Annotated in this window: 82 protein-coding genes and 3 pseudogenes (2 of these 85 only partly in view); 28 read left to right on the top strand and 57 right to left on the bottom strand. The window is 58.0% G+C overall.

All coding sequences use genetic code 11. The annotated features are described in order from the left end of the window. From GRX76_RS09330 to ffh, 25 genes are all read right to left on the bottom strand, one after another. Positions 1–661, bottom strand: the 5' portion of a protein-coding gene (locus GRX76_RS09330) for an aspartate kinase (protein WP_160153070.1). The gene continues 578 nt to the left of window position 1, outside the view; the window shows 661 of its 1239 coding nt (coding positions 1–661); it begins with the start codon at positions 659–661; its stop codon lies beyond the left edge, outside the window. 159 nt (positions 662–820) lie between these two features. Beyond that, positions 821–3433 (bottom strand): alanine--tRNA ligase, encoded by a 2613-nt coding sequence (alaS, locus tag GRX76_RS09325; RefSeq protein ID WP_160153069.1) that lies wholly within the window; start codon positions 3431–3433, stop codon positions 821–823. A 69-nt stretch (positions 3434–3502) separates the two neighbouring features. Then, complete coding sequence (locus GRX76_RS09320) at positions 3503–3859, bottom strand: histidine triad nucleotide-binding protein (protein WP_160153068.1); 357 nt, start codon at positions 3857–3859, stop codon at positions 3503–3505. A gap of 43 nt (positions 3860–3902) precedes the next feature. Beyond that, positions 3903–4088 (bottom strand): Trm112 family protein, encoded by a 186-nt coding sequence (locus tag GRX76_RS09315; protein WP_160153067.1) that lies wholly within the window; start codon positions 4086–4088, stop codon positions 3903–3905. Positions 4089–4228: 140 nt separating this feature from the next. Beyond that, positions 4229–5089 (bottom strand): alpha/beta hydrolase, encoded by an 861-nt coding sequence (locus GRX76_RS09310; RefSeq protein WP_160153066.1) that lies wholly within the window; start codon positions 5087–5089, stop codon positions 4229–4231. A gap of 115 nt (positions 5090–5204) precedes the next feature. Continuing rightward, positions 5205–6689, bottom strand: coding sequence for a glycerol kinase GlpK (gene glpK, locus GRX76_RS09305; protein WP_160153065.1), 1485 nt, complete (start codon positions 6687–6689; stop codon positions 5205–5207). Positions 6690–6812: 123 nt separating this feature from the next. Continuing rightward, complete coding sequence (pcp, locus tag GRX76_RS09300; protein ID WP_201276947.1) at positions 6813–7448, bottom strand: pyroglutamyl-peptidase I; 636 nt, start codon at positions 7446–7448, stop codon at positions 6813–6815. Further along, positions 7445–8392: a DUF979 domain-containing protein gene (locus GRX76_RS09295; RefSeq protein WP_201276946.1), complete on the bottom strand. Its 948-nt coding sequence runs from the start codon at positions 8390–8392 to the stop codon at positions 7445–7447. The genes pcp and GRX76_RS09295 overlap by 4 nt, the downstream gene beginning before the upstream one ends. Before the next feature lie 2 nt (positions 8393–8394). Beyond that, a complete protein-coding gene (locus tag GRX76_RS09290; protein WP_160153063.1) occupies positions 8395–9144 on the bottom strand; it encodes a DUF969 domain-containing protein in 750 nt (249 codons plus the stop codon). A gap of 257 nt (positions 9145–9401) precedes the next feature. Beyond that, the gene (locus tag GRX76_RS09285) at positions 9402–9980 is read right to left on the bottom strand and encodes a regulatory protein RecX (RefSeq protein ID WP_236250612.1); all 579 of its coding nucleotides are present in this window, start codon (positions 9978–9980) and stop codon (positions 9402–9404) included. A 2-nt stretch (positions 9981–9982) separates the two neighbouring features. Next, positions 9983–11014: a recombinase RecA gene (gene recA / locus GRX76_RS09280; protein WP_160153062.1), complete on the bottom strand. Its 1032-nt coding sequence runs from the start codon at positions 11012–11014 to the stop codon at positions 9983–9985. Positions 11015–11183: 169 nt separating this feature from the next. Further along, positions 11184–11717: a CinA family protein gene (locus tag GRX76_RS09275; protein WP_236250611.1), complete on the bottom strand. Its 534-nt coding sequence runs from the start codon at positions 11715–11717 to the stop codon at positions 11184–11186. Between the two features lie 34 nt (positions 11718–11751). Next, a complete protein-coding gene (locus GRX76_RS09270) occupies positions 11752–12255 on the bottom strand; it encodes a hypothetical protein (protein ID WP_160153060.1) in 504 nt (167 codons plus the stop codon). Between the two features lie 35 nt (positions 12256–12290). Beyond that, positions 12291–12917 carry a LysE family translocator gene (locus GRX76_RS09265; protein WP_160153059.1) on the bottom strand — a complete coding sequence of 209 codons (627 nt, stop codon included), beginning with the start codon at positions 12915–12917 and terminating at the stop codon, positions 12291–12293. A 17-nt stretch (positions 12918–12934) separates the two neighbouring features. Then, positions 12935–13846: a DMT family transporter gene (locus GRX76_RS09260; protein WP_160153058.1), complete on the bottom strand. Its 912-nt coding sequence runs from the start codon at positions 13844–13846 to the stop codon at positions 12935–12937. A gap of 73 nt (positions 13847–13919) precedes the next feature. Continuing rightward, positions 13920–15650, bottom strand: a complete 1731-nt coding sequence (gene recJ / locus GRX76_RS09255) for a single-stranded-DNA-specific exonuclease RecJ (RefSeq protein ID WP_160153057.1) — start codon at positions 15648–15650, stop codon at positions 13920–13922. A gap of 77 nt (positions 15651–15727) precedes the next feature. After that, a complete protein-coding gene (gene thrC / locus GRX76_RS09250) occupies positions 15728–17119 on the bottom strand; it encodes a threonine synthase (RefSeq protein WP_160153056.1) in 1392 nt (463 codons plus the stop codon). An 83-nt stretch (positions 17120–17202) separates the two neighbouring features. Next, entirely contained in the window at positions 17203–18447 is a 1245-nt protein-coding gene (locus GRX76_RS09245; protein WP_370463954.1) for a homoserine dehydrogenase, read from the bottom strand. A gap of 350 nt (positions 18448–18797) precedes the next feature. Continuing rightward, positions 18798–19547, bottom strand: coding sequence for a DsbC family protein (locus GRX76_RS09240; RefSeq protein WP_160153054.1), 750 nt, complete (start codon positions 19545–19547; stop codon positions 18798–18800). Between the two features lie 282 nt (positions 19548–19829). Next, positions 19830–20750, bottom strand: a complete 921-nt coding sequence (gene xerD, locus GRX76_RS09235) for a site-specific tyrosine recombinase XerD (protein WP_160153053.1) — start codon at positions 20748–20750, stop codon at positions 19830–19832. 104 nt (positions 20751–20854) lie between these two features. After that, positions 20855–21205: a 50S ribosomal protein L19 gene (rplS, locus tag GRX76_RS09230; RefSeq protein ID WP_160153052.1), complete on the bottom strand. Its 351-nt coding sequence runs from the start codon at positions 21203–21205 to the stop codon at positions 20855–20857. Positions 21206–21283: 78 nt separating this feature from the next. Then, positions 21284–22051 carry a tRNA (guanosine(37)-N1)-methyltransferase TrmD gene (gene trmD / locus GRX76_RS09225; protein ID WP_160153051.1) on the bottom strand — a complete coding sequence of 256 codons (768 nt, stop codon included), beginning with the start codon at positions 22049–22051 and terminating at the stop codon, positions 21284–21286. Further along, positions 22051–22599: a ribosome maturation factor RimM gene (gene rimM / locus GRX76_RS09220; protein WP_160153050.1), complete on the bottom strand. Its 549-nt coding sequence runs from the start codon at positions 22597–22599 to the stop codon at positions 22051–22053. The genes trmD and rimM overlap by 1 nt, the downstream gene beginning before the upstream one ends. Before the next feature lie 51 nt (positions 22600–22650). After that, entirely contained in the window at positions 22651–22890 is a 240-nt protein-coding gene (rpsP, locus tag GRX76_RS09215; protein ID WP_160153049.1) for a 30S ribosomal protein S16, read from the bottom strand. A gap of 255 nt (positions 22891–23145) precedes the next feature. After that, the gene (gene ffh, locus GRX76_RS09210; RefSeq protein ID WP_160153048.1) at positions 23146–24573 is read right to left on the bottom strand and encodes a signal recognition particle protein; all 1428 of its coding nucleotides are present in this window, start codon (positions 24571–24573) and stop codon (positions 23146–23148) included. A gap of 141 nt (positions 24574–24714) precedes the next feature. Between ffh and GRX76_RS09205 the strand changes: the two genes are divergently transcribed. Further along, the gene (locus tag GRX76_RS09205; protein ID WP_236250610.1) at positions 24715–25539 is read left to right on the top strand and encodes an inner membrane protein YpjD; all 825 of its coding nucleotides are present in this window, start codon (positions 24715–24717) and stop codon (positions 25537–25539) included. Between the two features lie 69 nt (positions 25540–25608). Next, the gene (locus tag GRX76_RS09200; protein WP_160153047.1) at positions 25609–26880 is read left to right on the top strand and encodes an HlyC/CorC family transporter; all 1272 of its coding nucleotides are present in this window, start codon (positions 25609–25611) and stop codon (positions 26878–26880) included. Positions 26881–26943: 63 nt separating this feature from the next. On the opposite strand, the gene rnhB is transcribed toward GRX76_RS09200, so the two are convergent. From rnhB to rpsB, 15 genes are all read right to left on the bottom strand, one after another. Then, positions 26944–27558: a ribonuclease HII gene (rnhB, locus tag GRX76_RS09195; protein WP_160153046.1), complete on the bottom strand. Its 615-nt coding sequence runs from the start codon at positions 27556–27558 to the stop codon at positions 26944–26946. A gap of 53 nt (positions 27559–27611) precedes the next feature. Then, on the bottom strand, positions 27612–28739 hold the full coding sequence (gene lpxB / locus GRX76_RS09190) for a lipid-A-disaccharide synthase (RefSeq protein ID WP_160154895.1): 1128 nt from the start codon (positions 28737–28739) through the stop codon (positions 27612–27614). A gap of 55 nt (positions 28740–28794) precedes the next feature. Then, positions 28795–29574 carry an acyl-ACP--UDP-N-acetylglucosamine O-acyltransferase gene (lpxA, locus tag GRX76_RS09185; RefSeq protein ID WP_160153045.1) on the bottom strand — a complete coding sequence of 260 codons (780 nt, stop codon included), beginning with the start codon at positions 29572–29574 and terminating at the stop codon, positions 28795–28797. Positions 29575–29749: 175 nt separating this feature from the next. After that, positions 29750–30187 carry a 3-hydroxyacyl-ACP dehydratase FabZ gene (fabZ, locus tag GRX76_RS09180; protein WP_160153044.1) on the bottom strand — a complete coding sequence of 146 codons (438 nt, stop codon included), beginning with the start codon at positions 30185–30187 and terminating at the stop codon, positions 29750–29752. A gap of 149 nt (positions 30188–30336) precedes the next feature. Beyond that, entirely contained in the window at positions 30337–31392 is a 1056-nt protein-coding gene (lpxD, locus tag GRX76_RS09175) for a UDP-3-O-(3-hydroxymyristoyl)glucosamine N-acyltransferase (protein WP_160153043.1), read from the bottom strand. Between the two features lie 30 nt (positions 31393–31422). Then, entirely contained in the window at positions 31423–31938 is a 516-nt protein-coding gene (locus tag GRX76_RS09170; protein WP_160153042.1) for an OmpH family outer membrane protein, read from the bottom strand. 122 nt (positions 31939–32060) lie between these two features. Then, positions 32061–34628 (bottom strand): outer membrane protein assembly factor BamA, encoded by a 2568-nt coding sequence (gene bamA / locus GRX76_RS09165; RefSeq protein ID WP_160153041.1) that lies wholly within the window; start codon positions 34626–34628, stop codon positions 32061–32063. Between the two features lie 113 nt (positions 34629–34741). Then, the gene (gene rseP / locus GRX76_RS09160) at positions 34742–36100 is read right to left on the bottom strand and encodes an RIP metalloprotease RseP (protein WP_160153040.1); all 1359 of its coding nucleotides are present in this window, start codon (positions 36098–36100) and stop codon (positions 34742–34744) included. A 5-nt stretch (positions 36101–36105) separates the two neighbouring features. After that, positions 36106–37353, bottom strand: a complete 1248-nt coding sequence (gene ispC / locus GRX76_RS09155) for a 1-deoxy-D-xylulose-5-phosphate reductoisomerase (RefSeq protein ID WP_160153039.1) — start codon at positions 37351–37353, stop codon at positions 36106–36108. Between the two features lie 108 nt (positions 37354–37461). Then, positions 37462–38307 carry a phosphatidate cytidylyltransferase gene (locus tag GRX76_RS09150; protein WP_160153038.1) on the bottom strand — a complete coding sequence of 282 codons (846 nt, stop codon included), beginning with the start codon at positions 38305–38307 and terminating at the stop codon, positions 37462–37464. 48 nt (positions 38308–38355) lie between these two features. Then, positions 38356–39117: a polyprenyl diphosphate synthase gene (gene uppS / locus GRX76_RS09145; protein WP_160153037.1), complete on the bottom strand. Its 762-nt coding sequence runs from the start codon at positions 39115–39117 to the stop codon at positions 38356–38358. Beyond that, positions 39117–39674 carry a ribosome recycling factor gene (gene frr / locus GRX76_RS09140; protein ID WP_160153036.1) on the bottom strand — a complete coding sequence of 186 codons (558 nt, stop codon included), beginning with the start codon at positions 39672–39674 and terminating at the stop codon, positions 39117–39119. Before frr ends, uppS begins: the two co-directional genes overlap by 1 nt. Further along, a complete protein-coding gene (pyrH, locus tag GRX76_RS09135) occupies positions 39671–40408 on the bottom strand; it encodes a UMP kinase (protein WP_078084825.1) in 738 nt (245 codons plus the stop codon). The genes frr and pyrH overlap by 4 nt, the downstream gene beginning before the upstream one ends. A gap of 314 nt (positions 40409–40722) precedes the next feature. Beyond that, entirely contained in the window at positions 40723–41586 is an 864-nt protein-coding gene (gene tsf, locus GRX76_RS09130) for a translation elongation factor Ts (protein ID WP_160153035.1), read from the bottom strand. Positions 41587–41706: 120 nt separating this feature from the next. Then, positions 41707–42456, bottom strand: a complete 750-nt coding sequence (gene rpsB / locus GRX76_RS09125) for a 30S ribosomal protein S2 (RefSeq protein ID WP_160153034.1) — start codon at positions 42454–42456, stop codon at positions 41707–41709. A 470-nt stretch (positions 42457–42926) separates the two neighbouring features. Here rpsB and map point away from each other — a divergent pair, with 470 nt between their 5' ends. The 7 genes from map to dapE all read left to right on the top strand — a co-directional run bounded on the left by map (position 42927) and on the right by dapE (position 51557). After that, positions 42927–43697 (top strand): type I methionyl aminopeptidase, encoded by a 771-nt coding sequence (gene map, locus GRX76_RS09120; RefSeq protein ID WP_160153033.1) that lies wholly within the window; start codon positions 42927–42929, stop codon positions 43695–43697. A gap of 135 nt (positions 43698–43832) precedes the next feature. Then, positions 43833–46568 (top strand): [protein-PII] uridylyltransferase, encoded by a 2736-nt coding sequence (locus tag GRX76_RS09115; protein WP_160153032.1) that lies wholly within the window; start codon positions 43833–43835, stop codon positions 46566–46568. Positions 46569–46637: 69 nt separating this feature from the next. Continuing rightward, positions 46638–47825 carry a succinyldiaminopimelate transaminase gene (gene dapC / locus GRX76_RS09110; RefSeq protein WP_160153031.1) on the top strand — a complete coding sequence of 396 codons (1188 nt, stop codon included), beginning with the start codon at positions 46638–46640 and terminating at the stop codon, positions 47823–47825. Positions 47826–47848: 23 nt separating this feature from the next. Then, entirely contained in the window at positions 47849–48517 is a 669-nt protein-coding gene (gene nth, locus GRX76_RS09105; RefSeq protein WP_160153030.1) for an endonuclease III, read from the top strand. A gap of 39 nt (positions 48518–48556) precedes the next feature. Next, positions 48557–48901: an ArsC family reductase gene (locus GRX76_RS09100; RefSeq protein WP_160153029.1), complete on the top strand. Its 345-nt coding sequence runs from the start codon at positions 48557–48559 to the stop codon at positions 48899–48901. A gap of 77 nt (positions 48902–48978) precedes the next feature. Further along, positions 48979–50010 carry a 2,3,4,5-tetrahydropyridine-2,6-dicarboxylate N-succinyltransferase gene (dapD, locus tag GRX76_RS09095; protein WP_160153028.1) on the top strand — a complete coding sequence of 344 codons (1032 nt, stop codon included), beginning with the start codon at positions 48979–48981 and terminating at the stop codon, positions 50008–50010. A 416-nt stretch (positions 50011–50426) separates the two neighbouring features. After that, positions 50427–51557 (top strand): succinyl-diaminopimelate desuccinylase, encoded by a 1131-nt coding sequence (gene dapE / locus GRX76_RS09090; protein WP_160153027.1) that lies wholly within the window; start codon positions 50427–50429, stop codon positions 51555–51557. A gap of 76 nt (positions 51558–51633) precedes the next feature. On the opposite strand, the gene GRX76_RS09085 is transcribed toward dapE, so the two are convergent. The 3 genes from GRX76_RS09085 to GRX76_RS09075 form a co-directional block, all read right to left on the bottom strand. Next, positions 51634–52011, bottom strand: a complete 378-nt coding sequence (locus GRX76_RS09085; RefSeq protein WP_160153026.1) for a hypothetical protein — start codon at positions 52009–52011, stop codon at positions 51634–51636. A 7-nt stretch (positions 52012–52018) separates the two neighbouring features. After that, positions 52019–52570: a flavodoxin gene (locus GRX76_RS09080; RefSeq protein WP_160153025.1), complete on the bottom strand. Its 552-nt coding sequence runs from the start codon at positions 52568–52570 to the stop codon at positions 52019–52021. Positions 52571–52776: 206 nt separating this feature from the next. Next, positions 52777–53265, bottom strand: a complete 489-nt coding sequence (locus tag GRX76_RS09075) for a Spy/CpxP family protein refolding chaperone (RefSeq protein ID WP_160153024.1) — start codon at positions 53263–53265, stop codon at positions 52777–52779. A gap of 231 nt (positions 53266–53496) precedes the next feature. Between GRX76_RS09075 and GRX76_RS09070 the strand changes: the two genes are divergently transcribed. The 3 genes from GRX76_RS09070 to GRX76_RS09060 all read left to right on the top strand — a co-directional run bounded on the left by GRX76_RS09070 (position 53497) and on the right by GRX76_RS09060 (position 56453). After that, positions 53497–54201, top strand: coding sequence for a response regulator transcription factor (locus GRX76_RS09070; RefSeq protein WP_160153023.1), 705 nt, complete (start codon positions 53497–53499; stop codon positions 54199–54201). Positions 54202–54206: 5 nt separating this feature from the next. Next, positions 54207–55580 (top strand): ATP-binding protein, encoded by a 1374-nt coding sequence (locus tag GRX76_RS09065; protein ID WP_160153022.1) that lies wholly within the window; start codon positions 54207–54209, stop codon positions 55578–55580. Positions 55581–55742: 162 nt separating this feature from the next. Continuing rightward, complete coding sequence (locus GRX76_RS09060; protein WP_160153021.1) at positions 55743–56453, top strand: SRPBCC family protein; 711 nt, start codon at positions 55743–55745, stop codon at positions 56451–56453. 477 nt (positions 56454–56930) lie between these two features. Here GRX76_RS09060 and rluB read toward each other — a convergent pair. The 5 genes and pseudogenes from rluB to GRX76_RS09035 form a co-directional block, all read right to left on the bottom strand. Beyond that, a pseudogene (gene rluB / locus GRX76_RS09055) lies at positions 56931–57767 on the bottom strand (23S rRNA pseudouridine(2605) synthase RluB); the annotation flags it as partial. Then, positions 57764–58594 carry an SMC-Scp complex subunit ScpB gene (gene scpB / locus GRX76_RS09050; RefSeq protein WP_160153019.1) on the bottom strand — a complete coding sequence of 277 codons (831 nt, stop codon included), beginning with the start codon at positions 58592–58594 and terminating at the stop codon, positions 57764–57766. The pseudogene rluB and the gene scpB, both read right to left, overlap by 4 nt. A 305-nt stretch (positions 58595–58899) precedes the next feature. After that, positions 58900–59742 (bottom strand): annotated as a pseudogene (locus GRX76_RS09045) (ScpA family protein); the annotation flags it as partial. Between the two features lie 204 nt (positions 59743–59946). Further along, on the bottom strand, positions 59947–60570 hold the full coding sequence (locus GRX76_RS09040) for an L-threonylcarbamoyladenylate synthase (protein WP_160154894.1): 624 nt from the start codon (positions 60568–60570) through the stop codon (positions 59947–59949). Between the two features lie 49 nt (positions 60571–60619). Next, complete coding sequence (locus GRX76_RS09035) at positions 60620–61600, bottom strand: PHP domain-containing protein (protein WP_160153018.1); 981 nt, start codon at positions 61598–61600, stop codon at positions 60620–60622. Positions 61601–61887: 287 nt separating this feature from the next. Between GRX76_RS09035 and GRX76_RS09030 the strand changes: the two genes are divergently transcribed. The 8 genes from GRX76_RS09030 to GRX76_RS08995 all read left to right on the top strand — a co-directional run bounded on the left by GRX76_RS09030 (position 61888) and on the right by GRX76_RS08995 (position 68530). Continuing rightward, positions 61888–62691 carry a VC0807 family protein gene (locus tag GRX76_RS09030; protein WP_236250609.1) on the top strand — a complete coding sequence of 268 codons (804 nt, stop codon included), beginning with the start codon at positions 61888–61890 and terminating at the stop codon, positions 62689–62691. A gap of 57 nt (positions 62692–62748) precedes the next feature. Continuing rightward, complete coding sequence (locus GRX76_RS09025) at positions 62749–63048, top strand: YciI family protein (protein ID WP_160153017.1); 300 nt, start codon at positions 62749–62751, stop codon at positions 63046–63048. Between the two features lie 73 nt (positions 63049–63121). Beyond that, positions 63122–63805: a TIGR04211 family SH3 domain-containing protein gene (locus GRX76_RS09020; protein ID WP_160153016.1), complete on the top strand. Its 684-nt coding sequence runs from the start codon at positions 63122–63124 to the stop codon at positions 63803–63805. Between the two features lie 140 nt (positions 63806–63945). After that, positions 63946–64542, top strand: a complete 597-nt coding sequence (locus GRX76_RS09015) for a peptidylprolyl isomerase (RefSeq protein WP_160153015.1) — start codon at positions 63946–63948, stop codon at positions 64540–64542. After that, complete coding sequence (locus GRX76_RS09010) at positions 64539–65294, top strand: pyridoxine 5'-phosphate synthase (RefSeq protein ID WP_160153014.1); 756 nt, start codon at positions 64539–64541, stop codon at positions 65292–65294. Before GRX76_RS09015 ends, GRX76_RS09010 begins: the two co-directional genes overlap by 4 nt. Further along, positions 65295–66221, top strand: coding sequence for a Rossmann-like and DUF2520 domain-containing protein (locus GRX76_RS09005; RefSeq protein WP_160153013.1), 927 nt, complete (start codon positions 65295–65297; stop codon positions 66219–66221). Further along, positions 66218–66988: an RNA methyltransferase gene (locus tag GRX76_RS09000; RefSeq protein ID WP_160153012.1), complete on the top strand. Its 771-nt coding sequence runs from the start codon at positions 66218–66220 to the stop codon at positions 66986–66988. The genes GRX76_RS09005 and GRX76_RS09000 overlap by 4 nt, the downstream gene beginning before the upstream one ends. A 447-nt stretch (positions 66989–67435) precedes the next feature. Further along, positions 67436–68530, top strand: a complete 1095-nt coding sequence (locus GRX76_RS08995; RefSeq protein ID WP_160153011.1) for an OmpA family protein — start codon at positions 67436–67438, stop codon at positions 68528–68530. Between the two features lie 519 nt (positions 68531–69049). On the opposite strand, the gene GRX76_RS08990 is transcribed toward GRX76_RS08995, so the two are convergent. From GRX76_RS08990 to GRX76_RS08975, 4 genes are read right to left on the bottom strand one after another with little or no spacing between them, the layout of a single operon-like run. Continuing rightward, positions 69050–70066: an ABC transporter ATP-binding protein gene (locus tag GRX76_RS08990; RefSeq protein ID WP_160153010.1), complete on the bottom strand. Its 1017-nt coding sequence runs from the start codon at positions 70064–70066 to the stop codon at positions 69050–69052. After that, positions 70066–71601: an iron ABC transporter permease gene (locus GRX76_RS08985; protein ID WP_236250608.1), complete on the bottom strand. Its 1536-nt coding sequence runs from the start codon at positions 71599–71601 to the stop codon at positions 70066–70068. The genes GRX76_RS08990 and GRX76_RS08985 overlap by 1 nt, the downstream gene beginning before the upstream one ends. Positions 71602–71620: 19 nt before the next feature. Continuing rightward, complete coding sequence (locus GRX76_RS08980; protein ID WP_236250607.1) at positions 71621–72646, bottom strand: ABC transporter substrate-binding protein; 1026 nt, start codon at positions 72644–72646, stop codon at positions 71621–71623. 60 nt (positions 72647–72706) lie between these two features. Then, positions 72707–73525, bottom strand: coding sequence for a hypothetical protein (locus GRX76_RS08975; protein ID WP_160153009.1), 819 nt, complete (start codon positions 73523–73525; stop codon positions 72707–72709). A gap of 387 nt (positions 73526–73912) precedes the next feature. Here GRX76_RS08975 and GRX76_RS08970 point away from each other — a divergent pair, with 387 nt between their 5' ends. Continuing rightward, complete coding sequence (locus GRX76_RS08970) at positions 73913–75436, top strand: adenylate/guanylate cyclase domain-containing protein (RefSeq protein ID WP_160153008.1); 1524 nt, start codon at positions 73913–73915, stop codon at positions 75434–75436. Further along, positions 75429–76544, top strand: coding sequence for a hypothetical protein (locus GRX76_RS08965; RefSeq protein WP_160153007.1), 1116 nt, complete (start codon positions 75429–75431; stop codon positions 76542–76544). Before GRX76_RS08970 ends, GRX76_RS08965 begins: the two co-directional genes overlap by 8 nt. Positions 76545–76801: 257 nt before the next feature. Here GRX76_RS08965 and guaA read toward each other — a convergent pair whose 3' ends face one another. Beyond that, the gene (guaA, locus tag GRX76_RS08960) at positions 76802–78379 is read right to left on the bottom strand and encodes a glutamine-hydrolyzing GMP synthase (protein ID WP_160153006.1); all 1578 of its coding nucleotides are present in this window, start codon (positions 78377–78379) and stop codon (positions 76802–76804) included. Between the two features lie 114 nt (positions 78380–78493). Further along, a complete protein-coding gene (gene guaB / locus GRX76_RS08955; protein WP_160153005.1) occupies positions 78494–79981 on the bottom strand; it encodes an IMP dehydrogenase in 1488 nt (495 codons plus the stop codon). A 160-nt stretch (positions 79982–80141) separates the two neighbouring features. Between guaB and xseA the strand changes: the two genes are divergently transcribed. From xseA to GRX76_RS08940, 3 genes and pseudogenes are all read left to right on the top strand, one after another. Further along, positions 80142–81497 (top strand): exodeoxyribonuclease VII large subunit, encoded by a 1356-nt coding sequence (xseA, locus tag GRX76_RS08950; protein ID WP_160153004.1) that lies wholly within the window; start codon positions 80142–80144, stop codon positions 81495–81497. 92 nt (positions 81498–81589) lie between these two features. Beyond that, positions 81590–83860, top strand: a complete 2271-nt coding sequence (locus GRX76_RS08945; RefSeq protein WP_160153003.1) for a transporter substrate-binding domain-containing protein — start codon at positions 81590–81592, stop codon at positions 83858–83860. A 456-nt stretch (positions 83861–84316) separates the two neighbouring features. Then, positions 84317–85984, top strand: a pseudogene (locus GRX76_RS08940) (transporter substrate-binding domain-containing protein); the annotation flags it as partial. A gap of 238 nt (positions 85985–86222) precedes the next feature. On the opposite strand, the gene GRX76_RS19270 reads toward GRX76_RS08940, so the two are convergent. Both GRX76_RS19270 and GRX76_RS08930 read right to left on the bottom strand, forming a co-directional pair. Further along, the gene (locus GRX76_RS19270) at positions 86223–87200 is read right to left on the bottom strand and encodes an NAD(P)H-quinone oxidoreductase (RefSeq protein ID WP_160153001.1); all 978 of its coding nucleotides are present in this window, start codon (positions 87198–87200) and stop codon (positions 86223–86225) included. Positions 87201–87308: 108 nt separating this feature from the next. Then, positions 87309–89597 carry a TonB-dependent receptor gene (locus tag GRX76_RS08930; protein WP_160153000.1) on the bottom strand — a complete coding sequence of 763 codons (2289 nt, stop codon included), beginning with the start codon at positions 89595–89597 and terminating at the stop codon, positions 87309–87311. 684 nt (positions 89598–90281) lie between these two features. On the opposite strand from GRX76_RS08930, the gene GRX76_RS08925 reads away from it, so the two are divergent. Together GRX76_RS08925 and GRX76_RS08920 are read left to right on the top strand one after the other, a co-directional pair. Then, positions 90282–91481: an acyl-CoA dehydrogenase family protein gene (locus GRX76_RS08925; RefSeq protein WP_160152999.1), complete on the top strand. Its 1200-nt coding sequence runs from the start codon at positions 90282–90284 to the stop codon at positions 91479–91481. 15 nt (positions 91482–91496) lie between these two features. Beyond that, positions 91497–92621 carry an acyl-CoA dehydrogenase family protein gene (locus tag GRX76_RS08920; RefSeq protein WP_160152998.1) on the top strand — a complete coding sequence of 375 codons (1125 nt, stop codon included), beginning with the start codon at positions 91497–91499 and terminating at the stop codon, positions 92619–92621. Between the two features lie 184 nt (positions 92622–92805). Here the strand turns inward: GRX76_RS08920 and pdxH are convergent, their stop codons facing one another. After that, positions 92806–93444: a pyridoxamine 5'-phosphate oxidase gene (pdxH, locus tag GRX76_RS08915; protein WP_160154891.1), complete on the bottom strand. Its 639-nt coding sequence runs from the start codon at positions 93442–93444 to the stop codon at positions 92806–92808. A gap of 258 nt (positions 93445–93702) precedes the next feature. Between pdxH and GRX76_RS08910 the strand changes: the two genes are divergently transcribed. After that, a protein-coding gene (locus GRX76_RS08910) for a 5-guanidino-2-oxopentanoate decarboxylase (RefSeq protein WP_160152997.1) crosses the window boundary here: on the top strand, positions 93703–94392 show its start. The gene runs 951 nt beyond the window's last position; 690 of the gene's 1641 nt are visible here — the first part of the coding sequence; the start codon lies at positions 93703–93705; the stop codon falls past the right edge of the window.

Below are 94392 nucleotides of genomic sequence, written 5' to 3'. Positions count from 1 at the left end.
TTCCGGCGAACTCCACCGCTCGAATCTGCAGAACCTTTGACCCCAGGCTGGCCATTTCCAGCATTTCTTCAAAGGTGATGCGCTCCAGGCGACGTGCACTATCCACAACCCGAGGATCGGTGGTGTATACCCCATCGACATCGGTATAAATCTGGCATTCTGTCGCATCCAGCGCTGCAGCCAGGGCCACACCCGTGGTATCGGATCCACCGCGGCCGAGGGTCGTGATATTGCCCTCTTCATCGACACCCTGGAAACCGGCCACTACCACAACCTTACCTGCGCCCAGATCCCTGCGCATACGCTCTACGTCAATGCGCTGAATTCGGGCCTTGGTGTGGGCATTGTCGGTAAGAATCTTGACCTGCCCACCCGTATAAGAGCAGGCATCATAGCCCCGCTTTTTAAGCGCCATACTCAACAGCGCAATAGTGACCTGCTCCCCGGTTGACACCAGAACATCCATCTCCCGCGGATCGGGATGCTCTTGAATCTGGCGCGCCAGATCAATCAGGCGATTGGTCTCCCCGCTCATTGCGGAAAGCACCACGACCATATCGTGGCCCTGGGCTTTGAAGCCCGCCACCTTGTCGGCCACAGCCTCAATGCGCTCCACTGAGCCCACTGAAGTGCCGCCATATTTCTGCACGAACAAACTCATCGTTCTAGTGTTCCTTACTACTGCCAAAGCGCGCGCCGCCTATCGCGCGCGCGTCGCGCACTAAATCACCAAAAACCGGGCAAATCAACTGAAAAAACAGAAAACGGGCCGAAAATCCCCCGGCAGATGCTCAGCCAACGGCATTTTCGGCTAATCGTTTCACTTGATATTATTTTTCACCCAGTCCGGCACCGCCTTCAACAGACCCGGTAAAGCATCGGCATTGACCCCGCCGCCTTGCGCCATATCGGGACGGCCGCCGCCCTTGCCACCGAGTTCGCCGGCCGCAAAGCGCATCAAGTCACCCGCTGCCAGGCGACCGGTCAGGTCTTTGGTGACCGCAGACACCAAGGCAACTTTCCCCTCTCCCGGCGCAGCCAACAGTACGACGCCGCTGCCCAGCTTGTTCTTCATCTGATCGGCCAGGTCTCTCAGGGATTTGGCGTCGGCCCCTTCAACCGATACCGCCAGCAAATTGATGCCGGCAACCTCGACCGCCTGACTGGAAAGATCACCACCGGCGCCACTTGCCAGGCGAGTCTTCAATTGCGCGAGCTCTTTTTCCAGCTTGCGGTTGTTGGCCAGAAGCTGCTCCACCTTGTCCGCCAGGTTTTCAGGGCGGGCCTTCAACAGCGCGGCGGTGTGATCGAGGCGTTGCTGAGCTTGATCGAACAGCGCCAGTGCATGTGCGCCGGTCACGGCTTCAATTCGGCGCTGACCAGACGCGATGCCACTCTCGCCGACAATTCGCAGCAAACCAATATCGCCAGTGCGATTTACGTGGGTACCGCCACACAACTCCACAGAGAAGGTGCCGGCATCACTTTTCTCGCCCATGGAGAGCACGCGCACCGTATCACCGTATTTTTCCCCAAACAGGGCCATGGCGCCCTTGGCCTTGGCGGTCTCAATATCGGTTTCCTCGGTAGTCACCGGAGAATTTGCGCGAATCTGGCTGTTGACCAGGGCTTCAATAGCCCGCAACTGCTTGATGGTAACCGCTTCCGGGTGTGAGAAATCGAAACGCAGCCGCTCGGAATCCACCATAGAACCTTTCTGGGTGACATGCTCGCCGAGAACTTTGCGCAGCGCCGCATGTAACAGGTGTGTTGCAGAGTGGTTCAGGGCTGTGGATTGGCGTACATCGCCAGCCACTTCCGCCTCGACCATGTCCCCTACCGATAGAGAACCTGCAAGCAGCTTGCCCTGGTGCAAATGATGGCTGCCCAGTTTGGTGCAGTCAGAGACTTCGAAGCGGCTGGAAGCAGCGCGCAGGTAGCCACTATCACCAACCTGACCACCGGACTCTGCATAGAAAGGCGTGCGATCCAGTACAACCGCACCGGACTCCCCTTCTGCCAGCTGATTTACCTGCTCACCATCTTTGACGATAGCGACCACCTTGCCCTCAGCAGAGGTGCCTTCGTAACCGAGGAACTCTGTTGCCCCCTCGATATCCAGGCTGCCAGTGTAATCCTGCTTGAACTTGCCGGCGGCACGAGCGCGTTCGCGCTGAGCTTCCATCGCTGTTTCGTAGCCAGCCATATCCAGAGTCAAGCCGCGCTCGCGGGCAATATCCTGGGTCAGGTCTGTAGGGAATCCGTAGGTATCGTGGAGGGTAAACACCAGCTCTCCAGGAATTTCGGTGCCCTCGAGTGATTCCAGCGCGTCATCAAGCAGTGCCAGGCCTTTGTCCAGGGTTTTGGCAAACTGCTCTTCTTCTTTGCGCAATGCGTTTTCTATCAGTGCCTGCTTCTCACGCAGCTCGGGATAGGCTTCGCCCATTTCCTGAACCAGCGCTGCAACCAGCTTGTAGAAAAAGATTTCCTTGTGGCCCAGCTTGTGACCGTGGCGCACTGCACGGCGGATAATACGGCGCAGCACAAAACCACGACCTTCGTTGGATGGCATAACACCATCCGCAATCAGGAAGGAACAGGACCGAATATGGTCCGCAATAACCCGCAGGGATTTTTCTTCCGTATCACTGCAACCAACAATTTCACCCGCTGCTTTCAACAGCGCCTGAAACAGGTCGATTTCATAATTGGAGTGCACGCCCTGCATAACAGCAGCGATACGCTCAAGCCCCATACCGGTATCCACCGAGGGTTTCGGCAGCGGGTGCAACTCCCCATCCGCAGAGCGCTCAAACTGCATGAACACGAGATTCCAGATCTCGATGTAGCGGTCGAGATCATCATTTTCAGAACCGGGGGGGCCGCCGGGGACGTCTTCACCGTGGTCGTAAAAGATCTCGGAACTGGGACCACAGGGGCCGGTATCGCCCATTTGCCAGAAGTTATCTTCATCCAGGCGGGAGAAGCGATCTGCACTGACACCCACCTCCTTCAGCCAGATATCAGCGGCTTCGTCATCGCTGATGTGTACCGTAACCCACAGGCGCTCTTCCGGAAGCCCAAGGGTTTGGGTCAGAAACTGCCAGGCATACTGAATCGCTTCCCGCTTGAAGTAATCCCCAAAGCTGAAGTTCCCCAGCATTTCAAAAAAGGTGTGGTGACGGGCGGTATAGCCGACGTTCTCCAGGTCGTTGTGTTTGCCACCGGCACGTACACAACGCTGAGAGCTGGTAGCCCGCACATAGGGACGAGACTCCTGGCCCAGGAAGGTATCCTTGAACTGCACCATGCCAGCGTTGGTAAATAGCAGCGTCGGATCATTGCCCGGGACCAGTGAGCTGGACGGCACTCGGGTGTGCTCCTGCTCGGCAAAATAATTTAAAAATGCTTCGCGTATCTGTGCGCTCTTCATCCAGCCAATTTCCACATCGTCAGTAAATATTTATCGGTGCCGCCTGCAGCAGCGCCAATCGCCATTTTTTTACAGGTCTTCAGCAAGGCCAGCCTCGGGCATTTTGCGCTGGGCCAGTAAGTGTATGTGCAAGTGAAAAACCGTTTGTCCCGCCCCGCGGCCATTGTTGATCACCAGTCGAAACCCCTCTTCCAGCTTCAACTGGCGCGCCATCTCAGAAGCCACCCACATCAAATGACCGAGAAGCGGTACATCATCCATCTGTGCATCGGCCAGGTTGACCAAGGGTTTCCGGGGAATGATCAACAGGTGTGTCGGCGCCTGGGGCGACCGGTCTTCAATGACCACACAGAGTTCATCTTCATAGAACCGCCGGGCTGGAAGCTCGCCGGCGATGATCCGACTGAAAACACTGACTTCACTCATGGCATCTCCTGCCTATCCCGGCACGGGCTTGGGGTCAGCCGGGTTACTTTTCCAGTTTTTCGTCCACGGTCAGTTGCCGGGCCTCGGATTCCAGCATGACCGGAATACCGTCGCGAATCGGGTAAGCCAAGCCACTGGCCTTGCACACCAGCTCTTGAGACTCTTCACGGTATTCCAGTGGCGCCTTGCTGACCGGACAGACCAGCAGGCTAAGTAGTTTCTTGTCCATGACTCGCTCTATACAAGCCCACAGCCCCGGAATCCACGGCTGCAGGTTAAAAATGACCGCGTATGGTACAACGCTTTTTGGGGGTTTTCACGGCCACCCGATGAATTTGGGTGGCCGCCGACAATTATGGAAGGCGGGGTTCAGCCAGCGGCCGACTCCCTCTGTGGAAGAACACCATGCCTGGAGATCGCATTCAGGTGGTTAATCAGTAGTGCAAGGGCTTCGTCGCCAGTGCCGGGCTCGTTGAACACCTCGTGATAGGCCGCAGGAAAGTGACAAAGGCGGTGAGTATCCCCCTGCAAGCGGTCAAACCACGAGCAACTGACTTCAGAGTCAACCAAGCGGTCTTCCCCGGGCAGCAACATCAGGCATGGCACCTCCACCGCCGCGGGCTTCGCCAGCAACTGCGCGCGAAACTGCTGATACCCGATAAACCATCGCGGCGTCACCCTGTCGTGCACCAGATCGTCGCCACCGTAAGCAGCTACCACCGCTGGGTCACGACTGATCCACTGGGTGTCCAGGCGATTCGACAGCGGCAACCTTGGGCACAGCTTTTCCAGCAACCGGATCAACCCCACCTCTACAGCACCAGGTTCTTTACTGCCTTTAAATGCCGGGGCGGAAAGAATCAGGCTCTCGACCGTGCAGTCTCCACCAGGCAGAACCACACTGCCACAGGCAATGACGCCGCCCATACTATGTCCTAGCAGGTGCAGCGGCTGACCGGTGTTTTCGAATCGAACCAGCTGGATAAAACGGCACAGGTCAAGGGAGTAATCCGAAAACGCGTCGATGTCCCCCCTTCCCCCGGGAGATTGACCATGTCCGTAGTGATCCAGAGCGTAAACACTGTAACCGCTACTGTTCAGTTTCCGCGCCAGTTCCCGGTAACGGCCACTGTGCTCTCCCAAACCATGAGATATAACAACCACACCATTCGCGCCCTCTACCCACCAGCGCCGGTAGTGCATTCGGATACCACGGGATTCAAAGTACACGGCTCTCTCCTTCTTATCGTTATGTCCGGATTTTGCCAGCAGAATGTGATCGGAGTATTTCGGGCTCACAAGGCGCTGCCCTCCGCCAGGCCCCCCTCCACTCAACCGTCGAAATCTAGGGTTTGTACACCCGGCATGCCGCCACCGCCTTACCCCAACCACTGAGCAGCTCGCGACGCTGTAGCTCTCCCATTTGCGGCAGGAAATCCTGCTCTATGTCCAGAAGACATTCCGGGAGGTTCACACCGTTCCATATTCCCGCACCCAAACCCGCCAATAGTGCAGCACCCACGGCCGTAGACTCGATTTGCCGTGGCCGCTCAACACGCAGGCGGGAAATGTCCGCCTGAAACTGCATCAGAAAATTATTCGCGCTGGCACCACCATCCACCCGCAGGCACTGCAGCTCCACCCCGAGCGCCTGCGCCATCAAGTCCGCCAGCTCATGGCTCTGGTAGGCGATGGATTCCAGTGTCGCCCGCACGAGTTCAGCGCGGCCCGCGCCGCGGGTAAGACCGAACAGCGCTCCTCGCGCCTGCGAATCCCAGTGCGGGGCGCCCAGCCCACTGAATGCCGGCACCAGGTAAAGCCCCCGGGTATCCGGGATGCCATACGCTATCTGTTCGGTTTCTGCCGCTTGCTGGATTACCCCCAGGTCGTCTCGCAGCCACTGCACTGCCGCACCGCCATTAAAAACCGATCCCTCAATGGCAAATTGCGGCTCACCATCTTGGCCGCAGGCAATGGTCGTGAGGAGACCATCGGGTACCAGCGGGCGCTCGCCGCCGGCAAAAGCCAGCATGAAACAACCTGTGCCATAGGTATTTTTCAGGTTGCCCGGGCGGGTACAGCCCTGCCCGAACAGCGCCGCCTGCTGGTCGCCTGCAACCCCGGCAATGGGCACGGTAGCCCCCAGGAACGCAGCGGGGTCAGTTTGACCGAACACGCTCGCAGACGCCTTGATCTCAGGCAAGATGGCGCGCGGACAATCGAACAGAGCCAACAGCTGATCATCCCAGTCCCGGCGCTCCAGGTCATACAGAAGGGTTCGACTGGCATTGGTGTGGTCCGTGACATGGGACTTACCGCCGGTGAGCCGCCAGATCAGCCAGCTGTCCACGGTACCGAAACAGAGGTCGCCGGCTTGGGCCCTGCGGTGGAGCTCTGGCGATTGCTGGAAAATCCAGCGAAGTTTGCTGGCGGAGAAATAAGCGTCCAGCAACAGGCCGGTTTTTGCCCGCACCAGGGACTCAGCCCCGGCGCCGCGTAACTCTGCACAGATATCCGCAGAGCGACGGCACTGCCAGACAATCGCACGATGCACCGGCGCACCGGTTTTCCGGTCCCACAGGATCGTAGTTTCCCGCTGGTTCGTGATACCCAGAGCCCGCAGCACACTGGCGTCGACACCCGCGCGCTGCAAGGCCGCAGCACAAACCTTCAGGGTTACCTGCCAGATTTCATTCGCATCGTGTTCGACCCAGCCGGGGTGGGGGTAATACTGGGGGAATTCCGAATAGCTACGACCAATAAGCCTACCGGCATCGTCAAACACAAATGCCGTGGTGCCAGTGGTGCCCTGGTCAATGGAGAGGATCATCGCTAGTCCTCGCGAATCGTTATTATCGGCCCGCTTCCGAGCCCTTATCGCCTATCCATACCTGTAGCCACCGAATACCGGAGGCTGCAGGAAGCAAGTCCTGAGTATAACGCTACCGGCGTCCTAGTGCGTGGTTCCCGTAATCAGGTCAATCTCCTCCCCTCCGGCAATCAGCGCATCACAAATCAGCCTCATCGCCTCACAAAGCGTGGCAAGTGCCATGCTCGGGCTGCCCGGGTGGCGAGCAGCCTGCTCCGGCAGGTAGGGAATATGCACAAAGCCCACACGGGGCTGCTGGGGCAGCTGTTGGGCAAGGTGGCTGGCGCCATAAAACAGATGATTACAGACAAAAGTGCCCGCCGTGTAAGAGAGGTCCGCCGGTATACCGCACTCCTGGAGCGTTGCCATCAGCCGCTTCAGAGGCAATTGACTGAAGTAGGCTGCGGGTGCGTCCGGCACCACCGGGGTACCGAGAGGCTGCTCACCGGCATTGTCCGGAATCCGGGCCTCATTGAGGTTGATCGCGACCTTTTCCAGGCTGATGGAGGGGCGGCCGCCAGCCTGGCCCACAGCAAGAATGATATCCGGAGCCCGCGTTCTGACCCGATCCTCCAGCATCTGTAAACACCGGTCAAAGGTACAGGGCAACTCGAGGGTATCCACCAGATCCCGGTAGCCATGCAGGGATTTAACAGCCTCCCAGGACGGGTTGATAGATTCGCCTCCAAAAGGCTCAAATCCGGTCAGTAATATTTTCACAGCAACCACCACAAGAGGCCGATATTCGCGACGAGGACCATCAGTGCCGTCGGCACCTGTGCCTTGATTACGGCATTTCGGTCCTTCAGCTCCAGCAGCGCCGCCGGTACGATGTTGAAATTGGCTGCCATCGGTGTCATCAGCGTCCCGCAGTAACCACAGAACATACCAATTGCCGCCATCACGGCAATGTTGCTGTGGTATTCAACCACCAGGAACGGGATGCCAATACCGGCGGTAATCACCGGGAAGGCGGCAAACGCATTACCCATGATGATGGTGAACAGCGCCATGCCGACGGCGAATGCCACTATCGCCCAGAATCGCTGCCCTTCCGGCAACAGCTGCCCCACGAGGTCGGCTACCGCATCGCCTACACCGGCCTGCGCAAACAGGATCCCCAGGGTCGCAAGCATCTGTGGCAACAACATGGCCCAGCCGATGGAATCCATTAAGCGGGCACTTTCCCTCAACCCCTGGACGGGTGCCTCCCGTGTATACCGGCAGGCAAGTACAAACGCGAGCAAACAGGCAATCCCAAGGCTCACCAGAGTGGACTTGGCGGGATCTACCAGCGTCAATCCGTGGCTGGCAAGAAAGGGGAAACCCAGCGCGCCCACCAGGGTAAAACCCGGGATCACCAGAGACGGCCAGAACAGTTTGCTACCGAGCCGATCGGCACCATTCCGGGCACGCTGCTGGTCGGGCTCAACCGCGGGTTTGCCCGCTACCAGATTAAACCCTCCAAGCAGACACATGAGCAGCACCAGCGCACCGCTCAGCGCGCTCGGCAGCCAGTCACCGGCAAGAAACAGAACGCCAAACAGCCCCCAGAATATGGCCGTCGGCCAGCGTTTGGCACGAGTGCGGTCAAGCGCGGTCAGCACCGCATTCGCCAACAGAAGCAATCCAGCAATGGCGTAAAAGAATTCAATTTTCAGCACGATTACTGCCCCTCCGGCGCGACGTTTACGTCGGTCGTGGCGGCAGTAAAGGTACCGGAGACACTGGAGGCGCTGCGCGCCTTAGCCAACTGACGATCCAGGCGCAACACCCGGATACCGTGGATGATCAATGCGCAAAGCGCCGTCGGTATACCCCAGAGTGCAATATGGATGGGCTCAACTTCATAGCCGCGCTCGGCCAAAAAGGTATACATCAAAACAACGGCGCCAAAGGCCACAAAAATGTCTTCACCAAAGAAAAGGCCCACGTTGTCGGTCGCGGCAGACATGGCGTGCAGCTTCTGACGCTCATCGTCGCTCAGAGATCCCAGGGATTTTTCCGCAGCGCCCTCTGCCATCGGCGCAAGCAGAGGTCGCACCATTTGCGGATGCCCGCCCAGACTGGTCAAACCCAGTGCCGCACTGGTTTCACGGACAAACAGGTATAGAGCCAGGAGACGACCGGCGGAGATGCTTTTGAACCGGGATATCCAGCGAGCGGCCTGCTCCCGCAAACCATTGCGTTCCAGCAGGCCGACTACGGCAAGTGGCAGAACCAGGATAAGGGAGAGTGTTCTGGTGTGAACAAAGCCTTCACCGAGGGCTTCAAGTATGTTGGTAAACGGCAGAGCGGCGGCGGTGCCCGTTGCGAGACCCGCCAGGGTCACCACCAGCAGAGGATTCATCCGCAGGGCAAAACCCGCAGCAACCACAAGGACACCCACAAGGGGCCAGTAGGAAATGGCATCCATAAGGTAAGCCTTTCTCTGTTTTAAATGTCGCCAGGCCTGGCTACTCCCTTTCGAGCCTGTATTTGATCACTCTTCGTAGAGTGTGCAGCCCACAATTGTTGACCTGTGCGCCATTATGAAGGACATATCCAGACTCGGCTAATCGAAAGCTGTCCTACAGACCGGAACTGGTCAGATTTTATGCGGCGGCGTTTTAATACCGGCAAACTAAGGGGGGGAACGATGGGAGGGGAACAATGAGAGGGGAACGAAGCTGGTCAGCAATCTGCATCAATGGCCCAGGCGATAGCGTCCGAGGAAAAGCCGCGGTAAGCCAGGTAACGCTGTCGTTTGGCGCGCTCTTTGAATTGCTGGTCGCGCGGCAGTGCAGGATTGATTGCCCCGCGAAATTTGCGCTGTAACACCTCGGCAGCCAGAGCAAACCAGTCCGTTTCGACCTGTTCCAGAGCACTGGCAATCAGATCGCCATGGACACCACGCTGTTGCAACTCTCGGCGAATACGTAGAGGACCCTGCCCCCGCTGTACCCGCGAGCGGCAGAACACCTCTGCAAAGCGCTGATCAGACTGGTAATTAAGTGCCTGCAACCGCGACAGTACTTCGTCGAAATTCGCCTCGGGGTGCTTTGCGGAAAGCTTTCGGCGCAGCTCCTGACAGGAGTGCTCCCGACGTGAGAGGAGGTCGATGGCCGCATTATACAGGGCCTGGGTGAGCGCTTTGGACTCCCCCCGGGAAGATACGGAGGATGGTGACAGCGCCGGGGCCGTCGAATCTATGAGGGATTCCACCGGCGGCCACTCTACGCTGCCGCCGATGGTATCTTGGGGGGAAGACAAGATCAGTCTTCCGCAGCTTCCAGCTCTTCAGGCTGTGCCGGTGCGACATCTTCCAGCAACTGCGCACGCAGTTGGCCTTCGATTTCATTGCGAATATCGGTATTTTCCTTCAGGAATTTCACCGCATTGGCCTTACCCTGACCAATCTTGTCGCCTTTGTAGCTATACCAGGCGCCAGCCTTGTCAATCAGCCCCAACTTCACGCCGTAGTCGACAATTTCACCCAGCAGGTTGATACCCTGGCCGTACATGATCTGGAACTCGGTCTGCTTGAAGGGTGGAGCCACCTTGTTCTTGACCACCTTGACCCGGGTTTCGTTGCCCACCACCTCATCGCCCTCTTTCACAGAGCCGATGCGACGGATGTCCAGGCGAACAGAGGAGTAGAACTTGAGCGCGTTACCGCCGGTAGTGGTTTCCGGGGAGCCAAACATCACCCCGATTTTCATCCGGATCTGGTTGATGAACACGCACAGGGTATTAGTGTTCTTGATATTACCGGTCAGCTTGCGCAGGGCCTGAGACATCAAACGCGCTTGCAAGCCAACGTGGGTATCACCCATTTCACCTTCGATTTCCGCACGCGGGGTCAGGGCCGCTACGGAGTCCACGACCAGCACGTCAACCGCACCGGAGCGCACCAGCATATCGGCCACTTCCAGCGCCTGCTCGCCGGTGTCCGGCTGGGATACGATCAGCTCGTCCACATTGACACCGAGCTTTTCGGCATAGATTGGATCCAGCGCGTGCTCCGCATCCACGAAGGCACAGGTGCCGCCCTTGCGCTGAGCCTCGGCGATTACCTGCAGGGTAAGCGTGGTTTTACCGGAAGATTCAGGACCGTAGATTTCAACAATACGGCCGCGAGGCAGGCCGCCAATACCGAGGGCGACATCCAGCCCGAGGGAGCCGGTAGAAATCGCGGGGATACGCTCACGGCCCTTATCCCCCATGCGCATGACGGTGCCCTTGCCGAACTGGCGCTCGATCTGTGACAGCGCCGCCTGTAAAGCTTTGTCTTTGTTGGAATCCATGACCCTTCCCGTGTACTTGACGTTTGGTGATGGGAGGGAAGCTTAGAGAAAAATTACTGTATAAGCAACCAGTAATCCGGAATTAGCCCAGCGACGGCCAGAGGAAACGGGGAGAAGGGAAAACCCGGTGAAATACCCGCCGCAATACCCGCCGAAAGTCACCAGCCAGTCACGATTTGCAGTGGGCCTCGGCAACCGCCAGCATCCGCTTAAGCGCTTCCGCCACCGTCTGCCGCTGAATATCTCTCCTGCCGCCGTGAAAATGCATGCGCACGGCGCCCGCCTCTACGGGCTCCTGCCCCTGGCTGTGCGCCCAGGCAATCCAGACAGTGCCCACAGGCTTGTCCTCACTACCACCATCAGGGCCGGCAATACCACTAACGGCAACAGACAGGTTCGCGTCCAGCCGATTCAAGACCCCTACTGCCATCTGCCGGGCCACCGACTCGCTGACGGCGCCGACGGTATCCAGGTCGAGCTGGTCCACACCGAGAAAGTCCCGCTTGATACGGTCCGCGTATGAAACCACCGCGCCGTCAAACCAGGCGGACGATCCCGCCACGGAAGTGATCGCGGCCGCAATGGCACCACCGGTACAGGATTCCGCTGTGGTTACCCGCCAGTTGAGCTGTTGCAGGGCGCTGCCGAGCGCAGCCGCCAATTCCTCAATACCGAGACCCGAAGCATCGAGATTGCTTCCCACCAGGATTCCCCCCAAACGTCCAGAGCAATAACATTTATCGATCCACCGGGCCGCCCGCTCCCCGGTCCTTACAGCTTGAAAACTCGTAAGGCACCTTGCCCGCCGGATCAAAGCCCAACTCCAGGGCGGCATCCAGCAATTCAGTTTTTATTCGATGTAACAGGATATCGCCCGTGGCACCACCGCATACCGAGGGGTACATTCGGTCCTTGCGCACACCGCAGCGGGACTCAATGACCGTAATACCACCCTGTACCAGTTTGCCGCGACTCTGCTCTACCGACAGACCGCCACCTTCACACTGGCGGCTGCCGCGAGCCTGCATAACCCAGAGGGTATCCGCAAGCTGCACACTGCCTTCAGCGGATTCTGTCTCAGACGTGGGCGCCTCCTCGGCCTGATCAGCAGTCGATCCGGTTTCAACGTTGGCGCCAGCCTGCGGCACCTGACCCGATTTTTGCGCACCGCGCTCACCGCAACCTGCCAGTAGCATCAGCACAACCATCAGCAGCGGCACAAACACGTTTCCAGCCTTCATCTCATCTCCTTATGTTCAGTTTGATCCCTCTACCGTCAGCTTAGCGCGAGCCATACCCCCACGCCCAGCATCAAGGTGCCCGCGATACGATTCATAAGGCGCACATTTTCACCCCGGTGCAATAATTTGCTGAGTGTGCGACCACCACTGGCGTAAATCAGCATGCAGATAAACTCCAGGCCCAGAATAATCCCGAGCAGTACCGTTATCTGAGGCAGCAGCGCTTTACCCTGATCAATAAACGGCGGCAGCAAGGCAATAAAAAATGCCCAGCCTTTGGGGTTGGCCACCGCGGTAACGAACCCCTGCACCACCATATTCACGGCCGGAATCTGCGCCTGAGCACCGGTGGCTGACTCCACCAGCACCATACGCCCGCGAGCGCGCCACATCTGAACACCCAGATAGGTGAGATAAGCCCCGCCACAGTATTTGAAGACCTGAAAGGCACCTGGATACTTCAGCATAAAGGCGGCGATACCCAGCACCGCAGACACCGCCACTACGGCGACACCGCACAGCTCGCCCAGCATCATCCACAGGGTGCGGCGCACGCCAAAGGCCATCCCCATGGTGAGCGCCAGGGTCATGCACATGCCCGGCGTGATGGAAACGAAGAAAAACGTCGGCACAAATAGCGCCAATAGTGACCAGTCAATCATGTGCAGAAACCGACCTATTAATGGTGCGTTCCGTTGTGATTGCCATAGTGGCTGATCACCATACCGGCAAGCATCAAACCACAGCCGACAAGCTCCTTCGCGCTCAGCATTTCGTTCAGGAACAACCAGCCCGCCGCCACTGCAAATACCGATTCGAGACTCATGATCACCGTGGCGTGAGAAGGCGCCGCATTGCGCTGCCCCAGAAGCTGAAAGGTGAACGCAATAGCAGTAGAAAACACCATCATATAGGCGATAGGCCAGGCGGCATCGACAGCGTCCTGCAGCGAAGGCGATTCCACCACGAAGGACGCAATGGCAGACAGCAGTCCGCACACCAGAAACTGGATCGCCGCCAACCGCAGTGCATCGTAGCGATGCACCAGGTAATCGGCCGACAGCACCTGGATCGCGAATACAAACGCGCTCGCAAACACCATCAGGTCCCCAATCAGTTGCGCCTCCTCAGAGAAATCCGCCAGCCAGTAAAGGCCAAACAGGGCCAGGGCAATCCCGGCCCAGGTCCAACGATTGGTCTTGTGCCCCAGCGACAGCCCGATCACCGGCACCAGCAGCAGGTAGAAGCCGGTAATAAAACCGGCGCGACCGGCGGTGGTGTACAGCAGGCTTGCCTGCTGCAGTGCCGCGCCGAGAAACAGCCAGAAACCGAGCACAGCGCCACCGGGCAGGCACTTGCGCCAGCGGTGATGAACGGTCGCTCCGCCCTCCTCGCCCGGCTGTACGTCCCGGCGGGATGAGAGCCAGTAAACAATCGGCAACAGCAGCAGCCCACCTAGAAAGAAGCGCCAGGCGTTGAATGCCAGGGGCTCGATATGCGCCATCGCAATTTTCTGGGGCACGAATGCGAGCCCCCAGAAAAGCGCTGCCAACACCAGTAATAATTCGGCTTTTGCCTGTTTTTGATTCATGGGAATTACCTGACAACAACTTCAACGCAGATGCGACGGACCGCGCAATCGCGGTGCCGCTCACAACTGACAATTACACAGGGGTTATTTGGCTGACCATCAGCTGCAAGGACTGACGGCCGCGGAACTCGTTGATATCCAGTTTGTACGCCAGCTGCACCTTCTCAACCTGGGCCGGCCAGAAATCCGCATCGATATTGAAGGCAATGGCATCCAGTGCCAGTTGCGGTGCCGAGAGCGGCGCCACGACCATTTTCAGGTGGCGCTCGCCGACAATTCGCTGCTGTAACAGCAGAAACTCACCGTCAAACTCCGGTTCGGGGAACGCCTGCCCCCAGGGCGCACAGGCGCGTAATACCGCCGCCGTTTCCATTGAGAATTGATCAGCGCGCAATTCGCCGTCGGTCTCAATGACCGCCTGCAATTGCGACGCCGACAGACGGCTGCGTACCGCTGTTTCAAACGCCTCGGTAAACGCAGGAAGATTCTCCACCGGCAGGCTCAGACCCGCGGCCATTGCGTGACCACCGAACTTGCTGATCAAGTGTGGCTGCGCCGCGGCCACATCGCTGAGAGCATCGCGAATATGCAGCCCGGGGATGGAGCGGGCAGAGCCTTTGATCAGACCATTGTCACCATCGGCGAAAGCGATCACCGGGCGGTGGTACTTCTCCTTGATACGGCTGGCAAGAATACCCACCACGCCCTGGTGCCATTCGGCATCGTACAGACACAGGCTCCAGGGCAACCCCTGTTCACCCAACTGCAGCTTTTCCAGCGCCGCCATCGCCTCACGCTGCATCCCCGCCTCGATCGCCTTGCGGTCGCGGTTGAGCGAGTCCAACTCGGCAGCCAACTCCCGCGCCTCCTGCGGGTCCCGGGTCAACAGGCAGCGAATACCAGTGCCGATGTCATCCAGCCTGCCCGCCGCATTAATACGCGGCCCGAGGATAAAACCGATGTCCGTGGTGGAAAGGCGGGCGCGATCCCGCCCTGCCACTTCCATCAATGCCTGGATACCCGGGCGACAGCGACCGGCGCGAATACGCGCAATACCCTGGTGCACCAGCACCCGGTTGTTATGGTCCAGTGGCACCAGATCCGCCACTGTCCCCAGGGCCACCAGATCCAGATACTCCGCCATATTGGGTGCGGCAACCCCGGACTCGTCAAACCAGCCCTGCTGCTGCAACACACTTTTGAGGCGACTGAGAAGATAGAAGATCACACCGACGCCGGCGAGATTTTTACTTGGGAATTCACACTCAGGCTGATTGGGATTGACGATGGCATCCGCCTCCGGCAATTCACTGCCGGGGAGATGGTGATCAGTGACAATCACCTTGAGGCCCGCGGCCTTGGCGGCGGCAACACCATCGATACTGCTGATACCGTTGTCGACCGTGATCAGGAGATCCGGATGGTATTCCCGGGCAACCTCGACAATCTCCGGGGTCAGGCCATAGCCAAACTCAAAGCGATTGGGCACCAGAAAATCTACCGCCCCAGCGCCGAGCGCGCCCAGCGCCAGCACCGCCAACGTACTACTGGTAGCGCCGTCCGCGTCAAAGTCACCGACAATCAGGATCTTGTGCTGCTCGCGTACCGCGTCCGCCAACAAGGCCACTGCCGCCTCCACGCCGCGCATGGAAGTCGGGCTGTGCAGTCGGGTGAGCTGATGATCCAGCTCATCGTCACTGCTGACCCCGCGACCGAGCAGGACACGTTGCAGGATTTCAGGGGTAGAGGACGTAAAACGGCCAGTGGACAAATCCACTGGCCGTCGTCGGATGATTGCGCTCATGGCTTCCGGTCGGGTCGGTTGATCGGGTTTGCCACTGGGCGTGGCAAAACGTCATTCTACCGTCCGGCGGCCTTTACTCAACCCAGTGTGCGGGCAATAAAATCGTGTATCGCGGACAGGTCGTTATCCAGCACTTGTAACCGCTCTTCCCGCTGCATCAGGTCCTGCATATGGTGCGGCAGCGGCACCTGGGTGCCCGGCAAGGCCTTGTCCACCGCATCACTGAATTTGGCGGGGTGCGCTGTGGCCAGGCACACCATGGGCTCCGCCTTGGATTTACGCGCGCGGCGTGCCGCTTCAACGCCAATGGCGGTGTGTGGGTCGAGCAGATACTCGGTGGATGCAAATACTTCGCGAATGACTTCGACAGTGCGCTCATCATCAACGCGCTCGGAGGCAAACAGCTTCCGCGCATTGTCGAGAATCTTGTCATCAAGTTTCAGGGGTGCGGTGCGATCGGCCAACAGCTCGGCCACCGCAGCGCCATCGCGGCCGTAAAGGTCGAACAACAGGCGCTCGAAGTTGCTCGACACCATGATATCCATACTCGGCGACAGGCTGTGTACCAGCGGCTGGGGCGAGTGGTCGTTGGCGCTGATACAGCGGTGCAGAATATCGTTGGCGTTGGTGGCAATCACCAGCTGGTTAATGGGCAGCCCCATACCACGCGCCAGGTAACCGGCAAATATATCCCCAAAATTACCGGTGGGCACTGAGAAGTTCACCGGGCGATGGGGGCCGCCGAGGCTCAACGCCGCGTGGAAGTAATAGACGATCTGGGCCATGATCCGCGCCCAGTTGATCGAGTTGACCGCCACCAGACGGCGCCCATCCGGCAGGAAGGACTGGTCGGCGAAACTGGCTTTGACCATGTTCTGGCAGTCATCGAAATTTCCTTCCAGAGCAATATTGAACACGTTGTCCGACAGCACCGTGGTCATCTGCTTGCGCTGCACTTCCGAAACCCGGTTATGCGGATGCAGGATAAAGATGTCGATGTTTTCGCAGTGACGGCAACCCTCGATGGCGGCAGAGCCGGTATCACCAGAGGTTGCCCCCAATACCACGACCTTTTCTCCACGCTTTTTCAGCAACAGGTCAAACAGCTGCCCGAGGAACTGCAGGGCAAAGTCCTTGAACGCCAGGGTCGGCCCTTGGAACAGCTCCATTACCCACTCGTTGTGCCCGATCTGCACCAGCGGCGCAATGGCATCGTGGCGGAAATTGGCATAGGCGCGCTCGATAATACCGCGCATCTCCTCTTCACTCAGATCTTCCGAAACGAAGGGCCACATAATGCGGAACGCCAATTCCTGGTAATCCAGGCCCGCCATTTCGGCAATTTCTTCGCGACTAAACTGGGGAAGCTTTTCCGGTACGTAAAGGCCGCCGTCACTGGCGAGGCCGGCCAGTACGGTATCGGCAAAACTGAGAGACGGCGCACGGCCGCGGGTGCTGATAAATTTCACAGTGATTGGATTTCGTTATGGCTAGTTAGCTAAAAATGGGAAGGCGGCGGGTGCGCACGGCACACCCGCCCAAGGTCTTCTGGTCAGCCCAAAGACTCTACACGGATGCGGACTACCGGCCCCTGGATGCTGTCCAGGGCCTCGATCTGGTTCACCGCCTCTTGCAGCTGTGACTCTCTAGCCCGACTGGTCAGCAAGACCACCGGTACCAGCTCTTCGTCTTCCGCCGGCTCATGCTGAATCAGCGCTTCGATACTGATCCCCTGGTCGCTGCAGATCTTCGCCACCTGGGACATGACACCCGGTTTATCGAACGCGGAAATACGCATGTAATAACTGGTTTCGGTATCACCCATGGGCAACACATCATCGAGACCACCCTGGCTATCCTGGGTCACACCCGCCAGCGGCACTCGCTGGTCCGGTCGCACATGCAGGGTGCGCGCTACATCCACAATGTCTGCGATCACGGCAGACGCCGTTGCCTCGGCGCCGGCGCCGGCGCCGTAATACAAGGTTGGACCGACGGCATCGCCATTTACCAGCACCGCGTTCATCACGCCATTCACGTTGGCGATCAGGCGACGCTGAGGGATCAGGGTCGGGTGCACCCGCAGCTCCACCCCGTCGTTGGTACGGCGGGCAATCCCCAGATGCTTGATGCGATATCCCAGCTCATCCGCATAACGAATGTCCTCTTTGGCAACACCGCTGATGCCCTCGGTATACACCTTGTCGAATGCCAGCGGCATGCCAAAGGCCAGAGAAGCCATGATCACCAGTTTATGCGCCGCGTCGATACCCTCCACGTCAAAGGTCGGGTCGGCCTCGGCATAGCCCAGGGCCTGGGCCTGGGCCAGCGCTTCTTCAAAGCTGCGGCCCTTTTCGCGCATTTCGGTCAGGATATAGTTGCCGGTACCGTTGATGATGCCTGCCAACCACTGAATACGGTTGCCGACCAACCCCTCTCGCAGGGATTTGATAATCGGGATACCACCCGCCACGGCCGCCTCGTAAGCGATGGTTACGCCGCGCTCAGCAGCGGCCGCAAACAGTTCATTGCCGTGCTCGGCAATCAGCGCCTTATTGGCGGTAACCACATGCTTGCCATTGGCGATAGCCGTTAATACCAACTCACGGGCAACCGTAGTGCCACCGATCAGCTCAACCAGCACATCCACATCGGGATTGTTGGCGACATCAAAAATCTCACGAGTGATGTTCAGGCGGCTGGTATCACTGGCCGGGTTATCACGCCGGGCTCCAATCTGAACGATCTCCACCGGACGGCCACAACGGGCGGCAATTTCTTCGCAATTGCGCGCCATAACATTGACGGTACCGCTACCCACGGTCCCGAGACCGCAAATACCGATACGCACTGCCGGTACGGAACCCGCAGCTAAAGAATTTTCTGAGACCTTGGTGGCTTCATCGGCGAATGCGCTCACAACTTCCCTCCGCGCATGGCTGCGAAAGATCGCAGCGCAATATCTGGCGTATAAATCATAAAAAGGTCGACAACCTTACTGAGACAGGGGGGAAATTGTCAATAAAATTGCGCAGACTGATCAAGAAACCTGCAACCAGCCTCAAACCCGGAGCATAAAAAAGGCCGGCAGAGCCGACCTTTTCTCATGCGACCGGGGAAGCCCCCAAGCGCTCCACTAGTCCGGTATCAGATACCCAACGCCTTGACCAGCGTATCCGGCGGCAGATAACCGGGAACCACAGTACCGTCTTCCATCACAATGGTCGGGGTCCCGCGCACATCAATCGCCTCGTTCCCCAGCTTGTACTGCGCCGCAACCGGGTTGTCGTTACACACTTTGATGGGTACGTTTTTACGGTTTTTCAGATCGGTGAGGGTTTTGTTGGGGTCGTCCGCACACCAGGCGGTCGCTATCTTGCGATAGCCTACGGAATTCAGGCCCGCACGGGGAAACGCCAGGTAGCGCACTTCAATACCGCGACGATTCAGCTCAGGCACGTCATTGTGCAGTTTCTGGCAGTAACCGCAGTCCACATCGGTAAAGACGTAGATATGGGCTTTGGCCTTACCTTTCGGGGAGTAGACGATCATATCGTCCAGGTCTTGCTGATCCATGACCGCAGCGCGGGCACGTCCGCGGCGCTGCTCGGAGATATTTACCACCTGCTCCGGCTTGACCTCGAACAGGTCTCCAGCGATGAAGTGACCGCCGTCTTTGGATACGAACAATACATTCCCGCCGTTCACTTCCACCTCGTAAAGCCCCGGCATAGGGCTTTCACGCACATCCCCAAATTTCGCCTGGGGGTTTCCGGCGGAGAGCTTGGCCTTAATCTGTTTGGCAACAGCGTCATCCACTGCTGCAACAGCACCCTGCCCCAGCAGGAGTGAGGCGGCAGCGACGAGCGCAGTCAGAGGCTTGGCAAGAAAGGTCATGTTCGATTCGCTCCAGATAATTCGTCGTTGTGACTGCCAGTGTTCGCGGCTGGGGATTAACGTTTTATTTTGGACCGCCCCTGCGGCCCGCGGTTCCAGCCCAGTATGGCACCAAACCAATGTTGCCGAGCAGTACACGACGCGTTTTACTACACCCGGGATCGCAAAACCACCGACGCGCCCCACTTTCTCGACCAGCGGCAACCACAGCGCGACCGAAAAGTCTCCCTGGCGGACACAGATGCCCGCAGCCAGCGCTCAATCTCGATTCAGCCTCGACCTTCAACCACGTGGATGATGCTCCCCATGAAGGGACTGCAGCCGCGCCTGTGCCACCGCCGTATAGATCTGGGTAGTGGAAAGATCCGAATGCCCCAGCAACAGCTGGACCACACGCAAATCGGCACCATGATTCAGCAGATGTGTCGCAAATGCGTGGCGCAGCGTATGCGGTGACAGCGGCTTATCAATCGCCGCCACCTGCGCCCAATGCTTGATTCGATACCAGAAGGTCTGACGGGTCATCGGGTTGCCACCGCGGCCGGGAAAACAGGCATCACTCTCTCCCATTGCCAGCAACTCCGGACGCGCCACCGTCAAATAGCGCTGTAACCAGCGCTCGGCAGCCCGCCCCATGGGCACTAACCGCTCCTTGCGCCCCTTGCCAAATACCCGCACCACCCCCTGACGCAAGTTGAGCTGCGAGATGCGCAACTCCACCAGTTCACTGACCCTGAGCCCGCAGGCATAGAGCAGCTCGAGCATCGCCCGGTCGCGCAGCCCGATAGCCGCCTCGGTATCCGGCGCCGCCAGCAGCGCCTCCACATCCGCCTCAGACAACGACTTGGGTAACGGCTTGGGCAACTTGGGATTATCAATCAGGGCCACCGGGTCATACTCAATCAACCTCTGGCGCAAACAGTGCCGGTAGAAGCTGCGCAACGCCGCGAGCGCCCTGGCACTGGAGCGGGCGGAATGGCCGCCGGCATGGCGCTGCCCCAGATAATCCAGAATGTCCTCGCGCGCAATCTGGCACAGAGGCTTGCCGACCCCCTCACAAAATACCGCGAACGCCTTCAGGTCCCGCCCGTAAGCTGCACGGGTATGGTCGCTGATGCCCTGCTCCGCCCACAGCAAATCCAGCCAGGCAGCGATTTGCTGCTGGGCCTCCTGTGGAAGTACTGAGTCCTGGGAACCTTTCATATTGCGATTTAATCACACCCGCCGAAAACCCGCGCCTTCAGCATATTTTCTCTGGACATAAAAAAACCGGAGACAAGCTCCGGTTTTTTTCGCGAAAGACAAACTCAGCCGAGTTTTTCTTTAATACGCGCTGCTTTACCAGTCAGGTTGCGCAGGTAGTACAGTTTGGCTTGACGAACGTCACCACGACGCTTAACAGTCAGGCTGTCTACCAGCGGGCTGTGGGTCTGGAAAGTACGCTCTACGCCAACGCCGTGAGAGATTTTGCGCACGGTGAAAGAGGAGTTCAGGCCGCGATTGCGCTTGCCAATTACCACACCTTCAAACGCCTGCAGACGCTCGCGGTTACCTTCTTTTACCTTTACCTGAACGACAATGGTGTCGCCCGGGGCAAACTCAGGCATTTCGGCTTTCAGCTGTTCATTTTCCAGCTGCTGGATGATTTTGTTGGTCATTTGGAGTTCTCCAAAAGGGTTTTGTGTAGCCTCACGGCTAGATCACCGAATTACTCACGCCTCCCGGCGAATTCGATATTAATTCTGCTCTCCCGGCGGCAATTCCTGCAGGAACTCGTCCAGCAGTTTTGCCTGCTCCGGGCTCAGCGCCAGCTTTTCAAGCAGATCAGGCCGGCGCTGTTGCGTGCGCCCCAAGGCTTGCTTGAGACGCCAGCGGCGTATTCTTTCGTGGTTTCCGGAAAGCAAAACCTCCGGAACCTTTTTGCCCCGATAATCTTCAGGGCGCGTGTAATGCGGGCAGTCCAGCAATCCCTGGGCGAAGGAGTCCTCCACCGCAGACTGGTCGTGCCCCAGAGCGCCGGGTATCAAGCGGGTGATCGCATCTACCATCACCATCGCCGCCAACTCACCGCCACTCAGAACATAATCACCTATCGACCATTCCTCATCGATCAGCGACTCGACGATGCGCTCATCCACCCCTTCGTAGCGACCGGCCAGCAAGACCAGGTTCCCACTCTCGGATAGATGCTCCACACCGCCCTGATCCAGCTGCCGCCCCTGGGGGGACAGATAAATGGATCTTACTGGACCGGTCTCTCCGGCCCAGCTACGCGCCTCGGTAAGTGCCTGCGATAGCGGTTCCGGCAACATCACCATGCCCGGACCACCACCATAGGGGCGGTCGTCCACGGTGCGATGCCTGTCGCTGGTAAAATCCCGGGGATTCCAGCAGCGCACTTCAAGCAAACCATCTTTCACCGCCCGCCCACTGATACCGTAGTCGGTCAGTGCGGCGAACATCTCCGGAAAGATACTCACCAGCGCCACGCGCTTGGCCGCCATCAGAACTCTGGGTCCCAATCGACGGTAATTACGCCGGCCTCCAGATCCACGTCGGTAATGAATTCGCCAGGCAGGTATGGAATCAGGCGCTCGCGCCCATCATCCCCACCGCGAACCACCATTACGTCGTTGGCTCCGGTCTCCATCAGCCGCACCACCTCGCCGAAGCGATGTTCGCGACCTTCAAACTGGCTCACCACCTGCAACCCCTGCAACTGGTGCCAGTAGTACTCACCTTCATCCAGCTGCGGCATTTCGCTGCGGACAACGGCGATATCTCTCTGGCAGAACTGGGCCGCGATGTCGCGGTCATCCACTCCTTTGATATGTACGATGAGGCCTTTGCCGTGGCGCTTGCCGCCATCGATATCGAGAGACTGCCACTGACCGGCTGACTTTGCGTCCTGCAGCCACCACTGGGAAAACTGCAGAATGTTTTCCATGGGCTCGGTAAAGGAGTGCACCTTCAACCAGCCACGGATCCCGTAAACCGCGGTAATACGCCCTACGGTGACTAAATCTTCGCTAACAACCGAATGTTCAGTCACGGAGCTACCCCAGCGTTCGGACAAAAGTTCAGACAATCAGGTAAAGAGGAATCAGGCAGATTCTTTCAGCAGCTTGCTGACGCGATCAGACAGCTGAGCGCCTTGACCTACCCAGAACTCAACGCGCTCGCGATCAACGCGCAGACGCTCTTCTTGACCGCGGGCAACCGGGTTGAAGAAGCCAACACGCTCAATGAAACGACCGTCGCGGGATTTGCGGCTGTCAGTAACAGTCAGGTGATAAAAAGGGCGCTTCTTCGCACCGCCACGAGCCAAACGAATGGTTACCATGTAGCTATCCTGTAGTTTCAACACTTGCCGGTCACACTGGGCGACCGGTACATCCCGCCTCACGGCGGTAATTCAGACCCCGCTACTGCAGGAATCTGCTTTTAAATCATCGGTTTAAAATCGATAGTCCAGCGGCCAAGGCCTGCTGGAAGGCGGCGTATTCTAATGTACGGAATCTGGTTTGTATAGCGGCGAATATCCCCGCCTGGTACCAGCACATTCCATCCCATCGAGGCCGCCAGCCAAAGCCCGCCGTTACTTCTTGCGGAAGCCCGGCGGCAGGCCGCCAGGCATACCGCCCAGCCCGCCCATGCCACCGGCACCACCGGCACCGCCACCCATACCAGGCAGGCCGCCGAGACCGCGCATCATTTTGCTCATGCCGCCACCCTTGAGCTTTTTCATCATTTTGCCCATCTGCTTGTGCTGCTTGAGCAGGCGGTTCAGATCCTGGATCTGGGTGCCGGAACCCGCGGTAATACGGCGCTTGCGAGAACCACTGAGAATATCCGGGTTGCGGCGCTCTTCCGGAGTCATGGAACCGATCAGGGCGTCCATACGGCGGAACTCCTTGCCCATATCCGCCTGTTGCGCCGCCTGCGCCAGGCCGCCCATGCCGGGCATCTTGTCCATCAGGGCGCCAAGGCCACCCATATTCTGCATCTGCTGCAGCTGGTCGCGCAGATCCTCCAGATCGAAACCCTTACCCTTCTGCACCTTCTTGACCAGCTTTTCGGCCTTGGCCTTGTCGATGGTCTGCTCGGCCTGCTCAATCAGGGAGAGGATATCGCCCATGCCGAGGATCCGGGAGGCGATACGATCCGGATGGAAGGTTTCCAGGGCATCGGTTTTTTCACCAACACCAATGAATTTAATCGGCTTGCCGGTCACATGACGCACCGACAGCGCGGCACCACCACGGGCATCACCATCCGCCTTGGTCAGCACTACGCCGGTCAGCGGCAGGGCGTCATTAAACGCGCTGGCGGTATTTACCGCGTCCTGACCGATCATGGCGTCAATCACGAACAGGGTTTCCGCCGGATTCAGCTCACTGTGGAGTTCGCGAATCTCATCCATCAGCTCGTCATCAATATGCAGGCGACCCGCGGTATCGACGATCAGCACATCGGCAAACTGTTTGCGCGCTGCCTCGACGGCGTCACGGGCGATATCCACTGGCTTCTGGTCCGGCTGCGACGGATGGAAAATTGCGCCCACCTCGCCCGCCAGGGTTTCCAGCTGTTTGATCGCCGCCGGCCGGTAGACGTCCGCACTGACCACCATTACCTTTTTCTTTTCACGCTCCTGCAGGTATTTGGAGAGCTTGGCCACACTGGTGGTTTTACCGGCACCCTGCAGGCCCGCCATCAGGATCACCGCGGGCGGTTGCACCGCCAGGTTCAGCGGCGTCGCCGCCTCGCCCATCACCTTGACCAGCTCATCCTGCACGATTTTGACGAACTGCTGCCCGGGGTTCAGCGCCTTGCTGACCTTCTGCCCCACTGCCGCAGTGCGCACCTGCTGGACAAAGTCCTTCACTACCGGCAGGGCCACATCCGCCTCCAGCAGCGCCTTGCGCACTTCGCGCAGGGTGTCGCGGATATTGTCATCCGTCAGACGAGCCTTACCCGTGACTTTCTTCAATGCAGACGACAAACGGTCGCTCAGGTTATCGAACATATCACCTTCTCAAATCGTAAATTCGGCCAGCTGCGGCGCCCCGGCAAAGTCCGGGGGCTCCAAAAACGCGGCAGTATAGCCCAGCCGGGCTTTCCAGCACAGGCGCGCTGTGACACACTGCCGGCCCGGATTAAACAGATAATGCACGACGGATCTATCTCCATGGCGACTCTGGCCCACTGGACGGCAATCGCTCTCTACATCGCCACTACAGTAGTAGCGGCCACAGCCTTGTCTCGCCAATCTCAAGCGGCGCGGCAGCCGCTGTTGTTGAGCCTGCTTGCCTTTGCCGTCATTGCCCACGGTATTTCCCTCAAATTCACCCTGCTGGCAGACAACGGCTTCCGTTTCGATCTGCTGGCGATGCTGTCGCTGATTACCTGGTCAGTAGCCCTACTGCTGCTCTGCCTGTCCTTGCGCCACAGACTCACGCTGCTGATTCTTGCCATAGCCCCGCTGGCGGCGCTGGCCGAAATGGCGGCGGTGCACGCCTGGGCAGGCGCAACCCCGCGCTCCCAGATATCCCCGGGTATTGCGGCTCATGCCCTGCTGTCCATTTCTGCCTACGCACTGCTGACACTGGCAACCCTGCAGGCCATCTATCTTTACTGGCTAAACCAGCAACTGCACAACCACCGCCCATCGGGCATCAGCCGGCTGCTGCCACCCCTGCAGACCATGGAAAGCCTGCTGTTTGGGCTTGTCGCTTTCGGGCAACTGCTGCTGACCGCCTCCCTGGTCACCGGCGCCCTGTTTGTGGACGACCTGTTTGCGCAGCACCTGGTACACAAAACCGCACTGTCGATACTCGCGTGGATCCTGTACAGCATCCTGCTTTGGGGACACTGGAAAAAGGGCTGGCGTGGAAACACGGCGGTGCGCTGGACCCTGTCGGCCTTTGCCATACTGATGCTGGCGTTTTTCGGCAGTAAACTGGCGCTGGAAGTGTTTTTCCCGCAACGCTGAGGTCGCCCGACTTGCGACCTCTTGCGATCTGTTCCAATATCGCCCTACCCCAATAAAAAGAGTTCCCCCTTGAACGACCTGCCTCCCGGCCTACTCTTCGCTCTGATAGGCCTGCTGATAGTTATTTCTGCTTTCTTCTCCAGCTCCGAAACCAGCATGATGGCGCTGAATCGCTATCGCCTGCGCCACCAGGCCAAGACCGGCCACCGCGGCGCCAAGCGCGCGGTCGAGCTGCTGTCACGGCCGGACAAGCTGATCGGCGTTATCCTGATCGGCAACAACCTGGTCAATATTCTCGCGTCGGTCATCGCCGGTGCTGTATTTACCCGGCTCTATGGCGAAGCGGGCGTCTTTTATGCCACCGCCGCCCTGACCGTGGTCATTCTGATTTTCGCGGAAGTAACCCCGAAGACCATCGCCGCACTGCACCCGGAAAAAATCGCCTTTCCCGCCACCCTGGTGTTGCGACCACTGCTGTGGCTGCTCTCCCCCTTTGTATGGCTGGTGGGCAGTATCTCCAACTGGCTGGCACGCCTTGTAGGCGTTGAGGCCGGCAAAGAGTCCGAGGCCGAACACCTTGCCCCGGAAGAGTTGCGCTCGGTGGTGTTTGAATCCGGTGCCCTGCTCCCCACCAAGCACAAAGGTATGCTGCTGAATGTGCTGGACCTGGACCAGGCCACGGTGGAAGACATCATGATTCCGCGCAATGAAGTGATTGGTGTCGACCTTGACAACTCCGCGGAACAGATACTGCACCAGCTGTCTGAAAGCAGCTTCACCCGCCTGCCGGTGTACCGCGGTGACATCAACCAGGTCGTCGGTATTCTGCACCTGCGGCGCGCGGCGCAGATACTCCGCGATGGCCCGGAAACCCTGACCGCAGAGACCCTGAAGTCACATTTGAACGAACCTTACTTCGTACCGGAAGCCACACCACTCCCCACGCTACTGATGAACTTCCAGCAGAAAAAGCGACGTATGGGATTGGTGGTCGACGAATACGGCGAGGTCATGGGCATCGTAACCCTGGAAGACTTGCTGGAAGAGATTGTGGGGGATTTCACCGCGAGCCCGGTGCCCAGTGACGACGAGGAAATCATCGCCCAGGACGATGGCTGGTACCTGGTGGATGGCGGCACTTCCATTCGGGAAATCAACCGCACCCTGCATTGGGAACTGCCCACTGACGGCCCCAAGACCTTCAACGGACTGATCATGGAACACCTTGAGAGTATCCCCGAAGGCAATATCAGCCTGTATATCCAGGACTACCTGATCGAGATTGTCGAGGTGTCCGACAAGATGATCACCAGCGCCCGGGTTAAAAAGGCCGGCAGCTAAACCGGGGCGACAGCTTGATCATCGCCCGTCCGCGGTCGCCTTCTTAACATTTTCCTAGCGCCGTCAGATCAGCTCCAGCTGGCGGCGCACTGGCCCAAAGCTCTTGCGATGAATATCGCTTGCTCCCAGGCGCTCCAGCGCCTCCATATGCACCTTTGTGGGATAACCCTTGTGCCCCGCGAGGCCGTAACCCGGGTACTCCTTGTCCAGCGCGACCATTTCGCGATCCCGCGTGACCTTGGCAAGAATCGAGGCTGCGGCAATCGCAGCGACCCGATCATCCCCCTTGACCACCGTATCGCAGGCATAGTGCCAGTTGGGCTTGCGGTTGCCATCCACGAGGACGAATTCCGGCTGCACGGATAACTGTTCCACCGCCCGCTTCATGGCCAGCAGACTGGCGTGCAGAATATTGAGCTGGTCGATCTCTTCTACGGTTGCGCGGGTAACAGCAAACGCAAGCGCCTTTTCCCGAATTTCATCAAACAATAACTCGCGCTTCTTCTCTGTCAGCTTTTTCGAATCGGCCAGGCCCACCACCGGGTTTTCAGGATCCAGTATCACGGCAGCCGCAACTACATCCCCCGCCAGAGGACCCCGGCCGACCTCATCCACACCGGCGAGCAAAGTACCAGAGTAAGGGCTGACGTAAGGAGGCAAAGTAGACTTGGTTTTCATCGAGAAACAGGCCGGATATTTATCGGAAGAGCGAACAGAAATCGCTCGAAAAATTAAGGGGAAATCAGGTTACAGATTGCATCTGCGGCCTTTTCTGAGGCATCGCGTCGCAATTCCTGGTGCAGCTCACTGAACTCCCTGCGCAATCGGTCCCCCAGAAGCGGGTCATCGAAGTAGTTCAATATCGCAGCACCCAATGCCTCGGGGGTAGCGTCATCCTGGAGTATTTCCGGCACCAGCTCTTTCTGGGCCAACAGATTCGGCAGGGAAACCCAAGGCGTGTGCAACATCCGCGAAAAGATCGCATATGACAGCGCGGCCATTTTGTAGGCCACCACCATCGGCTTGTTCATCAGCATGGTTTCAAGGGTGGCCGTGCCGGAGGCAATCAGTACCGCATCTGCTGCGGCCAGCGCCTGCTGCGAGTTGCCATCCAACAGGGTCAGGGGCAAATCCCCGATGCCCGGTAACTGCGACAACTGTTGCTCCAGCTGCGCTTTGCGCTCGGCACTGGCCGCCGGCAATACAAACTTCAGATTGCCGCGACGCTGGGAGCACCACAGCGCGGCCTGCAAAAACAGCGGGCCCAGCAAGCGCACTTCACCACCGCGACTGCCCGGAAGCAACGCCACGACTTCGTCGTCCGGAGAAAACCCCAATGCCCGTTTGGCGGCGACCACATCCACATCCAGCGGTATTTCATCCGCCAGCGGGTGCCCTACAAAAGTCACCGGGACCTCGTGTTCCCGATAAAAATCTGCCTCAAATGGCAGCAGCGTGAGCATATGATCCACAGCGCGCGCGATCTTCTTGATTCGCCCCTGGCGCCAGGCCCACACGGAAGGGCTGACATAGTGCACCGTAGGGATACCCTCAGAGCGCAGGGATTCTTCGAGGCCGAGATTGAAATCCGGGGAATCAATGCCGATGAAAACATCGGGCGGATTGGCAATGAAATATTGCCGCAGGGAACGGCGAATCTTCAGCAGCTCCGGCAACCGCTTCAGCGGCTCCACCAGGCCCATCACCGAAAGGCGGTCCATCGGAAACAGCGACTCAGCGCCCAACGCCTGCATCCGCGGCCCGGCGATGCCGACTACCTCGACTTTATCGAAACGCTTCTGAAGAGCGGCAATGAGCCCGGCCCCCAGAATATCGCCGGACGCCTCGCCGGCGAGCATGCCGACACGCAGCACTGATCCCTGCTTTGACACAGCGTTACCTCGCTACCGGCAATTAGCGGACGATACCGCGTGCGGAGTTCTTGAGAGAGTCAATCCAGGGCTCAATGACGGCAGACTCCTGGCGCAACTGCGCGAGAGATTCCAGCGCCTCGTCTGTGGTCAGACCGCGACGGTATACAATTTTGTAGGCCTTGTTGATCAGCGCAATTTCTTCACGGGAAAATCCCCGGCGGCGCAACCCTTCGGCATTAATGGTTTTGGCCTCGGCCGGGTTGCCAGCAACCATGACATAAGCCGGCACATCCTTGCCAATGCCCGCGCCCATACCAGTAAAGGCGTGCTCGCCAATGGTGCAGTGCTGGTGTACCAGGGTATACCCACTGAGGATGGCCCAGTCGCGCACATACACATGCCCCGCCAGGGCAACATTGTTTACGAGGATGGTGTGATTACCGATGACACTGTCGTGACCGATATGGGCGTAGGCCATCAGCAGATTGTCATTGCCAATGGTGGTTTCACCGCGATCCTGGACGGTTCCACGGTGGATGGTGACCCCTTCGCGAATCACATTGTTATCGCCAATCACCAGCGTTGTAGGCTCCCCCTGGTACTTTTTGTCGGGGGTATCCTGGCCAACAGAGGAAAACTGGTAGATGCGGTTGTTCTTGCCTAGCTTGGTGGGCCCACTGAGCACCACGTGGGATGCGATTTCACAGCCGTCGCCAATTTCCACGTCCGGGCCCACGATCGAATAGGGGCCGATTTGCACCCCTTCACCAATCGTTGCCGAGTCATCGACGATCGCGGTCGGGTGAATTCTGGTCTGCATTCTGTGGCTTTCTCCTCACCGGCTCGGGGTTTCGCTCCGCGGCCCTTGGCCCACTACAGGCGGGTACCGGCGTCGCTTTTGGCGCCGATACTCTAACCCCAACCGACGAACATAAAAAACAATTTGGTCACAATGAAGCCTGATCATTGTGACTCATTTCTGCCTGAGTGATGGATCAGATCTTTTTGACCGCGCAGAGAATATCGGCCGATGCCGCGAGTTCCCCATCAACGCTAGCTTTACCGGCAAATTTCCAGATACCGCGACGCTCGGACACCACCACCGACTCCAGCTGCAGTCGGTCACCCGGGACTACCTGACGCTTGAAGCGCACATTGTCGATACCGGCGAATAGGTAGAGATAGCCATCTTCCGGCTTCTGCCCCAGAGTTTTAAAACCGAGGATGCCGGAAACCTGAGCCAGCGCCTCCACAATCATTACACCGGGGAAAATCGGCATCTCGGGGAAGTGGCCATTGAACACCTCTTCATTGATCGAGATATTCTTGTAACCCGTGATTGATTTCCCCTCTTCCAGTTCGACAACGCGATCAACCAGAAGAAAAGGATAGCGGTGCGGCAAGTATTGACGAATTTCTTGTACGTCCATCATGGCAAATTGTTCCCAGAAACCACTTCGGGGCGTCGTACGCCCCGAATTTAAACAATAAAAAATTTTTGGCGCGCGCGCCCTTGCGGCAATCGCGCCCATCAGGGACAGTTTTCCCCGAGGGTATCTATCCAAGGGTATCTATCCCCGGGTCACTCTTCGCCCTGCGCCTGCTCTAGCGCCTTTTCGAGCGCAGTAAGCCGGCGAGCCATCTGATCCAGCTGCCCGTAACGCACCGCATTCTTTCGCCAGGAGCGGCTTTCAGAGAAAGGTGTGCCACTGGAGTAAGAACCAGCCGCTTCGATAGATTTAGTAACCAACGTACGGGCAGTGACATGACTGCGATCGGCGATGGTTACGTGACCAACGATCCCCGCGCCGCCAGCAATGGTGCAGTGTTTACCGATGATTGCGCTGCCCGCTACCGCGGAGCAAGCTGCCATGGCTGTGTAGTCACCAATTTGCACATTGTGAGCGATTTGCACCATGTTGTCGATCTTCACCCCACGGCCGATCTGGGTATTTCCCAGTGCGCCGCGATCGATACAACTGCATGCACCGATTTCCACTTCATCAGCGATTTCAACACCGCCGAGCTGGTGGATCTTGGTCCAGCGCCCCTGGCTGGGGGCGAAACCAAAGCCATCTGCGCCGATGATGGTGTTGCTGTGGATGATGCAGTCTGCGCCAATAAAACAACCGTGGTAGATAACCACTCCCGGAAACAGGCGTGTTCGCGCACCGATTTCACTACCGGCACCGACCACACAACCCGGACCGATAATCGCGTCCGCCGCAATTTTCGTATGCGCCTCGATTACGGCACCAGGACCAATATAGGCACTGGCATCGACGTCTGCCGTCGGATGAACCGAAGCCAGCGCGTCAATACCCGCAGAATATTGCGGTGCGTTATCGTAAATCGCCGTTGCAACGGCAAAGGCATGGTAGGGGTTGGATACGATCAGCGCGGTGACAGGGCAAGTCTCGGCCTGATCCTCGGTAACCAGTACCGCACAGGCGCGGGTATCTGCCAGGAAACGCCGGTAATTGGCACTGGCCAGGAAACTGATTTCACTGTCACTGGCGTCTTGCAGGGTATTCAGGCCAGACGGGATCTGGTCACCGCCGGCCCCATCCGCCAGGCGCAACTGCGCGCCCAGCGTTTCAGCCAACTGCGCCAGTGTTGGCTGTTTGCTCTTTGTCATGAATTCTAATCGCGGGAACTTGCCGTAAAATTACTTCGCCGCGTTCAGGCGCTTGACCACTTCTTCGGTCAGGTTCGCACCGGTACCGGCGTAAACTGCCGCATTGGCATCCAGTACCAAGTCCAGTTTCTTCTCTTTGATCACTGCTTCCAGGGCCGCCTTGGCTTTCGGCAACAGGTCTTTCTGGATTTCCTGAACGGCCTGGCCTTCCATTGCGCGCAGCTTTTTCACCGCGGTCTCGAAGTCAGAGCGCTTGAAATTCATTTTGCGCTGCTGTTCTGCTTTCTGCTCGTCAGACCAGGTAACGCCGTTTTTTTGCGCGTCTTCAGCCATTTTCTGCACTTCCGCGCGAATACCTTCCGCACTGTTTTGCAGCTGCGAGTACTCGGAGCTGGTTTTCAGCGCATTGATTTTTGAAGTCGCTTTCTCTGTGCTCATGATTGCAGCCTGGATGTTGACCACAGCCACCTTGGTTTGCGCCACAGCTGCGCCAGTAAACAGAAGGCCTGCCAGCAGGATTGCGCTTGTTTTAACAAGTTTGAACACGTTAATTCTCCGTATCTCTGTAAGTTGCGGCACTCCTCTGAGTGCCCGTTATTATTGAATCGTTGTACTGTTCACCTGGTGACTGCCGAAGCATTGGATCACCACTGGTGACGCTGCGCGAGTTAGAAGCTGTTACCCAGTGAGAACTGGAACACTTCCACATCGTCGTCCTCGTTTTGCTCCAGCGCCTTGGACAGACTGAAGGTCAGCGGACCAAAGCCGGTAATCCAGGTCAGGCCGATACCGGCGGACACATTAATGTACCGGGCGTCAATATCGTAACAGTTGAGCTGAGATACGCCACAGCTAGTGCTGAAAACATTACCCGCATCCACAAAAAACGCAGACTGCATGGAGCGCTGATCTTTCACGAACGGAATCGGGAAAATCACCTCGGCACTACCTTCTACGAGGATATTGCCACCAAATGGCTGTGGTCTACGACCCGTTGACTGGGTAACCAGTTCACCGGTATCCGGATCCAGTACGTAACAGGCCTTGGAGTAAACCCCGTCTTCAACCGCACAGCTCACCAGGCTGTAGGTCTCCGCCGGCGTTGAGCGCGGACCGAGGGTGTTGCGCTCGAAGCCGCGCACAGAGCCGAAGCCACCACCGTAGAAGTTTTCAAAGAACGGCATCTGCTCGGTATCGCCGTAACCATCCGCGTAGCCCAGGCGAGTGCGCAGACGCAGGGTCAGGTCTTTGGTCAGCGGGCGGAAGTACTGCGCGGTATAAATGAATTTGGAGTACTCGAGATCCCCTCCCGGCAGCGCGATCTCCAGAGAGGCGCGCTGAGACGCGCCTCGGGTCGCAAGAATACCGCGGTTCAAGGTGGAGCGCGCGTAGGAGGTCGTCAGAGACCAGGTATCGAACTCATCGCCATACAGATCCACAAATCCGTTCAGATTCGTATTCAGCAGCGAAGTATCCACCGGCATACTCAGGTCGAGGTTGACGTCGGTATCCACCGCTTCCGCCAACTCTTCCGAAATAGCCGCCAGGTCATCCTGAGAAACCTGTCCGGTGACACCGGCATCCGGACGCGGGCTGGCAATAATTTCCTGTACAGAGTTGCTGTGTGTACTCAGCTCCAGGTGGTTAAAACCGATATTCAGGCCAACACGGGAGATTTCAGAGATCGGATAACCGAAGCTCAGGCCCGCACCGTAGGTGGTGGTGTTATAGCTGGACAGGTTGATCTCGGAGTAATCCCGCTCCTGATAAAACACGTTGAAACCGCGGCTTACGCCATCCGGTGTGAAGTAAGGGTCGGTGTAGGAGAAGTTCACCACCGACTGGTATCGGGAAGTGTTGACCGCAAAGCCGACGGATTTGCCGGTACCCAGCCAGTTGTTCTCCTGCACGTTGGCACCCAGCACCAGGCCGCTACCCTGAGCGTAACCCACGGTGCCGCCGATGGTGCCGGACGGCTGCTCTTCTACGGTGTATTCAACATCGATCTGGTCGGAAGTACCCGGTACTTCGGTGGTTTCCACCTGCACTTCTTTAAAGTAACCGAGGCGCTCCAGTCGTACCTTGGACTGCTCGATACGCGCGGAGGAAGCAGACGCGGATTCCATTTGACGCATTTCCCGGCGCAACACGTCATCCGATGTGCGGGTATTGCCGCGGAAATTAATCCGACGCACGTAAGCGCGCTTACCCGGGTCGATGAAGAAGGTCACCTTAACCGTTTTATCTTCTTCATTGGCCTCCGGCATACCGTTCACTTCCGCGAAGGTATAGCCCTCATTGCCAAGTCGCTTGGTAATGTAATCGGAAGTAGTGGTCATCAAAACCTGAGAGAAGGTCTGTCCCTTGCGCACCAGCAGCAAGCGGCGAATTTCTTCCTCAGTCACCACAGGGTCGCCGGCAAGCTCCACATCCGACACGGTGTAAACGTCACCTTCTGTGATATTGATGGTGATGAATACACTCTGCTTGTCCGGGCTCAGGGAAACCTGGGTGGAGTCGATTTTGAACTCGAGGTAACCGCGGTCGAGGTAATAGGATTCCAGGCGCTCGAGGTCGCCGGTGAGTTTTTCCCGTGAGTATTTGTCGTCGCTGTTCAGCCAGGACAGCCAGCCGGTGGTCTGGAGTTCAAAAATTTCCCCCAGCTCCTCATCGGAAAAGGCGCTGTTGCCGACCACATTAATGTGCTTGATCGCGGCCACCGAGCCTTCATCCACCACGACCTTCAACTCAACCTGGTTGCGCGGCAGCTCTTTGACTTCGGTTTTGACACTGGCGCCGTAGCGACCCTGGGCAACATACTGACGCTGCAGTTCCTGCGCCAAACCTTCCAGGGTGGCGCGCTTGAAAATCTGGCCTTCGGCGAGCCCGTTGTCGTTCATGCCCTTGAGCAGATCTTCGGTCTTGATCGCCTTGTTACCGGTAATTTCGATTTTGGAGATCGCCGGGCGCTCGCGCACCGTGATGACGAGCACGCCACTCTCACGGCCGATCTGGATGTCCTGAAAGTAACCGGTGCGGAACAGGGCGCGAGTGGCACTCTGAATTTCCACACTTTCAATCTGATCGCCAACCCGCACTGGCAATGCGGCAAAAACAGTACCCGCCGAAACCCGCTGCAGGCCTTCCACGCGAATATCGTTGACTACAAACGACTGGGCATAGGCAGCAATCGGCAGTGCCAAACCAAGCGAAGCCGCTTTCAGGAAATCTTTCATCTACTAGTTCCGAGTTTTTATTCGCAATTCCAGCCGGGCCAAAGGGCCCGTTCAACCATCAATAGGCTTCAGGACTCACCACCAGTGGAGCCCCGAAGACACAATATTTCGAGTTAGAGGCGCAATATGTCGTTGTACAGCGCCAGCGCCATGATCCCCAGTACCATGGCCATACCAACCTGCAGGCCAATCATCTGTACCTTCTCAGACACAGGGGACCCCTTTATGGCCTCAATACCGTAGTAGAGGAGGTGCCCGCCGTCGAGAACCGGGATTGGCAGCAGGTTCAATACGCCAAGGCTGATACTCAGTAGCGCCAGCAGTGATAAAAATGACTGCCAGCCAGCATCCGCCGAAGTGCCGGCCACTTTAGCAATGGTAATTGGGCCACTCAAGTTACGGGTGGAGAGCTGCCCGAAAAGCAGCTTCTTCAGGCTTTGCAGTGTAAATACTGTCTTGCTCCAGGTTTCCTCCAGTCCTTTACTGAAGGCGCCCAGCACACCGTAGTGATATCGGCGCACGCGATCTTCCGGCCAGGCGGCACCCACCGGCAGCACACCGATACGGCCTATTTCATCGCCATTTTCGAGTGTCACGGCTTCCGGGGTAACACTGACATCCAACTCGGTGCCATCGCGCAGCACCGAGACCCTGACCGCTTGCTCAGCACGCGCCTTGATATAAGTGGTCCAGGCATCCCAGCTGTCAAACTCGCGACCATCACTGGCGATAATTTCATCACCCGCCTGCAAACCGCCCTGCTCTGCCGGACTGTCGGGCACCACCTGGCTCAGTTTCATACCGACTGAGGGCACCCACAACTTGACGCCGATTTCCTGCAGAGGATCGGGCACTTCCTGCCCGGCCAGCCAGCGGTCAATATCCGCATACATGTGGTATTCAAGGGAGGAATCCGGGTAGCGCACGGAAAACTTGATATGCCCGCTATCACCCAGTCGGTTGGCAAGCTGCCAGTTCAGCGCCTGCCAGGTGGGCGTTGGCTGATCGTCGATGGCAAGAATTTCCTGACCAGACTCCAGCCCGGCATAGGCGGCCAGGCTACCGGCCTCCACCTCATCCACCACCGGCACAGGGCCGGAAGTCCCGCCCATAAACACGCCCCAGAAGAGCACTATGGCGAGCAGAAAATTGGCAAATGGACCCGCCGCGGCAATCGCCATACGCGCCCAGACACTTTTGCGGTTGAACGTCTGATCCAGCTCATCGGGCGCCACACTCCCTTCGCGCTCGTCCAGAAATTTGACATAGCCACCGAGGGGAATCGCGGAAATGGTAAATTCCGTACCGTGACGATCGTAGCGGGAAAACAGCCGGCGGCCGAAGCCCACGGAGAATCTCAGCACCTTGACGCCACACCAGCGCGCCACGATAAAGTGGCCGAACTCGTGAAAGCTCACCAGGACACCGAGGGCCACCAGGGCCCAGACTGCTGTCTGTAAGATATCTAACATGGGCGTTACATTGATCTCGTTTGAGGGCGCTGCTCGTCCAGATGCAGGCCGTACAGCTCATTCAGTACTTCCATCGCCCGCTCACGAGCATTCCGATCAGCCTGTTCGACTGCTTCCAGGTCTGTCAGTTCAACCACCTCGGTAGTTTTCATGACCTTTTCTATCGAGCGGGCAATACCAGTGAAGGGGATGGCCTCCGCAAGGAATGCATCCACGGCGACTTCGTTCGCCGCATTCAGGGTAGTGGGCGCACTGCCACCGGCCTCCATGGCTTCTCGAGCCAGTCGCAGACAGGGAAAGCGCGCCTCATCCGGCGCCTCAAAATCCAGCCGGCCCTGAGTAATCAGGTCCAGCGCGGCGACGCCACTGTCAATACGCTCGGGGAATGCCAGTGCATGGGCGATGGGCGTGCGCATATCCGGGTTACCCATCTGTGCCAGCAGCGACCCATCCAGATACTGCACCATGGAGTGCACAATGCTCTGCGGGTGTACCACGATCTGGATATCCCCCGGCACCGCATGGAACAGATAGCAGGCCTCAATGAATTCCAGCCCTTTATTCATCATGGTGGCGGAATCCACAGAAATTTTGCGCCCCATGGACCAGTTGGGATGATTACACGCCTGTTCCGGCGTGACGCTATCAAGGGCTTCTGGCGCGGTGGCCCTAAAGGGACCACCGGAGCCCGTGAGCAGAATCCGCTCAACCCCAGCATCGCTGAGGCTGTCACAGGGATACGGCAGACACTGAAAAATGGCATTGTGCTCGCTATCAATGGGCAGCAGCTGCGCATCGCTCTGGTTCAGCGCTGCCATGAACAGGGGCCCAGCCATCACCAGCGATTCCTTGTTCGCCAGCAGCACTTTCTTCCCCGCCTGCACCGCCGCAAGAGTCGGTTTCAAACCCGCCGCCCCCACAATGGCAGCCATGACCACGGCAACCCGTTCGTCTGCGGCAACCTGGCACAGGGCGTCCACCCCCCAGAGCACTTCGGTATCGCCCTGTTCTCCCCGCAACAGCGCCTGCAACTGCAGCGCCTTCTCCCGATCGAGTACCACCGCATATTTCGGGGCAAAGCGGCGACATTGCTGTGCCAGCTCTTCGATTCTGTCCCGGGCGGTAAGCGCAAACACCGAGTATTTTTGCGGATGGCGGGCCAACACATCGAGCGTGCTGACACCAATGGAGCCGGTGGACCCGAGCACACAAACCGGTTGTATTGCAGTGGAGTCAGGGGTCGTGGATTGCATTGAAACGGTTTACCTCAACGGCTGTACAGTGCACAGGCATTCGCCGGTGCAAAGGCCGAAATTTCAGCAGCTCGCCGCACAAACGTCAGCGGGGCGAGTGGAAGAATCTTACAAATATTTGGGTAGCTCACTGGCCAGTGCCGCCATGGTAAAGACCGGCAGTGCCGCGGTGAGACTATCGAGGCGATCGAGAATACCGCCGTGCCCCGGCAGGATCCGACTGCTGTCTTTAATGCCCCGGTGGCGCTTGAACATACTCTCCACCAGGTCGCCAATGACCGAAGCCAGTGCCGTAACCAGCACCCCGAACGTAAACAGCACAGTATTTTTTGTCGGCAGATCAAATGCGATCGATACTCCCAATGCCAGGATCAGACAGGCGGCCAGACCGCCGAAAAAGCCCTCCCAGGACTTTCCGGGACTCACTTCCCGCGCCAGCTTGTGCTTGCCGAATTTGCGTCCAACAAAATAGGCGCCCACATCGGCGGCCACCACAACCGCAACAACAAACAAAACCAGCCAGGCACCGTGCTCCAGGCCCTGCAAAATAACCACAGACAGCCAGGCAGGCACCAGCACCACCAGGCCGATAACGCCCCGCGCCCAGCGGTTACCCCACAGCATGGCACTGGCCGGGTAGCCCTGCACCCACAGGAAGGCCAGCGCCCACCAACCACAGGCCACGGCCAGAATCTGGCGTGCCCGGCCGGTATCAGGACTGGAAAAATCGAATTGGAATACGTAGTCAGCGGTCGCAACCAGAGCCGCACCCAGCGCTGCCAGAAAGACGAAGCGCAAAGCTCTGTTCAGATTGGAAAGGTTGGCCCACTCCCAGCCACCCAGCAGGATGACTGCAGCAATCACAATCGCGAACCACTGCATGGGCACGAAAAAAAGCAGCCCCAGAAAAAGAGCAACCAACACCAGCGCGGTAATTATTCTTTGTTTTAGCACCGTTCAACCCTTGATCAGTTTTATTTCGGTGGCCGGTTCAGCGCGCCCTCAGGCCTGCGCTTCCAGCCCGTCTTCGTTGCGCCCGCCATAACGGCGATCACGATACCGGTAAGCCGCAAGTGCGGCATCCAGCTCGCTGACCGTAAAATCCGGCCACAAGGTATCTGTAAAGTAAAATTCGCTATAAGCCGCTTGCCAGAGGATGAAATTGCTAATCCGCTGCTCCCCACTGGAGCGGATCAACAGATCCACCGGCGGCAAATCTGCCAGCTGTACATGTTCTGACAAGGCGGTATCGTCGATGGACTCCACCGTACGCAGACCGTCAACCACTTGCTGCGCCAGCGTCCTGGCCGCCTGGGCAATATCCCACTGGCCGCCGTAATCCGCTGCAATCACCAGGGTGCCATTGTCGCCATCCCGGGTGAGCGTTTCCGCTTCAGTGATCGCCCGTTGCAAACGGGGCGAAAAGCGATCCCGGCGCCCAATCACCCGCAAGCGGATTCCCTGCTCCTGCATGCGGCGCGCCTCGCGCCGCAGGTAGGAGTGGAACAGCGTCATCAGCAACTCCACCTCTTTCGGTGGGCGCTGCCAATTCTCACTGGAGAAGGCAAACAGGGTAAGGGCCTCGACATGGCGCTCTTTGCAGGCCTCGATCAGATCCCGGATCCGCTCGACGCCCGCCTTGTGGCCGGCGGAGGGCGACAAGCCCCGGCGCGCCGCCCAGCGTCCATTGCCATCCATGATGATGGCTACGTGGCGCGGTCCCGCCTGCTCGTGTGCATCCACACCAGTACCGCCTACAGACATCAGATTTCCATCAGGTCCTTTTCTTTTGCCGCCAGTGCTTTTTCCACCTCGGCAACGTACTTGTCTGTCAGCTTCTGGATCTCGTCTCCGGCGCGACGCTCGTCGTCTTCGGAGATTTCCTTTTCTTTCACCAGCGCTTTGACTTCGGCCAGTGCGTCACGGCGATTGTTGCGGATGGAAACCCGCGCACTTTCCGCTTCACTTTTGGCCTGGCGAGTGAAGTTCTTACGGGTCTCTTCCGTCAGCATTGGCATCGGGATACGGATGACCGCACCGGCAGTGCTCGGATTGAGGCCCAGGTCGGACTTCATGATCGCCTTTTCAATATCCGGTACCAGCGGCTTTTCCCAGGGGGTTACCGCCAGGGTGCGCGCGTCTTCCACGGTAATATTGGCCACCTGCGACAGGGGCACATCGCTACCGTAGTAGGACACCTGGATTCCGTCGAGAATGCTCGGGTGCGCACGGCCGGTGCGGATCTTGTTGAAATTGCTACCCAGGGCATCCAGGGCTTTTTTCATGCGCCCTTCGGCGTCTTTCTTGATATCGTCAATCACTGATTCACATCCTCTTCAATAAGTGTGCCCTCTTCGCCGCCGACAACGATATTCAGCAGCGCGCCAGTTTTATCCATCCGGAAAACCCGCACAGGCATGTTGTGCTCGCGACAGAGGCAGATTGCGGTTAAATCCATAACACCGAGCTTTTTGTCGAGTACCGCGTCGTAGGTGAGGCGGTCATAACGGGTGGCGTCGGGCACCAGTACCGGGTCGGCCGAATAAACGCCATCCACTTTGGTGGCCTTGAGCACCATCTCCGCCTCGATCTCGATTCCGCGCAGACAGGCTGCAGAGTCGGTCGTAAAGAACGGATTACCGGTACCCGCGGCAAAAATCAGTACTTCGCCACGCTCCAGATAACGGATGGCTGCGCGTCGATCGTAGTGGTCGACAATACCGCTCATCTGGATGGCTGACATGACCCGGGAGGAAATATTCGAACGCTCCAGGGCATCGCGCAGCGCCAGTGCATTCATGACTGTCGCCAGCATCCCCATGTGGTCTCCGGTTACCCGGTCGAGACCAGCCGCATTCAGGGCCGCGCCCCGGAACAGGTTGCCACCGCCGACCACCAGGCCGACCTGCACCCCGATACCTACCAGCTGACCAATTTCCAGTGCCATCTTGTCCAGCACTTTGGGGCTGATTCCAAACCCCTGCTCGCCCATCAGCTCCTCTCCGCTGAGCTTTAACAGGATTCGCTTGTACTTGCGGTCTTTAATACCTGGCATCCCTTGTTCCTCAACTGTCACGGGCTAAATTCTTGGTTGAGACGCAACCGGCGTTCCGGTTCGCGCCCGCCGAACATTACAACAAATTCGACGCATTACCTATGGCTTTGCCGATGGTTTCCCACCGCGCTCGCCGATCTGGCCTGGCTACTAACTCTATATTCAGCTGCCTACGCAGCCCAGCCGTTCAAATTTTGAACGAAAATTCCTGTTGGCCAGATACCACAGCGGGGCGCCCCGGCGGTATTCTAACGAACACACCGGGAGCACCCCGCTGGCGCCAGCAACCAAGAGGTTGCCGGCGATTTCAGACATCAAGAGCTGGCTTTAACCTGAGCGGCAACTTCCGCTGCGAAGTCCACCTCTTCCTTCTCGATACCTTCACCCACTTCAAAACGCACGAAGCTCACAACTTCGCCACCAGCGTCTTTTACCAGTTTGGCAACGGTAACTTCCGGGTTCTTGACGAAAGGCTGTTCTACCAGGCTGTTTTCCTTGAGGAACTTCTTGATACGGCCGCCCATCATCTTCTCGACGATTTCGGCAGGCTTGCCTTCCATATCCGGCTGGGCCTTGATGATTTCCTTCTCTTTTTCCAGCACTTCCTCGGACATATCTTCCGGCTTCACAACCTGCGGGTTTACCGCGGTTACGTGCATGGCCACATCGCGCGCGGTTTCAACGTCACCGGCACTCAGGGTTACGATAGCCGCCAGACGGTTGGTGGAGTGTACATAGGCACCCACAACCGGCGCTTCAACCAGCTGAATACGACGAACGCCAATGTTTTCACCGATTTTCTGTACCAGTGCTTCGCGGGCTTCTTCCAGCTCACCTTCCATCAGCGCAGCAACATTTACCTGACGCTCAGCAAATGCCTTGTCCACAACTTTGGCAACGAACGCCTTGAAGTTGTCGTCGCGAGCAACGAAGTCAGTTTCGGAGTTCACCTCTACCAGAACACCGTAGCTGCCATCTTCGGCAACTTTTGCGGCTACAACGCCATCAGCGGCGGTACGGCCAGCTTTCTTGGCCGCTTTCAGGCCGGATGCCTTGCGCAGGTCTTCAATCGCTTTTTCGATGTCGCCATCCGCTTCGGTCAGTGCTTTTTTGCACTCCAGCATCGGCAGGCCAGTGCGCTCGCGCAGTTCTTTTACCATTGACGGGGTAATCGCCATGATTCAATCCTCGGGTTCAGATTCAAATTCTTTGATGGATTTGAAAAAAAGGGGCCGGATAAGTGGCCCCTTTTCCCTGCAGCGTAACGTAAAAATGTTACACCGCCAGTCGTTCACGACTTATTCCGCTGCTGCGGCTTGGTCGTCACCAGCTTCTACGTACTCGTTCTGAGCAGTGCTGGCACCAGCGTCTGCAGCACCCGCCAGAATAGCGTCGGCAGCAACAGTGGTGTACAGCTTGATGGCGCGGATGGCGTCATCGTTGCCAGGAATTACGTAGTCAACACCTTCCGGGCTGCTGTTGGTATCAACGATACCGATCACCGGGATACCCAGCTTGTTAGCTTCCTGGATGGCGATACGCTCGTGCTCAACGTCGATCACGAACAGTGCGTCCGGCAGGCCGCCCATGTCCTTGATACCGCCGATGGAGCGCTCGAGCTTCTCCATGGTGCGAGTGCGCATCAGGGCTTCTTTCTTGGTCAGCTTCTCGAAGGTACCGTCCTGAGACTGGGTTTCGAGGTCGCGGAAACGCTTGATGGAAGCACGGATGGTTTTGTAGTTGGTGAGCATGCCACCCAACCAGCGGTTGCTGACGTAGGGCTGACCTGAGCGCTCGGCTTGCTCTTTGATGGACTTCTGCGCAGCGCGCTTGGTGCCAACAAACAGAACTTTCTTCTTCTGAGCAGCCATACCCCGGATAACTTGCAGGGCTTCATTGAACGCTGGAACAGTGTGCTCCAGGTTGATGATGTGAATCTTGTTGCGGGCACCAAAGATGAATTGACCCATCTTCGGGTTCCAGTAGCGGGTCTGGTGGCCAAAGTGCACACCAGCCTGCAGCATATCGCGCATGCTTACTTGCGGCATAAAAAACCTCAATATCAGACGGAAGCGTCGGGCTTAACGACTGCCGATCACTTCCCGGGTTACATCCTCCATATACCCCATTCACCAATCCCCATCACCACTGCATTACAGTGCTGACAAAGACACCCAGGCGAATGTGCCGGTATATGTGCGGCGTTTGTTCAGGACAGGAAAACCTTGCCCCGATGTTTAGTTTCACTCCGGGCACCGCCCAAAGCGGCGCGCTTTATACCACATATGCCACGGGGCTGGAAGCGCAAAAGCTGCCACCGCTGGCTTTACTCTCCGCCGCAAGCCCCGCTTTTCAATGACCATGATAGAGACAGCTTAATGCCGCCGTCCGGCAATTCCGCTACAATATCGCGCCGCACCAGACTCTCACCAGACTCTCAGCCCGCAAACCGGCCCTGTGAGAGCGGCGCCCCAAGACTGACCACGCAGTAACGTTCATCACTAATCTGGGAAGATTCATGACCAACGCCGTAAAAACACCGGAACAAATCGCCAAAATGCGCACCGCTGGCCGCCTGGCCGCCGAGGTGCTGGAAATGATTGGTGAATATGTAGTCCCCGGCGTCACCACGGAAGAACTGGATCGCCGCTGCCACGACTATATAGTCAACGTGCAGCAGGCCATTCCTGCCTGCCTGGGATATCGCGGCTTCCCCAAGTCCATCTGCACCTCGGTGAACGAGGTTATCTGTCACGGCATCCCGTCAGAGTCCAAAGTGCTGAAAAAAGGCGACATCATCAATATCGATGTCACCGTAATCAAAGATGGTTGGTACGGCGACACCTCCAAGATGTATTTCGTCGGCAAGCCCGCGACCCACGCAGAACGCCTGGTCAAAATCACCCAGGAATGCCTGTACAAGGCCATCGACATTGTCCGCCCGGGCACTACCCTCGGCGATATCGGCCATGTGATTCAGCAGCACGCCGAGAGCAACTACTACAGCGTGGTGAAGGACTTCTGCGGTCACGGCATCGGCGACGTCTTCCACGAAGACCCGCAGATACTGCACTACGGCAAGCCGGGCACCGGACAGGTGCTGGAAGAAGGCATGACCTTTACCATTGAACCCATGATCAACGCCGGCAAACCCGGCAGTCGCGTACTGCGCGACGGCTGGACCGCGGTCACCGTCGACCGCCGCCTGTCCGCGCAATGGGAACACACCATGGTCGTAACCGGCACCGGTGTAGAAATTCTGACCGCGCGCAAGGAAGAGTCCTTTTAACTGACGGGCGCCTCCCCAGGCGCTCACACCGTCATCTCCGCGTGAATGTGGCCAATAGCGGCCAGGGAAGGAACAACCGGCCCGGGAGCAGAGCGACCTCGCCTGCTCACCGCGCCGAACCCGGAATCGATACCGATGAATGCCAAGCAGCTGGCCCAGATCCCGCACTTTGAAAAACCGCTGTTTTTCTTTGACCAGTCGCGCTTCCGCCGCGATCTGGCGGAGGGCACCAGGCCCACACTGGAAATTTTCAAGGACGCTGCCGGCGCCGCCAACACCCATATGGCGCGGCGTTTCCGCGAAGGCGAGGATGTGCGCACCCTGGTCTACGAGCGCGCCCTGTTTGTGGACTGCCTGCTGCACTACGCCTGGCACCAGTTCCAGTGGTCCCAGAACATCAGCCTGCTGGCGGTGGGCGGCTACGGCCGCGGCGAACTGCACCCCAAATCCGATATCGACCTGCTGATCCTCACCGAAGACAAGCCGGACGAGGCCACCGTCGACAATATCGAACGCCTGGTCGCCTTCCTATGGGACCTGAAACTGGATATCGGCCACTCGGTCCGCACCATCGACCACTGCGTGGAGATGGCGGCCCAGGACATCACCGTCGCCACCAACCTGCTGGAATGTCGCACCGTGGTTGGCAACCCCAGCCTGTGCGAAACCCTGACCGAGCGCATGACACCGGAAAACGTCTGGCCCGCCGACAAGTTTTTCAGCGCCAAGTACGACGAGCAGCAGGAACGCCACCGCAAACAGCGCGGCGCGGAATACAACCTCGAGCCCAATATCAAAAACGCCCCCGGCGGCCTGCGCGACATCCAGACCATCAACTGGGTCGCCAAGCGTTACTTCCAGGTACGCACCCTGAAACAACTGCAGGGCAAGGGATTCTTCACCGAGGAAGAATTCGCCATTCTGCAGTCCGGCGAAGATTTTCTGTGGCGGGTGCGCTACGGCCTGCACCTGCTGGCAGGACGACCGGAAGAGCGGCTGCTGTTCGACTACCAGCGCGAACTGGCGCGGGAGTTCGGCTACAAGGATAACGACACCCACCTCGCTGTCGAACAGTTCATGCACACCTATTACCGCATCGTTATGGCCCTGCGGGAGCTGAACGATGTGCTGCTGCAATTCCTGGATGAGGTCATTTTGCAGCGCGGCAAACACCTGCCGGTCACCCCCATTAACGAGCGCTTCCAGCTGCGCGGCAATACCATCGAAGCCGCGGTCACCCGCACCTTTATCGAGTACCCGCCAGCGCTGCTGGAAATATTTGTGCTGATGGCCAACAACCCGGAAATTCACGGGGTGCGGGCCTCCACCATCCGCCTGATCCGCGAACACCGTCACCTGATCGACGACCAGTTCCGTGCGGATCCGACCAATGCCCGCCTGTTCATGCAACTGCTGCGCAGCCCCCGCGGCCTGTCCACGCAGCTGACCCGCATGACCCGCTACGGCATCCTCGGGCGCTACCTGCCGGAATTTGGCCGGGTTACCGGGCAGATGCAGCACGACCTCTTCCACATCTATACCGTGGACGCGCACACTCTGCAGGTGGTGAGCAACATGCGCAGCTTCCGCGGCGACGACGCCTGGGACAAGTTCCCGCTGGCCGCGGAAATTCTCTCGCGCATGCGCAAGCCGGAGCTGCTGTATATCGCCGGCCTGTATCACGATATTGCCAAGGGACGCGGCGGCGATCACTCCAAACTGGGCGTCATCGATGCGGACGCCTTCTGTCGCCGACACGGCCTTTCGGCCCGCGACCGCCGCCTGGTGTGCTGGCTGGTAGAAAAACACCTGCTGATGAGTGCGGTATCCCAGAAGCAGGACATTACCGACCCGGAAGTAGTGCACGCCTTTGCCGCCGAAGTGGGCGACCGCGAACACCTGGATTACCTCTACGCGCTGACCGTGGCCGATATCAACGCCACCAATCCGGACCTGTGGAACAGCTGGCGCGCCAGCCTGATGCGCCAGCTCTACCAGTACACTCAGCGCGCCCTGCGCCGCGGCCTGGAAAACCCCATCGACCGCGACGAAATCTACGAGGAAACCCAGGCACAGGCCCGCAATATGCTGCGCGCCATGGGCCTGCCCAGCCTGGCGGTGGAAGATATTTGGTCGGAGATGGGCGAGGACTATTTCGTACGCGAGAGCGCCGACAACATCACCTGGCACACGGCCGCCATTTACCAGCTGCAGAAAGACCCGAACCGGGACGCCGACAGCGACACCCTGGTGCTGACCCGCAACTCGGGTCCCGGCGAACACGACGGCGCCACCGAGGTATTCGTCTACACCCCGGACAGACCCAACGTCTTCGCCGCGGTTGTCACCGGCCTGGATATGCTGAACCTGAACATCCACGATGCGCGCCTCTACAGCTCCGCCGGCGGTTACACCCTGGACACCTTCTATGTGCTGGATGAATCCGGACAGCCACTGCTGGACGAACCGCATCGTTTAGAGCAGATTCGCAATACCCTGCAGCAAGAACTGAAACTGGTGGAGGACTACTCCAAGGTCATCAAGCGCCGCACTCCGCGCCGCCTGAAAATGTTCCACCTGCCGAGCCAGGCTCATATTTCCACCGAGCCGGAAGATACCTACAGCACCCTGGAAATCACCAGTGCCGACAGGCCCGGCCTGCTGGCGCGGATCGCGCGGATTTTCATTACCCACGACCTGCGTCTGCACAACGCCAAGATTTCCACGCTGGGGGAGCGCGTCGAGGATATTTTCCATATCACCGATGCCGACGATCAGCCGCTCACTGATATGCAACTGATCGAAACCCTCGAGCAGGCCATCTGCCAGGAGCTGGATGCCCATCAGGCCACACTGCCGCCGCAGCCCTGACGCAACTATGTCAGCCAGTGCGTGAAGACACGATCAAAAACAGAAAAACGGACAAGCAGAAACTCGACCATGAACCCGAATTTGCAGCAGTTGCAGCCCTACCCTTTTGCCAAGCTGGCACAACTGAAAGCGGGCATCGAAGAGCCAGCGGATCTTGCCCATATCGCCCTGTCCATCGGTGAGCCCAAGCACGCGCCCCCCGCTTTTGTACGCGACGAGCTGATCGACAACCTGGACAAACTTTCTGCCTATCCCCTGACCAAGGGGCTGGATGCACTGCGGGAAACCATCGCCAACTGGTTGTGCCATCGCTTCAAACTCGACAGCCTGAGTGCAGACACTCAGGTCATTCCGGTGAACGGCACCCGTGAAGCACTGTTCGCGTTTGCCCAGGCAGTGGTATCCCCCGGCTCAAAGGTGTTGATGCCGAACCCCTTCTACCAGATCTACGAGGGCGCCGCGTTTCTCGCCGGTGCCACACCGCACTTCATCAACTGCAGCGCGGATACCCAGTTCAAGCCGGACTTTGCGGCAGTGCCCGCGTCGGTCTGGGAGCAGTGCGACCTGCTCTACCTGTGCACCCCGGGCAATCCTACCGGTGCACTGCTCAGCACCGATGACCTCAAGCAACTGATCGCGCTTGCCGACCAGTACGACTTCACCATTGCCTCGGACGAATGTTATTCCGAGCTCTACTTCGACGAAGACAATGCCCCCGCCGGCCTGCTGCAGGCCTGTGCTGAGTTGGGCCGCAATGACTACCACCGCTGCGTGGTTTTCCACAGCCTGTCGAAGCGTTCCAACCTCCCCGGGTTGCGTTCCGGTTTCGTCGCCGGCGACGCCGACATTCTGGAAAAATTCCTGCTGTACCGCACTTACCACGGCTGCGCCATGCCGGTACCCACTCAGTATGCCTCCATTGCTGCCTGGCAGGACGAACAGCATGTGAAAGAAAACCGTGACCTTTACCGGCAGAAATTCGATGCGGTACTGGAGATACTCGACGGTTGCCTGGAAGTGGAAAAGCCGGAAGCCAGTTTTTACCTGTGGCCCAAAGTGGGCAACGGCGAAACCTTCGCCCGCGAGCTATTCCGCCAGCAACACATCACCGTGCTCCCCGGCGCCTACCTGGCCCGCGAAGCCAATGGCGTAAACCCGGGTGCCGCGTATGTGCGCATGGCCCTGGTGGCCACTCTGGAGGAATGCATTGAAGCGGCGAAACGTATTCGCCAATTCTGCGGTAGCAATTCGATGTAGGAGCCTGGATACGGGCGAACAAGATGACGGCAAAAAATCTTTTAAAACAGGAGCGGGTCGATTACATCCTGCACAGGCTGGAAGACCTCTACCCGGAAACCCCAATTCCCCTAGACCACTTCGATGCCTACTCCCTATTAGTGGCAGTACTGCTCTCGGCCCAGTGCACCGATGAAAGGGTCAACCAGATTACACCGGCGCTGTGGGAGCTGGCGGACAATCCCTACGACATGGCAAAGGTGCCGGTAGTGAAAATCCGCGAGGTCATCCGCCCCTGTGGCCTGTCGCCACAGAAATCCAAAGCGATACAGAAGCTTTCGGAAATTCTCGTCAACGAATACCACGGCCAGGTACCGGAAAATATGGCCGCACTGGAAACCCTGCCCGGTGTCGGTCACAAGACCGCCAGTGTGGTCATGGCGCAATCCTTTGGCCACCCGGCGTTTCCGGTAGATACCCATATTCACCGACTGGCCCAGCGCTGGGGGCTCAGCTCCGGCAAAAATGTGGCGCAGACAGAGAAAGACCTCAAGCGCCTGTTCCCCAAAGAGAAGTGGAACAAGCTGCATCTACAGATCATTTTTTACGGCCGCGAATTCTGCAGTGCCCGCGGTTGCGACGGCACCGTGTGTGAGATTTGCACCACCTGCTACCCCGCGCGCAAAAATCCCAAGAAAACCAAAAAGGCCTGATCCGGTATCCGGCCCGCTCAAGAATCGACAGGAAACACCATGATTACCCTTTACGGCATCAAAAATTGCGACACCGTAAAAAAGGCCCGCAAGTGGCTGGAACAGAATGAAGTGGAATACCACTTCCACGACTTCCGCGACAACGGCATGGACAGCGTACCGCTGTCGGACTGGCTGGCAGCGTTCGGCTGGGAGCAAGTCTTGAACCGCCGCTCCACCAGCTGGCGCGCACTGGATGACACGCAAAAAGATGCAATGGACAACGGCAGTGCAGCCACCCTGGCCACGGAAACCCCAACACTGATCAAACGCCCGGTAATGACCAAAGGCGACGAAACCCTGTTTGGCTTCAAGGCGGATACCTACGCCTCATTTGTGAAGTAGCGCCAGTTTCGCGCAATAAATTTAAATCGCTATCAGATTCATCAACAGAATTTCAGACTCAGGAAAAGGAAACCAACATGAGCAACCTATACAGCATCGGCTTCGGCGTCGGCACCTGCAACAGCAAGGGCGAATGGCTCGAAGTCTACTTCCCCCAGCCGCTCCTGAATCCGGCTGACGCCATTGCCAGCGCCGTAACCAGCACCCTCAACATCGACGGCGGCAATGTGGCCGTTGCGCTGGAAGAAGCACAACTGCAACCGCTGGCCGATCAACTGGAAAGCGCCGGCGCCAGCGAGCAAGCCGCCATCCTGCGCCAGTTCGCCGGTAGCCAGCGTCCGCTGGTCGCTGTGGTGCTGCACAGCGACGAAGCGCCCCAGTCCGTGCCCGAGTCCTACCTGAAGCTGCACCTGCTGTCGCACCGCCTGGTAAAACCCCATGGCACCAAGCTGGACGGCATCTTCGGCCAGCTGGCCAACGTCGCCTGGACCAACCAGGGCGCCATCGACCTGCAGGAACTGCCACAGCGCCAGCTGGAAGCACGCCTCAAGGGCGAGCTGCTGGAAGTTTCCTGCGTGGACAAGTTCCCGAAAATGACCAACTACGTAGTGCCCACCGGCGTACGCATCGCCCACACCGCCCGCGTGCGCCTGGGTGCCTATTTGGGCGAAGGCACCACCATCATGCACGAGGGCTTCGTGAACTTTAACGCGGGCACCGAGGGTCCGGGCATGATCGAAGGCCGTATTTCTGCCGGCGTGTTTGTCGGCGCAGGCTCCGACCTGGGCGGCGGCAGCTCCACCATGGGCACCCTGTCCGGCGGCGGCAATATCGTAATCTCTCTCGGCGAAGGCTGCCTGCTCGGCGCCAACTCCGGCACTGGCATTCCCCTGGGCGATCGCTGCACCGTAGAGTCCGGCCTGTACATCACTGCCGGCACCAAAGTGTCCGTTCTGGACGACAAGGGTGCAGAAGTTGAAGCGGTAAAAGCACGCGATCTGGCGGGCAAGTCTGACCTGCTGTTCCGTCGTAACTCTTCTACTGGTGCTGTTGAGTGTCTGACCAACAAGAGTGCGGTGGAGTTGAATGCGGAGTTGCATAGCAACTAAATATTGACCTGCTGGTTATCGGGTTCGCATTGATTAAACCCGGTGGCGGCAGATCATCAGGGGGAGCTTTTCGGAATCGGGCTAGGCACCCCCCTTGAATACATCCCTGTACGCTCCGGCGGTGCCATTCATGGCACCGACGGTTCCGAAAGGCTCCACCCAGCGCTCTGCCTTCAGGCGACCCCTTGCACTCCGAGTCGGACATAAAGGTCGCCCTACTGAATTAATTTAGCGTAATCAACTTCAACGCGAAGGCCTGACTGCCGGGGGCTGTTCGCGAGACCTTCTAAAACAGGGATGTTTTAGAAGAGCCCCCAGGGATGGGTTCACGGCGTGTCTCGCGAACAGCCCCCGGCAGGCAGGCCGCCACAAAACAGGAACAGTGCTCCAAACAAAAAGCGACGGAGCCAAAAACTATGACCCCAACAGTACAACTCACCTGCGACCTGATTAGCAGGCAATCCGTCACCCCCGAAGACGCCGGCTGCATGGAACTAATGCTCGAACGCCTGGAAAAAATCGGCTTCAAAACCGAGCACCTGCGTTTCGGTGATACCGATAATTTCTGGTCCGTGCGCGGCGAAGAAGGTCCATTATTTGCCTTCGCCGGCCATACCGACGTAGTCCCAACCGGCCCCGAAGCCAACTGGCAACACCCGCCCTTCGAGCCGAAAATCGTCGACGGCATGCTCTACGGCCGCGGTGCCGCAGACATGAAAGGCTCCCTGGCTGCCATGGTCGTCGCCTGTGAAGAATTCGTCGCCGCCCACCCGGATCACAAAGGCCGCATCGCCTTCCTGATCACCAGTGACGAAGAAGGTCCGGCCAAACACGGTACCGTGAAAGTGGTCGAGTGGCTGGAAGAGCGCAACGAAAAGATTACCTGGTGCCTGGTAGGCGAACCCTCCAGCACCACCCTCGCCGGTGACGTCATCAAAAACGGCCGTCGCGGCTCACTGGGCCTGGAGCTCACCGTGTTCGGCATCCAGGGCCACGTCGCCTACCCGCACCTGGCGGAAAACCCGGTGCACAAACTGGCACCGGCGCTCGCCGAACTGGCAGCGGAAGAGTGGGACCAGGGCAACGACTTTTTCCCGGCCACCAGCTTCCAGGTTTCCAACATCAACGGCGGCACCGGTGCCACCAATGTGATTCCCGGCGATGTGAAAGTCGTGTGCAACTGGCGCTTCTCCACCGAAACCACGGCGGAAGACCTGGAGCGCCGCGCCCGTGCGATTTTTGACAAGCACGGTCTCAAATACGAAGCCGACTTCAACCTCTCTGGCCAGCCATTCCTGACCGCCGAAGGCCCGTTGGTGGAGTCTGCGCAGGCAGCCATCAAGAAAGTCACCGGTCGCGACACCGAACTCTCCACCGCCGGTGGCACTTCCGACGGGCGCTTTATCGCACCGACCGGAGCACAGGTTGTGGAACTGGGCCCAGTCAACGCCACCATCCACAAGGTGGATGAGTGCGTGAAGGCCGACGACCTGGACCTGGTAAAAAATATGTACCGGGAAATCCTGGTGGGCTTGCTGGCTCGCTAAACACTGTGGTCAGCCCATAAAAAAACGCGGCCTCAAGCCGCGTTTTTTTATGGGAGTGCGAATAGTTGCCACGGTATCAATGCAGGCGACCGTGCCTGCTCGCCGATTGCGACGGCTCACTGTCATCAAAACCGTGGGCCATCACAAAGTAGTAAAGCACTTGCTCCTGTCCATCTGCCTCGGCCATCAGGTCGAAAATCACTTCGTCTTTGTCACCCGGTGTCGCACGTACCGCGCTGATCAATTCCGGTTCCACAAAAATTTCGCCCACCAGGCGTTTGCCACGCACCAGCTGTACCAGCAGCGTTTGCGGGTTTTCCTGGGCAAATCGCCAGTGGAAATCCTCATCGTCGTAGAGGATTGAATCGGGAGAGCCTGCGCGAAGAATGCAGTTGCAGTGGTCCGCGAGCCAGGGCCAGAATTCCTGCAGAGACTTTTTATTGGAGTCGGCCATTGCGCCCTCAGTCCTCAAGCTCGGTGACGCTGTCGGCACCACCGTCGAGGTCAAACTCCTCGGCAATCTGCTGACACCAGGCATTGAGGCGCCCACCGGTCAGTTCTTCCTGCTGGTCTTCATCGATGGCGAGACCCACAAAAATGTTCTGCCCAGCCACTTCGGCCTTGGACGCTTCAAACTCGTAGCCCTGGGTGGGCCAGTGTCCGATGATGGCAGCACCATTGGCCACAATCACATCGTGCAGCATGCCCATGGCGTCGAGAAAATAGTCACCATAGCCGAACTGGTCACCGAGACCGAACAGGGCCACGGTCTTGCCGGTAAAGTCGATTTCCTGCACATCCTCCCAGAAATCTTCCCAGTCGGACTGGATCTGCCCGAAGTCCCAGGTGGGAATGCCCAGGATTAGCTGGTCGTAATCTGCAATCTCCAGCTGAGTAACGTCGGCGATATCGTGAATATCCACCCGTTCCTCGCCCAGACGGGCGGCGATTCGCTGGGCAATACTCTCGGTATTGCCCTCGTCACTGCCGTAAAACAGGCCGATCTTGCTCACAATCTCTCCTCAACTGCCAAATGCTGCCCTCTGGGGCAGGTGCCGGGCTCGCCCTAGACTTTCGCCAAGCCGCGCCAGCGGGGCGGGCATTTTCCCAACATTGAGCAGATAAAAAAAGCCCCTGCAGTTGCAGGGGCCCAGGGGGATGGCTCGCCGGCTGTTGGGGTGGGCGCCGGCGAGCCGAGAAGCGACTGACTGACCGCTTATTAATCTTCGTCACGCTGCCAGCGCTGCTTGCGCTCTTCGTGACGGGCCTTGCGCTCGGCTTTCAGCTGTTCCAGTTTGACCTTCTGTTCGTTGGTCAGGATGGACTCAAACTGCACGCGTTTTTCCTGCATCCGCTGCATTTTGCGGACTTCCAGCTGGCCCAGCTTGGCTCCGAGACTGTCGAGGGTCGCCTGATCAGCGCCGGACTCGATGGCCTCGCGCAGCTGCTTGTGCATCTCGCGCATCGCTTCGCGATCGGCCTTGCGCGCCTCTTTACCTGCCTCGCGATTGGCTTTCAGCTGCGCCTGTTGCCCTTCGGTCAGGTCCAGCTCCTCCGCCAGGCGCTCGAACATGCGTTCGTGGTTATGGCCGCCTTTGTGGTGACCGCGAGGTCCGTGATCCCCATCGGGGAAGGCCATTACCATTCCGGAAGTGGCCAACGCGCTACCCAGTACCAGGCTACCGGCAAGTGCTTTCCATTTGTTCATAGACTCATCCTCTAGTGATGCTGATTGTTGATACCGCTATGGCGATATGTCTGACTTTCGCTTTTCCCGAGTCGGTAGGTGCATACTAGGCTCACGGACTGTAAACAGGGGATAACGGCGGTAAACATTTGTTAAGAACGGTAAAACGTGCAAAACCTTCCCCCAAGTGCCCGCCTCTCCGGACATATAATGGCCCCAACAACGACGTAACATAGCGGATACCAATCAGCCATGAGCCATATCCTACTGGTCGACGACGACACCGAACTGACAGAGCTGCTGGAAGAATTTCTGCTGGGTGAAGGGTTTGCGGTCACCGTTGCCAACGATGGCGGCCGAGGCCTGGAGCTGGCCCGCAGCCAGCCGTTCGATGCACTGGTTCTGGATGTGATGCTGCCGGTGCACAATGGCTTTGATGTGTTGCGCAAACTGCGGGAAGACGCTGGCAACCCCAGCCACTCACTGCCCGTGGTGATGCTGACCGCCAAGGGCGATACCGTAGACCGCATTGTCGGGCTCGAAATGGGCGCGGATGACTACCTGCCCAAACCCTGTAACCCCAGGGAACTGGCCGCTCGGCTGCGGGCGATACTGCGCCGCGGGCGTACCGAAGTGGAGACCAGCGACGACAACCTCAGCAGTGGCCAGTTGCGCCTGATGCCCAGAGAGCACCAGTGCCTCTGGGCAGACCAGCCCGTCAACCTGACCGGCGCAGAATTTTCCGTGCTCAAGGTACTGGTGGAAAATGCCGGTGAGGTCGTCAGCAAAGAGGTACTGACGGAGCAGGCCCTGGGGCGCAAATTGATGCCCTATGACCGCTCCATCGACGTTCACGTCAGCAACATCCGCAAGAAGCTGGCGGAGCAAGGCGCCAGCCGGGAGCTGATCATCAACATACGCGGTGCTGGCTATATGCTTACCAGCAGTCAGGCTTAAGCAGCATGAGCAGCCTGTTCGGAAGAATGTTTCTGGGTGCCTGGCTTACCGCAGTCATCATGGTGCTATCAGCGGTTTACATTACCCATATCCGGGAGTTTGGCGATCCGCGCCAGAAAGACCGCTGGGAAGGGCCGGAGCTCTTCCGCGAGATTACCGACAATCTGCGTATGACCCGCCGCCACGGCACCGATCATTTCCGGCACTGGCTGGAGCGCCAACCCAAGAAAATTCAACAACGCATTTTCGCGATCGACGGCAGCGGAGCAGAAGTCCTTGGACGTGCCCTGCCCCGATCCATGGCCCCCCTGTTCAGCGCGCTAAATTACCGCAATCGGGAAACACGGGGGCTGGTGGACAAGAAACCGAGCGTCGGCTTCTTCGTTCCCCAGCGCGGAAGTGACAGCCTGCGGGTTGTATTCATTGCCGGTAAAAGCAAGGAAGAACTACTGTTGCGCTTCTTGCTGCGCAATTTCTGGCAAATCCTGGTACTCGCCACCCTGGCCTCTGGGCTGGCCTGCTACTGGCTGGCACGCTACCTCAGTAAGCCGCTGGACAACCTGCGGGTCGCCACCCGGCGCGTCGCCGCAGGTGACCTCAGCTATCGGGTTGCCCCGGCACTGCACGGGCACGGCCGGGAGCTGGGGGAGCTGGCGGCGGACTTCGACTCCATGACCGCACAACTGCAGGAATCCATGGGGGAGCAGCGCCGGCTGATCAAGGATGTCTCCCACGAGCTGCGCTCGCCGCTCGCTCGCCTGCAGGTGGCGCTGGGTATCGCCCGGCAAAAAAATGTTCAGGCACTGGACCCGGAACTGGACAAGATCGGCAAGGCGGCAGACTACCTGGAAGACATCATTGCCGACATCCTGTCCCTGCCGGTTAGTGGCAGCGACGAGCGCCCGCTGGACGATGTAGTTGAGATTAACGGCCTGTTAGCAGCGCTCATTGACGACCTGAAAGACGAGGCGGCGATAAAACAACTGCACTTTGTCAGCCAATGCGACGACCACGAGCTACTGGTCGCCACTCGTGGCAGCTCCCTGACCGCGGCGCTGGAAAACATTCTGCGCAATGCCATTAAATACAGCCCGCAGGGCGGACGGGTTACGGTGAATGTTCAACACCGTCAAAACGAGTGCCAGATTGATGTCACCGACTCTGGTAATGGTGTGCCCGCAGAAGAGTTACAGGCGATATTCCGCCCCTTCTACCGCACCGACGAGGCGCGCAGCCGCGAGAGCGGAGGCTTTGGCCTGGGCCTGGCCATCGCCCAGCGTACCCTGGCGCAGCACCACGGCAATATCGAAGCCTTTAATGCGCACGGCGCCGGCCTGTGTGTGCGCATGACCTTGCCACTGCTGGATACCAGCTTTTAAAAAACGCACGAAAAACGCGCGAACTGGCGAACAGTCATAGCAGCCAGTACACTCCAAAGCAGTGAATCGCGCGAGTGCCACTCCATTGTCCAGCCCCTTCCGGGCCGGGGCTTGGCCTCAAAATACCGGTTCAATTACTTGGCTCTGACGGGGGAGTCCGCCATGCGCTGGATACTGTATATTCTGATTTTTCTCGCCTTGCTGGTACTTGCCGGCTTTCTCTTCCCTCGGGTGGCCACGACCGAGCGCAGTGTTTATATCGCCGAGCCGCCAGAGGTGGTTTTCCCCTACCTGAACAATTTCCGCAATTTCAATAAATGGTCCCCCTGGTACCAGGTTGACCCCGAGACCCAGTACAGCTACGAGGGCTTTTCCGAAGGCAACGGGGCAGTCATGAAGTGGACCAGTGACAACCCCAGCGTGGGTAAAGGCTCCCAGACCATTACCGCCAGCGAACCCTATTCCCGGGTTGCCACCGACCTGGACTTCGGTGACCAGGGTACCGCCAAGGCAGAATTCGCTCTGCAACCGCAGGGCAGTGGCACCAATGTCACCTGGTCATTTTCTTCCGAAATGGGCAGCAGCCCCATCGCCCGCTGGATGGGACTGATGGTGTCGAAGATGGTGGGCAAATCCTACCAAGAGGGTCTGCAAAAACTGAAGTCTGTCGTTGAGGCCGAAAGTGCTTCCGGCAACGAGGCGGTCCCGCCCGTAAATGCCACTCCGTCCACCGAAGAGCCCGGTACCATCGAGCCGCAAGAGATAGACCCGGGCATGGAAAACCAGATCATCGAGGGCGACGACCTCGAGGTTCCGGATACCGATGGCGACGCGCTTGAAGAGTTCCAGCCGGAAGAACAGCCACAGCCCTGAGCTGAGCTGAGCTGAGCTGAGCTGAGCTGAGCTGAGCTGAGCTGCGAATATTCGGCCCTGAGCGAAGAACATGCAGCCCTGAGCGAATATTTAACCCCACGTAAGCAGCCTCAAGGCCGCGAGACACCCAAACGAAAAAGGCAGCTTGCGCTGCCTTTTTCGTTTGTCGTGCTTTGTTTTTCACGCTCCGGACTATTTTCCAGAGCGACGCTCCCTTGGGCCTTTGGTTGGGCTTTTTGTCGAACCTTTTGCCGGGCCTTTCCCCGAGCTCTTGGTCGGGCCCTTTGCCGGGCCTTTCCCCGCACCTTTTGATCCTTGCGATGCCTTGCCCGCGCCCGCGCGCTTATCGGGGCTGCCTAATGACGGCTTTCCGCGAGGCTTGGCCGCCGTACCAGCCGGCCCTTTACGCTCCGGCTTATCAGCAGTCCGCCTGCCGCTCGTCCGAGCGGGTTCCGCCGTCGCTGTCGCCTTGCCCCCGGCTGGAACCGGCGATTTACGCAGCTTGCGACGCTGGCGCTGCAGGGTTTCTTTCTCGGCCTGGGTCAGCGGGCGCTGGCCGAGCCTGGGCAGACCGGCAGTAACACAGAGGTCATCGATTTCGCGCGGTTCCATTTCGATCCACTGCCCCACGCGCACGTGAGACGGGATAAACACGCTGCCGTAACGTACCCGCTTCAAGCGGCTTACGCGCACATTCTGGGATTCCCACAGGCGGCGGACCTCGCGGTTGCGCCCTTCCATGACCACACAGTAAAACCAGCGGTTGGAGCCCTCACCACCACTTTCCACTATGTCGGTAAACTTGGCCTCACCATCTTCCAGCTGCACGCCTTTCACCAGGCGTCGTTTCATTTCCTCGTCCACCTGGCCCTGAATCCGCACCAGGTACTCGCGGTCAATCACCGAGGAAGGGTGCATCAGCTTGTTAGCCAGTTCACCACTGTTGGTAAACAGTAGTAGGCCGCTGGTGTTGAAGTCCAGCCGCCCGACAGAAATCCAGCGCCCGCTCTTCAGGCGGGGCAGGCGATCGTAAACCGTGGGACGCCCTTCCGGGTCGTGGCGCGAGCAAATCTCGCCAATGGGTTTGTTGTACAGGATGACCCGCAGGCGGTTTTCTTCGCCGCCGGACAGGCGCTTGCCGTCAAATTCGATCTGATCATCGTCACTGACCCGCTCGCCGAGCCCGGCCACTTCACCATTGACGGTCACTCTTCCCGCCTCGATGGCCCGCTCCATTTCCCGGCGCGAACCCAAGCCCGCTCGGGCCAATACTTTTTGCAGTTTTTCGCCCGCTGGCGCTGCGTCATTACTCATGAATTGAGGTTTTCCGGGGATTTGAATTCATCTTCAACAAGCGTTTCCGGCTCGTCGTGAGCAGTCTCGGCGCCTTCTGCGTCCGCTTCTGCATTTTCCGTTTCTTCAGCGTAGTCTTCGGTCACGGCCGGAGAGGCTTGTTCCGCATCTGCGGTCTCGGATTCATCCGCCGCCTCACCAGGCTCTACCGCTTGGGACTCTGGCGCCTCTGGGGTTTCTTCCCCCTCAACTTCACCGTCCTCCGCTGCCGCCGGCGGAGGAACATCGCCCAGATCCAGCGCTGCATTCAGGCTTTCGATATCGCGGATTTCCGCCAGGGTCGGCAGGTCCTCGAGGCTTTTCAGATTGAAATAGTCGAGGAATTCGCGGGTGGTCGCGTAAAGGGAGGGCTTGCCGGGCACGTCCCGCTGCCCCACCACCTTGATCCAACCACGCTCCGAGAGACTTTTGACGATATGGGAACTAACCGCGACACCGCGGATTTCCTCGATATCGCCGCGGGTAATCGGCTGGCGGTAAGCGATGATTGCCAGTGTCTCCAGGGTAGCCCGGGAGTACTTCTGCGGTTTTTCTTCCCACAGTTTGTTGACCCAGGGAGCCAGATCTTCCGGCACCTGAAAGCGCCAGCCGCTGGCCACCTGGCGCAGCTCGAAGCCGCGCTCGACACAGTTTTCGGCAATCTGCTCCAGGACTTCTTTCAGCGCCGCCTTTTCCGGGCGCTCGCCTTCGTCGATCAGTGACAGCAGGCGGTCTTCCGACAGCGGCTGGGCGGCTGCCAGCAATGCGCCTTCCACAATCCGGCGCAACAATTCCGGGGCAATACTCATTTTCTCGCGTTCACTCGGGTTCAGCTGAACACCGGCGGGGTATCCGCGGTTTCAACAGAGGTTTCTTGTTCTTGATCTGATTCAAGTCCGGAATCAGTACCGGGCTCCGCCACGGCAGCCACTGGATTCTCCGCGACCTGCGGTGCCTCGTCATCGAAGTCTGATTCGGTGCCGCTCGGCACTTCCGGTTCCGGCGTACCAAAGCTCTGTGCGTCTTCCGCATTGGCGACAGCATCGCGCTCGGCATCGATATCATCATCCATGAACTCAGCGTCATCATCCAACTCGTCGGACGGCTGCTCTACTTCACCGCGGGCGCGGACATGAATGGCACCGAAGGCTTCGTTCTGAACCAGCTCTAGCAGGGACTCTTTCACCAGCTCCATCACTGCCAGGAAGGTAACCACCACTCCCAGACGGCCCTCTTCCGCCTTGAACAGGCTGACGAAGGGCACAAACTGGCGGTGGCGGATCTTGTCCAATACCTGGGTCATGCGCTCGCGGGTGGAAAGCTTCTCTTTTTCCACCTGATGACTCTCAAACATATCCGCGCGGCGCAGCACATCGGCCAGGGCGACCAGTACCTCTTTCAGGTCCACTTCCGGCTCGGGGCGAGTGAGCTTGCGATCCGGGCCAGTGGCACTGGCCTGGTGGACATCCCGCCCCATGCGCGGCAGTTCGTCCATATCTTCCGCCGCGGTTTTGAAGCGCTCGTATTCTTGCAGGCGGCGAATCAGTGCCGCACGGGGGTCTTCCCCCTCCTCTTCTTCCGCTTCCGGCGGGCGCGGCAACAGCATGCGCGACTTGATCTCGGCCAGCATGGCCGCCATCACCAGATATTCCGCCGCCAACTCGAAGCGCATCGCGGTCATCATTTCGACATAGCCCATGTACTGGCGGGTGATGTCGGCAACGTTGATCTCGAGAATGTCCAGATTCTGGCGACGAATCAGGTACAGCAGCAGGTCGAGGGGCCCTTCAAAGGCCTCGAGAATGACTTCCAGGGCGTCCGGCGGGATATACAGGTCGCTGGGCAGGTTGGTGAAGGCTTTGCCCTCCACCATGGCGAACGGCATTTCCCCCTGGCGCGGGCCACTGCCCTGGGCAGTGCCGTCTGCTGCGGCATCTGTTACCGCCGCTTCGTCCACCAGTTCAATAGTGACGCGCTGTTCACCTTCAGTATCCGCGACTTCCGCGTCAGCGGCGGTGTGCAATTCAGCCGTTTCAACCGGCTCAGCCGTCTTAGCATTACCGGCATCATCTGCCACACCGGCCGCTACCGCTTCTTCTATTTCGTCACTGGACACACTGCAGCCCTTCGGCAAAACCAAACGCGCGATTATACATCAGTGTCAGCCGAGAATTTCATCAATTGCACCACAGCCCTGGCGTACCAGGACCGGCTCATCACCGGTCAGATCCACTACTGTGGTTGCCTCCATACCGCAGAAGCCGCCATCAATCACCAGTTCCACCTGGTGCTCCAGGGTTTCGCGGATGTCGTAGGGGTCAATCAGGGGTTGATCCTCCCCCGGCATGATCAGGCTACAGCTCATCAACGGCTCGCCCAGGGCGGCGATCAATCCCTGCACAATGGGGTTGTCGGGCACCCGCAGGCCGATGGTCTTGCGTTTGGCATGAGCCAGGCGGCGGGGCACTTCGGATGTGGCCGGCATAATAAAGGTGTAGGGACCGGGGGTGTGGTTTTTCAGCAGGCGGAACATCTGATTGTCCACCTTGGCGTAGCTAGCCAGCTCGGACAGGTCCCGGCACATCAGGGTGAAGTTGTGATCCTTATTCAGCTTGCGCAAGGCGCGGATACGCTCCACCGCCAGTTTCTCGCCAAGCCGGCAACCAATGGCATAAGCGGAATCCGTGGGAAATACGATAACGCCACCGGCAGATACGATATCCGCGGCCTGACTGATCAGCCGCTCCTGTGGGTTTTCCGGATGAATCTGGAAGAACTGCGCCACAACTACCCCCTGTAATTTGAAAGAGACAGCGGTACTCATACCGCTGACATTACCGACATTTAAGGCCGCCAGTTTGCCACAGATTCCACACTGGCTCGACGCCTGCAGGCAGTCGCACCGAGCCCAGCGCCCGCCAGGGCTGATCCGGCTGGTGGAAGTCACTCCCCAGGGACGCGAGCAGTGACGACCCAGTCGAGCATTGCAGCCCCGCGCTACTCTCTGCAGGCTGGGAATTGACCCTCTCCATCAACGACAGGATTTCCCGGGTTTGCACCGGATTCTGCTGACCGCACACGACTTCCACTGCGCGGCCCCCTGCCGCCCGGAAATCGGTGAGTAGCGCCTGAATGCGACTGCGGGTCAGACCGTATTTAAGTGGATGCGCCAGTACCGCAGCGCCGCCTGCGCTGGCAATACAGTCGATGGTGTCTTTTATGGACGGCCATTGCACGGTCACATCGCCAATTTTGCCGGCCCCAAGGTAGCGCTTGAATGCCTTGCTGGTATCGCTCACGTGACCGGACGCCACCATCCAGCGCGCAAAATGCGGACGCGCGATAATGCCCTCTCCAGCCAGCGCCCTGGCTCCTTCGTAGGCCCCGCTAAAGCCACGTTTCTCCAGGCGTTCAGCGATCTGCAGTGCCCGCTGCTCACGCAGCCGCGTGCGCTCTGCGATGGCCCCCTGCAGCTCACTGGCCGCACAGTCCACATTGAGCCCGACAATATGCACCACACGCCGCCCCCAGAGCGTAGTCAGCTCGATACCCGGCAGTAAGGTCACCCCTGACTGACTGGCCGCTTCCTGCGCCTCGGCGAGGCCGTCCAGGGTGTCGTGATCCGTAAGCGCCAACAGCGTCACACCTGCAGAATTCGCCCTCGACACCAGCTCCGAAGGGCTTAAAATACCGTCAGACGCGGTGCTGTGGCAGTGCAGGTCTACCTGACCAGAAAGCGCATTGGCAGTCAGCGAAATAGCTCCAGAGGAATCCTGCCCCGGAGCCGGGTTTGTCTGATGTGTCTCTCTCGCCATAGGCGTTTCCGAGGCTATTTCCAGGTTTACTTGAGGGGCTGATTTAAGGGCTGCTTCAGGGGCTATAGTCATTGGGTTCTTTGAGAAGGGCTCGATGAGAAACGTTTTATGGGACTAGTCATGGAACTAGCGCCATTTGCCGTTGTCTCAGCGTGCTGAAATGGATTAAAACTCCGCGTACCAGACCGGTTCACCGGTTTCAGGGATAAGGCCCCGCTTTAGGGGGAACCACTATCGCCACTGACAGCTGTAACGTCAGCCAGCGGGCATTATCACCGGAACAGACCATGACCGATAGCAATCAACGCAATCCAAGCCTGTCCACTCCTGTTTCTGATGAAATGGCGGGTGAGCCGGCAGCCCCTACCGCTGAGCAAACAGCTGAACAAACAGCTGAGCAAACAAAAGCCCCGAAGAAAGAGAGCTTTCTCGGCAACCTGCTCATCAACATTATTATTCCCACCCTGATCCTGACCAAGTTGTCCGGCGATGACTGGCTGGGCACAAAATGGGCCATTGTAGTGGCGCTCGCCTTCCCGCTACTGTACGGGCTGCGCGACCTGTTGAGCTCTGGCAAGGTCAATTTTTTCTCCGCACTGGGCATCATCAGCATTCTGCTCACTGGCGGCATCAGCCTGCTGGAACTGGATGCGGAATACATGGCGATCAAAGAGGCCGCCATTCCCGGATTGCTGGGGGTCGCCACCATGGCCTCCCTTTACACCCGCTGGCCGCTGGTAAAAACCCTTATTTACAACGACCGTATTCTCGATACCGATAAAATTGCCCGGGCGCTGAACCGCAATGGCAATACCGCGGCATTTGACCGCACCCTGATGCACACTTCGTGGATGATCGCCGGTTCATTCTTCCTGTCGTCCGCGCTCAATTACATTCTGGCGAAAATCATGCTCGTCAGCCCCCCCGGTACCGAGGCATTTAATGCGGAACTGGGGAAAATGACCGCCATGAGCTACCCGGTTATTTTTGTGCCCGCGACCGTCATTCTGATGTTCGCGCTCTTCTTCCTGTTCCGCAGTATCGGCAAACTCACCGGGCTGAAGCTGGAAGAAATTGTGGTGCAACAATAGTCGCAGTCGCCAATTCACACACAGCCTATAACTAGAAATCCAGGAAAGAACTCGTCTATGTGGTATGCCATCATCAGCCAGGATGTTGAAAACAGCTTGCCCCTGCGCCAAAGCGCACGCCCGCAGCATATTGCGCGCCTGAACGATCTCAAAGACCAAGGGCGTCTGTTGATTGCCGGCCCACATCCGGCCATCGACAGTGAAGACCCCGGTGAAGCGGGTTTTACCGGCAGCCTCGTGGTTGCGGAATTCCCTTCACTGCAGGAAGCCCAGGCCTGGGCCGATGCCGACCCCTATGTGGAAGCCGGTGTCTACGCCGGAGTGACGGTAAAACCCTACAAACTGGTTTTACCCTGAGTCGCCAACCCCGATCAGATTGCATCCAACCGAGCAACGATAAAAAAGTCCCCGTAAAGATATATCCCCGACCATGAAAAGATTCCTCACCTCCATCGCCGCCACCCTGATTACCCTCGGCGCCAGCCACAGCCAGGCACTCAGTTCCGAGCGGTATATCACCGACGAACTGCATGTACCCATGCGTTCGGGCCAGGGCAACGAGTTCCGCATTCTGCATCGAGGCCTGCCCAGCGGCACCAAGCTGACATTGCTGCAGGACTCCCCGGATACCGGCTGGGCACAAGTGCGCACCCCCGGCGGTGAAGAAGGCTGGGTTCGCCGCCAATACCTGGAAAATGAGCCGGTAGCAAAGATCAAACTGGCTCAGGCCGAGGCACGCCTAGAACATATTGAAAGCCTGCAGGGCAACCTCGGTGGCGAAGTGCGCCGTCTGGAAGAAGAAAATGGCAAGCTGACCACCGCCCTGAAATCAGAACAGGACCGGGCCGAAGCAATGGCCAAGGAACTTAAAGAACTGAAGACCCTGTCTGCCGATGCGGTCTCCCTCAATCAGCGTCACCAGAAGTTGCTCAACCAGCACGAGTTGCTGAAACAGAAGCAGGCCATGGATCACGCGGAAATCCAGCGCCTGTCCAGCAATGACACCCAGAAATGGTTTATGTATGGCGCCTTCTCGGTATTGATGGGGGCCATTCTGGCCTTGGTTGCACCGCACTTCCGCCCGCGCAAGCGCCACTCCGAGTGGGCCAACTAACGGCAAGCGGGCTGTTAACTTAGCGTTTAGACCCGCATTCCACTTTGCCGCACTACTGGGCGCCGGTTAGAATTTCTGAACCGGCTCCCCAAGGCCCGGTCAGCGACCGGGCCTTTTTGTTTTAGCTAACGGACTACAGTATGAAACGCCTCTCGATTCTCAACGCCCTCTGCACCGCCACACTGCTCTGCCTTTCCAGCCTTGCGCTGGCGGTCACGAACAATCCCCGCGTGGAACTGGAAACCGACCTCGGTACCATCGAGCTGGTACTCTATGCGGACAAGGCGCCGAAAACCGTTGAGAACTTTCTCGCCTACATCGACAGTGGCTTTTACAACGGCACCATTTTTCACCGCGTGATTCCCGGCTTTATGGCCCAGGGTGGCGGATACACCTTCGACTTCCAGGAAAAGCCGACCCTCGACCCTATAGAAAATGAATCAGGCAACGGGCTGTCCAATGTGCGCGGCACCATCGCCATGGCACGCACCAACGACCCCAACAGCGCCACTTCGCAGTTCTTCATCAATCTGGTCGACAATAGCCGCCTGGACGCCAGTGCCGACAAACCCGGCTACACCGTATTCGGCAAAGTGTTGCTGGGCATGAGCGTGGTGCAGCAGATTGCCGCCGAGCCACGAGGCCAGCACAAAGCCTTCACCGATGCGCCAAATATGGCGGTGCGTATACTGAAAGCACAGCGTAAAGACAGTGATACCGGAGACAGCGGCCAGTGATTGCACTCAGCGTCAACCTCAACAAAATCGCCCTGATTCGCAACTCTCGCGAGGGCAACTATCCCGATGTGGTTGCCCACGGGCGCACCTGCCTGGACGCAGGGGCGGACGGTATCACCGTGCATCCGCGTCCCGACCAGCGCCATATCCGCCCCGGTGACGTGCGCGATCTTTCCGCGCTCTGTGCCAGCCGGAATATTGAATTCAATGTCGAGGGCAACCCCTTCGCCGGCGCCAGCGGTAGTTACCCCGGGCTACTGTCACTGGTACTGGAAACCGCGCCACAGCAGTGCACCCTGGTGCCAGACAGCGACGACCAGCTAACCTCTGACCACGGCTTCGACCTGAATAAAGATGGCGCGCGCCTGGAGCCCATCATTCAGCAACTCAAGGACGCTGGTATCCGTGTCAGCCTGTTTATGGACCCGGACAAAACCCAGATAGGCCTGGCCCGCGAAGTGGGCGCAGATCGCATCGAGCTCTACACCGGCCCCTATGCGGAAGCCGTTGCCTGCCAGAGCAGTGACCTGGAGTCGATATTTGCCGCCCACTGCGCTGCCGCCGAACACGCGCTGCACTTGGGCCTTGGCATCAATGCCGGCCACGACCTCAACCTGATCAACTTGCCCCGCTATCGCACACTCCCCGGCTTGCAGGAAGTCTCCATTGGCCACGCACTCACTGTGGATGCCATCAGCATGGGGCTAAGCAATGCCGTAGCCGCCTACGTCCATTGCCTGGCGGGCAAATAATTGCAGACACTGAATGTGATTGGTGCGGGCCGCCTCGGCCGCACCCTGGCACGACTGTGGCAGCAGCGACACGTTTTCCAGATTGGCGCTATATTCAATCGCAGCCCAGCCAGTAGCGCCGATGCCTGCGCCTTTATTGATGCCGGCAACGCCGCAGCAAGCATCGAGACAATGCCAGCGGCAGACCTGTGGCTGATTGCGGTTGCAGACGACCAGATTGAACCGGTCGCGACGCAACTCGCGACCAGGCTGGCAGCCATCCAGTCAAATGGGACTGGCAACGAGCCGGGCCAAACGTCGTCACCGCTGGTATTTCACTGTAGTGGTGCGCTGCCCGCCAGCGCACTGAGCGCCTGTAGCGCTGCAAACCTGGCCAGTGCCCATCCGGTACACAGCTTTGCCGACCCGCAGCGTTCGCTCACTGATTTACCCGGTGCCACGGTGGCGCTTGAGGGCGCACCTGCGGCGGTGAACACGCTGGCCACTGCCTTCGCGGCACTCGACTGCCACTGCATCCGCTTGAGCCCGGAGCAGAAAGTGCTCTACCACACGGGGTCGGTGATGGCCTGTAATTACCTGACGGTACTGATGGACCTCAGCCTGCGCACTTTTGCCGCAGCCGGTATTGATGACGCTACCGCCAAACAACTACTGGCCCCCATCGTGCTGCAGACGGCCCAAAACAACTTCGCCCTGGGGCCGCAAAACGCTCTGACGGGGCCTCTGGTGAGGGGGGATATCCGCACCGTAACCCGGCAACTCGACGCACTGGAAAAACTGGCCGCCCACCAGCCAGAAGATGCCCCCCACCTGGCAAGGGTATACCGCACACTGGGTGAAGCGGCACTGCCTCTGGCAACAAACGCGGGACTCAGCACCGCCCTCGGCCTCCAATTGAAAACCCTGTTCAGCGAAAAACCAACGTGACCGATTCCCCCGAATACCTGAAAAAACGCGCTTTTTTTGACAGCCTGCTGACGATCTACGGACGCAAGCCCGTACTGGAAGCGCTGGAAGATACGAGCCTCCCAGTGCACAAGCTGCACCTGGCAGACAGCAACCGCAAAGATCAGCTGATCAGCCGTATCGAACAGCTGGCGTCGGAACGCAATATTGAAATTGCCTACCTGGACAGAAAAGGGCTCTCACGTATTTCAAAAAATGCGCGCCAGGATCAAGGGGTGGCACTGGATCTCGCGCTTCCCCGCTACGGCACCGCGGAAGCCTTTCTGCAGGAACAACACAACGAGCATTTTGAATTGCTGGCGCTGGATGGCATCACCAATCCGCAAAACCTCGGCATGATTATTCGCTCCGCCTGCGCCGGTGGTATTGACGGCATACTGCTGCCACGCAAAGGCTGTGCGCAAATAGATCCGCTGGTGATCAAGGCCAGTGTCGGCACCCTGTTCAAAACCCGCATCTTGCGATGCGAACAGCTGGCACCAGTGCTGAAAAAATTTGCTGAACAAGGCGCCCGGGTCTGCGCTCTGTCCTCCCACGCCAAAGACACATTGCGCAGTATCGACACCGCGGCGCCCAATATTTTCGTGCTCGGCAATGAAACCCACGGGGTAAGTGCTGCCGTGACCGAAACCTGCAGCCACCGCCTGCGCATCCCCATGCAAAACGGTGTGGAAAGCCTGAATGTCGCCATCACCGCCGCCCTGATCAGTTTCCGGCATCAGTTCTGATACGGAAGCTATATGACAGAAGGCCCGTGACATGTTGAGTATTGCGGGCCTGCCACTTCCTATCCCCCCCAGATAAAAAACCTTTCCGTATTCCGCTGTCCACTGCCCGCTGTCCATTGGACACTTCATATGTGCATCGATATCTATTAACCAGCGGGCGCCAAAATTTTTATCTTTCCCTGCCCACTCTGTATATATCGCAACCAGAAAAAACTTTTTCCGCCAGAAATTTTCGTTTGAGGAGCCGATACATTGGAAAAGTCGCAGAGATCAACTAATAAGTAACGGGGATAACAACGGATTCAGTGATCCGGTCATGTTTGAAGTCGGTCGCGGCACGAAGCACATGGACTGACAGGTATTTACTGGTACTGACAAGGTATTTCCAGACACCAACTTCTGACATTCAGCTCAGTGAAGCAAACGATAAAGCCAAGGATGCCATTTATGCTTTTGAAGAAAACTACGGCGGGGATCGCCCTAATTGCCGCCACCGCCGCTCTCCCCACAACCGCCCAGGAAGATCGCTACATCGATATCATGCCCTTCCTGACCCGCGTAGATTCCGATCGCAATACGGACCGGCAGGCGGCCGGCCTGCGCGGCACCTTCGGCTGGCAGACCGACGAAAACTGGTTCACCGAAGTGCAGCTCTTTGGCACAAAACTGGACGAGGACACCAACAGCTTTGTGCCCGCGCCGGTTGTGGCCACGCCTTTCGTGTACACCGGTGACTTGATACCCAGTAGCGACAACGATCTCACCGGGCTGGGAATGGATGCGGTCTATCACTTTAACGGCCGCCGCGGCTACTCCCCTTTTCTTCTGGGGGGTGTCGGCGTCTCACACAACAATACGAAATTTAACTACGGCATCCAGGAAACCAACGCCTTCCTCAACGTCGGCGCCGGCTTCACCAGTGGCGCCATCAGTCGCAGCGGGATAAAAGTACGCGCCGAGATTCGCTACCTGTACGACTTCTTTGCCAGCAATATGGACGACTGGCAATTCGGGTTTGGCCTGAGCATCCCTCTTCACCAGACGCCCGCCCCGGCTCCGGTATACGTCGAACCACCCAAGCCGGTGGAGCCCCCGGCACCGGTCAACCTGGATGATGATGGCGACGGCGTACTGAACCAGAATGACCGCTGCCCCGATACGCTGCCTGGAGCCGACGTGGATGAGTACGGCTGCGTGGTTGCCGACCAGACCATCACCCTGGAGAACATCCAGTTTGAAACCAACTCCGCAACCCTGACCAGCTCAGCCAAAACATCACTGAACAAGGTGGTGCAGTCCCTGCGCAATCAACCCAACACCCAAGTAGAGGTTGCCGGCCACACCGACAACATGGGCAAGGACGACTACAACCTGGGACTGTCGGGCCGACGTGCGGAGTCTGTGCGCCGCTACCTGGTTGAGCGGGGTGTAAATGCCTCACGCATCAGCGCCCGTGGCTACGGCGAAACCCAACCTATTGCCAGCAATGCAACCAAAGCGGGCCGGGCCCAGAACCGGCGGGTAGAGTTGAAATTCCGCTAGCCAGTGGTGAATTTCCCCCAGTCACTGGGGATAATTTCCGAAGTAGCACAAAACCCGGCCTCTGCCGGGTTTTTTTATTCACAATCCACAGAATCTGTGGATATGTCTGTGAGCAACTATCAGGAAAACGCCGCCAGCCCCCATGCGCTGGTGTAACCAGATTGTGAGGAAAAATTAACCAAATTATCTTTTTCCTTTAAAATCAATAGGTTACAAATAAGTCCAAAACTATCTTGACAATTTTCCGTTGTAACTGGTGGCCTGATTTCGTTCACCTCTGGCTGTGGAAAGCTTTTTACGTTAGCCCTAAGGAGCTACCAAAAAAGCGATCAAAGGCGGAATAAGTGGCGGAAAAAACACGCTTGCACAGAGGGAGTGCGCGAATTGGCGGGAGAAGTCACCAAAGCACTTGAAGGGTACAACGGAGGCTGATCTGACCCGTGCAGTGGGGTCTTGGTAAGTGGCGTGGAGAAGCCCTTTCGATAATCAGTACCCGGAGTTATCCGGGTGCTGATTTCATCAGGCGCTGCTTCGCGAAAAGGCCGCCAGGGGGTGGGTGGTAGTGATTGCCATCTGCACGCGTTGCCCGGGCTCGGCCCGCACTTCGTGACTGGTACGCACTCGCAGTTGCGTATCGCCCGCCAGGCGCACCGCATAGAGACGAGAACAGCCTTCATAGCGCACCCAGTCGATCACGGCGTTACCAAGCTCTGACGGTACCAGCGACAGATCGTCCGGCCGCAGTAACAAATCCACATTACCGGCCGCACCGCCAATGGGTATACCCGGCGCAGGTCCCAGCGCGGTAATGACTTGATTCTGATTCAGATCGCCCGGCAGGAAGCTCGCCTCCCCCAGAAAGCGCGCCACAAATCGGCTGGCAGGCTCCGAAAAGCACTTTTCAGGTGTATCCAGCTGCTCCAGCACTCCGCCATTGAGAATACCGACGCGATCACCAATCGAAAGGGCCTCTTCCTGATCGTGAGTTACCCAGATGGCGGGTACACCGGCCGCTTTCAGCGCCTCGCGGATCTCCCAGCGCAGGTTGTCTTTCAGTGCCGCGTCCAGATTCGACAGGGGCTCATCCAGCAGCACGAACGCCGGCTCATGCGCCAGGGTACGCGCCAGGGCCACCCGCTGCTTCTGCCCGCCGGAGAGGCGTGCCGGTTTGGCATGGCGGAGCTTGTCCAGCCCCAGCAGGTTCAGCCAGTGATCCGCCAGCGCCGTGTTACTCAGGCGAAAGCAAACGTTCTGCTCGACAGTAAGATGCGGAAACAGCGCAAAGTCCTGGAACACCATGCCCACATTGCGCTTTTCGGGCGGCACCGGCATGGTAGCGCTGGCGTGCCAGCCGCCAAGCGCAATCTCACCGCTGGAAATGGGAAGCAGCCCCGCCAGAGCCTGCAGAATGGTCGTTTTACCACAGCCAGTGGGGCCCACCAGCATCAGGACTTCGTCCTCTGCCAGGGCCAGGTTCAGGTCCTTCACTACGGCGGTGGTGCCGTAATTTACCGTCAGATTGCTAACCTTAAGCATCAGGAATGGGGGGTCTCAGTAACATCAAATTCGGCCCGGCGCTCACCGGACAACATCAGCGCAAGCCCCAGTGCAGACATCAGCACCAGCAGCAAACCGGGAATAGCAGCGCGACCAAAATACCCCGCTTCGTACACCCGCCACAAGTAGGTGGCCAGGGTTTCAAATCCGGTGGGCCCCAGCATCAGGGTTGCCGGCAGCTCGCGCATGGCCTCGAGGAATACCAGGGCAGCACCGGCCACCATGCCGCGTACGGTGAGCGGCAGAGTCACCCGCTGGAAGGCCTCTCGCGGGCTGGCTCCCAGTACGCGCGCCGCTTTCACCAGGCTCGGATCCAGGCCCTCGGCAGTAGAGCGCACCGAACCTACCGCCAGAGGCAGGAAGCGCAGCACGTAAGCGAGCACCAACAAGCCCAGGGTCTGGTACAGGAATGGCAGTTGCAGGCCAACGTAGACCAGCGCAGTCCCCATCACGATGCCGGGCACACCAAAACCGAAATAGGTCATGCGTTCCATCAGTCGCCCGGCGCGACCGGCAATAGCGGCGTGCGCCACCGGTACCGCCAGAATCACCGCGAATATTGCCGCCAGCAGGGAGGCGTGCACCGAATTCCAGGCGTAACTGAACTCAAACCCCTCAGTGCCCTCGCGAGCCAGCCAGATGCCAAACACCGCCAGTGGCAGCACTATGGCGAGCACCAGAATCGGCACAACGGACAGGGCGATGACCAGTCGCTGCCCGCGCCCAGGCCAGATGGTGAGGTGACGCCCCGGCCGCTCGCGGCTTCCGCGCACCCGGGACTCCAGAAACAGCACCAGGCCGACAATCACCAGCAGCTGCAGGGACAGCATCGCCGCCTGGCTCAACCCGAAGGCGTTGTACTCCACGAAGATCACCCGCGTGAACGTATCCAGGCGCATGATGGCGGGCGTACCAAAATCCGACAGGGTGTAAAGCGCCACTAGTAGACCGCCGGCAGCGATACCGGTAGCAACCCGGGGCAATACAACCCGCCACAGGCTAACCCCGAGGCTCATTCCCAGAGTGCGGGCAGCATTGACCAGGCTGGCGTCCAGGCTGAGTAGTGAGGCCCGGGTAGTGAGCATCACAAACGGGTAGGAATAAAGAATCATGACAATGGTGGCTCCTACCAGACCATCCATTGCCGGCACCGGCAAACCGAGCAGGTTTTCAATCTCGCCACCGCGACCAAAAGCCGCATACAGGGTGAAGGCACCGATATAACTGGGAATCGCCAGGGGGGCAGCGAGCAGAATCAACCACAGGCGCCGCCAGGGCATTTGTACATAGGCCGTCAACAGCGCCAGCGGAACCCCGATCAAAATTGACCCCAGTACCGTAAACACCATCAACAGTAGGGTATTGGTCAGTACTTTCAGGTTGTGGGCGTCAAACAGCTGCGCCTCGTCGGAGGCGAGACCAAACAATACCCCCACCGGCACCAGCGCCATCAGCGCGATCACCAGGGCCAGTGGGTATGACGCCGGCCAGCGCAGCAGAGATCTGAGGGTCATAGCACGCCGACGCTGCGCATCAGATTGAGCGTCGGGCGCAGGTCAGCCAGCTGGGTGAGGTCCACCTTGGGGGAGAAATACTGCTCAGAGGGACCAGCCCCGCTGGTGGCTGCACGCCATTGACCAGTGGAATTTCAAAAGCCTCGGAAGCGAGATACGACTGTACTTCACGGGTCAACAGGTAGCGGATAAAGTTAGTTGGCAGATCACCCTCACTCAGGGCAACCACGCCTCCCGCATTGACCAGGCAGCCGGCATCATTTTTGGTAAACGCCAGATCGACACTGGCGTCAGGTTTACCGCTTTTCAAACGCAGGGTGTAGTAGTGGTTGGCGAGGCCCACATCGACTTCGCCGCGCTCAACACCCATCACCACACCCAGCTCACCGGCGTAGGTTTTGGCCCGCTGGCTGACCGCACGCAGCCAATCGCCGGTGGCCTTGTCGCCCTCCAGCAGGCGCATGGCCGTCACAAACGACTGGAAGGCGGCGTAAGCCGGCGCCCAGCCGATGGACAGATTGCTATCCGCCAGCGCCATAATGCTGTCGGGAATCTGGTCTGCATTCAGGCGATCTGTATTGTAAGGGAGCGTACGAATGCGCCCGGTGACCGGCGCCCAGTGGGAGTACTGGAAGCCAGGCTTGAGTTGATCCGTCAGCGCCGCCGGGAGCGGGCGCGCAAGACCTGCATCGGCCACAACGCCGACAGCACCAGAGTCCACCGCCCAGAACACATCTGCCCGACGCACACCCGCCTTGGCCTCAGCCACGATGGTATTCGCCAGTGCCGCAGTAACGCCACGACGGATCTTCAGGTTCAGCTTGGGATTGCGCTTCTTGATCGCTTCGAGAACATTCTCGTAAAGACCACCCTCCCCGCGCCCGAGATACAGGGTGAGGTCACCTTCCAACTTGGGGAGCTGGTCGACGGAGATGGCATTTCCTATGGACGTAGCCGTGGGACTCGCAGCCAGTGCGCGGGCTGCCGGCAGACAGCCCAGCGCGCCAACCGCAGCCAGGCCATGCATAAAAGCTCTGCGCTGCACATTTATTCCTTACTGAATCCAAAGAGCAAAGCCGGCAACCCTAGCGTTACCGGCAGCACCTTAAAAGACGTCTTTACGTTTCTTTTCCGCTTCCAACAGCAGGCTTTTAGCCTTGTCCAGCTTGGCCTGCATGGCTTCTACCACTTTGCGCACATCATCAACGCTGGTTTTGCCATCCAGTGCCTGGGGCAGCGTGACGTTGAAATCTTTTTCCAGGTCCTCAACCAGCGCGGCATCCTGCTCGATCAGAGCACCCTCGACACCCTCAAAACGGTGCAGGTAGGTATCGTGGACGATATTGGTGGCCGCCTCTGGCAGCTTCTCCGCGTACTTGGCCACTACACGATCCAGGCGATGTTTAATATCGTCCAGAGTTTCCGGCATGGTGGTCGGCTCAGTCTCGGTAGTCTGCACCTTCGCCAGCAGGCCTTTCTCCTGGAACTGGGACGCGAGCTTCACCGCACCCAGCCCCTGCCACAGGGCCTGGTTCAATTTGGCTTGTTCTTCACGCACCTTGGCGATGGGCGCACCGGCTTCGATCGCCTGTTTTACCCCGAAGATGCCCTGCCAGATATTGGCGTACACCGGCACGTAATTGGTTTCAATCGCGGAGTGGAAATCCACCTCTTCCCAGTACTCCACCATGACATTGGTGTCAGTGGCTTTCTGGCCTTTTTTCTCGTAGCTGTCGACCACTTCACCGTACTTGCCAACCAGCCAGCTCACTTCCTCGGTGTAGGAACCGATATGTGCTTTCAGCTCATTGACGTGGTCGCCGATGGCGCCGTTGGCGAATACCTGGCCCGCGGCCAGCAGGGTAACAAAGCCGATCGCCAGGCCGAGGCCTCGACGCTTTTGTACAGAATATTTAGCTTGCATAAACGTCCACTCTTTTATTGCGTCAAATCTCGCAAATGATACTCATTATCAAAGATGGAATAAAGTACGGCTTGCAAGTACGCCTCACCCCTGCCCCCCGATCCTGATCGAGGCCAAAGGCGCAGTGGACAATCAGCCAGCTCTGGCAGCGCGGCGAAATGTGAATCGCCATCGACACCTGCAATTGCAGCGGGATACTACCAGTCTGGACGCTGTTTTTCACCTTCCTTCCGCCGCGACCAGAGCACACCTGAACCGCTCAAACCGGAAACCGAAGGCAAAAAAATCCGCCTGCTCAACCGGGATTCCTAGTGGCAGCCCAAGAACTGGTATAGTCCCCATCCAACCACACCCTTCACCCCGAATATCCAGAGGAGAGCAACCCCCTTGATCACGAAGGCCAAAGCTACGTTGCGGCAAATTGCCGACGGCCTACATGTGCGCTTGGCCAGGCTGCTCCCCCGCCATATCCCTATTGCCTTCAAACTGGCCCTGGTTATGACACTGCTGTTGGTCTTGGGCATGGCGAGCCTGGGGATATTCATCAGCGACAACCAGAACCGCCTGATGCGGTCGCAACTGGAGGATTTCGGCAATACCATGGCGCTGCAGCTGGCAAAGCTTTCCAGCGAGCCGATTCTGTCGGAGAACAACCTGAATCTGCGCCTGCTAACCACTAATCTCGGGATGGACGGCAAGGTTCTCGGTGCAGGTATTTACGACCATGATGGCGCCCTGCTTTCGGCGACCGGGATCCAGCCAGAAATACCCCGCCATCTGTTTGCCGCGGGCACTGCCAGGGCCCAGCCCTGGTTCCGGGAAGCCGCAGATGGCGCCAGCGAACGCCTGATCAGCTTTGTCGCCCCAGCCACCTACCAGGGCGTCAGGGTCGGTTCTGTCGTGGTGACCCTATCGGCCTCACAGATGGACCAGGCCGCAACCAGCGCCCGCAATGCCATTATTTACGCCACCCTGGGCATGACTCTACTCGCCTCACTGCTGGCCTACTGGCTGAGCCGGCGCCTGTCGCTTCCCATCCACCACCTTATGGAGGCGACCAGGGCAATCGGCCGTGGCAATCTCGCAACCCGCATCGACCAGCGGCGCAACGATGAACTCGGCTTTCTGTTCGAAGGGTTCAACAATATGGCGGCGGGTCTGCTAAAAAAATCTCAGGTCGAGCAGGTCTTTTCCCGCTACGTGTCGAAGAATGTTGCTGATAAGGTCCTGGCCAACCTGGATGAAGTTCGGCTGGTGGATAGGCCCATCGAAGCGACGGTGCTGTTCGCCGACATCACCGGCTTTACCGCCATGTCGGAAAAACTGGAGCCAAGCCAGGTTTCAGAGCTGTTAAACGAATATTTTTCCTATATCTCGCGCGCCTGCTCATTGTATGGCGGGGTAGTCGACAAATTTATCGGCGATTGTGCGATGTTGGTGTTTGGAATACTGGAAGACGATAGTGACCATGCATTCAATGCTGTCAGCTGCGCTATATTGATTCAGCGGCTAGCGGCGCAGTTGAACGAGCAGCGTCGCGCTGACGGCCGTCCCGAAGTGCACTTTCGCATCGGCATCAACAGCGGCGCCATGCTTGCAGGTAACCTTGGCTCCGACGAACGCATGGAGTACACCGTGGTCGGCGATGCCGTAAACCTGGCATCCCGGCTGTGCAGTGAAGCCCAGCCGGATCAAACCATTATCCGAAAACAACTGTTTACCATGTTACAGCCACGCATCACCGCGGACGCCGGGCAGAACCTGTCGATTCGCGGCAAATCGACACCGGTACAAATCTATTCGGTGCAGGATATTCATTGCGACGATCAGGCACAGCTGGAAGCCAATCTGCATAGCTTAATGACCAGTGGCACACACCAAACCGGCCTGCGGGCTGTCGACCATGCCTGACCGGCTTGCGAGGTATCTCCTGTGGCTGCTCCTGATGCCGCTACTGCCGGCATGTAGCCTGATCCCCGCACCGCAGAACCTGGAAGGTTTTTCACCCGATACCCTGCAGCTGGTTCGCCGGCAGTCGGCCGAGCTCCATCAGTTGCAGCAACTGGATACCGCGACAGCGGAGCAACAGAAACAAATCAAACAGTTACACGGCGAGCTGCAACAATTCGAGCGCGATGTCATCCGCACTGCGAGCACTCTTGAACACCAGAATGACTGGCATGGCGCCGAACAACTATTAAAAGGTGCCACAAGAGTATTGCCAGACAGCCAGGTTCTGATCAGTGCGCAACTGCAACTGGCCACTCGGCGCCAGCTGCGGGAAGAGCGTGTGCGTATGGAACTTGAGATACACCGTGGCGAGCAGCTACTCAAAGATGCCGAAGCCTACCAGCGCTTACAGCAACTCAATGGCCCAGCCGCTCTGACCTGGCTCGAACTGAAAAACTACAACCGCAAGCGCCGGGCATCAGCGCAAGCACTGCACGAATATGTAGAGCAAGCCATAGCGCGCGAGAAGCGCGAAGACTATGAGATGGCCCAGCGCGCCCTGAAAATTGCTCGAGCGCTATACGGCGACGACCTCCAGCAGGATTCTGACCTACAGGCACAACTGGCGCAGAGCCAGGCACTCCTCAGCCGACACCTCAACCAAAACTCCCGTCAAAACCGCAGTCGCACCAAAACGATACCGGCCATAACCACGCCGGTAGAGGCTGCCCAAGTCCCCATCGCAGAATTACAACAGGCTCTGGATACCGGCGACCTGCCCAGTGCGCGGCAGTACCTGGAACAACTGCGACAACAATCTCCGCAGCACCCACAGCTGTTACCGCTACAATCACAGTTCCAATCCCAGCTGGATGCCCGCGTGGACGCCGCGATTAAACGGGGCAATGATTTATACAGTGAAGGAAAAATCGAGCAAGCGCTGTATGTCTGGCGTGAGGCCAGCACCCTGGCCCCGGACAATGTCCAACTGGTGAGCAATATCGCGCGAGCCGAAAACCTACTGAAAAACCTGCGCGCACTGACAATACCCGCCAACGCTCAGCCTTGAGATCTGTGGCCCGGCGCCAACAGAATCAGGGGCCCACGCGAAAGAGTTCAGGGAGGGAAGCTTTAGAAGCAAAGCCCAAGATTGAGAGCCATTGAGAAATCAAACCCCGCCGCCCGGTGGACATTCTGACCAGCAGAGGACGGGGCTTGATCGCATCCTTGCGTATTGTGCGCAAACCTGGTTTATCGCTGGCACGCAAACGCTTCAAGCATCAACCGGGATTCACAACAGTACTGGCGATTACCAGTGAGGAGCCATTACTCCCACTCAATGGTCGCTGGCGGCTTGCTGGAAACATCGTAGGTCACCCGTGAGATGTGTTCGATCTCATTGATGATACGGTTGGAGACCTTCTCGATCAGCTCATAAGGCAGATGCGCCCAGCGCGCGGTCATGAAGTCGACGGTCTCGACCGCTCGCAGCGCCACCACGTATTCATAGCGGCGGCCGTCGCCCACTACACCAACGGATTTGACCGGCAGGAACACCACAAATGCCTGGCTGGTTTTGTGGTACCAGTCGGCCTTGTGCAGCTCCTCGATAAAGATGGCATCGGCTTCGCGCAAGATGTCTGCGTATTCCTTTTTCACTTCGCCGAGGATACGCACACCGAGACCCGGCCCCGGGAAGGGGTGGCGGTAAACCATGTCGTAGGGCAGGCCCAGTTCCAGGCCAATCTTGCGCACTTCATCCTTGAACAGTTCGCGCAGCGGTTCCACCAGTTCAAACGCCATATCTTCCGGCAAACCGCCCACATTGTGGTGGGATTTGATCACGTGCGCCTTTCCGGTCTTGGCGGCGGCTGACTCGATCACATCCGGGTAGATGGTGCCCTGGGCAAGGAATTTCACATCCTTGAGTTTGGTGGCTTCCTTGTCGAAGATTTCGATAAAGGTATTGCCGATGATTTTGCGCTTGGCTTCCGGCTCGTCTTCGCCTGCGAGACGCGAAAGGAACGCCTCTTCTGCATCGGCACGGATAACACGCACGCCCATGTTGTCGGCGAACATCTGCATTACCTGGTCGCCTTCGTTCTTGCGCAGCAGGCCGTTGTCTACAAAGACACAGGTAAGCTGGTCGCCGATGGCTTTGTGCAGCAGCGCCGCCACAACGGAGCTGTCGACACCGCCGGACAGGCCCAGCAGCACTTTCGAGCTACCTACCTGCTCGCGCACCTTGGCGATGGAGTCTTCAATGATGTTTTCCGGGGTCCACAGTTTTTCACAGCCGCACAGCTCGATCACGAAGTGCTCGTAAATGCGGTTACCCTGCAGGGTGTGGGTGACTTCCGGGTGGAACTGTACGCCAAAGAAATTCTTTTCCGCGTTGTACATACCGGCGATGGGACAGGATGGGGTTGAGGCCATCAGCTCGAATCCCTGCGGCATTTTTACCACTTTGTCGCCGTGGCTCATCCATACATCCAGCAGCGCGCTGCCGCTGTCGTCCAGGTGATCTTTGATGTCGTGCAGCAGTGCGGACTGCCCTTCGACTTTCACCTGGGCGTAACCAAACTCGCGCACATTACTGCCTTCCACCGCGCCACCCAGCTGGTGCGCCATGGTCTGCATGCCGTAGCAGATACCCAGTACCGGCACACCCAGTTCAAACACTGCCTGTGGCGCGCGTGGGGAGCCCTCTTCGGGAACAGATTCCGGACCACCGGCGAGAATAATACCCTTGGGGTTGTACTCGCGGATTTCGTCATCGCTCATATCGAATGCGCGAATCTCGGAAAACACGCCCAGCTCGCGCACACGGCGGGCAATCAACTGGGTGTACTGGGAACCGAAGTCGAGAATCAGAATTCGGCTGGAATGGATATCTTGGCTCATGGCTTACTCGTAACGGTTTTATAAACGGCAAACGGACCCTGAGAGGTCCGTTTGCGGTTCACTTGAAAGTGCACTTCTGTTTTTTAATCCGCATTGAATGCGGAGTATCAATTTTTAGCGGCCGCCAACAGGATAGTTGGGCGCCTCTTTGGTGATCTGCACATCGTGTACGTGCGACTCACCCATACCTGCAGCCGTCACCCGCACAAATTGCGGACGGTTGCGCATGGTGTCCATATCGACGCTGCCGGTATAACCCATGGCAGAGCGCAGGCCACCCATCATCTGGTGCACGATGGCGGAAATCGGGCCTTTGTAAGGCACGCGACCTTCGATACCTTCCGGTACCAGTTTTTCCGCGCCTTTGCTGGCATCCTGGAAATAACGGTCGGAAGAGCCCTGGGTGCGCGACATGGCACCGAGGGAACCCATACCACGGTAGGACTTATAGGTACGCCCCTGGTACAACTCCACTTCACCGGGCGCCTCTTCGGTACCCGCGAGCATGGAACCCATCATTACCGAATAGGCGCCAGCAACCACCGCTTTGGAGATATCACCGGAGAAGCGAATACCGCCATCGGCGATCAGCGGCACACCGGTACCCTCAAGGGCCTTGGCCACTTCGGCAATCGCGGTGATCTGCGGCACACCGATACCAGTCACGATACGAGTGGTGCAGATGGAACCGGGACCGATACCCACTTTCACGGCGTCCGCGCCGGCTTCCACCAGGGCCTTGGCCGCTTCACCGGTGGCAATGTTGCCGCCAATGACATCCACCTGCGGGTGCATTTCCTTGATACGACGCACGCGATCCAGCACGTTTTTGCTGTGACCGTGGGCAGTGTCGACCACCAGAACATCGACACCGGCTTCTACCAATGCCGCAACGCGGTCGTCGGTATCCGGGCTGGTGCCGACAGAGGCGCCCACACGCAGGCGGCCGTCGCTGTCTTTACAGGAATTGGGATACTGTTCCGCCTTGTTGTAATCCTTGACGGTAATCAGGCCGCGCAGCTCGAACTTGTCGTTCACCACCAGCACTTTCTCAATGCGGTGTTTGTGCAGCAGCTCGCGCACCATTTCCGGTGCGGCACCCTCTGCACAGGTCACCAGACGCTCTCTGGAGGTCATGATCTGGGCAACGGGGATATCCAGGTTGGTCTGGAAGCGCACATCGCGGCTGGTAACGATACCCACCAGGTTACCTTTGTCCATCACCGGTACGCCGGAGATGTTGTGGTGGCTGGTCAGTGCGATCAGTTCACGCACGGTGGCGTCGGACTCGATAGTAATCGGATCCTTGACGACACCGGCTTCGAATTTCTTCACTGCACGGACCGCCAGAGCCTGTTCCTCAATGGACATGCTCTTGTGAATAATGCCGATACCGCCTTCCTGGGCCAACGCAATGGCCAGGCGCGACTCGGTCACGGTATCCATAGCGGCAGACACCAGCGGAATGTTCAGGGTGATATTGCGAGACAGTTTTGTCTTCAGGGAAACGTCTTTCGCCGTGACCTCGGAATAACCGGGCACAAGTAGGACGTCATCAAAAGTGAGGGCTTCGCGCGCAATGCGCAGACCGGATTCAGACATGGACACTCAAACCTCAAGGGAGCGGGAATGGGTATCGGCGCGATTATAGCCGCAACGATCTCGGAAACAAAAGCCTATTTAGTCTAGATTGGCAAATCTCTTTACGCGGGCACCCATCCTTGCAATATTGGCCGCCTGAAACCGTCCTGAAGAGTCCCAGATGCTACACACTCCCCCCAGCGCACCTAACCCACTCCCCACCGACGGCCGCCCCGTGCTGTCCGTCAGTGAGCTCAACCGGGAAGTGAAACATCTGCTTGAGGGCAGCGTGCCGCTGCTGTGGATCAGCGGCGAAATCTCCAATTTCGCCGCACCCAGCTCCGGCCACTGGTACTTTACCCTCAAGGACGCTCGCGCCCAGGTGCGCTGTGCCATGTTCAAAGGCCGCAACCGCAGTGTGCGCTTCCAGCCAGGCAATGGTCGCGAGGTGCTCGCGCGCGCCCGGGTCAGCCTCTATGAGGGGCGCGGTGAATTTCAGCTGATTATCGAGCACCTGGAAGAAGCGGGCTTTGGCGCCCTGATGCGCCAGCTGGAAATGCTGAAAGCCAAGTTACAGGCTGAGGGACTGTTCGAACTGGCACGCAAAAAGCCCCTGCCCTACCTGCCCACCACCATCGGCATCATCACCTCCCCCACGGGTGCCGCGGTAAGGGACATGATCCAGGTACTGGGACGACGCTACCCGGCCGCGAAAATCGAGCTGATCCCGGTCGCCGTGCAGGGACAGGGTGCTGCCCAGCAGATTGCCAACGCCATTGCGCTTGCCGGGCGACTGCAACGTCACGATCTGTTGATCGTCGGACGCGGTGGCGGTTCGCTCGAGGACTTGTGGTCGTTTAACGAAGAAATTGTTGCCCGTGCCCTGGCCGCCTGCCCGATCCCCACCATTTCCGCAGTGGGACATGAAACCGATACCACGATCGCCGACCTGGTAGCCGATGTCCGCGCGCCCACCCCCTCTGCCGCCGCGGAGATCGCCAGCGCCAACGCCGCCGCACTCAGCGAGGAAATCGAGGGAGCTCGCTGGCGGCTGACACGCGCCATGGAGTTGCAACTGCGCCACTTGCGACAGCAGGTGCAGCTGGTAGGCAACCGTATCCGCCACCCCCGGGAGCAACTGCAAAACCGTGCGCAGCGATTGGACCATCTGGAGATTCGACTACAGGCGGCAATGCGCGGTCGCACCCAGGCCAACACCCTGCAACTGGCACAACTGGAGCGTGCCCTGGCGCAAGTTCACCCTCGACAACAGTTGCAGCGTGCGCAGTTACAACTATCACAGCAAACCCAGCGCCTGCACAAATCCATTGTGTCCCTGCTGCAACACAAGGGCGAGCAGCTAGGCTTTTCCGCTCAGCTGCTCAACAGTGTCAGTCCCCTGGCGGTACTGGATCGTGGCTACGCGATTGTCCAGAATGAACAGAAACAGGTCATACGTCGTGCCCAGGATGTGATTTCAGGACAAAGAGTCCACGCCAGGCTGGCTGAAGGGGAAATCACTGCTGTGGTTGAATGATTGCAGCAGCGGCCATTTCGCACCTCACAACTATTTCTCCGCGGCGACCCTAGGATTGCTGAATCGCTTTATTTGCCAAAGCGGAGTAATTCATGGGCGCGATTCTCTCCAAACACCTGCTATTGCCAGTCTTGATACTCACTCTCTGCGGATTGATTGTCGGGTGCGACAATAAAGCCCCCTCCCCCGCACCGGGAAATGAACCACCGCAAGAGTTCAAAAAAGAAAGGGATACCCGCTTCGAGAACTACGATGAATCGGGAGACCTGAGCGCGCTGAAAAAACGCGGCAGTATCCGCTTTGTCACCCTGGCTACCAGCGAAGAAGATCTGCTTCCCCGCTCGGCAATCGTGACCCACTTGCACTATCAACTGGCGGAAGACCTCGCCAAGCGACTCAAGCTCGAACCACACTGGATCGCAGCAGCCTCACCGGAAAAGGCGCTGGAAATGATCAAGAATGGCCGCGCCGATGTTTTTACTGGAAACCTAACCCGCACCGAGGAGCGGGCACAGAATTTTGACCTGACAGAGGCCATAGCGAACGCCCGCCAACAACTGGTGACAGGGCAAAACGGGCCTGACGTTGAGCACCCGGACAAACTCGACAATATTATTATTTCCATCATGTCGGGCAGCACCTATGTTGCCACCGCCCAGGCGCTGAAACAGAAAATTCCTGGCGCCGAGCTTGAGATGCGCGAGCTGCAGAAAAACGACACCGTCGACCAGTTGCTCGACAATATCAACCGCCGAAAAAACGTGGTCACCATTCTCGACAGTAATATTGTGCAGGGGGTAAAAGGCTACCGGGACGACTTCAAGGCGGGCGCTTTCCTCAGTGAGGAAGAAGACATTGTCTGGGCCATGCGCAAAGACTCCCCCGAACTCAGATTGCGCATCAACAACTTTCTCACCAAGAAAATGGTAAAAGCGCCGACTGAAAGGAAGTCCGATTGGGCGTCGATCAAAAAATCCAAGGTGATCCGCTTTCTCACCTACAACGGTCCCACCAGTTACTTCATGTGGAAAGGCACCCTGATGGGTTTCGATTACGACCTCGCCAAAGCCTTCGCCGAAAAGCACGACCTTGAACTGGAGCTGATTGTCGTACCCTATGACCAGGAACTGATCGAGTGGCTAAAGGCGGGACGCGGTGACTTTGCGGGTGCCTCGATCACCATCACCGAAGAGCGCAAGGCCCGCGGAGTCGATTTCAGCACGCCCTACATCGAAATGGCCGAGCAGGTCCTGAGTAACAGCGCCAAACCGCCAATCAAAACTGTCCAGGACTTGAATGGTCGCACCCTTACCCTACGCGCCTTTTCAATTTTTGAGAGCATCGCAAAAGCGCTACAGGATAGCGGCATCAAGGTGAAGATAGAGCTGGCCGAGCCGGCAGTAAGCTATGAGCAAATCGTCAATATGGTCGCAGAAGGCGAGCTGGATGCCACCATTGTCGACGCCAGTGCCGCAGAAGTAGGCGCTGCTCTGCGAGAGGGCCTTACTGCAGGTCCGGTGGTCAGTGACCCACTCCCCCAAGGCTGGATGGTTCTCAAGGAAAACAAATCCCTGCGGGAGAGAATCGATACCTTTATCAAAGAGTTCAAAGCATCCAAACAGTACGCAAAAAAAGTCAATTACTACTTCAAACCAGATAAGGCAGTCAGCGATAAAATACTAACCCGGATCAGGCCGGGCGAAGACTTATCGCCTTACGACAAACTCGCAAAAAACTCTGCGCAGGAGCACGAATTTGACTGGCGTCTGATCGTTGCCCAGATGTGGCAGGAGAGCAGCTTTGACCCCAATGCAGAGTCGCCAGTAGGTGCCCAGGGGTTACTACAGGTTATGCCGCGTACCGCTGAGGAAGTTGGGTATCCACCACCGCTGTTTGAACCCAAGCGTGGAATCGAGGCTGGGGTCAAATACCTGAGCTGGATACGCGAGCGCTTTGATGACGACATCAACCTGGAAAACCGCTTGTGGTTTTCCCTGGCTGCCTACAACGCCGGCATTGGCCACTTGTACGACGCGCAGCGCCTGGCAAAAGACCTGAACCTGGATCCGAATGTCTGGTTCGGAAATGTCGAAACCGCGATGCTCAAACTCTCAGAACCGCGGTATTTCAAAAAAGCGCGCTACGGCTATGTGCGCGGCGCTGAGCCGGTTCAGTATGTGCATAACATCAGCAAGCTCTACCGCGCCTACACAGACATATCTCCGGGGGAAGTTGCATTGCGTCTGCGCTATGTGCCGAATTTTACTCACATACCGCGCAGTCGCGCGCCGAGTACGATGCATTGCAACCCGCTCTTCTGGATATCGCGCTGCGAATTCCCAGTACACACAGGTTTCCGTTAAGTCAAGCAACCAGGATTTAGTAAGTTTTCATAGCTGCCAGGTGCAACATCCATAGCCGCAAGGCAGCTCATCGGATATTACCTGCGACGACCTTAACATAGAGCTTGGCAATGGAAACTACTAACGTCTCAGGGCACTAAAGTGGGAATAGTTATTGCAATAGAAAAAACTCAGTTAAATCGCCGTGCAGCTCTCCTCGGCGCGCTGCTTATAGCACTCTTGACCCTCTGCATTGCCGCATGCGATCAACGCGATTCCGCACCCGCCCCGCATGTATCTGTGAAAGATATTGAACAGAAGACTTTACCCGCAGACCGTACCGCAAACGAAAACTATATCGAACAGGGAGACCTTGCCGCGATCAAAAAGCGTGGTCTAATCCGATTCGTCAGTTTGACCGGTGACAATCAGCCGATACTTCCCCGTGAAACAATCGTCAATCAGACACACCGACAAATGGCTGAAGACTTTGCCAAAAGAATCGGCCTTCCCACACGCTGGTATATTGCTCAATCTCCGGAACAGGCACTCCGCATGGTACAGGATGGCGAAGTAGATATCGTTGCAGAAAATATGAGTATCACGCCATTACGCCAGGAAACTGTGGGATTCAGTATTCCAATATTACAAACTGCAGATGTTTTGCTTTCAGGAAAAAATGGTCCAGACATCAGTGATATGAAAAATCTGGTGGGGACGGAATTTATCGTCCTTGCCGGTAGCACCTACGCCGACCGGGCCCACACACTCGTTGCAGAATATCCCGATGCCAACCTTTCGGTCCGCGAAGTATATTTGACGGATAAACGAGACACCGTGTTTGACATGGTTTCTGAAGTAGACAACGCGGTGACCATCCTGCATCGAAACCTCGCAGAAGAAACGTTGCAGTACCGCGATGATTTGAAGATTGGCGCCACCGTGGGACCGCAGCAAAATATCGCCTGGGCTATCCGCAAAGACGCAGTGCGCCTGAAAAGTCGCATTAATAACTTCCTTACCCGAACGCTGGTCAATGCTGTTCCGGAACGCACATCCCACTGGTACGCCATCAAAGAATCGGGGGTGATACGTTTCGCCACCTATAACGGTCCCACCAGTTATTACCTGTGGAAAGGTGTCTTGCGCGGTTTTGACTACGACATGGCAAAGGCTTTCGCCGATAAGCACAAACTGCAGTTACAAATCGTTGTGGTCCCCAACGAAGAAGACCTTGTGGATTGGGTGGTCGATGGGCGAGCGGATATTGCCGGCGCCTCCACAACGATAACCCAGAGCCGTATCGACCGGGGAGTAACCTTCAGCTCGCCATTTATCGAAACCACCGAGAAAATCATCAGCAACCGGAAGTACCCCAAAATCGAAACCCTTGACGACTTGCGGGGAAGAACTATCACCCTGCGCGCTTATTCCTCATTTATCCAAACCGCGCGAAAATTGCGTGAGCACGGTGTCGATATAAATGTCGAAGTAGCCCCCGCCGAAATGTCATTTGAGGAAGTGCTTAACAAAGTCGCCGAGGGACACTTTGAGGCCACTATTGAGGACGGATACATCGCCGATATTCAGGCGGCCCTACGCCCGGAACTGCTCATCGGCCTGCAGGTTAGCGAGGGCCAACAACAGGGGTGGATGGTCAAGCAGGGACACAAAGACCTCTTGCGACAGATCGATCGGTTTATTAAGGGATTTAGCAAAAGCAAAGAGTTTGACAACCTGCTCGCGGCCTATTTCGAGCCGGACAAGCATCTGGTGCAAAGAATCTCTGCGCGGGTGATACCAGGTGAGGCACTATCTCCCTACGACAGGATTGTGCAGGCATCGGCGCTTGAATATAACTTTGACTGGCGCCTGATTGTCGCGCAGATGTGGCAGGAGAGTAACTTCAACCCGAAAGCGGTATCACCAGTAGGCGCCCAGGGACTTTTGCAGGTCATGCCACGCACGGGTGAAGATATGGGCTTTCCGCCACCACTCTTCGACCCGGAAAAGAACGTCAAGGCTGGCGTTAAATATATGGAGTGGGTCCGCAACCGCTTCAAGGCCCCCCTCCCTGTCAGTGAGCAGCTTTGGTTTACCCTCGCGTCTTACAATGCCGGGCTAGGTCACCTTTTGGATGCCCAACGTCTTGCGAAAAGTATCGGTCTCGATCCCAACAAATGGTTCGACAATGTGGAGGTTGCCATGCTCAAGCTCTCCGAACCGAAGCACTTTCAACAGGCGCGCTACGGCTATGTGCGCGGCTCAGAACCTGTCGCCTACGTACGTAAGATCAGCAGGCTTTATCAGGCCTACACTAATGTCGCTTCCGGTGAACTGATTTTAGGCGCGGTAGCTGTCCAAGGGAGTCTGTTGGCGACGATTATGGCGTCAACACAATTTTGCCAATATGGTCACTCGACTCCATCAACCGATGTGCGTCCGCCACGTCTTCCAGTGCAAACGTGGCCGCCATCACCGGACGAATTTTGCCCGCCTCTATCAGCGGCCACACTCTCCTCTCCAGGTCCCGGGCAATAGTGGCCTTTACTTCCGGTGACTGCGGGCGCAGGGTCGACCCGGTCAGGGTCAGTCGCTTCAGCATCACCGGTAGCATATTGACCTCGACTTTGGCCCCATTGAGATACGCGATATTGACGATGCGGCCGTCTTTGGCGGCCGCACGTATATTGCGATCGACATAGTCTCCGCCGACCATATCGAGAATCACATCGGCGCCTTTGCCGTCGGTGTATTCCATGACAGCCGCTACAAAGTCCTGCTCACGGTAGTTGATGGCACGCTCTGCGCCCAGATCCTTGCAGGCCGCACATTTTTCGGCAGAACCAGCGGTAACCAGAACCCTGGCCCCCAGCTCCCGCGCAATCTGAATCGCTGCAGTTCCGATACCGGAAGAACCCCCATGCACCAGCAGTACCTCGCCGGGTTGCAGTTTCGCTCTGTGTATCAGGTTACTCCAAACGGTAAAAAACGTTTCTGGCAACGCGGCCGCCTCGATCGCACCCAAGCCCGCGGGGATCGGCAGGCACTGCTCCTCCGGCGCCAGAGCCAATTCCGCATAGCCACCACCGTTGGTCAAAGCGCACACAGGATCTCCTGCCTGCCAGCGGCTGACACCCTCACCGACGGCCACTACTTCACCGGCGACTTCCAACCCTAGAACCGGGGAGGCCCCTGGGGGCGGTGGGTAAAAGCCGGCACGCTGGACGATATCCGGGCGGTTGACGCCAGCCGCGGCCACCTTGATCAACACCTGCCCTGGCTCAACCTGGGGCGATGGTCCCTCGACCAGTTGCATGCTTTCCGGGCCACCGCTTTCGGGCAGATCGATATAGCGCATCCGTTTTCTCCCACTGTGTATTTTCTGCAGTAATCAGTGCAACAGATGCTACAACAAAAAAGCCCGGCAGAGCCGGGCTAAAAGACTGGAGGTGAGGTGAGGTAAAACTCAGATGTCGTAGTTCAGCTCGATACCCACGATGCGACCGCGGTTGATCGGCGTAAAGGTAGAGTTGGGGCCCAGAGTTACCGGTCCCAACATACCCGGCAGCTGGGTATCGTTACCTTCGCTAACTTCATCCAGCATGTTTTTGCCGAACAGCGCCAAGCGGTAACTGCCGGAATCCGGGGTGAAACCGATGCTGAAGTCCACCATTTCCACTTCACTCAGCATACCGGCGTTGTTGTCGGTATAGGCGGAGGCGTCGCGGTGGTTGTAGTTGATCCGCGAGGTAAGTGCGCCCCAGCCGCCCAACTGCAGGTCGTGCACCATACCTACGCCATAAGTCCAGGGGGCAAGACGGGGAATTTCCAGCCCGTAGTCTGCACCGTCCACCACACCGTCACCGGTGAGATCCAGCCAGATATCGTCGTACTCACCATCGACATAACCCACATTCATGGTCATCAGCAGTGAATCGGTCAAGCCGGCCATCATTTCAAACTCGGCGCCGCGAATAGTCGCGTCGGCGGTATTGCGAATCAGCTGGGCAACACCGGCGGTGGCACTGGGCAGGTTCACTTCCCGCTGCATGTCGTCGATGGTGTTGTGGAACAAGGCCATATTGGTTTTTACCCGGCCATCCAGCCACTGGGTCTTGGCACCAATCTCGAAGCTGTTCTGCTCTTCCTGATCGGTCGGCCCCGGGGATTCGCCAAAGGCGGTATTGCGCATGTTGTAGCCACCACTGCGGAAACCTTTAGTCCACACGGCATAGGCCTGCGCCGAATTACTGATCAGCCACTGCATACCCACTTTCGGGGTAAAGGCACTCCACTCCTCGGTATCGCTGAAGTCATAAGTGGCGCAACCGTCCCGGTCACAACCATTACCGGGGATAATGGAGGCGATATCGGCACTCTTCTCCTCGCTGGAATAGCGGCCGCCCAGAGTCAGTACCCAGGAATCGTTCAGGTCGATGTCAGCCTGGGTAAAGACACCCATTGCAGTGTGATCCTGAACGCCACCACCGGCCATCACCAGCGCGCCACCGAGCAGATTGCGCTCTTCGATATATTTCAGGTCCTGGGTAAACCAGTAGACACCGCTGGTAATCGCGGTGGCGCCAAAGCGACCGGAGTAGCGCAGCTCATTACTCAACTGATCCTGGTCAATCAGGCTATAGGAGTGGAACAGGTGTACCGGCAGGGAGTCGATATCCCCTTCACCATCGGTCTCGTAATCCCGCCAGGCAAGGATGTTGGTGATGGTACCGCTGCCGAATGCCACATCCCGGTTGTACTCGGCAATCGCCTGGGTCCAGTCGGTTTCAGCCCAGCCTTCGTTGTCAATTGCCACCTCAAAGGAGTCTTCACTGTTGTCCCAGTCGGTGACCCCCACAGATGCCGCGATCAATGGCGAAAAATCACCGCGGTTTTGACCGATGGGCCCGTCCGCGTCCACATGACCAGACTCAAGGCGCACGATCAGATCGGCAGATTCACCGAGGTCAACGGTAAAGCTGGGGCGCACAAACCAGGTGGTGGAAGCGCCCAGGTTATCGTTGCCATTAAATTTGTTTTCAAACCAACCCTTGTCGTCGCTGTAGTAAGCGGTCAGGCGGCCATTAACGGATTCACTGATCTTGCCGGAAACAGTACCCGCCAGGTTGGTTTCCTGCTGTGCCGTGGTCGAGAAGCGGATCTTGCTGGCAAACTCCTCGGTGGGCTTGGCGGTCTTGACCACCACCGCACCGCCGGTGACATTGCGCCCGAACAGGAGCCCTTGGGGGCCGCGTAGTACTTCAATCCCTTCCAGGTCGAAAAGATCCAGGATTACACCGGCGTTGATCCCCATATACATACCGTCGACAAAGACACCCACGGTGGGGTCAATGGATGGGATGGAACTGTTCACACCCAGACCGCGCACGGTGAAGTTGGCGGTGCTTTTGATGGTGCCGGCATCATCCATCTGCACATTGGGCATTTTGAATGCGAGGCTTTCCAGATCGCGGGTCTGCAGGGCTTCCAGCTGGTCGCCAGAGTAGGCCGTCGCTGCGACAGGGACATCCTGCAGGCGCTCAGCGTCCCCGCGCTTGCGCGCAACAACCTGGACCTCTTCCAGCAGGGTATCGACAGAGTTGCCTGCGGCCTGCGCCGTACCCACACCGCATGCAAGCGACATCGCAGCGAAGGAGCAGGCCGAGGCCAGTACCAGATTCCTGGAATTGGATGTTTTGACTTTCGCTGTATTGGAACAGTCGTGTGAGGTGAAAGCGTCAGATTGGCTTCCCATGTTTTCTCTCCATTGCACCGAGTTATTTTTATGTAATTTCCAGCAACAGAACTGCGGTAATCGCTACTGTACCGCTCGCTGTTGATCCCTACCAGCGAATCAGTCCAGCAAACCGTCCTGTTTACTATCGACCCCGTGAACCACCGCATACTGAGGTCGACAGTGGAAAGACTACTAGAGGTTTTTCCGTTACAAAAGTTTATTTTTTTGAGTAATTCATTCCGCTTATCCCGAACAACGCAAAACGTAAGTTACGGAAATAGTCCCACATGAATGACTCTGCCGTCACAATCAGAAACCACCGGGGTTTGTTTCCGGACTTCTCCAAATTGCTACCGGGGCAGCAATCGCGAGAATGAGTGATTCCTTAGGTAACAGTTTATCGCTCACCCCCTATTGCACAGAATAATAATGAGTATCCACTGTACAAATAGGTCAGCTGGCATCATCGAGTGTGTGCCCGGCGCTACCTTCACACCATAACCTCTTCGGTAAAGTTTGCCTGCCGGTCAACCGCCACACTCCAATTTCACGGCCAGGGCGGATACCGGACCGGGAAGCAGGTAAAAATCCTCAATCGAATCCGCGACGGCTTCCATTACCCCGGCGGTAGTGGCACAGGTTTGTCGCAGGCGCCAATCTGTAAGCCAACACATCCAGAACAAGTATTGGGGGCACTCGATTGTGAACAGCGAGTACACACCGGAAGAGCAGGCATTTCGCCGCAGAGTAAGGCAGTTTTTACAGGAAAATTTGCCGGAAGATATTCGTCGAAAAACCTTGCTCGGCATGCACCTGGAAAAGGAAGACTGCGTGCGATGGCAGAAAATTCTACACCAGCAAGGCTGGGCCGCCGTCAACTGGCCAGAGGAGTACGGCGGTACCGGCTGGACCGCCACACAAAAGAATATTTTTGAAACCGAATGTGCCCTCGCCGGTGCACCAGAGGTTATCCCCTTCGGCATGAAGATGGTGGCACCGGTGATCTTCACCTTTGGTAACGAGGAGCAAAAGCAGCGCTTTCTGCCCGACATTCTTGCCAGCAATGTATGGTGGTGCCAGGGCTATTCGGAACCCAATGCCGGCTCCGATCTGGCCTCGCTAAAAACCACGGCCTACCGCGACGGCGACCACTACATCGTCAATGGCACCAAAACCTGGACCACCCTGGCCCAGTACGCCGACTGGATTTTCTGCCTGGTACGCACCGGTGCGCCCGCAGAGAAAAACCAGACAGCGATTAGCTTCTTACTGATCGACATGCACACCCCGGGAATCTCCCTGTCCCCTATTCTGACCCTGGACGGCTATCGCGAGGTCAATGAAGTCCACTTCGACAATGTGCGGGTACCGGTAGAGAACCGAATTGGCGATGAGGGCAAAGGCTGGACCTACGCCAAGGTACTCTTGACCCACGAGCGCACCAACATAGCGCGGGTTGCCCAGTCCCGCTGTCAGCTACAGAGAGCCCGTCAGCTGGCCGAAAGCACCCCTGACAGTGCCGGCACATTGATGGATAACCCGGTGTTTGCGCACAAGTTTGCCGAAGTTGAAATTGAACTCCTGGCCCTGGAGTACACCGAGCTACGTACCCTGGACGCCATTCGCACCGGCCAGGCGCCGGGACCCGAGTCCTCCATCCTTAAGATCAAAGGCACAGAGCTGGCCCAGTCCATCGATGAGCTGCACGCGGAAATTGCCTCTTGTGGCGGCATGCCCTATGTCCCCTGGCAACTGGACGAAGGATTTGATGGCGAACGGGTGGGATCGGACTCTGCGGTAAACAGCTGGCTGCGCTATTTCAATAATCGCAAGTCATCCATCTACGGCGGCAGTAACGAAATCCAGAAAAACATTATCTGCAAGGCCGTGCTGGGCCTGTAACCGGAGGAAATCCCCATGGACTTTTCTTTCAGCGAAGAACAACAACTACTGCGCGATAGTGTGATTCGGTTTATTCGCCAGGACTACGCCTTTGAACATCGCCAGAAAACCGTAACCAGCAACGCGCCCTTCAATCGCGATCACTGGCAGCAGTTCGCAGAACTGGGTTGGCTGCTGGTGCCCTTTTCCGAGGAGGACGGCGGCCTGGGCGGATCCGCGGTCGACCTGATTGTGGTCATGGAAGAGTTTGGTAAAGGGATGGTCGTCGAACCGCTGCTGGCCAGCGCGATTCTGGCCGGGGGCCTGATTGCCGAGGCGGGATCACCAGCGCAGAAAAACGACTGGCTGCTGCCCCTGATGGAAGGCTCCCTGCAACTGGCGTTTGCATTCGCGGAGCCACAACATCGCTTTGACCTTGCCAATATTGCCACCAGCGCCAAAGTGGATGGGGACGACTTCGTCCTGCAGGGGCATAAAACCCTGGTATTAAACGGCGCTGCCGCCGATACCCTGCTGGTATCCGTGCGCACCGACGATGCCGACAATGCCGAGAACGTCAGCCTACTGCTGGTGGACGCCAGAGCTCCGGGTGTTACCCGCAACAGCTATAAAACGGTCGATGGCCACAACGCGGCAGAAATTTATTTTGACCAAGTACGCGTACCCGCAGCCAATCTCCTTGGACGCGCAGGCCATTCCCTGCCCGCGATCGAAAAAATCATCGACCGCGCCACCCTCGCCATTTGCGCTGAAGCCGTGGGCGCCATGGAAAGTGCGCTGGAAAAAACAGTGGAGTACACCCGCACCCGCAAACAGTTTGGTACCAGCCTGTCCAGCTTCCAGGCCCTGCAGCACCGTATGGCAGATATGTTTATTGAATGCCAACAGGCGCGCTCGATCCTGATGATGGCCGCGATGCAGTTGGATGCCAACGACGGCTTGGCGCCGAAAGCGGTATCTGCCGCAAAAAGCCGGATTGGCAAGGCCGCACGCAAGGTGGGACAGGAAGCGGTGCAGTTGCACGGCGGTATCGGGGTGACCGATGAACTGGATGTGGCACACCTGTTCAAGCGCCTGACCAGCATCCAGTATCTGTTTGGCAGCACCGATTACCATACCCAGCGCTTTATCAGCGCCTGACTGGAGTCGGGAAGCTGAATCGGGAAGGTATAGGTAAAAGCGAAAACGACAAACGGCATAGCAGGGAGGCTATGCCGCTCGCGACTCCATCGCATTATCTATCAATACTGCTATCAATACTGCTATCAATACTCGCTATCAATACGCGATCAGGACTCAATCAAGTGCTAAATCAAGGATGACATCAGGGGCTCAATCGCTCCACCTGCCACTCGCCGTCATCCATGGCGCGGAACACGAAACGATCGTGCAACCGCGACGCCCTGCCCTGCCAGAACTCTACCGCATGGGGCGCAACACGGTAGCCCCCCCAGAATTCCGGCCGCGGTACCTCATCGCCATCAAAGCGCTGGCGGCATGCCTCGAACTGCTCTTCCAATACCTGACGAGAGACAATCGCATCACTCTGATGGGAAGCCCAGGCCGCTATCTGACTATCTCTCGGGCGGGTACGGAAATAGGCATCCGCCTCTTCGTCCGTTAACTGCTCGGCGACACCGCGGACGATGACCTGCCGCTCCAGGAAATGCCAGGGAAACAGCAGGGATACCTTGGGGTTGGCGGTAATATCCCAGGCCTTCTGGCTTTTGAGGTTGGTGTAAAACACAAAGCCGCGGGCATCAAAGCCTTTCAATAACACAATACGCTGGGACGGCTGACCGGAGGCATCCGCGGTACTGAGGCACACCGCGCTGGGATCGGAAATATCGGCCCGCACGGCCTCTTCCAGCCAGGCGTTGAACTGGCTCATCGGGTCACCCGCCAGGTCACCGCGCTCCAAACCGCCCTGAAGATACTCGCGTCGCCACTGATCAATTTCCATCGCTGTCATATCCTTACTGCTGATTCTCGTACTGGGAATTCAAAATTACCTGGCAGCAAGTTTACGCAGTTGCGTGCCAAATCCAAATTCGCGCAATTTTCCCCGCCATGCCCGGTGACTACACTCAATTATCCCGCGAATTCTGTGCATAAGACGCAGACTCTGCGGGTGCTTGCAGGACTTTTTTATGCCCGGTAGGCTCCAGCGCAATGACGGGCTTGTAACCGTTTGAAATAAAAAATTCAGGGTATGCCGCCAATGCAATCAACTGACCATCCTGCGACCGAGCAACCGAACACATCTCCCAGCTGTGCCCAGGTGCTGATGCACCTGCTGCGCCAGTACGGTGTAGATACCGTATTTGGTATTCCCGGGGTTCACACCATCGAACTCTATCGCGGTCTCCCCGGCAGCGACTTGACCCACATCACCCCGCGCCACGAACAGGGTGCGGCTTTTATGGCGGATGGCTACGCCCGTGCCAGTGGCAAGCCCGGCGTCTGCTTCCTGATTACAGGCCCCGGCGTCACCAACGCCGCCACCGCCATGGCCCAGGCCTATTCCGACTCCATTCCAATGCTGGTGATAAGCGCAGTCAACCGCCGCCAGGACCTGGGCATGGGTCGCGGGCGCCTGCACGAGCTGCCGAATCAGCAGGATGTCAGTCGCGGCTTCTGCGTCTGGCAACATACGCTTTCCACCGCTGAGCAACTGCCAGAAGCCCTGGCGCGCGCCTTCCAGGTGATGCGTGCCAGCCGCCCGGGCCCGGTACATATCGAAATTCCCATCGACCTGTTTCCCGCACCGATGCCCGGCCAGCTGGGCAACTACCGCGCCGCCCCCGCACCCACGCTGCCCGCCGCGGGTCCCGATGCCGTCGAGACTGCCGCCAAGTGGCTGGCAGGTGCCAAGAGCCCGGTCATCCTGCTCGGCGGCGGCGCCCAGCAC

Source organism: Microbulbifer sp. ALW1 (genome assembly GCF_009903625.1).
Classification (GTDB): domain Bacteria; phylum Pseudomonadota; class Gammaproteobacteria; order Pseudomonadales; family Cellvibrionaceae; genus Microbulbifer.
The sequence above is the reverse complement of the archived record's forward strand: the minus strand, read 5'-3'. Positions and strand labels throughout refer to the sequence as shown.

Coding starts and splice junctions, on each gene's coding strand:
- GRX76_RS09260 (WP_160153058.1), bottom strand. CDS start 13,846: ATGAATCAAAAACAGGCAAAAGCCGAATTATTACTGGTGTTGGCAGCG.
- ispC (WP_160153039.1), bottom strand. CDS start 37,353: ATGCAATCCACGACCCCTGACTCCACTGCAATACAACCGGTTTGTGTG.
- GRX76_RS09020 (WP_160153016.1), top strand. CDS start 63,122: ATGAAAAGATTCCTCACCTCCATCGCCGCCACCCTGATTACCCTCGGC.
- GRX76_RS09035 (WP_160153018.1), bottom strand. CDS start 61,600: ATGGCGAGAGAGACACATCAGACAAACCCGGCTCCGGGGCAGGATTCC.
- GRX76_RS09075 (WP_160153024.1), bottom strand. CDS start 53,265: ATGAACAAATGGAAAGCACTTGCCGGTAGCCTGGTACTGGGTAGCGCG.
- GRX76_RS08945 (WP_160153003.1), top strand. CDS start 81,590: ATGGGCGCGATTCTCTCCAAACACCTGCTATTGCCAGTCTTGATACTC.
- GRX76_RS09030 (WP_236250609.1), top strand. CDS start 61,888: ATGACCGATAGCAATCAACGCAATCCAAGCCTGTCCACTCCTGTTTCT.
- GRX76_RS09085 (WP_160153026.1), bottom strand. CDS start 52,011: ATGGCCGACTCCAATAAAAAGTCTCTGCAGGAATTCTGGCCCTGGCTC.
- pdxH (WP_160154891.1), bottom strand. CDS start 93,444: ATGGAAATTGATCAGTGGCGACGCGAGTATCTTCAGGGCGGTTTGGAG.
- fabZ (WP_160153044.1), bottom strand. CDS start 30,187: ATGATGGACGTACAAGAAATTCGTCAATACTTGCCGCACCGCTATCCT.
- recA (WP_160153062.1), bottom strand. CDS start 11,014: ATGGATTCCAACAAAGACAAAGCTTTACAGGCGGCGCTGTCACAGATC.
- GRX76_RS08965 (WP_160153007.1), top strand. CDS start 75,429: ATGCCTGACCGGCTTGCGAGGTATCTCCTGTGGCTGCTCCTGATGCCG.
- dapD (WP_160153028.1), top strand. CDS start 48,979: ATGAGCAACCTATACAGCATCGGCTTCGGCGTCGGCACCTGCAACAGC.
- GRX76_RS19270 (WP_160153001.1), bottom strand. CDS start 87,200: ATGCGCTATATCGATCTGCCCGAAAGCGGTGGCCCGGAAAGCATGCAA.
- guaB (WP_160153005.1), bottom strand. CDS start 79,981: ATGTCTGAATCCGGTCTGCGCATTGCGCGCGAAGCCCTCACTTTTGAT.
- tsf (WP_160153035.1), bottom strand. CDS start 41,586: ATGGCGATTACCCCGTCAATGGTAAAAGAACTGCGCGAGCGCACTGGC.
- lpxA (WP_160153045.1), bottom strand. CDS start 29,574: ATGCAGACCAGAATTCACCCGACCGCGATCGTCGATGACTCGGCAACG.
- rpsP (WP_160153049.1), bottom strand. CDS start 22,890: ATGGTAACCATTCGTTTGGCTCGTGGCGGTGCGAAGAAGCGCCCTTTT.
- glpK (WP_160153065.1), bottom strand. CDS start 6,689: ATGATCCTCTCCATTGACCAGGGCACCACTGGCACCACGGCATTTGTG.
- GRX76_RS09245 (WP_370463954.1), bottom strand. CDS start 18,447: ATGGCGCGCAATTGCGAAGAAATTGCCGCCCGTTGTGGCCGTCCGGTG.
- GRX76_RS08920 (WP_160152998.1), top strand. CDS start 91,497: ATGGACTTTTCTTTCAGCGAAGAACAACAACTACTGCGCGATAGTGTG.
- uppS (WP_160153037.1), bottom strand. CDS start 39,117: ATGTCTGTAGGCGGTACTGGTGTGGATGCACACGAGCAGGCGGGACCG.
- rpsB (WP_160153034.1), bottom strand. CDS start 42,456: ATGCCGCAAGTAAGCATGCGCGATATGCTGCAGGCTGGTGTGCACTTT.
- guaA (WP_160153006.1), bottom strand. CDS start 78,379: ATGAGCCAAGATATCCATTCCAGCCGAATTCTGATTCTCGACTTCGGT.
- GRX76_RS09315 (WP_160153067.1), bottom strand. CDS start 4,088: ATGGACAAGAAACTACTTAGCCTGCTGGTCTGTCCGGTCAGCAAGGCG.
- GRX76_RS09320 (WP_160153068.1), bottom strand. CDS start 3,859: ATGAGTGAAGTCAGTGTTTTCAGTCGGATCATCGCCGGCGAGCTTCCA.
- map (WP_160153033.1), top strand. CDS start 42,927: ATGACCAACGCCGTAAAAACACCGGAACAAATCGCCAAAATGCGCACC.
- GRX76_RS09100 (WP_160153029.1), top strand. CDS start 48,557: ATGATTACCCTTTACGGCATCAAAAATTGCGACACCGTAAAAAAGGCC.
- trmD (WP_160153051.1), bottom strand. CDS start 22,051: ATGGCGGCCAAGCGCGTGGCGCTGGTGAGTATCTTTCCGGAGATGTTC.
- GRX76_RS09025 (WP_160153017.1), top strand. CDS start 62,749: ATGTGGTATGCCATCATCAGCCAGGATGTTGAAAACAGCTTGCCCCTG.
- rnhB (WP_160153046.1), bottom strand. CDS start 27,558: ATGAAAACCAAGTCTACTTTGCCTCCTTACGTCAGCCCTTACTCTGGT.
- GRX76_RS08995 (WP_160153011.1), top strand. CDS start 67,436: ATGCTTTTGAAGAAAACTACGGCGGGGATCGCCCTAATTGCCGCCACC.
- GRX76_RS09270 (WP_160153060.1), bottom strand. CDS start 12,255: ATGAAGGCTGGAAACGTGTTTGTGCCGCTGCTGATGGTTGTGCTGATG.
- xseA (WP_160153004.1), top strand. CDS start 80,142: ATGCTACACACTCCCCCCAGCGCACCTAACCCACTCCCCACCGACGGC.
- GRX76_RS09265 (WP_160153059.1), bottom strand. CDS start 12,917: ATGATTGACTGGTCACTATTGGCGCTATTTGTGCCGACGTTTTTCTTC.
- GRX76_RS09240 (WP_160153054.1), bottom strand. CDS start 19,547: ATGACCTTTCTTGCCAAGCCTCTGACTGCGCTCGTCGCTGCCGCCTCA.
- GRX76_RS09060 (WP_160153021.1), top strand. CDS start 55,743: ATGCGCTGGATACTGTATATTCTGATTTTTCTCGCCTTGCTGGTACTT.
- lpxB (WP_160154895.1), bottom strand. CDS start 28,739: ATGCTCGCCGGCGAGGCGTCCGGCGATATTCTGGGGGCCGGGCTCATT.
- dapC (WP_160153031.1), top strand. CDS start 46,638: ATGAACCCGAATTTGCAGCAGTTGCAGCCCTACCCTTTTGCCAAGCTG.
- recJ (WP_160153057.1), bottom strand. CDS start 15,650: ATGAGCGCAATCATCCGACGACGGCCAGTGGATTTGTCCACTGGCCGT.
- GRX76_RS09065 (WP_160153022.1), top strand. CDS start 54,207: ATGAGCAGCCTGTTCGGAAGAATGTTTCTGGGTGCCTGGCTTACCGCA.
- pyrH (WP_078084825.1), bottom strand. CDS start 40,408: ATGCCAGGTATTAAAGACCGCAAGTACAAGCGAATCCTGTTAAAGCTC.
- alaS (WP_160153069.1), bottom strand. CDS start 3,433: ATGAAGAGCGCACAGATACGCGAAGCATTTTTAAATTATTTTGCCGAG.
- rseP (WP_160153040.1), bottom strand. CDS start 36,100: ATGTTAGATATCTTACAGACAGCAGTCTGGGCCCTGGTGGCCCTCGGT.
- GRX76_RS09205 (WP_236250610.1), top strand. CDS start 24,715: ATGCACGACGGATCTATCTCCATGGCGACTCTGGCCCACTGGACGGCA.
- lpxD (WP_160153043.1), bottom strand. CDS start 31,392: ATGACAAAGAGCAAACAGCCAACACTGGCGCAGTTGGCTGAAACGCTG.
- GRX76_RS09070 (WP_160153023.1), top strand. CDS start 53,497: ATGAGCCATATCCTACTGGTCGACGACGACACCGAACTGACAGAGCTG.
- scpB (WP_160153019.1), bottom strand. CDS start 58,594: ATGAGTATTGCCCCGGAATTGTTGCGCCGGATTGTGGAAGGCGCATTG.
- xerD (WP_160153053.1), bottom strand. CDS start 20,750: ATGAAAGGTTCCCAGGACTCAGTACTTCCACAGGAGGCCCAGCAGCAA.
- rplS (WP_160153052.1), bottom strand. CDS start 21,205: ATGACCAACAAAATCATCCAGCAGCTGGAAAATGAACAGCTGAAAGCC.
- GRX76_RS09115 (WP_160153032.1), top strand. CDS start 43,833: ATGAATGCCAAGCAGCTGGCCCAGATCCCGCACTTTGAAAAACCGCTG.
- nth (WP_160153030.1), top strand. CDS start 47,849: ATGACGGCAAAAAATCTTTTAAAACAGGAGCGGGTCGATTACATCCTG.
- GRX76_RS09015 (WP_160153015.1), top strand. CDS start 63,946: ATGAAACGCCTCTCGATTCTCAACGCCCTCTGCACCGCCACACTGCTC.
- GRX76_RS08930 (WP_160153000.1), bottom strand. CDS start 89,597: ATGGGAAGCCAATCTGACGCTTTCACCTCACACGACTGTTCCAATACA.
- GRX76_RS08990 (WP_160153010.1), bottom strand. CDS start 70,066: ATGCTTAAGGTTAGCAATCTGACGGTAAATTACGGCACCACCGCCGTA.
- ffh (WP_160153048.1), bottom strand. CDS start 24,573: ATGTTCGATAACCTGAGCGACCGTTTGTCGTCTGCATTGAAGAAAGTC.
- bamA (WP_160153041.1), bottom strand. CDS start 34,628: ATGAAAGATTTCCTGAAAGCGGCTTCGCTTGGTTTGGCACTGCCGATT.
- GRX76_RS09290 (WP_160153063.1), bottom strand. CDS start 9,144: ATGGATGCCATTTCCTACTGGCCCCTTGTGGGTGTCCTTGTGGTTGCT.
- GRX76_RS08975 (WP_160153009.1), bottom strand. CDS start 73,525: ATGCAAGCTAAATATTCTGTACAAAAGCGTCGAGGCCTCGGCCTGGCG.
- dapE (WP_160153027.1), top strand. CDS start 50,427: ATGACCCCAACAGTACAACTCACCTGCGACCTGATTAGCAGGCAATCC.
- GRX76_RS08985 (WP_236250608.1), bottom strand. CDS start 71,601: ATGACCCTCAGATCTCTGCTGCGCTGGCCGGCGTCATACCCACTGGCC.